Source organism: Streptomyces sp. CWNU-52B (assembly GCF_047444975.1).
Classification (GTDB): domain Bacteria; phylum Actinomycetota; class Actinomycetes; order Streptomycetales; family Streptomycetaceae; genus Streptomyces.
Genome location: NZ_JBLFJV010000050.1, coordinates 114,779 through 227,880, shown reverse-complemented (window position 1 = coordinate 227,880; position 113,102 = coordinate 114,779). Strand labels below are relative to the sequence as shown.

The 113,102-nt window shown below is 71.0% G+C and carries 102 protein-coding genes and 7 tRNA genes (2 of these 109 running past the window's edge); 80 read left to right on the top strand and 29 right to left on the bottom strand.

Annotated features, from left to right (window positions below):
- The 4 genes from ACLVWQ_RS33865 to ACLVWQ_RS33850 all read right to left on the bottom strand — a co-directional run.
- A protein-coding gene (locus ACLVWQ_RS33865; protein WP_414113333.1) for a ferric reductase-like transmembrane domain-containing protein crosses the window boundary here: on the bottom strand, positions 1–1,035 show its 5' portion. The gene continues 294 nt to the left of window position 1, outside the view; only the first 1,035 of its 1,329 coding nucleotides appear in the window; its start codon is at positions 1,033–1,035; the stop codon falls past the left edge of the window.
- Between the two features lie 258 nt (positions 1,036–1,293).
- Positions 1,294–1,995 carry a L,D-transpeptidase family protein gene (locus ACLVWQ_RS33860; protein ID WP_414113061.1) on the bottom strand — a complete coding sequence of 234 codons (702 nt, stop codon included), beginning with the start codon at positions 1,993–1,995 and terminating at the stop codon, positions 1,294–1,296.
- Between the two features lie 2 nt (positions 1,996–1,997).
- Positions 1,998–2,585, bottom strand: a complete 588-nt coding sequence (locus tag ACLVWQ_RS33855; protein ID WP_414113060.1) for a pyridoxamine 5'-phosphate oxidase family protein — start codon at positions 2,583–2,585, stop codon at positions 1,998–2,000.
- A gap of 208 nt (positions 2,586–2,793) precedes the next feature.
- The gene (locus ACLVWQ_RS33850; RefSeq protein WP_414113059.1) at positions 2,794–3,669 is read right to left on the bottom strand and encodes a hypothetical protein; all 876 of its coding nucleotides are present in this window, start codon (positions 3,667–3,669) and stop codon (positions 2,794–2,796) included.
- 167 nt (positions 3,670–3,836) lie between these two features.
- Here ACLVWQ_RS33850 and argH point away from each other — a divergent pair, with 167 nt between their 5' ends.
- On the top strand, positions 3,837–5,270 hold the full coding sequence (argH, locus tag ACLVWQ_RS33845) for an argininosuccinate lyase (protein ID WP_414113058.1): 1,434 nt from the start codon (positions 3,837–3,839) through the stop codon (positions 5,268–5,270).
- Positions 5,271–5,435: 165 nt separating this feature from the next.
- Here the strand turns inward: argH and ACLVWQ_RS33840 are convergent, their stop codons facing one another.
- Positions 5,436–6,014, bottom strand: coding sequence for a TetR/AcrR family transcriptional regulator (locus ACLVWQ_RS33840; protein WP_414113057.1), 579 nt, complete (start codon positions 6,012–6,014; stop codon positions 5,436–5,438).
- A gap of 86 nt (positions 6,015–6,100) precedes the next feature.
- Here ACLVWQ_RS33840 and ACLVWQ_RS33835 point away from each other — a divergent pair, with 86 nt between their 5' ends.
- Together ACLVWQ_RS33835 and ACLVWQ_RS33830 are read left to right on the top strand one after the other, a co-directional pair.
- Positions 6,101–6,982, top strand: coding sequence for an SDR family oxidoreductase (locus tag ACLVWQ_RS33835; RefSeq protein WP_414113056.1), 882 nt, complete (start codon positions 6,101–6,103; stop codon positions 6,980–6,982).
- A gap of 126 nt (positions 6,983–7,108) precedes the next feature.
- Positions 7,109–8,080 carry an aldo/keto reductase gene (locus ACLVWQ_RS33830; RefSeq protein ID WP_414113055.1) on the top strand — a complete coding sequence of 324 codons (972 nt, stop codon included), beginning with the start codon at positions 7,109–7,111 and terminating at the stop codon, positions 8,078–8,080.
- A gap of 31 nt (positions 8,081–8,111) precedes the next feature.
- On the opposite strand, the gene ACLVWQ_RS33825 is transcribed toward ACLVWQ_RS33830, so the two are convergent.
- Positions 8,112–8,801: a lysophospholipid acyltransferase family protein gene (locus tag ACLVWQ_RS33825; RefSeq protein WP_414113054.1), complete on the bottom strand. Its 690-nt coding sequence runs from the start codon at positions 8,799–8,801 to the stop codon at positions 8,112–8,114.
- A 437-nt stretch (positions 8,802–9,238) separates the two neighbouring features.
- Between ACLVWQ_RS33825 and ACLVWQ_RS33820 the strand changes: the two genes are divergently transcribed.
- The 3 genes from ACLVWQ_RS33820 (at position 9,239) to ACLVWQ_RS33810 (ending at position 11,640) form a co-directional block, all read left to right on the top strand.
- Complete coding sequence (locus ACLVWQ_RS33820; protein WP_414113053.1) at positions 9,239–10,453, top strand: glycerophosphodiester phosphodiesterase; 1,215 nt, start codon at positions 9,239–9,241, stop codon at positions 10,451–10,453.
- A 130-nt stretch (positions 10,454–10,583) separates the two neighbouring features.
- Positions 10,584–11,090, top strand: a complete 507-nt coding sequence (locus ACLVWQ_RS33815; RefSeq protein ID WP_414113052.1) for a sigma-70 family RNA polymerase sigma factor — start codon at positions 10,584–10,586, stop codon at positions 11,088–11,090.
- Between the two features lie 46 nt (positions 11,091–11,136).
- Positions 11,137–11,640: a GNAT family N-acetyltransferase gene (locus ACLVWQ_RS33810; RefSeq protein ID WP_414113051.1), complete on the top strand. Its 504-nt coding sequence runs from the start codon at positions 11,137–11,139 to the stop codon at positions 11,638–11,640.
- 57 nt (positions 11,641–11,697) lie between these two features.
- Here ACLVWQ_RS33810 and ACLVWQ_RS33805 read toward each other — a convergent pair whose 3' ends face one another.
- Both ACLVWQ_RS33805 and ACLVWQ_RS33800 read right to left on the bottom strand, forming a co-directional pair.
- Complete coding sequence (locus ACLVWQ_RS33805) at positions 11,698–12,153, bottom strand: hypothetical protein (RefSeq protein WP_414113050.1); 456 nt, start codon at positions 12,151–12,153, stop codon at positions 11,698–11,700.
- Between the two features lies 1 nt (position 12,154).
- Positions 12,155–12,514, bottom strand: a complete 360-nt coding sequence (locus ACLVWQ_RS33800) for a hypothetical protein (RefSeq protein WP_414113049.1) — start codon at positions 12,512–12,514, stop codon at positions 12,155–12,157.
- Between the two features lie 69 nt (positions 12,515–12,583).
- Here ACLVWQ_RS33800 and ACLVWQ_RS33795 point away from each other — a divergent pair, with 69 nt between their 5' ends.
- The 10 genes from ACLVWQ_RS33795 to ACLVWQ_RS33750 all read left to right on the top strand — a co-directional run bounded on the left by ACLVWQ_RS33795 (position 12,584) and on the right by ACLVWQ_RS33750 (position 25,905).
- Positions 12,584–13,231 (top strand): HAD family hydrolase, encoded by a 648-nt coding sequence (locus ACLVWQ_RS33795; RefSeq protein WP_414113048.1) that lies wholly within the window; start codon positions 12,584–12,586, stop codon positions 13,229–13,231.
- A gap of 320 nt (positions 13,232–13,551) precedes the next feature.
- Positions 13,552–14,661: a methionine ABC transporter ATP-binding protein gene (locus ACLVWQ_RS33790; RefSeq protein ID WP_414113047.1), complete on the top strand. Its 1,110-nt coding sequence runs from the start codon at positions 13,552–13,554 to the stop codon at positions 14,659–14,661.
- Positions 14,658–15,518 (top strand): methionine ABC transporter permease, encoded by an 861-nt coding sequence (locus ACLVWQ_RS33785; RefSeq protein WP_414113046.1) that lies wholly within the window; start codon positions 14,658–14,660, stop codon positions 15,516–15,518. The genes ACLVWQ_RS33790 and ACLVWQ_RS33785 overlap by 4 nt, the downstream gene beginning before the upstream one ends.
- A 113-nt stretch (positions 15,519–15,631) precedes the next feature.
- Positions 15,632–16,459 (top strand): MetQ/NlpA family ABC transporter substrate-binding protein, encoded by an 828-nt coding sequence (locus ACLVWQ_RS33780; RefSeq protein WP_414113045.1) that lies wholly within the window; start codon positions 15,632–15,634, stop codon positions 16,457–16,459.
- Positions 16,460–16,521: 62 nt separating this feature from the next.
- On the top strand, positions 16,522–17,355 hold the full coding sequence (locus ACLVWQ_RS33775; protein WP_414113044.1) for a MetQ/NlpA family ABC transporter substrate-binding protein: 834 nt from the start codon (positions 16,522–16,524) through the stop codon (positions 17,353–17,355).
- A gap of 131 nt (positions 17,356–17,486) precedes the next feature.
- Entirely contained in the window at positions 17,487–18,125 is a 639-nt protein-coding gene (locus ACLVWQ_RS33770; RefSeq protein ID WP_414113043.1) for a GNAT family N-acetyltransferase, read from the top strand.
- 154 nt (positions 18,126–18,279) lie between these two features.
- Complete coding sequence (cbiE, locus tag ACLVWQ_RS33765; RefSeq protein ID WP_414113042.1) at positions 18,280–19,497, top strand: precorrin-6y C5,15-methyltransferase (decarboxylating) subunit CbiE; 1,218 nt, start codon at positions 18,280–18,282, stop codon at positions 19,495–19,497.
- Between the two features lie 397 nt (positions 19,498–19,894).
- Complete coding sequence (cobT, locus tag ACLVWQ_RS33760) at positions 19,895–23,527, top strand: nicotinate-nucleotide--dimethylbenzimidazole phosphoribosyltransferase (RefSeq protein ID WP_414113041.1); 3,633 nt, start codon at positions 19,895–19,897, stop codon at positions 23,525–23,527.
- 251 nt (positions 23,528–23,778) lie between these two features.
- A complete protein-coding gene (gene cobA, locus ACLVWQ_RS33755; protein ID WP_414113040.1) occupies positions 23,779–25,023 on the top strand; it encodes a uroporphyrinogen-III C-methyltransferase in 1,245 nt (414 codons plus the stop codon).
- A gap of 63 nt (positions 25,024–25,086) precedes the next feature.
- Positions 25,087–25,905: a TrmH family RNA methyltransferase gene (locus ACLVWQ_RS33750; RefSeq protein ID WP_414113039.1), complete on the top strand. Its 819-nt coding sequence runs from the start codon at positions 25,087–25,089 to the stop codon at positions 25,903–25,905.
- Positions 25,906–25,991: 86 nt separating this feature from the next.
- Here the strand turns inward: ACLVWQ_RS33750 and ACLVWQ_RS33745 are convergent, their stop codons facing one another.
- Entirely contained in the window at positions 25,992–27,299 is a 1,308-nt protein-coding gene (locus ACLVWQ_RS33745) for a serine/threonine-protein kinase (RefSeq protein ID WP_414113332.1), read from the bottom strand.
- A 197-nt stretch (positions 27,300–27,496) separates the two neighbouring features.
- On the opposite strand from ACLVWQ_RS33745, the gene ACLVWQ_RS33740 reads away from it, so the two are divergent.
- The 4 genes from ACLVWQ_RS33740 to ACLVWQ_RS33725 all read left to right on the top strand — a co-directional run bounded on the left by ACLVWQ_RS33740 (position 27,497) and on the right by ACLVWQ_RS33725 (position 29,776).
- On the top strand, positions 27,497–27,763 hold the full coding sequence (locus ACLVWQ_RS33740; RefSeq protein ID WP_151485138.1) for a hypothetical protein: 267 nt from the start codon (positions 27,497–27,499) through the stop codon (positions 27,761–27,763).
- A gap of 259 nt (positions 27,764–28,022) precedes the next feature.
- Complete coding sequence (locus tag ACLVWQ_RS33735) at positions 28,023–28,232, top strand: hypothetical protein (protein WP_414113038.1); 210 nt, start codon at positions 28,023–28,025, stop codon at positions 28,230–28,232.
- Positions 28,233–28,460: 228 nt separating this feature from the next.
- Positions 28,461–29,411 carry a phosphotransferase gene (locus ACLVWQ_RS33730; RefSeq protein ID WP_414113037.1) on the top strand — a complete coding sequence of 317 codons (951 nt, stop codon included), beginning with the start codon at positions 28,461–28,463 and terminating at the stop codon, positions 29,409–29,411.
- Between the two features lie 74 nt (positions 29,412–29,485).
- The gene (locus tag ACLVWQ_RS33725) at positions 29,486–29,776 is read left to right on the top strand and encodes a zf-TFIIB domain-containing protein (protein WP_414113036.1); all 291 of its coding nucleotides are present in this window, start codon (positions 29,486–29,488) and stop codon (positions 29,774–29,776) included.
- A gap of 102 nt (positions 29,777–29,878) precedes the next feature.
- On the opposite strand, the gene ACLVWQ_RS33720 is transcribed toward ACLVWQ_RS33725, so the two are convergent.
- The 5 genes from ACLVWQ_RS33720 to ACLVWQ_RS33700 all read right to left on the bottom strand — a co-directional run bounded on the left by ACLVWQ_RS33720 (position 29,879) and on the right by ACLVWQ_RS33700 (position 30,351).
- Positions 29,879–29,953: transfer RNA gene (locus ACLVWQ_RS33720), tRNA-Val, on the bottom strand.
- Between the two features lie 30 nt (positions 29,954–29,983).
- Positions 29,984–30,055 (bottom strand) — tRNA-Val (locus ACLVWQ_RS33715).
- 37 nt (positions 30,056–30,092) lie between these two features.
- Positions 30,093–30,164, bottom strand: a tRNA-Val gene (locus ACLVWQ_RS33710).
- Between the two features lies 1 nt (position 30,165).
- Positions 30,166–30,239 (bottom strand) — tRNA-Cys (locus tag ACLVWQ_RS33705).
- A gap of 39 nt (positions 30,240–30,278) precedes the next feature.
- Positions 30,279–30,351 (bottom strand) — tRNA-Gly (locus ACLVWQ_RS33700).
- A 157-nt stretch (positions 30,352–30,508) separates the two neighbouring features.
- Between ACLVWQ_RS33700 and ACLVWQ_RS33695 the strand changes: the two genes are divergently transcribed.
- From ACLVWQ_RS33695 to ACLVWQ_RS33685, 3 genes are all read left to right on the top strand, one after another.
- Positions 30,509–31,678, top strand: a complete 1,170-nt coding sequence (locus ACLVWQ_RS33695; RefSeq protein ID WP_414113035.1) for a chorismate-binding protein — start codon at positions 30,509–30,511, stop codon at positions 31,676–31,678.
- Between the two features lie 11 nt (positions 31,679–31,689).
- Positions 31,690–32,511, top strand: coding sequence for an aminotransferase class IV (locus tag ACLVWQ_RS33690; protein WP_414113034.1), 822 nt, complete (start codon positions 31,690–31,692; stop codon positions 32,509–32,511).
- A 209-nt stretch (positions 32,512–32,720) separates the two neighbouring features.
- Positions 32,721–33,545 (top strand): GNAT family N-acetyltransferase, encoded by an 825-nt coding sequence (locus ACLVWQ_RS33685; RefSeq protein ID WP_414113033.1) that lies wholly within the window; start codon positions 32,721–32,723, stop codon positions 33,543–33,545.
- Positions 33,546–33,621: 76 nt separating this feature from the next.
- Here the strand turns inward: ACLVWQ_RS33685 and ACLVWQ_RS33680 are convergent, their stop codons facing one another.
- Positions 33,622–34,146: a DsbA family protein gene (locus ACLVWQ_RS33680; protein ID WP_414113032.1), complete on the bottom strand. Its 525-nt coding sequence runs from the start codon at positions 34,144–34,146 to the stop codon at positions 33,622–33,624.
- A 280-nt stretch (positions 34,147–34,426) separates the two neighbouring features.
- Between ACLVWQ_RS33680 and ACLVWQ_RS33675 the strand changes: the two genes are divergently transcribed.
- Together ACLVWQ_RS33675 and ACLVWQ_RS33670 are read left to right on the top strand one after the other, a co-directional pair.
- Entirely contained in the window at positions 34,427–34,873 is a 447-nt protein-coding gene (locus tag ACLVWQ_RS33675; protein ID WP_414113031.1) for a hypothetical protein, read from the top strand.
- Positions 34,874–35,117: 244 nt separating this feature from the next.
- Entirely contained in the window at positions 35,118–35,270 is a 153-nt protein-coding gene (locus ACLVWQ_RS33670; RefSeq protein WP_010988207.1) for a hypothetical protein, read from the top strand.
- 41 nt (positions 35,271–35,311) lie between these two features.
- On the opposite strand, the gene ACLVWQ_RS33665 is transcribed toward ACLVWQ_RS33670, so the two are convergent.
- Positions 35,312–35,869 carry a CGNR zinc finger domain-containing protein gene (locus ACLVWQ_RS33665; protein ID WP_414113030.1) on the bottom strand — a complete coding sequence of 186 codons (558 nt, stop codon included), beginning with the start codon at positions 35,867–35,869 and terminating at the stop codon, positions 35,312–35,314.
- 493 nt (positions 35,870–36,362) lie between these two features.
- Entirely contained in the window at positions 36,363–36,776 is a 414-nt protein-coding gene (locus tag ACLVWQ_RS33660) for an SsgA family sporulation/cell division regulator (RefSeq protein WP_003959770.1), read from the bottom strand.
- Between the two features lie 191 nt (positions 36,777–36,967).
- On the opposite strand from ACLVWQ_RS33660, the gene ACLVWQ_RS33655 reads away from it, so the two are divergent.
- The 7 genes from ACLVWQ_RS33655 to ACLVWQ_RS33625 all read left to right on the top strand — a co-directional run bounded on the left by ACLVWQ_RS33655 (position 36,968) and on the right by ACLVWQ_RS33625 (position 44,827).
- Positions 36,968–37,402, top strand: coding sequence for a TIGR02611 family protein (locus ACLVWQ_RS33655; RefSeq protein ID WP_414113029.1), 435 nt, complete (start codon positions 36,968–36,970; stop codon positions 37,400–37,402).
- An 82-nt stretch (positions 37,403–37,484) separates the two neighbouring features.
- Positions 37,485–37,556, top strand: a tRNA-Val gene (locus ACLVWQ_RS33650).
- Positions 37,557–38,132: 576 nt separating this feature from the next.
- On the top strand, positions 38,133–39,422 hold the full coding sequence (locus ACLVWQ_RS33645) for an ABC transporter substrate-binding protein (protein ID WP_414113028.1): 1,290 nt from the start codon (positions 38,133–38,135) through the stop codon (positions 39,420–39,422).
- On the top strand, positions 39,422–40,393 hold the full coding sequence (locus tag ACLVWQ_RS33640; RefSeq protein ID WP_414113027.1) for a carbohydrate ABC transporter permease: 972 nt from the start codon (positions 39,422–39,424) through the stop codon (positions 40,391–40,393). The genes ACLVWQ_RS33645 and ACLVWQ_RS33640 overlap by 1 nt, the downstream gene beginning before the upstream one ends.
- A complete protein-coding gene (locus tag ACLVWQ_RS33635; RefSeq protein WP_414113026.1) occupies positions 40,390–41,298 on the top strand; it encodes a carbohydrate ABC transporter permease in 909 nt (302 codons plus the stop codon). The genes ACLVWQ_RS33640 and ACLVWQ_RS33635 overlap by 4 nt, the downstream gene beginning before the upstream one ends.
- A 7-nt stretch (positions 41,299–41,305) precedes the next feature.
- Entirely contained in the window at positions 41,306–41,920 is a 615-nt protein-coding gene (locus tag ACLVWQ_RS33630) for a hypothetical protein (RefSeq protein ID WP_414113025.1), read from the top strand.
- 159 nt (positions 41,921–42,079) lie between these two features.
- Positions 42,080–44,827 (top strand): Tat pathway signal sequence domain protein, encoded by a 2,748-nt coding sequence (locus ACLVWQ_RS33625; RefSeq protein ID WP_414113024.1) that lies wholly within the window; start codon positions 42,080–42,082, stop codon positions 44,825–44,827.
- 256 nt (positions 44,828–45,083) lie between these two features.
- Here the strand turns inward: ACLVWQ_RS33625 and ACLVWQ_RS33620 are convergent, their stop codons facing one another.
- The gene (locus tag ACLVWQ_RS33620) at positions 45,084–47,567 is read right to left on the bottom strand and encodes an SCO7613 C-terminal domain-containing membrane protein (protein ID WP_414113023.1); all 2,484 of its coding nucleotides are present in this window, start codon (positions 47,565–47,567) and stop codon (positions 45,084–45,086) included.
- Positions 47,568–47,708: 141 nt separating this feature from the next.
- Here ACLVWQ_RS33620 and ACLVWQ_RS33615 point away from each other — a divergent pair, with 141 nt between their 5' ends.
- Both ACLVWQ_RS33615 and ACLVWQ_RS33610 read left to right on the top strand, forming a co-directional pair.
- Positions 47,709–48,167 (top strand): SRPBCC family protein, encoded by a 459-nt coding sequence (locus ACLVWQ_RS33615; RefSeq protein ID WP_414113331.1) that lies wholly within the window; start codon positions 47,709–47,711, stop codon positions 48,165–48,167.
- A gap of 39 nt (positions 48,168–48,206) precedes the next feature.
- Positions 48,207–48,278 (top strand) — tRNA-Val (locus ACLVWQ_RS33610).
- Between the two features lie 111 nt (positions 48,279–48,389).
- Here the strand turns inward: ACLVWQ_RS33610 and ACLVWQ_RS33605 are convergent.
- On the bottom strand, positions 48,390–49,124 hold the full coding sequence (locus ACLVWQ_RS33605; protein ID WP_414113022.1) for a 3'-5' exonuclease: 735 nt from the start codon (positions 49,122–49,124) through the stop codon (positions 48,390–48,392).
- A 168-nt stretch (positions 49,125–49,292) separates the two neighbouring features.
- Here ACLVWQ_RS33605 and ACLVWQ_RS33600 point away from each other — a divergent pair, with 168 nt between their 5' ends.
- The 4 genes from ACLVWQ_RS33600 (at position 49,293) to ACLVWQ_RS33585 (ending at position 54,083) form a co-directional block, all read left to right on the top strand.
- Positions 49,293–49,859 carry a DUF4365 domain-containing protein gene (locus tag ACLVWQ_RS33600; protein ID WP_414113021.1) on the top strand — a complete coding sequence of 189 codons (567 nt, stop codon included), beginning with the start codon at positions 49,293–49,295 and terminating at the stop codon, positions 49,857–49,859.
- Positions 49,856–51,097 carry a hypothetical protein gene (locus ACLVWQ_RS33595; protein ID WP_414113020.1) on the top strand — a complete coding sequence of 414 codons (1,242 nt, stop codon included), beginning with the start codon at positions 49,856–49,858 and terminating at the stop codon, positions 51,095–51,097. The genes ACLVWQ_RS33600 and ACLVWQ_RS33595 overlap by 4 nt, the downstream gene beginning before the upstream one ends.
- Before the next feature lie 169 nt (positions 51,098–51,266).
- Positions 51,267–53,243, top strand: coding sequence for a threonine--tRNA ligase (thrS, locus tag ACLVWQ_RS33590; RefSeq protein WP_414113019.1), 1,977 nt, complete (start codon positions 51,267–51,269; stop codon positions 53,241–53,243).
- 279 nt (positions 53,244–53,522) lie between these two features.
- Positions 53,523–54,083 carry an HIT family protein gene (locus tag ACLVWQ_RS33585; RefSeq protein ID WP_414113018.1) on the top strand — a complete coding sequence of 187 codons (561 nt, stop codon included), beginning with the start codon at positions 53,523–53,525 and terminating at the stop codon, positions 54,081–54,083.
- A gap of 70 nt (positions 54,084–54,153) precedes the next feature.
- On the opposite strand, the gene ACLVWQ_RS33580 is transcribed toward ACLVWQ_RS33585, so the two are convergent.
- Both ACLVWQ_RS33580 and ACLVWQ_RS33575 read right to left on the bottom strand, forming a co-directional pair.
- Entirely contained in the window at positions 54,154–55,815 is a 1,662-nt protein-coding gene (locus ACLVWQ_RS33580; protein ID WP_414113017.1) for a hypothetical protein, read from the bottom strand.
- Between the two features lie 181 nt (positions 55,816–55,996).
- Positions 55,997–58,195, bottom strand: coding sequence for an elongation factor G-like protein EF-G2 (locus tag ACLVWQ_RS33575; RefSeq protein ID WP_414113016.1), 2,199 nt, complete (start codon positions 58,193–58,195; stop codon positions 55,997–55,999).
- 224 nt (positions 58,196–58,419) lie between these two features.
- Between ACLVWQ_RS33575 and pgsA the strand changes: the two genes are divergently transcribed.
- The 15 genes from pgsA (at position 58,420) to ACLVWQ_RS33500 (ending at position 74,776) form a co-directional block, all read left to right on the top strand.
- A complete protein-coding gene (pgsA, locus tag ACLVWQ_RS33570; RefSeq protein ID WP_414113330.1) occupies positions 58,420–59,172 on the top strand; it encodes a phosphatidylinositol phosphate synthase in 753 nt (250 codons plus the stop codon).
- Positions 59,169–60,302, top strand: a complete 1,134-nt coding sequence (locus tag ACLVWQ_RS33565) for a phosphatidylinositol mannoside acyltransferase (protein WP_414113014.1) — start codon at positions 59,169–59,171, stop codon at positions 60,300–60,302. The genes pgsA and ACLVWQ_RS33565 overlap by 4 nt, the downstream gene beginning before the upstream one ends.
- On the top strand, positions 60,299–61,471 hold the full coding sequence (locus ACLVWQ_RS33560; RefSeq protein ID WP_414113013.1) for a glycosyltransferase family 4 protein: 1,173 nt from the start codon (positions 60,299–60,301) through the stop codon (positions 61,469–61,471). Before ACLVWQ_RS33565 ends, ACLVWQ_RS33560 begins: the two co-directional genes overlap by 4 nt.
- A gap of 385 nt (positions 61,472–61,856) precedes the next feature.
- Complete coding sequence (locus ACLVWQ_RS33555) at positions 61,857–62,402, top strand: hypothetical protein (protein ID WP_414113012.1); 546 nt, start codon at positions 61,857–61,859, stop codon at positions 62,400–62,402.
- A 262-nt stretch (positions 62,403–62,664) separates the two neighbouring features.
- Complete coding sequence (gene pdxS, locus ACLVWQ_RS33550) at positions 62,665–63,513, top strand: pyridoxal 5'-phosphate synthase lyase subunit PdxS (RefSeq protein ID WP_414113329.1); 849 nt, start codon at positions 62,665–62,667, stop codon at positions 63,511–63,513.
- Between the two features lie 64 nt (positions 63,514–63,577).
- Entirely contained in the window at positions 63,578–64,183 is a 606-nt protein-coding gene (gene pdxT / locus ACLVWQ_RS33545; protein ID WP_414113011.1) for a pyridoxal 5'-phosphate synthase glutaminase subunit PdxT, read from the top strand.
- 78 nt (positions 64,184–64,261) lie between these two features.
- Complete coding sequence (locus tag ACLVWQ_RS33540) at positions 64,262–65,014, top strand: YebC/PmpR family DNA-binding transcriptional regulator (protein WP_414113010.1); 753 nt, start codon at positions 64,262–64,264, stop codon at positions 65,012–65,014.
- Between the two features lie 275 nt (positions 65,015–65,289).
- Complete coding sequence (gene ruvC / locus ACLVWQ_RS33535; protein WP_414113009.1) at positions 65,290–65,853, top strand: crossover junction endodeoxyribonuclease RuvC; 564 nt, start codon at positions 65,290–65,292, stop codon at positions 65,851–65,853.
- Positions 65,850–66,461, top strand: a complete 612-nt coding sequence (ruvA, locus tag ACLVWQ_RS33530) for a Holliday junction branch migration protein RuvA (RefSeq protein ID WP_414113008.1) — start codon at positions 65,850–65,852, stop codon at positions 66,459–66,461. Before ruvC ends, ruvA begins: the two co-directional genes overlap by 4 nt.
- Positions 66,462–66,599: 138 nt before the next feature.
- Positions 66,600–67,670 carry a Holliday junction branch migration DNA helicase RuvB gene (ruvB, locus tag ACLVWQ_RS33525; RefSeq protein WP_414113007.1) on the top strand — a complete coding sequence of 357 codons (1,071 nt, stop codon included), beginning with the start codon at positions 66,600–66,602 and terminating at the stop codon, positions 67,668–67,670.
- Between the two features lie 164 nt (positions 67,671–67,834).
- Positions 67,835–68,383: a preprotein translocase subunit YajC gene (yajC, locus tag ACLVWQ_RS33520; RefSeq protein WP_414113006.1), complete on the top strand. Its 549-nt coding sequence runs from the start codon at positions 67,835–67,837 to the stop codon at positions 68,381–68,383.
- 141 nt (positions 68,384–68,524) lie between these two features.
- Positions 68,525–70,276: a protein translocase subunit SecD gene (secD, locus tag ACLVWQ_RS33515; RefSeq protein WP_414113005.1), complete on the top strand. Its 1,752-nt coding sequence runs from the start codon at positions 68,525–68,527 to the stop codon at positions 70,274–70,276.
- Between the two features lies 1 nt (position 70,277).
- Positions 70,278–71,408 (top strand): protein translocase subunit SecF, encoded by a 1,131-nt coding sequence (secF, locus tag ACLVWQ_RS33510; RefSeq protein ID WP_414113004.1) that lies wholly within the window; start codon positions 70,278–70,280, stop codon positions 71,406–71,408.
- Complete coding sequence (locus ACLVWQ_RS33505) at positions 71,405–71,953, top strand: adenine phosphoribosyltransferase (protein WP_414113003.1); 549 nt, start codon at positions 71,405–71,407, stop codon at positions 71,951–71,953. The genes secF and ACLVWQ_RS33505 overlap by 4 nt, the downstream gene beginning before the upstream one ends.
- A gap of 228 nt (positions 71,954–72,181) precedes the next feature.
- On the top strand, positions 72,182–74,776 hold the full coding sequence (locus ACLVWQ_RS33500; protein ID WP_414113002.1) for a RelA/SpoT family protein: 2,595 nt from the start codon (positions 72,182–72,184) through the stop codon (positions 74,774–74,776).
- A 136-nt stretch (positions 74,777–74,912) separates the two neighbouring features.
- Here the strand turns inward: ACLVWQ_RS33500 and ACLVWQ_RS33495 are convergent, their stop codons facing one another.
- Together ACLVWQ_RS33495 and ACLVWQ_RS33490 are read right to left on the bottom strand one after the other, a co-directional pair.
- Positions 74,913–76,142 carry a DUF349 domain-containing protein gene (locus tag ACLVWQ_RS33495; RefSeq protein ID WP_414113001.1) on the bottom strand — a complete coding sequence of 410 codons (1,230 nt, stop codon included), beginning with the start codon at positions 76,140–76,142 and terminating at the stop codon, positions 74,913–74,915.
- A gap of 135 nt (positions 76,143–76,277) precedes the next feature.
- Complete coding sequence (locus ACLVWQ_RS33490) at positions 76,278–77,123, bottom strand: peptidylprolyl isomerase (RefSeq protein ID WP_414113000.1); 846 nt, start codon at positions 77,121–77,123, stop codon at positions 76,278–76,280.
- Between the two features lie 214 nt (positions 77,124–77,337).
- On the opposite strand from ACLVWQ_RS33490, the gene ACLVWQ_RS33485 reads away from it, so the two are divergent.
- Positions 77,338–78,054, top strand: coding sequence for an MBL fold metallo-hydrolase (locus tag ACLVWQ_RS33485; protein ID WP_414112999.1), 717 nt, complete (start codon positions 77,338–77,340; stop codon positions 78,052–78,054).
- A 13-nt stretch (positions 78,055–78,067) separates the two neighbouring features.
- Positions 78,068–79,330, top strand: coding sequence for a histidine--tRNA ligase (hisS, locus tag ACLVWQ_RS33480; RefSeq protein ID WP_414112998.1), 1,263 nt, complete (start codon positions 78,068–78,070; stop codon positions 79,328–79,330).
- Positions 79,331–79,484: 154 nt separating this feature from the next.
- Here the strand turns inward: hisS and ACLVWQ_RS33475 are convergent, their stop codons facing one another.
- Genes ACLVWQ_RS33475 through ACLVWQ_RS33460 form a run of 4 tightly spaced genes read right to left on the bottom strand, consistent with a single transcriptional unit; the run spans position 79,485 to position 83,030 of the window.
- Positions 79,485–80,108: a response regulator gene (locus ACLVWQ_RS33475; RefSeq protein WP_414112997.1), complete on the bottom strand. Its 624-nt coding sequence runs from the start codon at positions 80,106–80,108 to the stop codon at positions 79,485–79,487.
- The gene (locus ACLVWQ_RS33470) at positions 80,105–81,322 is read right to left on the bottom strand and encodes a sensor histidine kinase (protein ID WP_414113328.1); all 1,218 of its coding nucleotides are present in this window, start codon (positions 81,320–81,322) and stop codon (positions 80,105–80,107) included. The genes ACLVWQ_RS33475 and ACLVWQ_RS33470 overlap by 4 nt, the downstream gene beginning before the upstream one ends.
- Complete coding sequence (locus ACLVWQ_RS33465; protein WP_414112996.1) at positions 81,319–82,167, bottom strand: ABC transporter permease; 849 nt, start codon at positions 82,165–82,167, stop codon at positions 81,319–81,321. Before ACLVWQ_RS33465 ends, ACLVWQ_RS33470 begins: the two co-directional genes overlap by 4 nt.
- Positions 82,164–83,030, bottom strand: a complete 867-nt coding sequence (locus tag ACLVWQ_RS33460) for an ABC transporter ATP-binding protein (RefSeq protein ID WP_414112995.1) — start codon at positions 83,028–83,030, stop codon at positions 82,164–82,166. The genes ACLVWQ_RS33465 and ACLVWQ_RS33460 overlap by 4 nt, the downstream gene beginning before the upstream one ends.
- A gap of 139 nt (positions 83,031–83,169) precedes the next feature.
- On the opposite strand from ACLVWQ_RS33460, the gene ACLVWQ_RS33455 reads away from it, so the two are divergent.
- The 3 genes from ACLVWQ_RS33455 to rpsD all read left to right on the top strand — a co-directional run bounded on the left by ACLVWQ_RS33455 (position 83,170) and on the right by rpsD (position 86,234).
- Positions 83,170–83,808 carry a vitamin K epoxide reductase family protein gene (locus tag ACLVWQ_RS33455; RefSeq protein WP_414112994.1) on the top strand — a complete coding sequence of 213 codons (639 nt, stop codon included), beginning with the start codon at positions 83,170–83,172 and terminating at the stop codon, positions 83,806–83,808.
- Between the two features lie 89 nt (positions 83,809–83,897).
- Entirely contained in the window at positions 83,898–85,253 is a 1,356-nt protein-coding gene (locus ACLVWQ_RS33450; RefSeq protein ID WP_414112993.1) for a replication-associated recombination protein A, read from the top strand.
- Positions 85,254–85,619: 366 nt separating this feature from the next.
- Positions 85,620–86,234 carry a 30S ribosomal protein S4 gene (rpsD, locus tag ACLVWQ_RS33445; RefSeq protein WP_414112992.1) on the top strand — a complete coding sequence of 205 codons (615 nt, stop codon included), beginning with the start codon at positions 85,620–85,622 and terminating at the stop codon, positions 86,232–86,234.
- 36 nt (positions 86,235–86,270) lie between these two features.
- Here the strand turns inward: rpsD and ACLVWQ_RS33440 are convergent, their stop codons facing one another.
- Entirely contained in the window at positions 86,271–88,514 is a 2,244-nt protein-coding gene (locus ACLVWQ_RS33440; RefSeq protein WP_414112991.1) for an ATP-binding protein, read from the bottom strand.
- Between the two features lie 160 nt (positions 88,515–88,674).
- Between ACLVWQ_RS33440 and ACLVWQ_RS33435 the strand changes: the two genes are divergently transcribed.
- From ACLVWQ_RS33435 to nusB, 14 genes are all read left to right on the top strand, one after another.
- Positions 88,675–89,109, top strand: coding sequence for a DUF948 domain-containing protein (locus ACLVWQ_RS33435; RefSeq protein WP_414112990.1), 435 nt, complete (start codon positions 88,675–88,677; stop codon positions 89,107–89,109).
- A 7-nt stretch (positions 89,110–89,116) separates the two neighbouring features.
- Complete coding sequence (locus ACLVWQ_RS33430) at positions 89,117–89,485, top strand: DUF6167 family protein (protein ID WP_414112988.1); 369 nt, start codon at positions 89,117–89,119, stop codon at positions 89,483–89,485.
- Positions 89,485–92,157: an alanine--tRNA ligase gene (gene alaS / locus ACLVWQ_RS33425; protein WP_414112987.1), complete on the top strand. Its 2,673-nt coding sequence runs from the start codon at positions 89,485–89,487 to the stop codon at positions 92,155–92,157. The genes ACLVWQ_RS33430 and alaS overlap by 1 nt, the downstream gene beginning before the upstream one ends.
- 17 nt (positions 92,158–92,174) lie before the next feature.
- Positions 92,175–92,639, top strand: coding sequence for a Holliday junction resolvase RuvX (ruvX, locus tag ACLVWQ_RS33420; RefSeq protein ID WP_414113327.1), 465 nt, complete (start codon positions 92,175–92,177; stop codon positions 92,637–92,639).
- Between the two features lie 117 nt (positions 92,640–92,756).
- Entirely contained in the window at positions 92,757–94,607 is a 1,851-nt protein-coding gene (gene mltG / locus ACLVWQ_RS33415) for an endolytic transglycosylase MltG (protein WP_414112986.1), read from the top strand.
- On the top strand, positions 94,585–95,436 hold the full coding sequence (locus tag ACLVWQ_RS33410; RefSeq protein WP_414112985.1) for a shikimate dehydrogenase: 852 nt from the start codon (positions 94,585–94,587) through the stop codon (positions 95,434–95,436). Before mltG ends, ACLVWQ_RS33410 begins: the two co-directional genes overlap by 23 nt.
- Before the next feature lie 82 nt (positions 95,437–95,518).
- Positions 95,519–95,674: a hypothetical protein gene (locus tag ACLVWQ_RS33405; RefSeq protein WP_414112984.1), complete on the top strand. Its 156-nt coding sequence runs from the start codon at positions 95,519–95,521 to the stop codon at positions 95,672–95,674.
- A gap of 152 nt (positions 95,675–95,826) precedes the next feature.
- Positions 95,827–97,011, top strand: a complete 1,185-nt coding sequence (gene aroC / locus ACLVWQ_RS33400) for a chorismate synthase (RefSeq protein WP_414112983.1) — start codon at positions 95,827–95,829, stop codon at positions 97,009–97,011.
- A 29-nt stretch (positions 97,012–97,040) separates the two neighbouring features.
- Entirely contained in the window at positions 97,041–97,577 is a 537-nt protein-coding gene (locus ACLVWQ_RS33395) for a shikimate kinase (RefSeq protein WP_414113326.1), read from the top strand.
- Complete coding sequence (gene aroB, locus ACLVWQ_RS33390) at positions 97,562–98,653, top strand: 3-dehydroquinate synthase (protein WP_414112982.1); 1,092 nt, start codon at positions 97,562–97,564, stop codon at positions 98,651–98,653. The genes ACLVWQ_RS33395 and aroB overlap by 16 nt, the downstream gene beginning before the upstream one ends.
- Before the next feature lie 166 nt (positions 98,654–98,819).
- Complete coding sequence (locus ACLVWQ_RS33385) at positions 98,820–99,725, top strand: Pro-rich N-terminal domain-containing protein (RefSeq protein WP_414112981.1); 906 nt, start codon at positions 98,820–98,822, stop codon at positions 99,723–99,725.
- A gap of 329 nt (positions 99,726–100,054) precedes the next feature.
- A complete protein-coding gene (locus tag ACLVWQ_RS33380) occupies positions 100,055–101,161 on the top strand; it encodes an aminopeptidase P family protein (RefSeq protein WP_414112980.1) in 1,107 nt (368 codons plus the stop codon).
- A gap of 114 nt (positions 101,162–101,275) precedes the next feature.
- A complete protein-coding gene (gene efp, locus ACLVWQ_RS33375) occupies positions 101,276–101,842 on the top strand; it encodes an elongation factor P (protein ID WP_414112979.1) in 567 nt (188 codons plus the stop codon).
- 2 nt (positions 101,843–101,844) lie between these two features.
- Entirely contained in the window at positions 101,845–102,279 is a 435-nt protein-coding gene (nusB, locus tag ACLVWQ_RS33370; RefSeq protein ID WP_414112978.1) for a transcription antitermination factor NusB, read from the top strand.
- Positions 102,280–102,570: 291 nt separating this feature from the next.
- On the opposite strand, the gene bldD is transcribed toward nusB, so the two are convergent.
- Positions 102,571–103,071, bottom strand: coding sequence for a transcriptional regulator BldD (gene bldD / locus ACLVWQ_RS33365; RefSeq protein WP_006379429.1), 501 nt, complete (start codon positions 103,069–103,071; stop codon positions 102,571–102,573).
- Positions 103,072–103,315: 244 nt separating this feature from the next.
- Between bldD and pyrR the strand changes: the two genes are divergently transcribed.
- The 8 genes from pyrR to pyrF form a co-directional block, all read left to right on the top strand.
- Positions 103,316–103,906 (top strand): bifunctional pyr operon transcriptional regulator/uracil phosphoribosyltransferase PyrR, encoded by a 591-nt coding sequence (pyrR, locus tag ACLVWQ_RS33360; protein ID WP_414112977.1) that lies wholly within the window; start codon positions 103,316–103,318, stop codon positions 103,904–103,906.
- A gap of 158 nt (positions 103,907–104,064) precedes the next feature.
- On the top strand, positions 104,065–105,042 hold the full coding sequence (locus tag ACLVWQ_RS33355) for an aspartate carbamoyltransferase catalytic subunit (protein ID WP_414112976.1): 978 nt from the start codon (positions 104,065–104,067) through the stop codon (positions 105,040–105,042).
- A 4-nt stretch (positions 105,043–105,046) separates the two neighbouring features.
- Entirely contained in the window at positions 105,047–106,333 is a 1,287-nt protein-coding gene (locus tag ACLVWQ_RS33350) for a dihydroorotase (protein ID WP_414112975.1), read from the top strand.
- The gene (locus tag ACLVWQ_RS33345; RefSeq protein WP_414112974.1) at positions 106,330–106,947 is read left to right on the top strand and encodes a hypothetical protein; all 618 of its coding nucleotides are present in this window, start codon (positions 106,330–106,332) and stop codon (positions 106,945–106,947) included. Before ACLVWQ_RS33350 ends, ACLVWQ_RS33345 begins: the two co-directional genes overlap by 4 nt.
- Positions 106,944–108,143: a glutamine-hydrolyzing carbamoyl-phosphate synthase small subunit gene (carA, locus tag ACLVWQ_RS33340; RefSeq protein WP_414112973.1), complete on the top strand. Its 1,200-nt coding sequence runs from the start codon at positions 106,944–106,946 to the stop codon at positions 108,141–108,143. Before ACLVWQ_RS33345 ends, carA begins: the two co-directional genes overlap by 4 nt.
- Positions 108,136–111,444 carry a carbamoyl-phosphate synthase large subunit gene (gene carB / locus ACLVWQ_RS33335; protein ID WP_414112972.1) on the top strand — a complete coding sequence of 1,103 codons (3,309 nt, stop codon included), beginning with the start codon at positions 108,136–108,138 and terminating at the stop codon, positions 111,442–111,444. Before carA ends, carB begins: the two co-directional genes overlap by 8 nt.
- A gap of 97 nt (positions 111,445–111,541) precedes the next feature.
- A complete protein-coding gene (locus ACLVWQ_RS33330; protein ID WP_414112971.1) occupies positions 111,542–112,648 on the top strand; it encodes a quinone-dependent dihydroorotate dehydrogenase in 1,107 nt (368 codons plus the stop codon).
- Positions 112,645–113,102, top strand: the 5' portion of a protein-coding gene (gene pyrF / locus ACLVWQ_RS33325; RefSeq protein WP_414112970.1) for an orotidine-5'-phosphate decarboxylase. Its footprint extends 454 nt past the window's final position; the window shows 458 of its 912 coding nt (coding positions 1–458); the start codon lies at positions 112,645–112,647; its stop codon lies beyond the right edge, outside the window. The genes ACLVWQ_RS33330 and pyrF overlap by 4 nt, the downstream gene beginning before the upstream one ends.

Genomic DNA, 113,102 nt, shown 5'->3' with positions numbered 1-113,102 from the left:
CGCCGCCGGGAGGGTCTCGAACAGCGCGCGCATCGGGGTGATGCCCACGCCGCCGGCCATCAGCAGCACCTTTCCGCGGCTGCGCCGGGAGGCGGTGAGCGCCCCGTAGGGACCCTCGGCCCACACCCGGGTGCCCCGCTTCAGGCCCTTGAGCGCGGTGCTGTGGTCGCCGAGCGCCTTGACGGTGATCCTCAGCAGACCGGGGCGCGGCGCGGCCGACAGCGAGTACGGGTGCGAGCTGAGCCGCATGCCGGGCGCCAGGAACCGCCAGCGGAAGAACTGCCCCGGCTCGGCACCGATCCGGTGCAGCCGCTTCCCGCTGATCAGCACGGAGACGATGCCGGGCGCCTCCTCGACGACCTCCTCGACCTGCATCCGGTGGCGCATGTTCAGCCGGATCGGCGCGATCACCCGGTACCAGAGCACCAGCGCGGTGACCGTCCCGTAGAGCGCGTACCAGGCCGTGGTCGCGGTCGGCTCGACGGCGAAGTCGTTGCCGGTGGACAGCTGGTGCCAGAACGACAGGTACACGGCCGCGTAGGTGAGCAGGTGGATGTGGTACCAGGTGTCGTACGGGATCAGCTTGCGCAGTCCGCCGACGGAGATCAGGCCGATGAACAGCAGCAGCCCCGTGCCGATCGCCGCCTTGCCCATGTCGGGCAGGGTCTTGACCGAGTCGATGGTCTGGTCGACGACCCCGGTGTTCGCCTGGAGGGCGTAGCCGTACATCGTCAGTCCGATGTGGGCGAGGACGAGACAGAGCATGTAACGGCCGCTCATGGCGTGCCAGCGGGCCACCCGGTCCGAGCCGACTCGGCGTTCCAGGGCGGGTACCCGGGCCATCTGCAGGACGACGAGAGCCATCAGGTATCCGGCGAGCAGACCGGTGATCCGGCCCGCGTTCAGGATCCGGCTCTTGTCGTCCGCGATGGACGGCGTGTTGCTCCACCACAGCCAGACGACTCCGGCCGCGCCCGCCCATACCGCGATCAGCAACGGGATGGCGGGGGAGCGGCGAGGGCGGATACGGCGCATCGTCTGGCGCCGCGCGGCGCGACCGCCGGCGATCGTGCTCACGGTTCCTCCGTGGGGGACGCTGGGAAGGGGAGTGACCCCTCGGCCCAGTGGTACGTCCCGGGGCGGCGGTGTGTTCAACGGCCGGGGGTGCGAGCGGTGAACTGCCGGGACCCGCGGTGACGGAGGACGGCGCGGACCTCTCCGGCGGGGCCGCGCGCAGGTCAGCAGCGGGCGGACAGCCGGTGGACAGCCGGCCGACAGGCGGGTGACAGCGGGTCAGTAGCCGGTGAGCGAGGTGGGTCCGTCGTCCGTCCCGATGGCGATGTGCGGCCGCCGGCCGGGGTCGGCCCAGTCGAGGAGGCGCCGCATCGCGTCCCGGGGCACGGACACGCAGCCGGCCGTCGCACCACGCCCGTCGACGTGCAGGAAGATGCCCGCGCCGCGCCCGCGCACCGGCCGCGCGTAGTTGAAGCCGACGACGAGTGCGTACGCGTACTGCGTCCCGTAGGAGATCAGGTGCTCGGACTCGGCGGCACGGCAGTCGGCCGGGCGGGGGTCGGTCCACCGGTTGTAGGAGCGGGAGGCGTTGTCCTGGCACCACCAGGAGGTCCGCGTCACCCGGCGGTACGGCATGGCCGTCTCCTCGGGCGCGGGTTCGACACCGAAGGCGTACGGCAGGTCGTACAGGCCGGTGGGAGTGGTGTTCGTGCCCTGCTCGCGGGAGGAGCCCTCGACGAGCCCGTTGGCACCGAAGCGCGCGGGCGCGGAACCGGCCTGGACCCAGCGCCCGTCACGACGGCTCCACCAGGTGAGCGTGCCGGTCGTCGAGGAGGTCCGGGCGGCCCGCGCGGTGATGAGCTGGCTGCCGCCGCCCGTGTCGGCCATCCGCTCGGGCAGCGGGGGCACGGGCTCGGGAGCCGGCCCCGCGGCCAGGACGAGAAGGGACACGGACGCGAGGGCGGCGGCTCCGGGACGCATGCTCAGACGGTACGGGGAGGCAGGGGCAGCGGCAGCCCGGGTAGGCCGTCCAGGCTGGTCTCCACGTGTTCCTTCTTCTCGAAGTACGCGTTCAGCGAGACGTCGTCCTCCCGCGCGAAGCGCCTGGCGTGCAGGTCGCGGTCCTCGTCGTACGCCATGAAGGGCACCGCGTATCCGCAGGAGTCACGGACGAGTTCGGCGGTCACCACGATGATCGCCCGCAGGCCGTGCGGGGTGGGATCGATGTCGGGGAAGCGGGCGAGGAGTTCCCCGAAGCGCGGGTCGTCACGGAAGACCGGCTCGCCCCGTCCGTGGACACGGACGATGTTCGGCGGGCCCTGGAAGGCGCACCACATCAGGGTGATCCGGCCGTTCTCCCGCAGGTGCGCGACGGTCTCGGCGGTGCTGCCCGCGAAGTCCAGGTAGGCGACGGTGAGGTCGTCGAGAACCGCGAACGAACCGGTCAGTCCTTTGGGGGACAGATTGACGGTGCCGTCGCCCGACAGGGGCGCGGTCGCGGTGAAGAAGAGGGGCTGCGCCTCGATGAACTCGCGCAGGCGGCCGTCTATGCGTGCGTAGGTCTTTCCCATGTCGAACGATTATCGACGTAAGTCATTCGCCTGTCTAACGACTTGCCGTGTCGCGTCCTGCCACGAACGACCGGACACCCGGGAGCCGGGGCCTGACGGCTCCCGGCTCCCGGGCTCGCCCCGGCCGCCGGATGTGCGGGGCGCCCGTGGGGGGATCGGTTGTCGGTCGGTCGGTGGGTCGACCGGTCGAGTGGGCGGGCCTACTGGCTCACTGGTTCAGGGTGCAGGGGGCGAGTGCTTCGAGGCCTTCGGGTTTGTCGGCGGTGCGGCCGATGGCGGTTTCGATGCGGTTGAGGACGGCGGTGCGTTTGTCTTCGAGGGGGCCGAGGATGGCGTTCTGGACGAAGTTGGCTCCGCCTTGGCCGACGGTGTCGATGAGTCGCTGGTCGGCTTCGGCGATCTGGGTGTCGAGGAGGGCGAGGTTGCGGGTGACCTCGTCCTGGGCGGAGGCGGGGATCGCGGGGAGGCTCGACTCGACCTCGGGGCAGTCGACGGTGCCGACGGCGCCCGCCTCGCCCCCGTCCTCGGCGCCGTTCCCGGTGTCGCCCGCGTCTTCGCCGGCTTCCTCGGTGGCGCCCTCGGTCGGCTCGGCCCCGGCCCCGTCGCCCGCCTCGTCGCCCGCCCCGGCCGCACCGTCGGCGTTCAGGGTGCAGGGGGCGAGTGCTTCGAGGCCTTCGGGTTTGTCGGCGGTGCGGCCGATGGCGGTTTCGATGCGGTTGAGGACGGCGGTGCGTTTGTCTTCGAGGGGGCCGAGGATGGCGTTCTGGACGAAGTTGGCTCCGCCTTGGCCGACGGTGTCGATGAGTCGCTGGTCGGCCTCGGCGATCTGGGTGTCGAGCAGGGCGAGGTTGCGGGTGACCTCGTCCTGGGCGGAGGCGGGGATCGCCGGGAGGCTGCCCTCCACCGCCGGGCAGCTGATCGTGCCGGGGGACGCGAGGGGTGTGGCTGCCTGGCCGTTGCCGCTCTTGGACGTCTCCCCGGCGAGGGCGGAACCTGCGATCACCGCTCCGGACAACGCCACCGCGGCAGCGCCGCCGATGATCGCCACGCGGCGCTTGTTGTACTTCGGAAGAGCCCTGGACATGGGGATGCCTCACTTGGGTCAGAGTGGGTGTACAGACGCGGCGCCGGCGTTCGCGGTGAAATACGCGAAAGCGGTTTCTCGCGTTCAACGGGCTTCACGAATTGACGAAACATGCAGACCTCTGCATACTCATGCATGAAGCGAACGCACTGTGAGGAGCCCAACAAGTGAGCAGCAACAGCGGTGACGTACGGCTCTGGGGCGGTCGGTTCGCCGACGGTCCCGCCGAGGCCCTGGCGAAGCTGTCGGCCTCCGTCCACTTCGACTGGCGGCTGGCGCCCTACGACATCGCCGGATCACGTGCCCACGCGCGCGTGCTGCACAAGGCGCACCTCCTCGACGACGACGAGCTGAACCGCATGCTCGCGGGGCTCGACCAGTTGGCGGCCGACGTCGAGGACGGCACTCTCGTCGGCACCATCGCCGACGAGGACGTCCACACCGCCCTGGAGCGCGGCCTCCTGGAGCGGCTCGGCCCGGACCTCGGCGGCAAGCTGCGCGCCGGCCGCTCGCGCAACGACCAGGTGGCGACGCTCTTCCGGATGTACCTGCGCGACCACGCCCGGATCCTCGGCGGCCTGATCGCCGAGCTCCAGGACGCGCTGATCGGCCTGGCCGAGGCGCACCCGGACGTGGCGATGCCCGGCCGCACCCACCTCCAGCACGCCCAGCCCGTGCTGTTCGCCCACCATGTACTGGCCCACGCGCAGGCCCTCTCCCGGGACGCCGAGCGGCTGCGGCAGTGGGACGAGCGGACCGCCGTGTCGCCGTACGGCTCGGGCGCGCTCGCGGGCAGCAGCCTCGGCCTCGACCCGGAGTCGGTCGCCGAGGACCTCGGCTTCGAGCACGGCAGCGTCGGCAACTCCATCGACGGCACGGCCTCCCGTGACTTCGCCGCCGAGTTCGCCTTCATCACCGCGATGATCGGTGTCAACCTCTCCCGGATCGCCGAGGAGGTCATCATCTGGAACACGAAGGAGTTCTCCTTCGTCACCCTCCACGACGCCTTCTCCACCGGCTCGTCGATCATGCCGCAGAAGAAGAACCCGGACATCGCCGAGCTGGCCCGCGGCAAGAGCGGCCGGCTGATCGGCAACCTCACCGGTCTGATGGCGACGCTCAAGGCGCTGCCGCTCGCGTACAACCGCGACCTCCAGGAGGACAAGGAGCCGGTCTTCGACTCCTGCGACCAGCTGGAGGTCCTGCTGCCGGCCTTCACCGGGATGATGGCCACGCTGACGGTCAACCGCGCGCGCATGGAGGAGCTGGCCCCGGCCGGGTTCTCGCTCGCCACCGACATCGCCGAGTGGCTGGTCAAGCAGGGGGTGCCGTTCCGGGTGGCGCACGAGGTCGCGGGCGAGTGCGTGAAGGCCGCCGAGGCCGACGGCGTCGAGCTCGACGGGCTCACCGACGAGCAGTTCGCGAAGATCTCGGCCCACCTCACGCCCGAGGTCCGTTCCGTCCTCAACGTGCCGGGTGCGCTCGCCTCCCGCAGCGCCCGCGGTGGCACGGCCCCGAGCGCGGTCGCCGTACAGCTCACCGAGGTCAAGTCGGACGTGGCGGTCCAGCACGCGTGGGCGACGGCGAAGGACAAGCGGTAAGGGCGAGCGGTAAGGACGAGCGGTAAGGACGAGCGGTAGGACGGCGCCCCCTCAGGGAACTGAGGGGAGGCCGGCGGGGTTCGCGCAGGTTCCGAGAGGTGATGGCCGCCGCGGCGGCCATCACCTCTTACGGGTACGGGTCAACGACGGGCGAGGTTTGCCCGGTCAGCCCAGCGACGCGCTCGCCGCGCGCAGCTCGTCCAGGGCCGCCAGGGCGTACCCGGCGAACTCGTCCTTGGCTTCGCGGTCGCCCTCGGACCATTCGGCGTAGCCCCGTTTGAAGGCGAGGATGCCCAGCTCGCCCGCGAGAGCCGCGGTCGGTTCAGGTGTGCCGCGGGCGACCAGCGCGGCTGTCACCGCGGCCGCGAGGCTGACGCTCTTGAGGGCGTCACGCTCTTGCAGTTCCGTGCTGGCGGCGATGGCCGCCTTCAGCCGAGGGGCGAGCTCGCGGTTCATGGGGCCCATCGCGCTCGACGCGCGCTCAAGACCGGCAGCGACCGCGTCGAGCGGGCTCGCGTCGCCGGGCGCCTCGGCGATGCCCTCGGTCAGCAGCCGGCTCAGCGCCTCCTGTCCGGCCACCAGCAGCTCGCGCTTGTCGGGGAAGTGCCGGAAGAAGGTGCTTTTGGTGACTCCGGCGCGCTCGGCGATCTGCGCGACCGTCGTGGCGTCGTACCCCTGCTCGGTGAACAGGTCGACAGCAGCCATGACAAGGCGTTCGCGTGCGCCCGGTTCCCATCGACCCATAAGAACATCATATGCGATGGGACTCTTGTCCCATCACTTTGTTAGAGTGATGAGACAACGGTCCCATCACTCTGCGGGAGAGCCTCATGCGTGTTTTTGTCACCGGTGGTACGGGTCTGATCGGTTCCGCCGTCGTCGCCGAACTGCTCGGAAACGGTCATACCGTCCTCGCGCTGGCCCGCTCCGACGCTTCCGCGCTGGCCGCCGAGGAGGCCGGCGCGGAGTCCCTCCGGGGAGGTCTCGCCGATCTGGACGTCCTGCGCGCCGGCGCCGCTCGGTCCGAGGGCGTGATCCACCTGGCGTTCGGCAACGACTTCAGCAGTGCCGAAGCCCTCGCGAAGTCGGTCGCCGAGGAAACCGCCGCCATCGAGACCCTCGGCGAGGAACTCGCCGGCAGCGACCGCCCCTTCGTCACCGTCTCGGGCACGCCCCTCGCGTCGGGGCGGGCCTCCACCGAGGCCGACCCGGCGGCGACCGACGGGCCGGTCGGCGGCCGTGGCCTCGCGGTCACGGCGGCCTTGGAACTGAGCTCGCGCGGGGTCCGGAGCTCGGCCGTACGCCTGCCGCGCACCGTCCACAACCAGGGCGAGGGCGGGTTCGCCGGAATGCTGACCGGCATCGCCCGCCAGTCCGGCGTATCCGGCTACCCGGGCGACGGCGCACAGCGTTGGCCGGCCGTGCACGCGCTCGACGCCGCAGTCCTCTTCCGGCTCGCCCTGGAGCAGGCGCCGGCCGGCACGGCCTGGCACGCCGTGGCCGATGAGGGAGACACGGTGCGTGACATCGCCGCGGTCATCGGCCGGCGGCTGGGCCTGCCGGTCGAGGCGGTGCCGGCGGAGACCTACGGCCCGCTCGGCCCGATCTTCGCGACCGACCAGCCCTCGTCCAGCACCCACACCCGGCAGGCGCTCGGCTGGGAACCGAAGCACCCCGGCCTGCTGGAGGACCTGGAGAACATCCAGCCCTGACCGGCCGCGCGGCGAACTGCGCCGTCTTCCGGCCTTCACGGGCGCGGGGAACCGCGTGACCTCGGAGAGGCCTCGCGGGTTACGTTGGTCGGACAGCCGTACCGGAGCCGACCAACGGAGCCCGTGATGCCCTTCGCCCGACTGGCCTCAGCCACGACCCCCACCTGCCACATCGGGCTGGGCCTCGCCGCGATCGGTCGTCCCGGCTACATCAACCTCGGCCGGGACCACGACCTCGGAGAGGACCGCAGCGTCGAGGCGCTGCGCACCCGCACCCACGAACTCCTCGACGCGGCCTACGCCCAGGGCGTGCGCTACTTCGACGCCGCCCGCTCGTACGGACGCTCGGAGGAGTTCCTCGCCGACTGGCTGACGGCGCGGCCCGGCATCGACGACATCGTCGTCGGCAGCAAGTGGGGCTACACCTACACGGCCGGCTGGCGCACCGACGCCGAGGCGCACGAGATCAAGGACCACGGCCTCGCCACGTACGAGAGGCAGCGCGCCGAGACCGCCGAGCTGCTCGGCGACCGGCTCGACCTCTACCAGATCCACTCGGTGACGCCCGACAGCCCGGCCCTCACCGACAAGGAACTGCACGCCGCGCTGGCCGAAGCTGCGGCGCAGGGCATGACCGTCGGGTTCTCCACCAGCGGTCCCGCCCAGGCCGTCGCGATCCGCGCCGCGCTCGCCGTGTCCGTCGGCTCCGAACCGCTCTTCCGGACCGTCCAGGCCACGTACAACGTGCTGGACACCTCCGCCGGGCCCGCGCTCGCCGAGGCGCGTGACGCCGGGCTCACCGTGATCGTCAAGGAGGGCATGGCCAACGGCCGGCTCGCCGATCCGCACGCACCGGACGACGTGCGCTCCGTCGCCGAGGGGGTGGGGGCCGGCTCCGACGCCGTCGCCCTCGCCTTCGTGCTGCGCAGGCCCTGGGCGGGGGTCGTCCTGTCCGGCGCGGCCACCACCAACCAGCTGGCGTCCAACCTGCGCGCCGCGGTGGTCGACCTCGACGACGAACAGGCCGAGCGGCTGGAGAGCCTGGCGGAGGAGCCGGGGGCGTACTGGGAGCGGCGCGGCCGACTGCCCTGGCACTGACGCCGGCTCTGCTCCTGACCGACCGCGGGGGTTACGCCGCTTTGGCCTTCGTGGCGTACATGTCCACGTACTCCTGCCCCGACAGGCGCATGACCTCGGACATGACGGAGTCCGTCACGGCCCGCAGTACGTACCGGTCGCGGTCCATTCCCTCGTACCGGGAGAACTCCATCGCCTCGCCGAAGCGGACGGTGACCCGGCCGGGGCGGGGGAACCCGGAACCGCCGGGCTGGATCTTGTCCGTGCCGATGATGGCGAACGGGACCACGGGGGCGCCGGTCATCATCGCCAGCCGGGCGATGCCCGTACGGCCGCGGTAGAGGCGGCCGTCGGGGGAGCGGGTGCCCTCCGGGTAGATGCTGAAGACCTTGCCCTCCTCCAGCACGCGACGGCCGGTCATCAGCGCCGCCACGCCGCCGCGGCCGCCGTCCCGGTCGACCGGGATCATGCCGCAGCCGGTGAAGAACCAGGCCATCAGGCGGCCCTTGACGCCCTTGCCCGTGACGTACTCGTCCTTGCCGATGAAGAAGACCTGCCGGCTGCAGAACAGCGGCATGATCATCGAGTCGATGAACGTGAGATGGTTGCCGGCGAGGATGACCGGGCCTTCGCCCGGGATGCGCTCCGCACCCTCCACCCGTGGGCGGAACATCAGGCGCATGATCGGTCCGAGCACTGCCTTGATGAGCGCGAAGCGGGACAACGGGCCCTCCGGTGTCAAGGGGTGGGTGATAAGTCTGTGCAGGTGAGGACGATACTCGCGGGCGCGGGGGTCTTGCACATCGGGTTCACCGACTGGATACACAGTGTTGACTCCTGTTTACCTGGGGTGGTGCCCTGTCGCGTGGCTGTCATTCACCGGAGCCGGTGTGACGAACCCCGCATGTGGCTGCGCCGCCTGCGCCCCTTGTAGGCGGGGCTTCGCCCTCGCCTCCCCGGGGCTGTGCGTCGGGTGCGGGTGGTGTGTGGCTGGTTGCGCAGTTCCCCGCGCCCCTTGAAGGCGGGGCTTCGCCCGCGCCTCCCCAGGTCGGTCACCCACCCCCGCAGGGCCCCCAGCGTCACCCGTGTGTTCCGTCCAAGGTCTCCCGTCCGTCACCCGACCGCACCTACGATCAGTCCCGCTTTGACAGGTGCAGGGCAGTATGCGGAGGAGCGCTCATGAGTACGCAGAGGACCCACGGGTCGCACGGGTCGCACGGACCGAACGACGGCCGGAGCGAAGAGCCGAACGCGGCCGGCGGCCCAGGACGGCGCGCCCTGCTCGGCGCCGCCGTACTGGGCGCCGGCGGAGCGGTCCTCGGCCTCCCGGCCACGGCGAGAGCCGGCGAGAAGCACGGCAGCGGCGGCTACAAGAGCCTGCCGAAGCCGACGATCATCGGGCACCGCGGAGCCAGCGGCTACCGCCCGGAGCACACCCTCGGCTCCTACCAGCTCGCCCTCGACCTGGGCGCGCACATCATCGAGGCTGGCGACCTCGTACCCACCAAGGACGGCCACCTCGTGTGCCGCCACGAACCCGAGATCGGCGGCACGACGGACGTCGCCACGCACGCCGAGTTCGCGGGCCGCAAGACCACCAAGCTCCTCGACGGCGTCTCCACGACCGGCTGGTTCACCGAGGACTTCACGCTCGCCGAGCTGAAGACCCTCCGCGCCAAGGAGCGCATCCCGGCCAACCGCCCGCACAACACGCTCTACGAGGGCCGCTGGGAGATCCCCACCTTCGAGGAGGTGCTGCGCTGGCGCGAGGAGCAGAGCAGGAAGCGCGGCAAGGAGGTCTGGATCTACCCGGAACTCAAGCACCCCACGTACTTCCGCAAGCTGGGCCTCGGCCTGGAGGAGCGGGTGGCCAAGGTGCTGCGCAGGCACGGCCTGGACAAGAAGAACTCGCCGGTCATCCTCCAGTCCTTCGAGCCCACCAGCATCCAGCGCCTGAACAAGCTGGTGGACAACCCGCTCGCGGTGCTCCTGTCGTCCGCGAACAGCCGCCCCTGGGACTTCGAGGAGACCGGAGACCCGCGTACGGTCGCCGACCTGGTCGCGCCGGCCGGTCTGAAGTGGATCGCCTCCTTCGCGCAGGGCATCGGACCGACCCTCGACCTGATCATCCTCAAGGACGCGGCCGGCAACCTCACCACGCCGACCACCCTGGTCCGGGACGCGCACGCGGAGGGCCTGGTTCTCCACCCGTACACGATGCGCAACGAGAACCCCTTCCTGCCCGCGAACTTCCGCAAGGGCACCGACGCGGACGCCTACGGTGACGCCTTCGGAGCCTTCGCGACGTACTTCGCGACGGGCATCGACGGGGTCTTCACCGACAACCCGGACACCGGCCTCCTGGCCCGCGAGGACTTCCTCAAGAAGAACTGAGAAGGCCGAGAGGCCGAGAGGACCGACAAGGGCGAGACGAACGTCAACAACTGACCCGCCCGTGAGCCCGGTCGGGTGACGGTGGGCCGCCCCGGCAACCTCGTTCCGGGGCGGCCGCGTCGTGCCGCATATGACCCCCGACATCGTTGCCGCGCTGCGTCCCCTGCTCGTCGCCGAGGCCTCGGCGGAGGCATATGTCTCCGGAACCGAGCCGAGCGACCTGGAACAGGACGTCTGGGTGCGGCTGTTGGAGCGACTCGGCACCGAAGGGCCGCCCGCCGATCCGGCCTCCTGGCTGCGCGGCGCCGTCCGCTCCGAGGCGCGGCGCGCCGGACGCACCGCGAGCGTCGAGCGGCCGTACGCGACGGAGCCCGCCGACGACGGCCGGCCGGGCCCCGAGCAACTCGCGCTGGGTGCCGCCCGCCGTCGCGCCCTGTACTCCGCCGTGCGACGGCTGCCGGGCCGCTGCCCGCGCCTCATGGCGGCGCTGCTGTCCCCGGAGGACCTCACGTACCGGGAGATCGCGGGTGAGTTGGGTATCTCACAGGGCAGTCTCGGTCCGGAACGCTCCAGATGTCTGGGATGTCTGCGCCGAATGCTCACGGTGGAGGTTGCGACGCGTGAACCGCGGGGATAGGAGTGAGGGACAACCGGCGGAACAGGTGAGCGGGAGGCATGCACACATGGGCATGAGCGTGACCATCTCGGCGGCGACCGAACAGGACGCCGAACAGATCCTCAAACTGCAGTTCCTCTGTTACCAGAGCGAGGCCGAGCTGTACGGCGACTACAGCATCGAGCCCCTCACCCAGCCCCTGGAGTCCCTCAAGGCGGAGCTGGCGGGCGGCACGGTCCTGGTGGCCCGGCTCGGCGACGAGGTGGTGGCCTCGGTGCGCGCGGCCGTGGACACGGACGGCACGGCCCGGATCGACAAGCTGATCGTCCATCCGCGGATGCAGCGGCACGGGCTGGGCGGCCGGTTGCTCGACGCGATCGAGTCGCGCCTCGCGGCGGACGCCGGGGCCAAGAGCTTCCAGCTGTTCACCGGGCACCGCAGCGACCGCAATCTGCGGTTGTACCGGAAGCACGGCTACGAGCCGGTGTCGACGGAGCGGGTGGACGAGCGGCTCAGCCTGGTGCGGCTGGCGAAGGGCGCGGCCGCGGGCGCGTTTGTGGCCAGCGCTTAGGCCGGTCGCCTGTCCGCGGCGCCTCGGTGGCCCGCTGCGCGGTTCCCCGCTCTCCCCTCACGGGGCCGTCCTGCTCCTGCGCAGCCAGAACAGCGCCGTGACCGGGAGCAGGACCGGGATGAACAAGTAGCCCATCCCGTAGTCCGACCAGACCGTGGCGTCGGGGAAGGCGGACGGGTCGGCCAGCGTCCAGGTGCCCACGATCAGGACGCCCGCGAGCTCGGCGGCGCAGCACACCAGCGCCGCCCTGCGGGCCCGTTCGCCGCCCCGCACGAGCGAGTACGTGATGAAGCCGTACACGAGCCCGGCGACCGCGGACAGCGAGTAGGCGAGCGGCGCCTTGTCGAACTCGGTCGCGATCTGCACGGCCGAGCGCGACACGGCGCCGACGACCATCACCCCGTACAGCCACACCAGCAGGATGCCCGGACCGCCGATGAGCCGCGTCCGCCCGGACTTCCCGGCTTCCTCGGCCGCCGCGCCCTTCCCCGGCCCCTCGGCGGGTACCGCCATCTCAGCCTCCCCAGATGTCGTAGAGCCGCACTTGAAGCACGGCGAGCACCACGCCGCCCGCCGCGACCGTGACGGAACCCCAGCGGGTGCGCTCCGCCAGCGACATGAAGCCCGCCGCCGGGACGCACGCGAAGGCGCCGACCAGATACGCCACGAAGATCGTCGTGCCCTGCTCCGGCTTCTCGCCGCGGGCCAGCTGGACGACGCCGACCACGAGCTGGACCAGCGCGAGCACGCTCACCACGGCCATGCCGATGAAGTGCCAGTCCTTGGTCGGCTGGTCCCGGTAGGCGGCCCAGCCGCACCAGGCGGCGAGCGCGAGCGCGGCGACGGCCGTGGCGACCGTCAGGGCATCAAGCATGCCGTGACCCTATTACGGGCCAAAAGGCCCGATGAGCTCGCCCCCGGGGTGCCCCGTAGGGTCGAGGGCATGAAGATCCGAGCCGATGCCCTGCTGTTCGACAACGACGGAACGCTCGTCTCGTCCCTGGAGTCGGTGTACCGATGCTGGAGCAGGTGGGCCGCGGAGTACGGGATCACCGCCGAGGAGTTCGCCCGGGTCGAACTGCACGGCCGTCCGGCCGCCGAGATAGCAGCCGACCTGCTGCCGGTCGCCAGGGTCGCCGAGGCCGTCGTGCGCATCGAGCAGCTGGAGGTGGAGGACGTCGTGGGCGGCGTGCACCTGCTGCCGGGCACGAAGGCGCTCCTCGACTCGCTGCCCGCCGACCGCTGGGCCGTCGTCACCTCCGCCACCCGGCGGCTGGCCGAGGCCCGGCTCGGTGAGGTCGGGGTCCACCCGAAGCACCTGGTCGCCGCCGACGACATCACGCGCGGCAAGCCCGACCCCCAGCCGTTCCTGCTGGCCGCCCGGCGGCTCGGCGTGGACCCGGCCCGCTGTGTCGTCTTCGAGGACGCGCCCGCGGGCCTGCGGGCGGGGCGCGCGGCCGGCATGACCACCGTGGCCTTGACCACAACCCACCGGGCCGCCGAGCTGACGGCGGACGTCGTCGTCGAGGACCTCTCGGCCGTGTCCGCACTGGTGACGGACGGGGGAGTGGAACTCTCCGTCCGGGACTGAGGGTGTCCACCGCTGTCCGTGATGTGGGACAGCGGTGCCCTGTCCGACGCAAAGATCTGCTTTACTTTTCTCATGACCACGACGAGCAGCCGCATCCTTGCGACCGAGGCGACAGTAACGCCCGGTGCTCGCTGTATGTGTCGAATGTGCGCCTTCTAGAGGGCCCCCGCACCACCCGCAGCCTCGCGCCCCGAAGCGAGAGCGCTCACGTCCGCCCGTACGTCCCCTTCGTACGCGACTGAGCCCGCCCCGCGCACGCAGTTCTGCCGAAGCCCGGTCCCCGACGCCACCGCGTGGACGACCGTGCCGCGTTCGACCGAATGCACCCGTGCCCGGCGCACACCCACGCCCTGCACTCGACAGTGACGGAAACCCCAGTGATCACGACAACAGGCCTGACGAAGGTTTATCGGGCGCACCGTTCGAGCGGCCGGGAGATCACCGCCCTGGACGGCGTCGATCTGCACGTCCGCGAAGGCGAGGTGTACGGCGTCATCGGACAGTCGGGCGCCGGCAAGTCCTCCCTCATCCGCTGCGTCAACCTGCTGGAGCGCCCCACCGCCGGCACGGTGACCGTCGACGGACAGGACCTCACGGCACTCGCCGGGCGCGGTCCGCGCGCCGGCCGGGAGCTGCGCAAGGCGCGCAGCCACATCGGCATGGTCTTCCAGCACTTCAACCTGCTGTCCTCGCGGACGGTCCAGGACAACGTCGAGCTGCCGCTGGAGATCCTCGGGAAGTCGGGCAAGGAGCGGTCCCGCAAGGCGCTGGAGCTGCTCGACCTCGTCGGGCTCACCGACAAGGCCAAGGCCTACCCGGCCCAGCTCTCCGGCGGCCAGAAGCAGCGCGTCGGTATCGCCCGCGCCCTGGCGGGCGACCCGAAGGTGCTCCTCTCGGACGAGGCGACCAGCGCCCTGGACCCCGAGACGACCCGCTCGATCCTCCACCTGCTGCGCGACCTGAACCGCCAGCTCGGTCTGACCGTGCTGCTCATCACGCACGAGATGGACGTCGTCAAGACCGTCTGCGACTCGGCCGCGCTGATGGAGAACGGCCGGATCGTCGAGTCCGGCACCGTCACCGAGCTGCTCGCCACCCCCGGCTCCGAGCTGGCCGCCGCGCTCTTCCCGGTGAGCGGCGACGCCTCGGGCGAGGACCGCACGGTGGTCGACGTCACCTTCCAGGGCGACGCCGCGACCCAGCCGGTCATCTCGCAGCTCTCCCGCACGTACAACATCGACATCTCGATCCTCGGCGCCGCGATGGACACCGTCGCCGGCAAGCAGGTCGGCCGCATGCGCATCGAACTGCCCGGACGGTACGAGGAGAACGTCGTGCCGATCGGCTTCCTGCGCGAGCGGGGCCTGCAGCTCGACGTCGTCGAACAGCCCGCCCGGACGTCCGTGCCGGTGAAGGATGGTGCCAAGTGACCTGGTCCGAGATGCAGCCGCTGCTGGAGCAGGCGTGTTGGGACACCCTCTACATGGTCGGCTGGTCGACGCTCATCGCCGTCGTCGGCGGTCTGCCGCTCGGCATCCTGCTGGTCCTCACGGACCGGGGCGGCCTGCTGCAGAACACCGTCCTGAACAAGGTGATCGGGCAGGTCGTGAACATCGCCCGCTCGATGCCGTTCATCATCCTGATGGTGGCGCTGATGGGCTTCACCCGCTCCATCACGGGCACCACCATCGGCCGTGAGGCCGCCATCGTGCCGCTCGCGATCGGGGCGATCCCGTTCTTCGCGCGGCTGGTCGAGACGGCCGTCCGGGAAGTGGACGGCGGGCTCGTCGAGGCCGTGCAGTCGATGGGCGGCAACACCTGGACCGTGGTCCGCCGGGTCCTCGTACCCGAGTCGCTCCCGTCGCTGATCTCCAGCACCACGACGACGATCGTCGCCCTCATCGGCTACTCCGCGATGGCCGGCACCGTCGGCGCGGGCGGCCTGGGCGACATCGCCATCCGGTACGGCTACCAGCGTTTCGAGACCGAACTGATGTGGATCACCGTCGGCATCCTGGCCGTGGTCATCTCCCTCATCCAGTTCGTCGGCGACTACGCCGCGCGCAGGCTGCACCGGCGCGGCGGCCAGTCGGGGGCCGGTCCGCGGCTCAGGCTGCTGAGGAACAGGCCCCGGACGGGGTCCGCCACTCAGGAGCCCGCCGCCACCGACTCCACGGACACGGCTGCCGCGACCGACACCGACACCGGCTCCGGTTCCGGCACCGGTTCCGGTTCCGGGGGCAGCTCCGCCGAGGTGTCCACGGCCGACGCCGGCAAGGTCGCCTGAGACCCGACCGGTCCCGGCGGCTTCCGGTACGTACGTCCTCACCCCACCCCACCCGCAGATGTCCCCGCACACCCTTCGCGGGGTCACCCAGCCCCAATGGAAAGGCACTTTTCGTGCGTAACACCGCAAAGATCGCCACTGCCGTCCTCGCCGCCGGAGCCCTCACCCTGGGCCTCACGGCCTGCGGCTCGGACAAGGACGACGCCTCCGACACCAGCGGTCCGCTGATCGTCGCCGCCAGCCCCGTGCCCCACGCGGAGATCCTCACCTATGTGAAGGACAACCTCGCGAAGGACGCCGGACTCGACCTCCAGGTCAAGGAGTTCACGGACTACGTCCTGCCGAACACCGCGACCGAGGACGGCTCGGTGGGCGCCAACTACTTCCAGAACCAGCCGTACCTCGACGACTTCAACAAGAAGAACGGCACGCACATCGTGCCCGTCGTCACGGTGCACCTGGAGCCGCTCGGCCTCTACTCCAGCAAGATAAAGAAGGCCGACGACCTCAAGAGCGGCGCGACGGTCGCCGTCCCGAACGACACGGTCAACGAGGCGCGGGCGCTCAAGCTCCTCGACGCCAACGGGATCATCACGCTCAAGGACGGCGCGGGCAACGACGCGACCCCCAAGGACATCGCGAAGAACCCGAAGAACCTCAAGTTCAAGGAGCTGGAGGCGGCCCAGACCCCGCGCTCCCTCGACGACGTCGACGCCGCGGTGATCAACGGCAACTACGCCATCGAGTCCGACCTGAAGCCCGCCGACGACGCCCTCGTGCTGGAGTCCGCCGACAACAACCCCTACGGCAACTTCCTCGCCGTCAAGGAGGGCCAGGAGGACGACCCGCGCGTCAAGAAGCTCGCCAAGCTCCTGACCTCCCCCGAGGTCAAGAAGTTCATCGAGGGCAAGTACGCCGGCTCCGTCATCGCGTCGTTCTGACCCGCTCGGCATCGCCCTGAGGAAACCTGAAGAAGCCTGAAGAAACCCGAGGAAAGCCGACGATGCGCAAGCCCGTCATCTCCGCGGCCGTCGCCGCACTGTCCCTCGCCCTCGCGCTGACCGCCTGTGGCGCGCAGGACAAGGGCTCCGGCGGCGGAGGTGACGACGGCGCGCTCGTCGTCGGCGCCACCGCCGTCCCGGCCGGCGAGGTCCTCGCGTACATCAAGAAGGACCTCGCCGCGAAGAACGGACTCGACCTGGAGATCAAGGAGTTCACGGACTACGTCCTGCCGAACACCGCGCTCCAGGAGGGCTCGCTCGACGCGAACCTCTACCAGAACGAGCCCTTCCTGGACGACTTCAACAAGTCCAAGGGCACCGACCTGGTCCCGGTCGTGGACGCGTACCTGCCGCCCATGGGCGTGTACTCCAAGAAGGTCCAGGACGTCGGCGAGCTCCCCGACGGAGCCACCGTCGCGGTGCCCAACGACACCACCAACGAGGGCCGCGCGCTGAAGCTCCTCGCGTCCGAGGGTGTCATCACGCTCAAGGAGGGCGCCGGCCCGACCGCGTCCCCCGCGGACATCGCGAAGAACCCGAAGAACCTCAGGTTCAAGGAGCTCGAACCGGCTCAGCTGCCGCGCTCCCTGGACGACGTGGCCGCCGCGGTGATCAACAACAACTACGCCCAGGACGCGGGCCTCAGCCCGGCCGACGACGCCGTGCTGCTGGAGTCCGTGAAGGACAACCCGTACGCGAACCTGCTCGCCGTGAAGAAGGGCGACGAGGACGACCCGCGCGTCGAGAAGCTGGCCAGGCTCCTGACCTCCGCCGAGGTGCGGAAGTTCATCGAGGACAAGTACAAGGGGTCGGTGCTGCCCGTCACCGCCGGCTGACGTCGTTTCAGCTGTGCCACGGTGTCGACTCGTCGACAAGGAGCCGACCCCGTGGTGCAGTTCGGCGCTCACATGCTGCATGCTGGGCAGTTCAGCAGGTCCGACGGTCCCTGATGGTTACGGAGCGGCGCATGACGAACACCTTCCCCGACATCTCCCTGAACACGGAGCGGTTGGTGCTGCGCCCTCTCGAGGACGAGGACATTCCTGCCTTCACGGAAATGATGAACGACGAGCAGGTCGCCGCCTGGACGTCCGTGCCGCAGCCCTTCACCGAGGCCGTCGCCCGCGACTGGCTCGACGAGCGCTCGCCCTCGACGCGCACCTCGGGCCGCGGACTCGACCTCGTCGTCACGGAGTTCCTCACGCAGCGGCTGGTCGGCATGATTCAGCTGGTCAATACGGATTGGCATGTCCGCTCCACAGAGCTCTCGTACATCATCGCCCCCTGGGCGCGCGGCGAGGGCTACGCGTCCGAGGCGTCGCTCGCCACCGCCCAGTGGCTCTTCGGCGACCAGAAGTTCGAGCGCCTGGAGCTGCGCACCGCGGCCGACAACACCGCCTCCCAGCAGGTCGCGCAGAAGATCGGCTGCATCAGCGAGGGCGTCCTGCGCGGTGCCTGTATAGCCCGCACCCGCACCGAGGACGGCCGCTGGGAGGACCTGCGCACCGACTTCATCGTGTGGGGCCTGCTTCCCGAGGACATCGAGGGCATAGCCGAGCAGCTCGCCGACACCGGTGGTTTCACCTCGTACTCCGACTGGAACTGAACCGGAGGGGCCCGCACCCCCACCCGCTCTCCGGGACGTCACGAGGTACGCTCGCGACGCTCCGCACGCCCGGCCCGACGGCCCGCGTCCCTCCACTTCCGAACCTCCGACCTGCGACCTGCGACGACTCGAAGACTTCAGGAGACTGACAACGATGGCCGACCGGGTCACGGTGATCGGCTGTGACGGCTCGCCGCTGACCGACGCGGCGCGCTCGGCGCTCGGCGCCGCCACGCTGGTGGCGGGCGCGGCACATCACCTGATCCTCCCCGAGGTCCCCGCCGCGGCCGAGCGCGTCCGGCTCGGCAGCGTCGCCCTCGCGGCCCGCCGCATCGCCGCCCATCGCGGCTCGGCCGTGGTGCTCGCCGACGGGGACCCCGGCTTCTTCGGAGTCGTACGCACCCTGCGCGCCCCCGAGTTCGGTCTGGAGGTCGAAGTCGTCCCCGCGGTCTCGGCCGTGGCCGACGCCTTCGCCCGCGCGGGCATGCCCTGGGACGACGCACAGGTGGTCGTCGCACACCGGCGCACCCTGCGCCGCGCGGTGAACGTGTGCCGCGCCCACACCAAGGTCGCCGTCCTCACCTCACCGGGCGCCGGACCCGCCGAACTCGGGCTGCTCCTCGAAGGGGTCCACCGCACCTTCGTGATCTGCGAGGAACTCGGCACCGAGCGCGAGCGGGTCACGGTCCTCACCTCCGACAAGGTCGCCGACCACACCTGGCGCGACCCGAACGTCGTCATCGTCCTGGGTGGCCCGGTCACGGCCTCCGAGGGCGGCGGCTGGATCGCCGGCCGCGACCCGGGCACCGGGCCGCGCGGCTGGGCGCTGCCCGACGACGTGTACGGCGACGCGCTCGGCGAGGGCGAGACCGAGGTGCTCCGCGCCGCCCAACTCGCCCGCCTGGGCCCGCGGATCGGCGACCTCGTGTGGGACATCGGAGCCGGCAGCGGCGCCTTCGCGACGGAGGCCGCGCGCCGCGGCGCCGCCGTCCTCGCCGTCGACCGCGACCCGGACGCCTGCGCCCGCACCATGGCCACCGCCCGCCGGTTCGGCGTCCAGCTCCAGATCACCCACGGCACCGCCCCGTACATCCTGGAGAACCTCCCCGAACCGGATGTCGTACGGGTCGGGGGCGGCGGCGCCGGGGTGGTCTCCGCGGTCGCCGACCGGCGCCCCGAGCGCATCGTCACGCACGCCGCGACCCGCGACGCCGCCGAACTCATCGGCAGGAACCTGACGGAGCACGGCTACCGGGTCGAATGCGCCCTCCTGCAGTCCGTGGAGCTGGACACCCGCGCCTGGACGGAGAAGGAGCGCAGCGTCGTCTTCCTGCTCTCGGGCGAGCTGGGACGGCGCGACGGGCCCCGCTGAGGTGCGGTGACCGCCGTGGGCGGGCAGCCCCGGGCCGGGTGGCCTGATCGCGCCCTGTGATCCTGTCAGCCTACCGCGCGCGGTAGGCTGAGCGATTGTTGTACTGCATTCGGGTTGTCCGATATTTCGCCGGTCAATGCCCGCAAAACACACCCATTTTGGGGTGTGTGTGGTACGGCAGAACCGGAGGACGCGCAACGTGGCGCAGTCCACAGCGGGCCGTGACGGATCACCCTGTCGCGGTGGCGGGCCGACCGCGACAATGCCAGTTAATGGCTTTGTCGACCGGCCGTTCGTGCCGCCCGGCCCGTGTGCTCGTTACTCATGACGGGTGGTCGGTGCGCCGCCCCGGACGAGCAGGTCGTAGGAGCACTAAACCGATGGGCGAGGGGTACGCATGACCGACACCGGCCAGGTCCCGGGCGAGGGACTGCCGGAGAGCGCAGGCATGGTGGAGCAGCCGGGCGCCCCCGCCCCCGACGCGTATGCCTACCTCTCCGAGTCGACCGCCGAGGACGAAGACCTGTTGCTGCTGCCGGGCGCCCAGAGCGCGTGGGGCAACGAAGTCGCCCCGCCGGCCCCGGCACCCGTCGTCGAGGCCGTCCACGAGCCCGGTCCGCACGAGACGTCGGGCCGCGACAGCGGTTCGGTCGACCTCAGCGCCGTCCGGATGTCGTCCTCCGCGCCGCAGCCGCCCGTCGCCCGCCGTCCGCTGCACCTCGGCCCGCCGACCCCGGACGGCGCGGGCAGCCCGGTGCGCTCGCTGGCCGACCGGGGTCCGGCGGGAGCGCCCGCCACCCCGTTCGCCGTACGGCAGGTCGCTCCGCTCACCTCCGGTCCCGAGTACCTCGACGTGCCGCGCGACGAGGTCGCGCTGCAGGGCGCGGCGCCCTGGGGAGCGCAGACGCAGGTCCAGGTGCAGGAGGTCGCGCCTCCGGTGGCGCAGGCCGCCCCCGAGGGCATGGCTGAGGCCATGGCCGCGGAACCGGTCTTCCCGGAAGGCGCCGGGGCGCACGCGAGCGACCCGGTGGCCGCCGGGGCCGAGTCCGTGCCGGTGCCGGTCGCACAGGTGTCGGACACGGTGTCCCAGACAGGGGACGGGTCGCTCGCCGGAAACCAGGGCCCCCTGGTCCCGCAGGAACCGGCCGAGGCGGCTGAGCAGGCCGAACCGGCTGAGCCGACCGAGGCGCCGGTCGCGGAACAGCCGGCCGGAGCCCCGCAGCCGCAGGACGCTTCGCCTGCCGAGCAGATCCCCGAGGTCCCGAGCCCTCAGGCAGTCGTGGAGCCGGTCGAGGCCATACACGTTCCTGAGGCCGCACTCGTTCCTGAGGCCGTACAGGTTTTCGACGAGGCGTACGCCCCGCCGCAGCAGCCGGAGGCGATGCGGCCTCCCGAGCAGCCTGCCGACCTCGGCCGGCCCGTCCCGGAGCCCGCCCAGGTCCCGGAACCGGTGGAACCGGTAGTGGTGCAGGACTACGCGCAGGCCCCCCAGCTCGCCGACGGTTCGCTGTTCCCGCAGGCACCGGAGGGCGGCCAGGGCCCCGAGTTCGTCCAGTCCGTCCCGGAGTTCGCGCCCGGTCAGCAGGCACCCGAGGCACAGGGCTTCGTGCAGGCCGCCCACCTGGCGGCGGACCCGCAGTCGGTGCACCCGACGGAGCCGCCGGAGCAGCCGCCGCAGCCGATGGCGGAAGCCGAGCCGGTCGTCGTCGCGGACGCCGCGCTGGCTGCCCCGCAGTTCCAGGACGCCCCCGAGGCCGCTCAGCCCCAGGACGTTCTCCCGCAGGTCGAGCAGGTCGAGCAGGTCGAGCTGATCGGGCAGGCCGAGCAGCCCGTCGGCCGGTTCGTACCCGTCGAGGGCACGGTTCCGACCACCCCGCACCTGGCTCCCACCCCGCCGCACGGCGTGACGCCGACGCCCCTCCCCGAGGTACCGGCCGAGGAGACGGCGGCCCCGGCCGCGGTGCCCGTCGAACAGCCCGCCGCCGAGCCCGAAGCGTTCGAAGCGGTTCCCGACGTCGGCATCGCGCCCGAAGAGGAACCCCTCCTCGTGCTGCCGGCCCCCAGGGAGCCCGAGCCGGTCCCCGAGGCCGCCGAACCCGCGGCGATCCCCGTACCGGAGACGCCTGCCGAAGCCGTCGAACCCGTCGAACCGGTCGAGCCCGCTGAGGGTGCCGAGGCCGTCGACATCGAGGCCCCGGAGCTCGCGGTCGTACAGCAGGCGGCGGACCTGGACACCCTGGCCGCGGCGGACCAGGAAGAGGGCACGGCCGCCGTGGACCGGCCGCGCGAGTCCACCGGTCCTGCCGCGCCCGCCTACGACGACGCCGAGCGCGAAGCGGTCCTGCGGGTGATGCGTGAGCGCCGTGACATCCGCAACGGCTTCCGCAGCGACCCCATCCCGCACGATGTGCTGCTCCGCGTCCTGGAGGCGGCCCACACGGCGCCGTCCGTCGGCCACTCCCAGCCCTGGGACTTCGTCGTCATCCGCTCGGCCGAGACCCGGCGCTCGATGCACGAACTGGCCGAGCGCCAGCGTGAGGCGTACGCGAAGTCGCTCCCCAAGGGCCGCGCCAAGCAGTTCAAGGAACTGAAGATCGAGGCCATCCTCGACACCCCGGTGAACATCGTCGTCACCGCCGACCCGACCCGGGGCGGCCGGCACACCCTGGGCCGCCACACCCAGCCGCAGATGGCGCCGTACTCCTCCGCCCTCGCGGTGGAGAACCTGTGGCTCGCGGCCCGTGCCGAGGGCCTGGGCGTGGGCTGGGTCAGCTTCTTCGACGAGCGGGAGATGGTCCGCGGCCTCGGCCTGCCCGAGCATCTGGAGGTCGTCGCCTACCTCTGCGTCGGATACGTCGACGAGTTCCCGGCCGAGCCCGAGCTGATGCAGTCGGGCTGGTCCAAGCGCCGCCCGCTGTCCTGGGTCGTCCACGAGGAGACGTACGGGCGGCGTGCCCTGCCCGGCGAGGCCCCGCACGACCTGCTCGCCGAGACGATCACCAACATCCGCCCGCTGGACGCCAAGGCGCTCGGCGAGGCGTGGGAGCGCCAGAAGCGCATGACCAAGCCGGCCGGGGCGCTCGGCATGCTGGAGATCATCTCCGCGCAGCTCTCCGGCCTCTCCCGGATGTGCCCGCCCCCGATCCCGGAACCGGCCGCCGTCGCGATCTTCGCGGGCGACCACGGCGTACACGCCCAGGGCGTCACCCCGTGGCCGCAGGAGGTCACGGGCCAGATGGTGGCCAACATCCTCGGCGGTGGCGCGGTCTGCAACGCGTTCGCCGCCCAGGTCGGCGCCGAGGTCTGCGTCATCGACGTGGGCGTGGCCTCCGACCTGCCCGCGACCCCCGGCCTGCTGCCGCGCAAGGTCCGGGCGGGCACGGCCGACATGACGACCGGTCCCGCGCTGACCCGCGAGGAGGTCAGGGCGGCCATCGAGGTGGGCATCGAGACCGCGCGCGACCTGGTGGCGGCCGGGAACAAGGCCCTGATCACGGGGGAGATGGGCATCGCCAACACCACCGCGTCGGCGGCCCTGATCTCCGTCTTCACCGGCAGCGACCCGGCCGAGGTCACGGGCCGGGGCACCGGCATCAACGACGAGACGCTGGCCCGCAAGACCGAGGTGGTGCGCCGCGCGCTGGAGCTCCACCAGCCGGACCCGACCGACCCGATCGGCGTCCTGGCGGCCGTCGGCGGTCTGGAGCACGCCGCGATGGTGGGCCTCCTCCTCGGCGGCGCCTCGCTGCGTACGCCGGTGATCCTGGACGGTGTCAGCGCCGGAGCCGCGGCGCTGGTCGCCCGCGCGATCGCCCCCGAGGTCCTCGCGGCCTGCATCGCGGGCCACCGCAGTGCCGAGCCCGGCCATGTGGCCGCCCTCAACAAGCTGGGCCTGCGCCCCCTGGTCGACCTCGACCTCCGCCTGGGCGAGGGCACCGGCGCGCTCCTGGCCCTGCCCGTGGTTCAGAGCGCGGCAAGGGCGATGCACGAGGTGGCGACGTTCGACTCGGCGGGGGTAACCGAGAAGTAGGCCGAGTTGGCGGTCCGTGGGCAGGCGTTCCGCACGGCGGAACGGGTGTGCACGGACCGCCAACGGACCGGCACGCCGCGGGGTCCGGGGCGCAGCCCCAGTTTCGGGAAGGGCCGGGCCGGGGGAAAGAACCCCCACCCACTCCGGCAGCCCCCCGCCCCGCACTCTAAAATCCGCACGTCAGGGCCGCTCCACCGCAGCAGCGCGCCCCCGCGCACCGCCCGCACGCCTGCATGAGGAGCCGCACCGCCATGGCCGAAAACCCCGCCTACCCCGTAGGCCTCCGCCTCTCCGGCCGCCGCGTCGTGGTGCTCGGCGGCGGCCAGGTGGCCCAGCGCCGTCTCCCCGCCCTCATCGCGGCGGGCGCGGACATCCACCTCGTCTCCCCGTCCGCGACCCCGTCGGTCGAGGCCATGGTGGACGCGGGCGAACTGACCTGGACCAGGCGCCGGTACGAACCGGGCGACCTCGCGGAGTCCTGGTACGTCCTGATCGCCACCCCCGACTCCACGGCGAACACCGCGGCCTCCGCCGAGGCGGAGGCACGCCGCGTGTGGTGCGTCCGCGCGGACGACGCGGACGAGGCCACGGCCTGGACCCCGGCGACGGGCCACAGCGAGGGGGTCACGGTGGCCGTCCTGACCACCGACGTCAAGGGCCGCGACCCCCGCCACACCGCCGCCATCCGCGACGCGGTGGTCGAAGGGCTCCGCGACGGCACCCTCGTCGCACGCCACCACCGCACCCGCACACCCGGCGTCGCCCTGGTCGGCGGCGGCCCCGGCGACCCGGACCTGATCACGGTCCGCGGCCGCAGGCTGCTCGCCGAGGCCGACGTGGTGATCGCCGACCGCCTGGGCCCCCGCGACCTGCTCGCCGAACTCCCGCCCCACGTCGAGGTGATCGACGCGGCGAAGATCCCGTACGGCCGCTTCATGGCCCAGGAGGCCATCAACAACGCGCTCATCGAACACGCCCAGCAGGGCAAGTCGGTGGTCCGGCTGAAGGGCGGCGACCCCTTCGTCTTCGGCCGCGGCATGGAGGAGGCCCAGGCACTGGCCGAGGCCGGCATCTCCTGCACGGTCGTACCCGGCATCTCCAGCTCGATCTCCGTCCCGGGCGCCGCGGGCATCCCGGTCACGCACCGCGGGGTCGCCCACGAGTTCACGGTCGTCAGCGGCCATGTCGCCCCCGACGACGAACGTTCCCTGGTCGACTGGGCCGCGCTCGCCAAGCTCCGCGGCACCCTGGTCGTCCTGATGGGCGTGGACAAGATCGGCGCCATCGCCCGGACGCTCATGGACAACGGCAAGGCGGCCGGTACCCCCGTGGCGCTGGTCCAGGAAGGCACGACCGCGGCGCAGCGCCGTGTCGACGCGACCCTCGCGACGGTCGCCGAGACGGTCCGTGCCCAGGAGGTGCGGCCCCCGGCGGTCATCGTCATCGGAGAGGTCGTGACCGTGGGTACGGACGGCTCGTTCGAGACAACTGAGTAACCCCGGGTAACCCACCCGTTCCCAGCCGTTGGCACCGCACTCAGGACAAGGCAGTATCACCCTGTGGCCGATCTCATCACCGTCGAGGACCCAGCCGACCCGCGCCTGCGTGACTACACGGGCCTGACCGACGTGGAGCTGCGCCGCAAACGCGAACCCGCCGAGGGACTGTTCATCGCCGAGGGCGAGAAGGTCATCAGACGGGCCAAGGACGCCGGTTACGAGATGCGCTCGATGCTGCTGTCCGCCAAGTGGGTCGACGTCATGCGGGACGTCATCGACGAACTCCCGGCTCCGGTGTACGCGGTCAGCCCGGACCTCGCCGAACAGGTCACCGGCTACCACGTGCACCGCGGCGCGCTCGCCTCCATGCAGCGCAAACCGCTGCCGACCCCCGACGACCTGCTCCGCACGGCCCGCCGGATCGTGGTCATGGAGTCGGTCAACGACCACACCAACATCGGCGCGATCTTCCGCTCGGCAGCAGCGCTCGGCATGGACGCGGTGCTGCTCTCACCGGACTGCGCGGACCCCCTGTACCGGCGTTCGGTGAAGGTCTCCATGGGCGCGGTCTTCGCGGTCCCGTACGCACGCCTCGACACCTGGCCCAAGGGCCTGGAGTCGGTCAGGGAGGCGGGTTTCGGTCTCCTCGCGCTCACCCCGGACGAGAAGGCCAAGTCCCTCGACGAGGTGGCCCCGCACCGGATGGACCGGGTCGCCCTGATGCTCGGCGCGGAGGGCGACGGCCTCTCCACCCAGGCCCTCGTGGCGGCCGACGAATGGGTCCGTATCCCCATGGCCCACGGAGTCGACTCCCTGAACGTCGGAGCGGCGGCAGCGGTCGCCTTCTACGCGGTGGCAACAGGCAGACCCCAGAACTAACCGACGAGCCGATACCGAACCGCCCCGTAAGGGGCGCGGGGAACTGCGCGCTCAGCCACGATCCACCCGCGGACGGCGGACGACGCTCACCCGCTCCGACGGATCCCGTTCGGTTGCCCGGACGCCTGTTCCTGCCGAACATCCACACCCGCGCCCCCACCCGCGCCCCCACGGTCAAGCCCCCGGGCAGGCCCCTGGCACCCCTGCGCCGCCGCGATGGCCAACGCCACCAGCAACGTCACCACCACGAACACGAACAGCCGCTGCCGCAACAGCCGAGGGTTGGCGGGCCGCCGCCCGGTCCCCGTGGTCCGTGGCCCCGGACGCCCCGTACCCCCACGCACCGGCCCGGACCGGCTGCCCGGCCCTCCAGGCCGCGTCGAGTTGCCCCGCGAGGGGGCCGGGCGCGCACCGGACCGCGGCGAGGCGCCGTTGCCACGCGGCGCGGCCGAACCCTGCGTACGCCGCTGGGTGCGCTGCTGCTCCGGATAGTCGTCGGCGAGGCGCCCGGTCGGCCGGTCGGCCTCCGCCGCCCGGGGCGCCGGCGGCCGGGCCTCACCCATGCCGTGCGCCTCCCGCGTCGCGATCTCCTTGAGCCGCAACGACAACTGCAGCGTGCTGGGCCGTTCCTCGGGGTCCTTCGCCAGGCACGCGCGCACGAGAGGGGCCAGCGAGTCCGGCACCCCGTGCAGCTGCGGCTCCTCGTGCACCACCCGGTAGAGCATGACCTCGGAACTGCCGTGCCCGAAGGGCGAGTCCTGCGTCGCCGCGTACGCCAGCGTGGCGCCGAGCGCGAACACGTCCGTGGCCGGGGTGACCGCGGCGCCCCGCACCTGCTCGGGCGCGAGGAAGCCGGGCGACCCCACGGCCGTACCGACGTGCGTGAGGGTGCTCGCGCCCGTCGCCCAGGCGATGCCGAAGTCGATGATGCGCGGTCCCTTGGGGGACAGCAGGATGTTGGACGGCTTCAGGTCCCGGTGGACGACCCCGGCCTCGTGCACGGCGACGAGCCCCTCGGAGAGCGCGGCGCCCACGGCCGCGACCTCGGACGCGAAGAGCGGACCGTCCTCGGCGACCTTGTCGTGGAGGGAGGGCCCCGGCACGTACTGCGTCGCGAACCAGGGCCGCTCGGCGTCCAGGTCCGCGGCGACGAGCCGCGCGGTGCACCCGCCCCGGATCCGCCGCGCCGCCGACACCTCGCGGGCGAAGCGCGACCGGAACTCCTGGTCCTCCGCGAGGTCGGGCCGGATCACCTTCAGCGCGACCCGCTGGCCACGCCGGTCGGAGCCCAGGTAGACAACGCCCATCCCGCCCGCGCCGAGCCGTCGGTGAAGCCTGAACGAGCCGACGACACGCGGGTCCTCGCGCCTCAGGCGCATCATCGCCATGTCCATCCCCGCTGCCCGGTCCGTTTGACGAGCCACAGCTTACGTTTCCGCGGCGGGGCGCGCGCAGAGGCCGCGCCCTCGCGACCCGACCGATTGTCAGTGCCGGGTGGGAAACTTGAGGGGTGGTCAGGGGACTGGGGGAGTCCGGCGGCGTCGAGCCGCGCGATTTCCCAACCGTTCGGCACAGAAGGGGGATTGGACCCGTGAAGGGTGATCGCGTGGAGATAGTGGTCGACGCGGGAGACACGACCCGTACGTACGAGGTGGTGGCCAGTCGTGCGGGTCGCCGGGTGGAGACGGCGGTCCGCAGGGGAGTGGTCGAAGTGAGCGAAGTCACCCGTAGTGGTTCAGTGGTCCGTACGGCCCGTTTCATGGCCACCCGGGTGCTCGCACTGGTCGAACAACCGGTCCCGAGGGAGGACACCTCGGAACAGACCGGACGTCCCCTCCGGGAAACCCCCGAGACCTAGGACCTCTTCTCCACCCAGGGGAGTACTCCGCAGGTCATCGCTCATCCTCCGGGAGGCCCGGCAATAGGTACGAGGGCATGACGACCCGTCGGGGCCTCCCGCCTAGATTTGTTGTCAAGCGGCGGGTGCAGCACTCGTCCCCCGAGGTCAGACACCCGCCGCTGCCAGAGCAGTACGGGCACCGGCGCGAGCAGCGGTCGCAATCGGCGGTCGCGAGCAGCGGTACAGACTTTTCAACAGAACGGTCAGGAGAGGGACCATGGCGGACACGGCACCGCGGACCATGATCCGCACGCAGGGACGCAAGGCGTACACCGCCGCGTTCGGTTCCAGCCGGTCCGGCCGACGTCACCCCTTGGTGGCGACGGCCATGGTCCTCCCCCTGGCCACCCTGCTCGTAGTCGTCTTCGGCGGCTGGGAAGCAGTGGTCACACAGGCGTCGTCCGTGGGCGTGATGCTGGGGCGCTGAGCGGCGCCCCAGGCCCGGAAGAGCGGTCCGGGCGGGGACATCCGGCCATGAAACCCCGTGGGGACGGGGGTGCGGCGGACGGCAAAAAGATGCGGGCGCAGCTGGGGAGCTGCGCCCGCATTGCTTTTGTACGTGAGGTTTTTGTGCGCGTGCTCTGTGTGTGCGTACGCTCCGGGGACCGCCGGTGCCGGACGACCCGGCGGGATCTGTGCCCCGAGGAGGCCCCGAGTGACCGCAGAGGGGCTGCTGCCAGCGCTCAGCGCGAAGGTGCGGGCCGCCGCCCATCCGGCGGCGGAAGTCTGCGTCTGCGGTACGGACACCTCCGTGCTGGCCGACCGCCCCGACGGCACCGTCGTCCGCCACGGCGGCACGGTGGCGAAGGCGCACGCCGCCGACACCGCCCCCGTCGGCCTCGCGGAGCGGCTGGCCGTGGCCGCGCACCCCGCGCTCGACGGCGTCCTCCTGGCGCCGCTGGGGCCGAGCGGGGTCGAACTGGACGGCCGGCCCGTCACTTTCTGGCCGTACGGAACCCCCGTGGACCGTGCCGACCCGGACGCCGCTCCGTGGGAGGAGGCCGCCACTCTCCTCGCGCGGCTCCACCGGACACCGGACGGGGTGCTCCCCTCCGGTCTGCCGCCCATGCGCGGCCCGGCGAAGGCGGCCCGCGCCGTCGCCCGCCTGCGCGCGGCCGGCCCGCACCCGGCGGCCGCCCCGGTCCTGGCGGCCTGGTCCGTCCTGCCGGCCTGGGCGCGGGACGAGGCCCCGATGCCAAACACCCGCACGCTGTGCCACGGAGACCTCCACCTGGGCCAGTTGGTGCGGGCGGGGAGCGGCGACTGGCTGCTCATAGACATCGACGACCTCGGCCGGGGAGATCCCGCCTGGGACCTGGCCCGCCCCGCGGCCTGGTTCGCCTGCGGTCTCCTGCCGCCCGACGAGTGGGACCGCTTTCTCACCGCCTACCGGAAGGCGGGCGGCCCGGCCGTCCCGGCGGACAGCGATCCCTGGCCGGCTCTCGATGTGGCGGCCCGCGCGCTGACCGTGCAGACCGCGGCCCTGGCGATCGCCAAGGCGGTCGCGGCAGGGCGCCCGTTGGACGAGGTCGAGACGTCCGTGATCGACGCGTGTGGCCGAATGGCCGCGCACCCGCCCGAGTTGGCGGAAGGTTTCGCGACGTAGGGTGCAACCGACGGAAGCCGGACGGAGTCTGTCCTGGCGGAAGCAGTACCGACCGGCGAGGAGTTGAGCCGAGCATGCAGTGTCCGAAGTGCCATGCGCCGATGCACACGTACAACCGCAATGGTGTCCAGATCGAGCAGTGCAGCGGCTGCCGCGGGATATTTCTCGACTACGGCGAGCTGGAGTCCCTGACACGTCTGGAAGGCCAGTGGTCGCAGCCCGGCCCGCCGCCCCCGGGCGCCCCGCAGGCCTACCCGTCCGCCCCCGCGCCGGCCTGGGGCGCCCCGCAGGGCGGTCACGGCGGTCACTACGGCCACGGTCACAAGCGTCAGAAGAGCTTCGGCCACATGCTCTTCTCCTCCTGAGCCCGCTGATCCTCCTGGGACCCTGAGGGGTCCCGGAGAGGTCCCGGAGGACGACGAAGCCCCCGACCGTACGAGACGGTCGGGGGCTTCGGGGTTGATACGTGGTGCGCGATACTGGGATTGAACCAGTGACCTCTTCCGTGTCAGGGAAGCGCTCTCCCGCTGAGCTAATCGCGCGGGACGGACCTGCGAGTGGTGCGAACTGCGTGCGCGATACTGGGATTGAACCAGTGACCTCTTCCGTGTCAGGGAAGCGCTCTCCCGCTGAGCTAATCGCGCGGGATCAGGATCTCGTCGTACGTACCGGCGGATCCAGTGGACGATACTGGGATTGAACCAGTGACCTCTTCCGTGTCAGGGAAGCGCTCTCCCGCTGAGCTAATCGTCCTTGGAGGTGGAGACGGGATTTGAACCCGTGTAGACGGCTTTGCAGGCCGTTGCCTCGCCTCTCGGCCACTCCACCAGGAGCGCGGGGGGTCGGGAAGATCCCCCACTTCCTGCGAGCGGACGACCAGGTTCGAACTGGCGACCTCAACCTTGGCAAGGTTGCGCTCTACCAACTGAGCTACGTCCGCTTGTCGTTTCCGGTCCGCTCTCGCGACCCGGCGACGTGTTGAACTCTAGCGGATACCGGGGCCAGCACAAAAACGCGTTTGCGCAGCGTGCTGCGGTACGTCCGCTCCAGGACATGGCCGAGGCACCCGCAGGTCACCCCACCATAGACTCACAACCGTGCAGGACTTCCCAGCTCTCGCCCGCTTCGGCGGCCTCGTCGCGACCGGCCTCCTCGACGTCACCGGCGACCCCGCGGCGCTCGACTCCAGTGGCTTCTGGGCCGTCAGCGCCGACTTCGAGGGGCGTGTCGTCTGTGCTCGTTTCGCGGACGTGCGGCGCGATTCCGTACCCGCGCCGGTGCCGGGCCGGTGGCGGGGACCCGCCACCGGTGACTGGACGTCGTCACTCGACCGCGGCGCGTACATGGCGGGCGTACGCCGTATCCGTGAGTACATCGCGGCCGGCGAGGTGTACCAGGCGAACCTCTGCCGGATCCTGTCGGCGCCCGTCTCGCCGGACGCCGACGTCGACGCGCTGACCGCTCTGCTGGCACGCGGCAACCCGGCACCGTACGCAGGAACGATTCGGCTCCCGGGACACGGGGTCGAGACGGCCACCGCGTCCCCGGAGCTCTTCCTGCGCAGGACCGGCCGTGTCGTCGAGTCAGGGCCGATCAAGGGCACCGGACGCACCGAGGCGGACCTGCTGGAGAAGGACCACGCGGAGAACGTGATGATCGTGGACCTGGTACGCAACGACCTGGGCCGGGTCTGTGCCACGGGCACCGTGACCGTGCCCGACCTGTGCGTCGTGGAGAAGCACCCGGGGCTCGTCCACCTCGTCTCCTCCGTCCGCGGCGAACTGCGCGCGGACGAAGAGGGTGGGGAAGGCGGAGGAGGCAGCGGAGGCGGGGTGGGCTGGCCGGAGCTGCTGGGCGCGGCCTTCCCGCCCGGATCCGTCACCGGCGCCCCCAAGTCCAGTGCCCTGCGGATCATCGAGGAACTGGAGACGGCGCCCCGGGGGCCGTACTGCGGCGGCATCGGCTGGGTCGACGCCGACCGCCGTACCGGGGAGCTGGCCGTCGGCATCCGCACCTTCTGGATCGACCGGGCCGCGGGCGAGCTGCGCTTCGGCACCGGCGCGGGCATCACCTGGGGTTCGGACCCCCGGCGCGAATGGGAGGAGACCGAGCTGAAGGCCGCCCGGCTGCTCGCTGTAGCGTCGGGGGCGTACCCAGGGGCGTACGACGTGGGGGGTGACACGGGGACCGCGGTCACCCCCGTGGACGCCCCCGGGGGCCCCGGCCGGAAAAGCACGTCGGGTCGGGAACCCGGCACGTTCTCGTGAGGTGAGATTCAGTGAAGATCTGGCTCGACGGCGGGCTGCAGGACAGCGAGTCGGCCCGTGTCTCCGTCTTCGACCACGGGCTGACCGTGGGCGACGGCATTTTCGAGACCGTGAAGGCGGTCGAGGGGCGGCCGTTCGCGCTCACCCGTCACCTCGACCGGCTGGCGCGCTCGGCGAGCGGTCTCGGACTGCCCGAGCCCGACCGCGAGGAGGTGCGCGCTGCCTGCGCGGCCGTCCTGGACGCCAACCCGATGCCGCTCGGCCGGCTGCGGATCACGTACACCGGAGGGCATGGGCCGCTCGGCTCGGACCGTGGTGAGCACGGGCCGACCCTGGTGGTGGCCCTGGCGGAGTCCGGCCGCCGCCCCGACTCCACCGCGGTGATCACCGTCCCCTGGACCCGCAACGAACGCGGCGCGCTGACGGGCCTGAAGACCACGTCGTACGCGGAGAACGTCGTCGCCCTCGCCCGTGCGCGCGAACAGGGCGGGTCCGAGGCGCTGTTCGCGAACACGGTCGGGCAGCTGTGCGAGGGCACGGGCTCCAATGTCTTCGTCGTCCTCGACGGCGAGATCCACACCCCGCCCGTCGCCTCCGGGTGCCTCGCCGGCATCACCCGCGCCCTCGCCGTCGAATGGACGGGCGCCAAGGAGACCGACCTGCCGCTGGACGTCCTGGAGCGGGCCGACGAGGTCTTCCTGACCTCGACGCTGCGTGACGTGCAGGCCGTGCACCGGGTCGACAGCCGTGAACTGCCCGGCGCGCCGGGCCCGGTGACCGCGAAGGCGATGCGGATCTTCGACGAGCGTGCGGGGGACGACCTCGATCCCTGAGACGGCCGGGGGTCGCGCCTGCCGGGTCCGTCCGGAGGGGTGCTTGTCGGGTCCTACGGTCGTCGGGATCGGCGGTCATCGGGTTCGGCGGTCGTCGGGTTCCCGTCGGGCGTCGGCCCCTTGGGTTCGGCGGGCGTCGGCTTCGTCCGGCGTCGGCCGTCGGTCGAAATCGGGAGCGTGAGTCCGTCCGGGCGGGTACAACATCCCTGATGACCACCACCCTGCGGCCGACCGAGCCGCTTCAGCGCGACGCCGACGGCGCGCTGTCACGCCGCTACGCGGTGTGCGTGAACAGCCGTCCCGTGGGCGCGATACACCTCGCCACGGATCCCGCCTTCGGGCCGTCCGTGGGCCAGATCCGTGAACTGAGCGTCGAGGAGCCGGACCGCGGCCGCGGCCGGGGCACCGTGGCCGCGCTCGCCGCCGAGGAGGTGGCGCGCGGCTGGGGCTGCCGACGGATCGAGGTGTCGGTCCCGGCCGGCGCGGCGACGGCCCTGCGCCTGGTGACCGCTCTCGGTTACGTGGCACGCAACCGCGCCATGGAGAAGCCGCTCCACGGCACCGCGCCCGAACTGCCCGCAGGGAGCGTCGGGCGTGCCATGACGGAGGCCGAGTTCGGGTCCTGGATCGCGCGGGCCAAGGAGAGCTACGCGCAGGAGTGGATCACCCGGGGAGTGCCCGAGGCCGAGGCCCGCGCGAAGGCCGACAAGGACCATGCCGCTTCGCTGCCGGCCGGACTCGGCAGCGCGGGCATGGACTTCGGTGTCCTGGAGCACGAGGGGATCCCGGTGGGCTCCCTGTGGCTGGGATCCCGCGAGGACTGGACGTTCGTGTACATGGTCGAGGCCGACGAGAGGTACCGGGGCCGGGGGCACGGCCGTTCGCTGATGCTCCTGGCGGAGATACGGGCGATCGCCGCCGGACGCACCGGTGTCCGCCTGAACGTCTTCGCCGGCAACACCCCGGCCGAGCGGCTCTACGAGGCACTCGGCTACGAGACGACCGCGCACCACTTCTACAAGGACCTGCGGTAGTAGAAGGGGATCCGACCTTGTGCGGTCGCTGCGGTCGCTGCGGTCGCTGCGGTCGCCGCGGTCGGTGCGGCCGCCGTCAGGCCTCCTGGCCGGCCAGCAACCGGTCCACGATCTTCTCGACGCGCTCGCGCAGGCCCTCCTGGCTCTTGCCGCCGTCGAGACGCTCACCGTCGATGACGTACGTCGGGGTCCCGGTGACCCCGATGGCCCTGCCCTCGGCCTCGTCGGCGTCCACGATCAGGATGTGCCGGCCGTCGATGAGAGCCGTGTCGAACTCCTCGGCGTCCAGGCCGAGGTCGCGGGCCACGTCCAGGAGGAGCGCCTCCCCCTCGCGGTCCAGCTCCTGTACGCGCTCCAGCACCGCCTCGACGTACGGCCAGGCCTTGCCCTGTTCCGCGGCCTCCTCGGCGGCCTGTGCCGCGGCGAACGCGTGCTTGTGCTTCTCCAGCGGGAAGTGCCTCAGCCGCAGCTCCAGGCGGTCGCCGTAGCGGGCACGCAGCGCGCGCAGGTCGTCGAGGGCGCTTCGGCAGTCCGGGCACTGGAGCTCGCACCAGATGTCCAGGACGGGGGCCGCGGGGCGGGCGGGGGAGGAGTCGCTCATGGGGCCAGTCTCCCAGCCGGGGGACGGGCCGCCCAACCGGGACCTCCGGCTGACCCGGTCCGGTCGGGTCCTCGGGGTGACCTGGCTCGACCTGGCTTCGGCCTGGCTTCGGCCTGGTCCGGGCCGGTCCGGGCCGGTCGGGACCGGCACCTCAGGAGGACGCGACCCGGAGATGTCCCTGAGGTCTCCCCGGACCATGGCATACCGGGCATGCGACGGTGCAGGATGGAAGGGACGAAGTACCCCTGCCCGAACTCGCTCGCCATGCCTGGAGGACCGGATGATTGCCGAGACCGTCTGTTCCGCTGTCGCCGCGGCAGGCCTGGGCATCGCCGCGGTCACCGCGTACCGCAAGCGTTTCCTCACGGCGGCTCGCCTCGCCGCGTACTCACTGGTCCCGCTTGGTCTGGTGATGACGGGTGCCGTCGAGTGGGCGGTCGACACCGCCTTCAGCCCGACGGCCTGGGCCGGCTTCGGTGTGCTGGGGGCGGCCTGGCTGCTGTTCATGACCACGCGCACCGTGGAGCGGCGTACCGGCGGGACCCGCAAGGAGCGAAGGGCGGCCAGGACCGCACAGCGCGAGGCGGTGGCCCCGGCGGCATCGGCACCCTCGCTGGGCCCGGCGGTCGGACGCCCCGCGGCCCGCCCCGCGGCCAAGCCCCGCAAGGCCGAGTCGGCGGACGACTTCAGCGACATCGAGGCCATCCTGAAGAAGCACGGGATATGAGGCCCGCGTGCTGCCGGCACGCGGGGATCATGACAAAACGCGGCTTGTGGTGAGCGCGGCTTGTGGCGACTGTCCGAAGCGGGATTTCGAATCCATCGGCGAGCCGGTTGGACATGCCATCGGCCCCGGCGAGGGTCTCTATCCCAGATCGTGGAACGCTGTGTCACGGATTCCGGCGAACTCCCCCATAATTCGGGCGTGTTGATCGCGTCCGGAGTCTCGGCTGAGTCATCATCGCCGCGAGATGCTGGACACAACCCAGAGCGACACCGCAGCTCCTCCCGAGGAGCGGCGAGGTTGTCTCTTCGCGCTTTCCCAGCCGCCGCTGATGATCTTCCTTGCGGTGATCGGCTGTCTGCTGCTCATGGCGTCGCTGCACGATCTGCTGCTGCTCTGAGCCGTACGCGGAGTCCCTGGCGCCACCCGCCGAGGACTCCGTCAGCCGGCAGCTTCCTTGCGCCGTGCCCGATAGGCGGCCACATGGAGGCGGTTTCCGCAGGTGCGACTGTCGCAGTAGCGGCGGGAGCGGTTGCGGGAGAGGTCGACGAAGGCGCGTCGGCAGTCCGGTGCCTCACAGCGGCGCAGCCGCTCCTGTTCACCCGCCACCACGAAGAAGGCCAGTGCCATCCCGCAGTCCGCGGCGAGGTGGTCGGCGACGGACGCGCCGGGCGCGAAGTAGTGCACGTGCCAGTCGTAGCTGTCGTGGTCCGTGAGGCGAGGCGTGGTGCCCGCGGCGGCGACCAGCTCGTTGATGAGCGTGGCTGCGGCGCGGGCGTCGGGAGCGGCGAAGACGGCGGCGAAGCGCCCCCGGATGCGGCGCACCGCCGAGAGATCGAGCTCGGACAGCGTCCCGACGTCGCTCATGTTGTGGTTTCGTACGAAATCGAGCAGCGTCGCCAGATCGGCGAGTCCGTCCGCGGTGTCGTCCTCCGGTGCGGTGTTCACCAGATCGACCACGGTGTCGAGTGCGCACCGGGTGTCGTGGGTGATCAGCACGTTTCGCTCCCTGCCTGCCGGGTCGGGCGAACGCCCGCCGATGCTGGCCGATGCTAGCGGCTCCCCGGCGGCGGGGGCTGACGTCGCCTACGCGGAGTGAAGGCGGAGGGAGGAGCGGGGGTGGTGGGGCCGGCGGGGGCGGCGCGGGCTGACGAGCTCGTGAGCCCGGCTCGTGAGCTGTGCGGGAGCCCCACGGGCTCGTGAGTCGCGCGGTAGTCGCTGCGTGAGTCGAGCAAGCGATCGCCGGTGTTCCCGTGTGTGTGTCACTGATGTGCTGTTCCGGGGTGTGCCCGGCCTCTGCCGCGCGCCCCCGGTGGCTGGGGGAGGGGGAGGGGGAGGGGGCGGCGCCGCGCCGTCCCCTCGTGCGCACGCACAGGCGCCGCCTCCGCGGGGTTCCGCGGGGACGGCGCCTGTGTGATCCATATGCGGTTGTCTGAGCCCGAGCCGTCACCCCGAGTGGACGGCGCCGGGCGGCTTGGTGCGGAGTCTCGTCCTAGCTTTCGGCCAGGATGTGTGAGAGCTCCGTATCGAGGTCGAAGTGCCGGTGTTCCGTGCCAGGGGGCACGGCGGCGTCGGTTCGCTTCAGGAACGACTCCAGGGCCCGCGCCGGGGCCTCGAGCAGTGCCTCGCCCTCCGGAGAGCTCAGGGCGATGCAGACGACGCCCTGACCGTGGCTGCGGGACGGCCAGACTCGGACGTCGCCGGTACCGGTGGGCCGGTGCAGGCCCTCGGCGAGAAGGTCGCGGGCGAACACCCACTCGACAGTCTCCTCGGCTCCGGTGTGGAAGGTGGCGTGCACGGCGTAGGGATCGGCCGTGTCGTACCGCAGGCCTGCGGGGACAGGCAGAGAGGACTCGCTCGACACAACGAGGCGCAGGTGCAGCTCGCAGCTGACCGTGGTGTTCATAAGCGCCAGGGCCTTTCGCTCAGTGTGCGCTCGGGGATTCGCACGTCGGCGAAATCGACATGCCACCTACGGTGCCGTTGTAAACCCCTCTGAGTGTTTTGCGTGTCTTTAGGTACCTCATCCGGCCGAGTGTCCGTTCGCGTAGTACGCCCATTCCGGTGACCGGTTTCCGTCCGGTAGGGTTTGGCCGTATGAATACGGGGAGTGACGGAACGGGGGAGGTCGCGATGGCGGCCGACGAAACGAAGAGCGAGCCGGAGCTCGGGTCCCGTGCGCCGCAATTCATCAAGGCGCGCCGCGTGCTGCATCTGAGCTGGCAGGTGGGCGTCTTCGTGGTGGGTCTCGCGGTCGTCGTGGCCGGTGTGATCATGCTGCCCCTGCCCGGTCCGGGCTGGCTGGTGATCTTCGGCGGCATGGCGATCTGGGCGACCGAGTTCGTCTGGGCGCAGCTGGTGCTGCGCTGGACGAAACGCAAAGTCACCGAGGCGACACAGAAGGCTCTGGACCCGAAGGTCCGCCGCCGCAACATCATCCTGACGACGATCGGGCTGGTGATCATCGCGGTGCTGGTCGGGGTGTACCTGTGGAAGTTCGGCATGGAGATGCCGTGGAACATCAAGGAGTAGCGACGGTGCCCCGCGCCCGCCCGGCCGCTCCCGGGGCGGTCGGAACCACCCTCTGACATGGGGTAATCTTCCTCATGCGCCCGGGCGATTAGCTCAGCGGGAGAGCGCTTCGTTCACACCGAAGAGGTCACTGGTTCGATCCCAGTATCGCCCACGTTGCCGACAGGCGGTTCGGGTCCACGAGTTCTGTGGACCTGGGCCGCCTGTCGTCGTTCTGTACGGCGGGACCGGCACCGCGACCGCGATCGTAGGCGGTCTGCGGTCTGCGGTCTGCGCGAGCGGGCTCCCGGCGTCCTGCTGGGCCCGTCGCCATCGGCCCCTCGCCCGGACTTCCGGCCCGCGCCTCTGTCCCCGCGCCTCTTCCCCCCCCGGCACCTCTGCGCCTCCGCGTCTCCGCCCCGCACCGCCGTTCGCGCTCCGCGGGCCGTGATTCAGGGTCCGTCCTGATGCCCCGCCTCTCGCCGCCACCCCCTGCTTTCGGCCCTCCTCTGTTCAACTACCGCCGTTCATATTTCCGTTCGACCGGCCGACCCACCCCGCACTACCTGCGCAGTCGTCCAACTCCCCGGTCAATTCGCCCCGGTTCACTCTGTCGCGTGGGCGACGTGCTTCACATCAATTCCTGTCCGAATCATTGACGCCCGCTTAGGGCCTCCGTACCTTGTGCCAGCAAGCGCTTACTTGAAACGATTCACGGCAGCGGACGGCGACGTCGCGGGGAGGCCCGACTGTGGGTAAAAACGGGAGTGTTGAGAGGCGGACGGTCCTCAAGGCGGCCGGTGCGTCACTGGCGACGGTGGGGCTGGCCGCGACGACCGGATGCGGGGGCGACAGCGGTGGGTCGGGCGACGGGACGGTCGAAATCCGCTTTGCCTGGTGGGGTGCGGAGGAGCGGGCCAAGCGCATCAATCAGTCCATCAAGCTCTTCGAGAAGAAGTACCCGAAGATCAAGGTGAAGACGGACTTCCAGGATTACGTGGCCTTTTGGGAGAAGTTCCAGACCCAGGCGGCGGGCGGGAATCCACCGGACGTATTCCAGAACGCGGTCGCGTTTCTCCGGAAGTACGACAAGAGAAGCGTTCTGCTCGACCTCAAGTCGCAAGTGGACGCGGGAAATCTGAGCCTCAAGAACTTCCGCTCCGGGGTGGAGAAGGTCGGCGAGGTCGACGGAAAGCTGCTCGGAATACCCGTCGGCTCCAACACCATGTCGCTCGTCATCGACGAGAAGGTCTTCGAAAAGGCCGGCGTCAAGCCCGAGCAGGGCTGGACCTGGGACGAGTACTTCGCGGCGCTCAAGAAGATCCACGACACCCAGAAGGTGGCGGGGGACACCGGCTACTTCTCGATCATGTACCTCTACGACCTCTATCTTCGGCAGAACGGCAAGGCGTTCTTCACCGAGGACGGACTCGGCTTCGACGAAGCCGATCTGACGGAGTGGTGGCAGGACGGCTACAACCGCGTGAAGGCCGGGATCGTCACCGACCCGAAGAAGGTCGAGCAGCTCAAGCCCAAGTCCGCGCTGGCCTCCGGTGACGGCGCGTCCGAGTTCACCTGGGACAACTTCACCGTGCGCTACACCACGGAGGGCGACAGCACCTACGGGCTGGCGCCGATCCCGACGACCGACGGCAAGGAGACGGGCCAGTACCTCGGCTCGCTCATGCTGAGCGGCTTCGCGCGGACCAAGCACCCCAAGGAAGTCGCCCAGTTCATCGACTTCATGGTGCACGACCCCGAGGTCGGCAAGATCATGGGCTACGACCGGGGGATCCTCTCCACCACGGAGCAGTTCGCCGCGTACAAGCCGGCCGACGCTCCCAACCAGGAGATCGCGCAGTACGAGGAGGACGTCGCCGCGGCCGGACTGCTCGGGACGATCACGCCGCACCCGGCAGGCGCCGACACCGTGGAAGCCGCGTTCCTGCGCATCGGTGCCGACATGTCGACGGGCAAGACCAAGGTCTCCGACGCGGTCAAGCAGTTCTTCTCCGAGGCGAAGACCGCCCTCGCCGCCTGATGGGAACAGCAGTGACGACGCTCATCAAGGACTCTCCGCCGGATGCCCCGGAGAAGCGTCCCGGTCCCCCCGCCGCCCTCAAGCGGCGGGGCCGCCGGGAGAACCTCGCCGGCTACCTCTTCATGTCCCCGTGGATCGCGGGCTTCCTGCTGCTGACCGCGGGCCCGATGGCTGCGTCCCTCTACTTCGCGTTCACCGACTACAACCTCTTCGACTCCCCGAAGTGGATCGGCTTCGACAACTTCACCAGGATGCTCGACGATCCCCGGTGGCAGAAGTCGGTGGAGGTGACGGCGAAGTACGTCATCATCGGCACGCCGCTGAAGCTGCTGCTCGCGCTGGGCGTCGCCCTGCTGCTCGCGCAGAGCAGGCGCGGGCAGGCCTTCTACCGGGCCGCGTTCTACGCCCCGTCGCTGATCGGCGCGAGCGTGTCCATCGGGTTCGTGTGGCGCGCGCTGTTCTCCGACGACGCCGCCGTGGACCGTACGCAGTCGTTCTTCGGCCTCGACGTCGGTGGCTGGGTCGGTAACCCGGACTGGGTGCTCTACAGCCTGGTGGCACTCACCGTCTGGCAGTTCGGGGCTCCCATGGTCATCTTCCTCGCCGGGCTGAAGCAGGTGCCGAGGGAGCTGTACGAGGCGGCCGAGGTGGACGGCGCGGGTCCGTTCAAGAGGTTCTGGAGCATCACCCTGCCGATGATTTCCCCGGTGCTGTTCTTCAACGTGCTGCTGGAGACCATCCACTCGTTCCAGATCTTCGGTTCGGCGTATGTCGTCTCCAACGCCACGTGCGGGCCGGCCGACGCCACGCTCGTCTACACCTGTTACCTGTACCAGAAGGGCTTCAAGGAGGCCCAGATGGGCTTCGCCTCCGCGATGGCCTGGATGCTGCTGCTCGCCGTGGCGCTGGTGACGGCGGTCCTCTTCTGGTCCCAGAAGCGATGGGTGCACTACGAGGAGGCCTCCCGATGAGCACCACCGGCACCACCGTCGGCACCACCGGCACGACCACCGCTCCTCCGCGCAGGTCTCTGGTGCTCGGACGCGGGCGCGGCGGATCACTCGGCTGGCACATCGGCGCCCTGCTCGTGCTCGCCGTCGTCCTCTATCCCGTCATCTGGGTCATCGGCGCCTCGTTCAAGCCCAGCCGGGAGATCATCGGCAGTCTGGAGCTCTTCCCGACCAGCCCGATCCTGCAGAACTTCAAGGGGCTCGCCGACGGCATCGCGGACATCTCGATCGCCACGTTCTTCCAGAACTCCCTCTTCTACGCGCTCGGCTCGGTCGTCGGCATCCTCGTCTCCTGCTCGCTGACGGCGTACGCCTTCGCCCGCATCCGGTTCGCCGGGCGCAACCTGATGTTCTCGCTGATGATCGGCACGCTGCTGCTGCCGTATCACGTCCTGCTCATCCCGCAGTACGTGATGTTCCAGAAGATGGAACTGATCAATACGTATGTGCCGCTCCTGATCGGCAAATACCTGGCCACCGAGGCGTTCTTCGTCTTCCTCATGGTGCAGTTCATGCGGAACCTGCCCAGGGAACTGGACGAGGCGGCGCGGCTCGACGGCTGCGGGCATCTGCGGATCTACTGGTCGATCGTGCTGCCGCTGTGCCGACCGGCTCTCATCACCAGCGCGATCTTCACGTTCATCAACGCCTGGAACGACTTCATGGGCCCGCTGATCTATCTCAACGAGCCCGGAAAGTACACCGTCTCCCTCGGCATGATGATGTTCCGTGACCAGGAGGGCGTGGCCAACTACGGCGGCATGATCGCCATGTCGCTGGTGGCGCTGCTGCCCGTGCTGGCCTTCTTCCTCGCCTTCCAGCGCTACCTGATCGACGGTATGGCGACCTCCGGTCTGAAGGGCTGAGCCGGTCATGACCCAGACGCGCACGAAGCCCCGCAAGGCCGCTGCCGCCGGGCGGGAGTCCGCCCTCGCGGAGCGGTTCGGGCTCTTCGCCGAGTGTCTGCTCACCGGGGTGTGGATCGCGGTGGCCTCGCTGCCCGTGGTCACCTACCCCGCCGCGTTCGCCGCCGGGTCCCGGCACCTTCGACGGCGTACGGGCCATGAGGCGGGCGGGTGGCGGGAGTTCGTCGCGGACTTCCGTTCGGCCGTGCGCGGCGGGTGGATCGCCGGACTCGCCGGCTGGGCCGCGGCCCTCGCCGTGTGGGTGGACGTCCAGGCGGTACGCGCCGGGATCCCCGGGGGCCCGTTCGTCGGGGCGGTGGGCATCTTCGCGCTGATCGGGCTGGCCGTCGCCGGGCTGCGGGCGGCGGCGGTCTGGGCGCCCGGCGCCTCCTGGCGCGTGCTGCTCGGCGCCGCCGGACGCCGTACCGTCCTCGACCCCGCCGGATCCTTCCTGCTGGTCGGCGGGCTGGCCGTCGTGGCCGTGTCCGCCTGGTTCGTGCCGCCGCTCGCGATCCCCGTCCTGGGGGCCGTCGCGGCGGCGGCGCTCGCCGTGGAGGAGCGCGGCAGGCACCGCCACCGCTGACCGGCCGCCGCGTGCGAACGAGGTGGGCGCCCCGGCGCGGTACCTCGCTCCGCCATGCGCCCGCACCGCACCGCACGCGTACCCATGCCCGTACATCTGCCTCTGCATCTGCACCTGTCATGCCCCTGACTTCCCGCCCCCGTAAGGAAAGGAAAGGCCATGTCCCCCATCCCTCGCAGGTCCCTCCTCAAGGCGGCCGCCGTCGCCGGAGCCGCCGCACAGTTCAGCTGGGCCCTGGGCGCGAAGGACGCGCAGGCCGCCCCGAGAGCCGAGGCCGCCGACGCGGACCCGGTGACTCTGGACTGGCTGGAGGACGGCGGCCTCGGCGAGGCGCCCGGTTCGACCGTGGGCGTGCCCTGGCCGAAGGGCGCGTACGCGAAGGACCAGACGTTCGCGCTGGCCGACGCCGACGGAAAGGAGGTGCCCGTCCAGTCGTGGCCGATCGGCTACTGGCCGGACGGCTCCCTGAAGTGGACCGCGCACGCGGTCGGCCCCGGCGCGGGAAGCGGGAAGCTTACCCTGGACGCCGGATCGCCCGCCGCGCCGGCGAAGAAGGTGACCGTCGCCAGGAGCGGCGGCGCCATCACCGTATCGACCGGCGTCGTCGCCGTGCGGGTCGGCAGGAGCGGCTCCAGCCTCGTCAAGTCCGTCACCCGTGGCTCGACCGAGATCGCCAAGGACGGCCGTCTCGTACTGCTGCGCCAGCCCGAGATCGAGGACGGCGACCAGGGCACCGAGAAGTACGAGCGGTTCGAGAGCGTGATCGCCGAGGCCGAGGTCGAGCAGGACGGACCGGTCCGCGCCGTCGTCCGCGTCGACGGCAAGCACCGCAAGGACAACCGGAGTTGGCTGCCCTTCTCGGTCCGGCTCTACTTCTACGCCGGTGCCGAGTCCTTCCGCATGGTGCACACCATCACGTTCGACGGCACGCAGGAGCCCGGCAAGGCCGGCGGCGACTTCATCCGCGGTATCGGCGTCCGGTTCACGGTGCCGATGCGTGACGCCGCGTACGACCGGCACATCCGGATCGGCGGGGAGGGGACCGGGCTGCTGCGCGAGGCGGTGAAGGGCGTCACCGGACTGCGGCGGGACCCGGGGGCGGCCGTGCGGACGGCTCAGTTCGCGGGCGAGAGGCTGCCCGACCCGTCGACCTGGGACCAGCGGGTGACCACCCGGCTCCAGTACATCCCCGAGTGGGGCGACTACACCCTCTCGCAGCTCTCCGCCGACGGCTTCACGGTCCGCAAGCGGACGAAGAAGGGGCACGGCTGGATCGGCGCGGGCGGCGGCCGGCGGGCGAGCGGCTTCGGGTACGTGGGCGGCGCGAGCGGTGGACTCGCCTTCGGGCTGCGGGACTTCTGGGAGAAGTTCCCCGCCCAGCTCGACATCCGCGACGCCCAGACCGACGAGGCCGAGGTCACCCTGTGGCTCTGGTCGCCCGAGTCGCAACCCATGGACCTGCGCTTCTACCACGACGGCATGGGCCAGGACACCTACCCCGAACAGCTCGAAGGCCTCAACATCACCTACGAGGACTACGAGCCCGGGTTCGGCACGCCGTACGGCATCGCCCGCACCAGCGAACTCCTCTTCTGGGCCCACGAGTCGACACCGAGCGCCGAGGCGATGGCGAAGCAGGTGGCCGCCGTACGCACTCCGGCGCAGCTCGCCGCCCCGCCCCGGCAGCTCATCGAGGCGGGCGTGTTCGGCGGGCTGTTCGCCGAACCGGACCGCTCCACCACCGCCAAGGCGAAGATCGAGGACCACCTCGACTTCCTCTTCACGTACTACAAGGACCAGGTGGAGATGCGTCGTTGGTACGGCTTCTGGGACTACGGCGACATCATGCACACGTACGACCCGAGCCGGCACCAGTGGTGCTACGACGTGGGCGGCTACGCCTGGGACAACTCCGAGCTCTCGCCCGACCTGTGGCTCTGGTTCGCCTACATGCGTTCGGGCCGCGCCGACATCTTCCGCTTCGCGGAGGCCATGACCCGGCACACCGGCGAGGTCGACGTCTACCACCTGGGCGAGTGGGCGGGCCTCGGCACCCGGCACGGCGTGCAGCACTACGCCGACAGCGCCAAGCAGCAGCGCATCGCGAACACCACCTACCGCCGCTACTACTACTTCCTCACGGGGGACGAACGCGTCGGCGACCTCATGCACGCCAACGTCGACTCCGACGAGACGTTCCTCGTGCTCGACCCGATCCGCAAGATCCGCACCGAGCCGTACGAGCCGGACCGTAACGCGCTCTCGATCGGCTTCGGCACCGACTGGAGCGGGCTCGTGTCCGCGTGGCTCACCGAGTGGGAGCGGCGCGGGCCCAAGTGGGAGAAGGCGAAGGCGCGGATCCTGTCGACGATGGAGACCATCGCCGCCCAGCCCAACGGGTTCGTCCAGGGCAGCGCCCTGTACGACCTGGACACCGGGAAGTTCGCTGTCGCGGACACGGCCGTGGTGGGGGTGTCGCACCTCTCGGCGATGTTCGGCCTGGTCGAGCTGAACGCCGAGCTGATCGGCCAGATCGACATGCCGGAGTTCAAGGAGGCGTGGCTCGACTACTGCCGTTACTTCAACGCGACGAAGGCCGAGCAGGCGGCGCGTTACGGGTCCGACTTCGGGACGCTGCTGCTGTTCCAGGGGCACTCGCGGCAGGACGCGTACGCCGCGGTGGAGTCGGGCGACGACGCGCTGGCCGCGCGGGCGTGGCGGCAGTTCTACGACAGTGCCGACACGTGGGACTACAAGGAGTCGACGGACTGGTCGACGAAGAAGGTGGAGGGGCCGGTCGGGCTGGTCGCCGGGAGCGAGGCCTCGTGGGTGTCCACCAACACGACGGCGTTGTACGGGTTGGCGGCCATCCAGAATCTGGCCCTGATCGGCGACCGCATGCCGTGACGCTCCGCTGGGTGCGGGGTGTTGCCGCGGGGCCGTCGAGCGGGCCCCGCCGTTTCCCGGGCTCCTTGGGGGCGTTGTGAAGCGGCGGGTCCGTCCTGGCCGGGCGCGCAGTTCCCCGCGCCCCTTGGAGGTGCCCTGCGAGGCGGCCTCGATCGGGGACGGTGGTGAAGCCGCGGGTTCGCTGTGGCCGGGCGCGCAGTTCCCCGCGCTCCTTGCGGGGCCGTCGTCACGGGGCCCCGCAAGGAGCGGGCGGGGGTCAGCGGAGTTTGGACAGGGCGTCCTTCACTCGGCGGGCGTCCCGTAGGCGTTGTTCGTAGGTGGCGCCCAGGGCCAGGAGGAGCAGGCCCGCCAGGGCCGGGGCCACCCAGCGGGGGAGTGCGCCCACCGCCTGGGCGATGTAGGGGGCCAGTTCGTGGAGTGCGACCACGATCAGGGTGCCGCCGCCCAGGACGAGCGGGGCCCGCAGGCGGTGGCGTACGCCCAGGAGGGTGATGGTGAGTGCCGCGGCGCCCAGCAGCAGGGGGCGCAGCCAGTGCGGGTCGCCCCACACCGCCAGCAGGCTCGGCACGAGGGTCACCGAGAGGCCGGGGCCGTACGCGGTCCAGGACGAGGCCTCGGCATCACGGCTCCTGCGGAGGTGTCCGACGATCAGCGCGGGCACGGTCACCGGCAGCGTGTACGCCTCCGGGGCGCCGGTCTCCCACGCCGCCAGCCGGACCCAGGCGGCCAGTACGAACAGCGCGGTCGCCGCGTAGCCGACCTGCCTGCGGTCCGGGCGAACCGCGACGCCCGCGGCGATGACGCCGCACAGGGCCAGTACGAGGGCGAGCGTGGGCGGTTCGGTGGCGGCGAGGCCGATCGCGAGCAGCCCCGCGACGGCTCCGGCGATCTCGACGGACGCCCGCAGCGTGGCGTCACCGAGCCGGGGCGCCAGCAGCGCGGCCGTGGCCGGCACCACCAGGACGAGCAGCGCGATGTGGTGCGGCTGCCAGCCGAGGGAGGCGCCCGTGGCGCAGGCGAGCGCCATGGCGTACGCGAGGGAGACGGCCGCCGCGACCGGCCGGACGCTCTCCAGCCTCTGCCAGAGGGCCGCCGCCGCGAACAGTGCCGTGAGACCGCCGAGGACGGTGAGCGTCGCGGTTTCCGCGGCCAGGGAGAGGGCCACGAGGTGGAGCGAGCCGATGAGCGCGAGGCAGAGCGCGGTCACGGTCACGGGGGAGAGCCGGCCGGCCGGCGCCGGGACGTCGGCCTTCGCGTCGGCATCCGCACGCGCGTCCGGTGCGTACGCCGCTGCCGCCAGTACCGCCACCGTCGTCGCGCCCAGCGCCGACAGGGCGGCCGGGTAGGGGAGTTCCACCGTCGGCGGCAGGATCTGGGCTGTCGCCCAGGCCAGGGCCAGCGTCCCGCTCAGCGCGAGGGGCCGGTGCGGGCTCCGCCGGAACGCCAGGGCCAGGACCACCGCGACCGCCGCCAGTACCAGCGGAGCGGTCTGCGTGCCGGACGGCCAGGTCGCGGAGACCGTCACCGCGTCACGGGCGTCCGCGGGCGCACCGGACCAGGCGCGTGCCGCCCAGTCGGCCGGACCCAGCAGGGACAGCGCGACGACGGGCAGGGCCCAGGTCAGCGCGAGGGCCTGCACCGTCACGGACGACCACCACAGGCCGCGGCCCACGGTCGCGGGCAGCCAGGTGCCGGGCACGGCCGACAGCGCGATGCCGCAGGCCAGGCAGGCCACGACCGTCCATGCCTCGGACAGGACCGGGGACAGCACGCCGCCCGCCGTGGCGACGGCGATCAGACCGCCGGCCGACGCCAGGCCCAGGGCGGCCCGCGCCTCGGGGGCGCGCCACGCGGCCCCCAGCGGGATCGCCGCGGCGAGGGCGAGGAGCGCCGCCGCACGGGCGACGGCGCTCGGACCGTGGGCATCCCACAGGAGCAGACCGGCCACCAGGGTGCTCCAGGCGCCGGTCCCGTACGCGCAGACGGCGGCGACGGTACGTACGGAGGAGGCGGACACCGTCAGCGCCAAGGCCGCGTCGAGCGCGGCCGTCACCAGCGTCGCCAGCGTGATCGTGTCATCGCTCGCGCCGGCCGCCACCGTCCAGAGCAGCAAGGGGAGTTGAGCCGACGCCACGGCCGACGGGAGCGGCAGCCGCAGTTCACCGAGGACACGGCCGTACGCCGTCCACAGCGCGGCCAGGAGTGCCGAGGCGGCGGCCGCGTAGCCGGTGCCGTCCACCCCGGGCAGCGCGGCCTCGTGCAGCGCGTAGGCGTCGAGCACGGTCAGCGCGAGGCCGAGGCTCGCCACCGCCTCCGCCGTCGAGCGCAGCCCGCGCTTCAGCAGTGTCACGGGCGCGGCGAGCGCGGCCGCGGTGACCGCGCCGAGGACGGCCGCCCGCCCGGCGATGCCCATGTCGCCCCAGCTCACCAGCGTGAACGCGATCGCCGCGACGGTCAGCAGGATGCCGCCGAGCACGAGCAGCACGTTCTGCACGCCGGGGGCCGTGGCCTCCGGCTGTCGGGGGCGGGGGAGGGGCGCGGGCGGTGGCGCCCAGCCGGCCGGGACCCCGGCCGGGGACGCGGACTGGGCCCGGGACCGGGCTGCTTGGGCGCCGGCCGACTGCAGCACATTGAGCAGCCACGCCCGGCGGGCCAGCAACTGGTTCCTTCGGAGGTCCAGTTGCCCCAGCTCGTGGTCGAGGATGCGCAACTCCTCGGCCGGGGGCGGAATGTTAGTCATACCGTGGAGTGTGGGCCAGGTCACGCCGGTGGGCATGAGCGCACGTACTCAGGTCGTACTCAGATCGTCGCGTCCCCCGCCACGGCCTTGCCGCTGACGGGTAGGGCTCGGATCATGGAACACATGAAGCGCACGAAGCCCATGGACTGGACGCACTACCGCTTCCGCAGTCTGTGGAGCCTCGCCGCCCCGCTCGACGACGTCTACGACGCGCTGGCCGACGTCGAGCGCTATCCGCGGTGGTGGCCGCAGGTGCGCGAGGTGGTGCCCGCCGACGAGGTCAGCGGTGTCGTCCGGATCCGCTCGGTGCTGCCGTACGACCTGGTGTTCACCGCCCGGGAGGTGCGCCGCGACCGGGCGGCCGGTGTCCTGGAGATCGTGATGACCGGTGACGTGGACGGCTGGGCCCGCTGGACCCTCGCCGCGGACGGACCGGGTACCCGCGCCCGTTACGACCAGGAGGTCCATGTCACCAAGCCGCTGCTGCGCCGGCTGGCCGTGCCGGGACGGGCCGCGTTCCGCGCCAACCACGCGCTGATGATGCGGGCGGGGCGGCGGGGGCTCGTCGCCCACCTTCGCCGGAACCGCGAAGCGGTTTGAAGGAAACGCACGAAGACCTGTATTGTTCGGTGCGTTCCCGGGCGATTAGCTCAGTGGGAGAGCGCTTCGTTCACACCGAAGAGGTCACTGGTTCGAACCCAGTATCGCCCACCGGGAAAGGCCGGTCCGTCACAGGCGGACCGACCTTTTTGTATGCCCGGATACCTCCGGACACCTGTCACCTGGTAGCTGGTAGCTGGTACCTGGTTCCTTGTCCGGTTCTCAGGCCGCGGCCGCCGGCAGTTCGGGCCGTAGCGGCCAGGCCGGATCCACCTCCACCTCCTCCTCCGAACCGCTGCGGGCGAACCACGCCTGGAGCCCGCGGGCCTGCGCGGCGTGCCAGACGGCCTGCAGCGTGTGCAGCTCGGCCGGCGAGAGCCGCTCCAGGCGGAGCGCGAAACGGCGCCCGACCGCCCGTACGACCTCCAGGGAGGCCAGTGCGTCCGCCGCCGCGTCATGGGCTCCCCGCAGCTCCACCTCGTAGTGCGCGCACAGGTCCGTGAGCGTGCGACGGCCCTTGCGGTAGCGGTCCAGGTGCTTGTCCAGGACCCGCGGATCGAGGACGCGCATCGGCACGGTCTCGAACCAGCGGTCCAGGGACGACGCCCGGTGCCTGCGCAACTCCCGGTCCAGGAGCGTCAGATCGAACGGCGCGTTCATCACCACGACAGGACGCCCCGCCGCGCTCTGCGCGGCCAGCTCCCGCACTATCTCGTCCATCACCGGCGACGGCCAGCGACCGCTGCGCCGCAGGATCTCGTCCGTCAGCCCGTGCACCGCCGTGGCGCCCTCGGGCACCGGCACGCCGGGATTCACCAGCCAGCGGCGCACCCGCGGGCGGCTGCCGGGATACTCCTGGACGACGACGGCGGCCGACACGATCCGGTCGTTCTCCACGTCGACACCCGTCGTCTCGGTGTCGAACGCGCTCAGAGGGCCCTCATACCAGCACGTCATACGCACACAACTCCTCGTTCACCTTCGGCAGTTGACGCGCCGTCCCCTGCCCCATTTGTGATACCCGCACTGTTTGCGCCGTACGCCGGAGGGAGACAACAGAGGTACGGGTCTTTGCAGTTCAGCGACCCGTCGTGGGAACACACAGGATTCGGAAGGCTGTTGGACATGGCGCTCGCGCAGCCCGAGCAGGGCGGGCTGCTGCCCGGACGGACGGCATCGCATCGCGGCTCACTGGCCACCACGGCATGCATGGAGACACTTCAGGTCGGCTATCTGCACGCGGTGGCGGCCGCCTCGGGATGCTCCCTGTCCCAGCCCTTTCCGGACAACGGCATCGACTGGCACGTCAGCCACAGCGCCCCCGGGCACACGGTCGACGACGAAGTCACCATCAAGGTGCAGCTCAAGTGCACCTACCAGATCCCGCCGAACCCCCCGGGCGCCGCCTTCTCCTTCACGCTCGACAACGCCCACCTGGAGAAGCTGGCCCGGACCCCGGTCTCGGTGCACAAAATACTGGTCGTGATGCTGGTGCCCAGGTCACAGGACGACTGGCTGCGTGCCGGTCACGACAGCCTCGACCTGCGGCACTGCTGCTACTGGATCAACCTGGCCGGACACCGGATCACGGGGCGGCGCAGGACCACCGTGCGGATACCGACCACGCGCGTCTTCGACGACAGGGCGCTCTGCGAGATCATGACGCGGGTCGGTACGGGAGGCAGACCGTGACCCACCGCCCCATCGACGAGCCCCTGCGCTCCGTCAGGCCCCACCCCGCCGAGACACCGGGTCCCTGGGACCGGCGGGACCGGCCGCCGCGGCCCGACCAGGTCGACCCGGCCGTCCTCGGCGCGTTGCTGCACCGGCACGGCTGGCAGCGCCGCGGCGGAGCACCCGGCCGCTACGGCCGCTGGACCCCACCCGGTTCGGGCGGATCCGGCGGGTCGGGCACGAGCCTGCTCGTGCCGGAGAGCCGGGCGTTCCCGGACAGCGAGGACCTGCTCGGGGAAGCCCTCGTCGCGCTGTCCCGCAGCGGCTCGCCCTCCGCCCGTGACGTCCTGGTCGCGCTCGCCGTGCCCAGCGACGAGATCAGCTGGTGGCGCGATGTGCCGACGGGCCCGGCCGGCGTCGCGCAGTGGACCGTCGAGGAGCGGTTGCGCACGGCGGCCCGGCAGATGCTCCTCGCGGGCGCCCTCGCCGCGCGTGCCCGGGCCGGCTACTACGGAGCCCGCCACCGCAGGCCCGCCGCCGCCTCCCTGGAGAACGTGCTCGTCGGAGCGGTCCCCGGCGGCCGGCGGCTCACCGCCTTCGTGCCGGTCGCCACCGGCCGCCCGCTCGCCGTCCGGCTCCACCAGGCGTTGTACGCGGCCCGCGAGGCGATCGACTACCGGCGGGCCACCGGTGGCATGGACGCCTTCGACGGGGCCGTCGAGGCAGGCGTGAGCCATGAGCTCACGGAAGCCCTGGTGGCGCTGGTGCGGGGCACGGAAGGAGCGAGGATCGCCGTCGAGTGGGCGCCCGCCGCCGGGGTCCCCGAAGGGTGCGCGGCGCCCGCGGAAGCCGTCGAGTTCTCGCCCGGCGACCTGCCCGCGCTGCGTGAGGCGGGGGCCCGCTATCTGCGCGAGGAGCCGTCCGTGCCCGTGCGCCTCACCGGAACCGTGGTGCGCATGCGCAGGTCGGGGCCGCGTGGCGACGGGACCGTACGGCTGCGGGTGATCGCCGGCGCCGAGGTGCCGCACGTGCGGATGACGCTCGACGAGGAGGCGTATCGGATCGCGGGGCACGCCCATCTGGTCGGGCTGCCGGTGCGGGTGCACGGGCGGCTGGAGAGCCGCGGGGGATTCCGGCGGCTGACCGGGGCCGCCGGGGTGGCGCCGGTGCAGGTGGACGACGCGGAGCGGGACCGGCTGATGAAGTCGCTGCAGGAGAATCTCGACTTCTTCGAGGAGGCGTGCAGCGAGGACTGAGGCGGTTCGCCCCGGGCGTACGGCGCGGTGCGTGGCGGCGAGGGCGGGAAGGGCGCGGGAAGGGGGCGGTGGATAACCGTTTCGCGGTCGGTGCCCCCGGCTCGGTACGATCCTTTCCATGACGCACGCAAGACAGCCTGCGCGCGTTCCCTTCAGTCAGGAGAGTCCGGTGTCAGACGTCCGTGTGGTCATCCAACGCGATTCCGAGCGGGAAGAGCGCGTGGTGACGACGGGCACTACGGCGGCCGAGCTCTTCGCCGGTGAGCGCACCGTCGTCGCGGCGCGGGTGGCAGGTGAGCTGAAGGACCTCGCGTACGAGGTGCGGGACGGCGAGAGCGTGGAGAGCGTCGAGATCTCCTCCGAGGACGGTCTCAACATCCTGCGGCACTCCGCCGCGCACGTGATGGCGCAGGCCGTGCAGGAGCTGTTCCCCGAGGCCAAGCTGGGTATCGGCCCGCCGGTCAAGGACGGCTTCTACTACGACTTCGACGTGGCCAGGCCCTTCACGCCCGAGGACCTCAAGGCCGTCGAGAAGAAGATGCAGGAGATCCAGAAGCGCGGCCAGCGCTTCTCGCGCCGCGTCGTCACGGACGAGGCCGCCCGCGAGGAGCTCGCCGACGAGCCGTACAAGCTGGAGCTGATCGGTCTCAAGGGCGCCGCCTCGACCGATGACGGCGCGGACGTCGAGGTGGGCGCCGGCGAGCTCACCATCTACGACAACCTCGACCCCAAGACCGGCGACCTGTGCTGGAAGGACCTCTGCCGCGGTCCACACCTGCCGACCACCCGGAACATCCCGGCGTTCAAGCTGATGCGCAACGCCGCCGCGTACTGGCGCGGCAGCGAGAAGAACCCGATGCTCCAGCGCATCTACGGCACCGCCTGGCCCTCCAAGGAGGAGCTGAAGGCGCACCTGGAGTTCCTCGCCGAGGCCGAGAAGCGCGACCACCGCAAGCTCGGCAGCGAGCTGGACCTGTTCTCCGTCCCGGAGCAGATCGGCTCCGGCCTCGCGGTCTTCCACCCCAAGGGCGGCATCGTCCGCCGGACCATGGAGGACTACTCGCGGCGCCGCCACGAGGAGGAGGGCTACGAGTTCGTCTACACCCCGCACGCCACCAAGGGGAAGCTCTTCGAGACCTCGGGCCACCTGGACTGGTACGCGGACGGCATGTACCCGCCCATGCAGCTCGACGAGGGCGTGGACTACTACCTCAAGCCCATGAACTGCCCGATGCACAACCTGATCTTCGACGCGCGCGGCCGCTCCTACCGCGAACTGCCGCTGCGCCTCTTCGAGTTCGGGACCGTGTACCGGTACGAGAAGTCGGGTGTCGTGCACGGTCTGACCCGTGCCCGGGGCTTCACGCAGGACGACGCGCACATCTACTGCACCCGTGAGCAGATGGCCGAGGAGCTCGACCGGACGCTGACCTTCGTGCTCGGGCTGCTGCGCGACTACGGCCTGGCCGACTTCTACCTGGAGCTGTCCACCAAGGACCCGGAGAAGTTCGTCGGCTCGGACGAGGCGTGGGAGGAGGCCACCGAGACGCTGCGGCAGGTGGCCGAGAAGCAGGGTCTCCCGCTCGTCCCGGACCCGGGTGGCGCGGCCTTCTACGGGCCGAAGATCTCGGTGCAGGCGCGCGACGCGATCGGCCGGACCTGGCAGATGTCGACGGTGCAGCTCGACTTCAACCTGCCGGAGCGGTTCGACCTGGAGTACACCGGTCCGGACGGCTCGAAGCAGCGGCCCGTGATGATCCACCGTGCGCTCTTCGGGTCGATCGAGCGGTTCTTCGCGGTCCTGCTCGAGCACTACGCGGGGGCGTTCCCGGCGTGGCTGGCGCCTGTGCAGGCGGTGGGCATCCCGATCGGTGACGGGCACATCGACTATCTGCAGAAGTTCGCCGCCGAGGCGAAGAGGAAGGGGCTGCGGGTCGAGGTCGACTCGTCGTCCGACCGGATGCAGAAGAAGATCCGCAACGCGCAGAAGCAGAAGGTGCCGTTCATGGTCATCGCGGGGGACGAGGACATGGCGAACGGGGCGGTTTCCTTCCGGTACCGCGATGGTTCGCAGGAGAACGGGATTCCGTTGGGCGAGGCCGTTGCGAAGATCGCGAAGGTGGTCGAGGAGCGGACGCAGATCTGATCCGCGTGCGTCCGGAGGCCGGTCGCGCAGTTCCCCGCGCCCCTGAGAGGCGGGGCTGCGCCCCGGCCTCCGCTTGTCGGTGCGTGCGGCGCCGTTGTGGTTGGGCGCGCAGTTCCTCGCGCCCCTGGGGGCGGGCTGCGCCCTGGTCCCCGATCTCCCTCGCGCCTCTGGGGGGCGGGGCTGCGCCCCGGTCCCCAGGTGTCCTCGCGCCCCAGGCTGTCGGTGGGGGCGGGGATTTCGTGAGGTACCCGGCGGCACTTCGTGTATGGGCGAAGCCATATGCTGCACCTCATGAAGAGTGAGCCGGAGCAGCAGATCGGAGTCGGCACACAGGACGCGTTCCAGCGCCTGTGGACGCCCCACCGGATGGCGTACATCCAGGGGGAGAACAAGCCCACCGGTCCCGGGGCCGACGACGGCTGTCCCTTCTGCTCGATCCCGGCGAAGTCCGACGAGGACGGCCTGGTCATCAAGCGCGGCGAGCAGGTCTACGCGGTGCTCAACCTGTACCCGTACAACGGCGGGCACCTGATGGTCGTGCCCTACCGGCACGTCGCGGACTACACCGACCTGACCGTCCCGGAGACCGCCGAGCTCGGTGAGCTGACCAAGCAGGCGATGGCCGCGCTGCGGACCGCCTCCGGTGCGCACGGCTTCAACATCGGGATGAACCAGGGCTCGGTCGCGGGCGCCGGCATCGCCGCGCACCTCCACCAGCACGTCGTGCCCCGCTGGGGCGGCGACACGAACTTCATGCCGGTGGTCGGGCACACCCGCGTACTGCCCCAGCTCCTCGCGGACACCAGGAAGATGCTCGCGGACGCCTGGCCCTCGGCCTGACGCCTGGCTCCTCGGACGTCTACGGGGCGCTGAGAGCGGCGCCCCGCAGGGTCTACCCCCGCCTGGACGCCTACGCGTCGTACACGTCCGCCTTGCGCGGTGAGGCGTCCTGGACGGCTCCGCTGAGCGCGGACGAACGGTTGCCGAACTTCGTGGTGTCCACGCCGTTGTCGTTCAGTACGCGGATCGCCGCCGCGTGCACCACCCGCAACACCGGCGTCGCGGCGCGCAGGGCGTCGTCGGCCATGAAGCGGTGCCGCCAGGGCTTGGCCGCCCAGGCGTGGCGCAGACCGAACGGCTCCGGCAGGGACAGCTTGCCGCCGAGCCAGTCGAGGATCGGCGGGTACCAGGTGAAGGGCGCGCGCACCGCGAGCCGTACGACCTCGTCGGCGTCGATCAGCGGCAGCTTCTGCGTCTTGGTCTCCCAGAACCTGATGGTCTTGGGGACCGTCTTCGTCTTGGCGGCGGGACCGCTGGTGAAGAGCGAGTGCACGGGCCCCAGGGCATGACCGGTGACCTCGATGCGCAGCGTCTCGTGCAGTACGGTCACGGTGATCAGCATCGTGATGATCAACTGGCCGTCCCAGAGCGTCCACTGGACCCCGAGGTAGTGGCGGTCACCGCTGCCGAACTGCTGCTTGTTGCAGATGTCCTGGATGGCGTGCGGCTTGATCTGGTACGCGTCCACGTCGGTGCCGCTGGGACGGGAGACCGAGCCCGCGTTCTCGTTGATCGGGGTGACCACCCAGTGCCGTATCGAAGGCGCCGGGAAACCACCGGTGTTGAGCGGGCCGCGCTCCAGCATGCGGAGCTGGTCGTGGATCGACCGGATGACGTCCCAGCTGCGGAACGGGTGGATCTCCTTGGTGGGGTCGGCCGCTACCAGGTCCTCGGCGAGCTGCCAGGTGCCCCAGCGCGTGCCCATGCCCAGTATTCCCTTGGGGCCCGCGTAGAAGACCGAGTTGGACTGCTGCTCGGCGCCGAGCCGGGCCAGGCCCTGGCGCAGCCGCTCGGCCGCCGTCTCGCCGGGGCTGCCCGGCACCGACTCGGGGATCTTGGCGCCGATGCCGCCGCCCGCCAGCAGACCGCTCCAGCGATCCCGCAGGTCATGGGCGGTGCGCTCGCAGATCTGCTTGGCCCAGAGCCAGCCGACCACGGGCGCGACGATCGCGGCGCGGGCGTACCAGGCCCAGAAGCCGGTGAAGGGCATCTTGATCAGGAAGAGCACCGCGAGAGCGCCCACGCCGATCAGGAGCGTGGTGGCGAGGGCGCCGGCCCGCTTGTCCGAGACCTTGGAGACCGACCGGCGGATCTGGAAGACCAGCAGCCAGATGAGCAGGCCCGGCAGGAAGATCAGGCCGGTCAGCACCATCACGGCGGTGAGCCAGCTGTCCCGCTCCTTGCGGATGTGGTTGGCCGCCAGGCAGTGCTCGACCACGACCTGCGGCTCCGTGCCGAAGGACTGGATGAGCGCGCCCCGGCCGCCGCCCAGCATCCGCAGCTGCACCGCTCTGGCGAAGGCCTCGCCCAGGTTCGGCTTGAAGATCGTGGCCCACTTGCGGCCCGGCGAGACACTCGACTTGTGCCACTCGCTGTTGGCGTCGAGGATCGCGTCGACGGGACTGTCCCGGTACGCCGCCGAGGCGAGGGCGTACGTCGCCGCCGTCTGTCCCGCGCCACCCGAGAGCGGGACCTGTGCTCCAGGCCTGAAATCGAATGCGTCGTCCGCCATCCCGCCCCCATCGCCGCCGTGCTCCGCTGCTGCGGCTCTTCCCGACTGGCTCTTCCCGACTTCCGTGCTCCGCACACCTGTTGATCAGGTCATCGTCTTGATCAGGTTCTCAGAGTATCGCCAAGGGCCGACAATCGTCGGCGGACGGCCGTGGCCGTCCGCCGAGGAGGGGGGAGGTCAACTAGACATTTCCCTGTGCCTGTTCGCGGATCTTGTCCGTCAACTGCGGTGGCATCGGCTCGTGCCGGGCGTAGACGCGGTCGAACCGTGCGGTGCCGTGCGACAGGGAGCGCAGATCGACCGCGTATCGGCCGATCTCGATCTCGGGCACCTCGGCCCGTACCAGGGTCCGGCCGCCGGCCGACTGCTCGGTGCCGACGACCCGCCCGCGCCGCCCCGACAGATCGCTCAGCACGGCACCCACGTACTCGTCGCCCACCAGGACGGTCACCTCGGCGACCGGCTCCAGGAGATGGATTCGCGCGTCGGCCGCGGCCTCCCGCAGCGCGAGCGCGCCGGCGGTCTGGAACGCCGCGTCCGACGAGTCCACGGAGTGCGCCTTGCCGTCGAGCAGCGTGACCCGCACGTCGATGAGCGGATACCCCGCGGCCACCCCTCTGGCGGCCTGGGCGCGCACCCCCTTCTCCACGGACGGGATGAACTGCCGGGGCACGGCCCCGCCGACCACCTTGTCGACGAACTCGACGCCCGAGCCGCCGGGCAGCGGCTCCACCTCGATCTCGCAGATCGCGTACTGCCCGTGCCCGCCGGACTGCTTCACATGACGGCCGCGCCCCGCCGACCTGGCCGCGAACGTCTCCCGCAGGGACACCTTGTGCGGTACGACGTCGACCTGGACGCCGTACCGGCTGCGCAGCCGTTCCAGGGCGACGTCCGCGTGGGCCTCGCCCAGGCACCACAGCACGACCTGGTGGGTGCTCTGGTTCTGTTCCAGGCGCATCGTCGGGTCCTCGGCGACCAGCCGGGCCAGGCCCTGCGAGAGCTTGTCCTCGTCGGCCTTGCTGTGCGCCTGGATGGCGAGCGGCAGCAGCGGGTCGGGCATCTGCCACGGCTCCATGAGGAGCGGGTCGTCCTTGGCGGAGAGCGTGTCACCGGTCTCCGCGCGGTTCAGCTTGGCCACGCACGCCAGATCTCCCGCGATCGCGTGCGTCAGGACCCGCTGCTGCTTGCCGAAGGGCGCGGACAGGGCGCCGATGCGCTCGTCGACGTCGTGGTCCTCGTGGCCGCGGTCGGCGAGCCCGTGCCCGGAGACGTGCACCGTCTCGTCGGGGCGCAGCGTCCCGGAGAACACCCGCACCATCGAGACCCGCCCCACGTACGGGTCGGACGCGGTCTTCACGACCTCGGCGACCAGCGGCCCGGCCGGGTCGCAGGCCTTGACCGGGCGGGCCCGCCCGTCCGGGGTGGTGACCGTCGGGGCCTCGCGCTCCATCGGGGTCGGGAAGCCGCCGGTGATCAGTTCGAGGAGCTCCACGGTGCCCAGCCCCTGCCGGGCGCCCTCGGCGGCGGGCGCGGCGGCCAGCACCGGGTGGAAGGCCCCGCGTGCGACGGCCCGCTCCAGGTCCTGCACGAGGGTGCCGAGTTCGATCTCCTCGCCGCCGAGATAGCGGTCCATGAGGGTCTCGTCCTCGCTCTCCGAGATGATCCCCTCGATCAGCCGGTTGCGGGCCGCCTCGATGCGCGGCAACTGCTCGGGACCGGGCTCGGACTCCTTGCGCTCCCCGGAGGAGTAGTCGAACAGCCGCCGCGAGAGCAGTCCGACCAGGCCGGTCACCGGCGCGTGCCCGTCGGGCCCCTGGGGGCCGTGCAGCGGCAGGTACAGGGGCAGTACGGCGTCGGGGTCGTCCGCGCCGAAGGCCTCCGCGCAGATCCGCGTCATGCCGTCGAAGTCGGCGCGGGCCGACTCCAGGTGCGTCACCACGATGGCCCGCGGCATACCGACCGCCGCGCACTCCTCCCACAGCATGCGCGTCGAGCCGTCCACGCCGTCCGAGGCCGAGACGACGAAGAGGGCCGCGTCCGCCGCTCGCAGACCGGCCCTCAACTCGCCGACGAAATCGGCGTATCCGGGAGTGTCCAGCACATTTATCTTGTATCCGTCCCAGTCGACCGGGACCAGGGACAGCTGCACCGAGCGCTGCTGCCGGTGCTCGATCTCGTCGTAGTCGGAGACGGTGCCGCCGTCCTCCACACGGCCCGCCCTGTTCACCGCTCCCGCCGTCAGCGCGAGAGCCTCCACCAGAGTGGTCTTGCCCGATCCGCTGTGGCCGACCAGCACCACATTCCGTACGGACGCGGGGTGGTCGGCCGCCGTAGCCCTGCCGGCGGCTCCGGGGTGTGCGTTCGCCTTGTCGCCCATGGAATTGCCTCCCGTGCACGGTGAGGTCACTGGGGCGCGGGCCTGCGGATCCGCGTACGGCGGCTCCGGTGACGCCCGCGGTGCCATCGAGCTTTGCACTCGGGTCACGGTGCGTCCATACGGCGGACGCGATCGTGCCGTCTCCCGGACGTCGCCCGGATGTCACCAGGACGTGACCCGGGGCGCGGGTGCCCGACCGTCGCACACGCACGCGCGTGACTACGATGGGCCAGCCGGTGGCCAGCAGGGGCCACCCGGCCACACCGACCGTCGGGAAGGCCATGCTGAACAAGTACGCGCGTGCATTCTTTACGCGTGTCCTCACACCGTTCGCCGCGTTTCTCATCCGGCGGGGGGTGAGCCCCGACACGGTCACCCTCCTGGGCACGGCCGGAGTGACGGCGGGAGCGCTGGTCTTCTTCCCCCGCGGACAGCTCTTCTGGGGCACGATCGTCATCACGCTCTTCGTGTTCTCGGACATGGTCGACGGCAACATGGCGCGCCAGCTGGGCCGTTCCAGCCGCTGGGGCGCTTTCCTCGACTCGACGCTCGACCGGGTCGCCGACAGCGCGATCTTCGGCGGCTTCGCGCTCTGGTACGCGGGCAACGGCGACAACAACGTCCTGTGCGCCGTCTCGATCTTCTGCCTGGCCAGTGGCCAGGTCGTGTCGTACACCAAGGCCAGGGGCGAGTCGATCGGGCTGCCCGTCGCCGTCAACGGCCTCGTCGAGCGGGCCGAACGCCTGGTGATCTCGCTGGTCGCGGCCGGCCTCGCGGGCTTCCACGAGACGTTCGGTGTGCCCGGCATCCAGGTGCTGCTGCCCATCGCGCTGTGGATCGTCGCCGTGGGCAGTGTCGTCACGCTGGTCCAGCGTGTGGTCACGGTGCGCCGGGAGTCCGCGGAGGCCGACGCGGCCGCCGCGTCGGCCGACGCCCCGCCGGAGAACACCCCGCGGAGCAGCGGGGCCCCCTCGTGAGCGGTCTGCGGGACCAGCTGACCTACGGTGCGTACGCCGCCGGCTGGGGGGCCGTCAAGAAGCTCCCCGAGCCCGTGGCCGTGCGCCTGGGCCGGACCATCGCCGACATCACCTGGAAGCGCCGCGGCAAGGGCGTACGGCGGCTCGAATCGAACTACGCGCGCGTGCTGCCCGACGCGTCCCCCGAGCGGCTCGCGGAGCTCTCCCGCGCGGGCATGCGTTCGTACCTGCGGTACTGGATGGAGTCGTTCCGGCTGCCCGCCTGGAGCAAGGACCGCATCAGGAACGGTTTCGAGGCGACGGACCTCCACCATCTGACCGACGGGCTCGCGGCGGGCAAGGGCGTCATCCTCGCGCTGCCGCACCTGGGCAACTGGGACCTCGCGGGGGCCTGGGTCACCACCCGGCTGGAGACGCCGTTCACGACGGTCGCCGAGCGGCTCAAGCCGGAGAAGCTGTACGACCGGTTCGTTTCGTACCGCGAGGGCCTCGGCATGGAGGTGCTGCCGCACAGCGGCGGCACGGCGTTCGGCACGCTGGCCCGGCGGCTGCGGGACGGCGGCCTGGTCTGCCTGGTCGCCGAGCGCGACCTGTCCGCCAACGGGGTCGAGGTCACCTTCTTCGGCGACACGACCCGGATGCCCGCGGGCCCCGCGCTGCTCGCCCAGCAGACCGGCGCGCTGCTGCTGCCCGTGACGCTCTGGTACGACGACTCGCCCGTGATGCGCGGCCGGGTCCATCCCCCCGTCGAGGTCCCCGAGTCAGGTACCCGGGCCGAGAAGACGTCTGTCATGACACAGGCGCTGGCCGACGCCTTCGCCACGGGGATCGCCGACCACCCGGAGGACTGGCACATGCTGCAACGCTTGTGGCTCGCCGACCTTGAACCCCGCCCGGTCCCGACCGAGGGGGAGCCCCGTCCGGGGGAGCCTGAGGGGGGAGGACCCACCGGAGAGGCCCCGGCCGGGGAACCCGCCACGGGGCCGGCCGGCGGAGAGTCTCTTGGGGAGGGGCCTGACGGCGGGTCGACCGCGGAAGGGTCCGGTGGTGAGTCCGCACGGGAAGGCGCCGGTGGAAGCACCTCCGCGCAGGTGTCCGGTGGGCCGGGCCGGAGCGGGGAGCGGTTGTGAGGATCGGGATCGTCTGCCCGTACTCCTGGGACGTGCCCGGGGGAGTCCAGTTCCACATCCGCGACCTCGCAGACCACCTCATCGCGCTCGGGCACCACGTGTCCGTGCTCGCCCCCGCCGACGACGAGACACCGCTCCCGCCGTACGTCGTCTCGGCGGGCCGCGCCGTGCCGGTGCCGTACAACGGCTCGGTCGCGCGCCTCAACTTCGGGTTCCTGTCGGCCGCGCGGGTACGCCGCTGGCTGCACGACGGCACGTTCGACGTGATCCACATCCACGAGCCCGCGTCCCCCTCCCTCGGACTGCTCGCCTGCTGGGCGGCGCAGGGGCCGATCGTCGCCACCTTCCACACGTCGAACCCGCGCTCCCGGGCGATGATCGCCGCGTATCCGATCCTGCAGCCCGCCCTGGAGAAGATCAGCGCGCGGATCGCGGTGAGCGAGTACGCGCGGCGCACCCTCGTCGAGCACCTGGGCGGTGACGCCGTGGTCATCCCGAACGGCGTCGACGTGGACTTCTTCGCCGAGGCCGAGCCCGAACCGGCGTGGCAGGGCGGCACGATCGGCTTCGTCGGCCGTATCGACGAGCCCCGCAAGGGACTGCCGGTCCTGATGAAGGCGCTGCCGAAGATCCTCGCCGAGCTGCCGGAGACGCGGCTCCTGGTCGCCGGACGCGGTGACGAGAAGGAGGCCGTGGAGAAACTGCCGGCCGAGCTGCGCCCGCGCGTCGAGTTCCTCGGCATGGTCAGCGACGAGGACAAGGCCCGGTTCCTGCGCAGCGTCGACGTGTACGTCGCGCCCAACACCGGCGGCGAGAGCTTCGGGATCATCCTGGTCGAGGCCATGTCGGCGGGCGCGCCCGTGCTCGCCTCCGACCTCGACGCGTTCGCACAGGTCCTCGACCAGGGCGCCGCGGGCGAGCTGTTCGCCAACGAGGACGCGGACGCGCTGGCCCGCGCGGCGGTACGCCTCCTCGGGGATCCCGCGCGGCGCGCGGAACTCCGTGCGCGGGGGAGTGCGCACGTGCGGCGCTTCGACTGGTCGACGGTCGGGGCGGACATCCTGTCCGTGTACGAGACGGTCACCGACGGCGCGGCGGCGGTCGCGGCGGCCGACGAGCCGACCGAACCGGGCGGCCTGCTGTCCCGCTTCGGCCTCGCCCGAGACTGAGAGGCGCCCGAACCCCCACCTCGTCCTCAAACGCCGGACAGGCTGAAACCGAAAGCAGGGCGCAGCCCGCTTCCCAGGGGCGCGGGGAACGGCGCGCTCAGCCACACGCAACCCGCACCCGGCGACTGGGCTCGGGGGGCGTGGGCGGAGCCCCGCCTTCAGGGGGCGCGGGGAACGGCGCGCTCAGCCACACGCAACCTGCACCCGGCGACTGGGCGCGGGGGGCGTGGGCGGAGCCCCGCCTTCAGGGGGCGCGGGGAACGGCGCGACCAGCCACCCCCGACCCGCACCCGAACACGGACCCCGCCGGCCCCGCGGACCCCGCGGGCCGTATCGGGGGCGACGCCCCGTCAGGCGGCGTCACCCCCACCGATAGATTGCGCCCGTGACCTCCACACTGATCTGGATCGTGGTCGCCCTCGTGGCGATCGGCCTCTACCTGAGCTGGACCGCCGGCCGCCTCGACCGCCTGCACTCACGCATCGACGCCGCCCGCGCCGCACTCGACGCACAGCTCCTGCGGCGCGCCTCCGTCGCGCAGGAACTGGCCACCGCCGGAGTGCTCGACCCCGCCGCGTCGATGGTGCTCTACGAGGCGGCACACGCGGCCCGGCAGGCCGAGGAGGACCACAGGGAGGTCGCCGAGAGCGACCTCAGCCAGGCGCTGCGGGCCGTCTTCGGAGCGACCGAGCAGGTCGAGGCCGTCCGGGCGGCCCCGGGCGGCGAGGACGCGGCCCGCGAACTCGCCCAGGCGGTCCGCCGCGTACCGATGGCCAGACGCTTCCACAACGACGCCGTACGGGCGGCCCGCGCGCTGCGCCGCCACCGCACGGCGCGCTGGTTCCGGCTGGCCGGACACGCGCCGTTCCCCCTCGCCTTCGAGATGGACGACGAGCCCCCCACGGCACTGGCGGACCGCCCGGGAACCTAGAACCCGGCGTGGAGGGCGCACACGCGCGTGCGGGGGGACACGGCCCTGACCACCGCAAACGCACACCAGCGCCAGGAAAATGAGCCACCGCCTGTCCATTGGCCCTTGCTGTGGCCTGGTCCCCGGGCGTTTCCTCGGTGAGCGCAGCAGCCCTCTTCCACCGACTTTCACCGAGTGAGGTCAACCCGTGTCCAGCACGCTCTCCCACCCCGTCCAGCCCACCGACACCCCGGCCACCGGCACCGCGCGCGTGAAGCGCGGCATGGCCGAGCAGCTCAAGGGCGGTGTGATCATGGACGTCGTCACCCCCGAGCAGGCGAAGATCGCCGAGGACGCGGGCGCGGTGGCCGTCATGGCCCTGGAGCGGGTCCCGGCCGACATCCGCAAGGACGGCGGCGTGGCGCGCATGTCCGACCCGGACATGATCGAGGGCATCATCGCGGCCGTCTCGATCCCGGTGATGGCCAAGTCGCGCATCGGCCACTTCGTGGAGGCCCAGGTCCTGCAGTCCCTCGGCGTCGACTACGTCGACGAGTCCGAGGTCCTCACCCCCGCCGACGAGGTCAACCACTCCGACAAGTGGGCCTTCACGACCCCCTTCGTCTGTGGCGCCACCAACCTGGGCGAGGCCCTGCGCCGGATCGCCGAGGGCGCCGCCATGATCCGCTCCAAGGGCGAGGCCGGCACCGGCAACGTCGTCGAGGCCGTCCGCCACCTGCGCCAGATCAAGAACGAGATCGCCCGGCTGCGCGGCTACGACAACAACGAGCTGTACGCCGCCGCCAAGGAGCTGCGCGCCCCGTACGAGCTGGTCAAGGAGGTCTCCGAACTCGGCAGGCTCCCCGTCGTCCTCTTCTCCGCCGGTGGCGTCGCCACCCCGGCCGACGCGGCCCTGATGCGTCAGCTCGGCGCCGAGGGCGTCTTCGTCGGCTCCGGCATCTTCAAGTCCGGCGACCCCGCCAAGCGCGCCGCCGCCATCGTGAAGGCCACCACCTTCTACGACGACCCGAAGATCATCGCGGACGCCTCCCGCGACCTCGGCGAGGCCATGGTCGGCATCAACTGCGACACCCTCCCCGAGTCCGAGCGGTACGCCAACCGCGGCTGGTGACCACCCTCGCCCACCGCCCCGGGGCGCCCCTTCCACCCGTTCTCACAAGGCAGGCACTGCGTAGATGAGCGACACCCCCGTCATAGGCGTCCTGGCCCTCCAGGGCGACGTCCGGGAGCACCTCGTCGCCCTGGCCGCGGCGGACACCGTGGCCAGGCCGGTGCGGCGCCCCGAGGAACTCGCGGAGGTGGACGGCCTGGTCGTCCCCGGCGGTGAGTCCACCACCATCTCCAAACTGGCCGTCCTCTTCGGCCTGATGGAGCCCCTCCGCGCGCGCGTGCGCGCCGGTCTGCCCGTCTACGGCACCTGCGCGGGCATGATCATGCTCGCCGACAAGATCCTCGACCCCCGCTCGGGCCAGGAGACCATCGGCGGCATCGACATGATCGTGCGCCGCAACGCCTTCGGACGGCAGAACGAGTCCTTCGAGGCGCAGGTCGAGGTGCGGGGCGTCGAGGGCGGTGCCGTGGAGGGCCTCTTCATCCGCGCGCCCTGGGTGGAGTCGGTGGGGGCCCAGGCCGAGGTGCTGGCCGAGCACGGCGGTCACATCGTCGCGGTACGCCAGGGCAACGCGCTCGCCACGTCGTTCCACCCGGAACTCACCGGCGACCACCGCGTGCACGGTCTCTTCGCCGACATGGTGCGCGCGAACCGGGCAGCGCCGTCCTAGTAGGATCTGGGGGTCCCCCGAGGCTCTCGACGTCGCGGGGAGTTCGTACTGGTTGGGTTACGCGAAGGAGACAGGCAGATGTCCGGCCACTCTAAATGGGCCACGACGAAGCACAAGAAGGCCGTGATCGACGCCAAGCGCGGCAAGCTCTTCGCGAAGCTGATCAAGAACATCGAGGTCGCGGCTCGCATGGGCGGCGTCGACCTGGACGGCAATCCGACGCTGTATGACGCCGTGCAGAAGGCCAAGAAGTCCTCGGTTCCGAACAAGAACATCGACTCCGCGATCAAGCGCGGCGGTGGTCTTGAGGCCGGCGGCGCCGAATACGAGACGATCATGTACGAGGGGTACGGTCCCAACGGTGTCGCGGTGCTCATCGAGTGCCTCACCGACAACCGCAACCGCGCCGCCTCGGACGTCCGCGTGGCCATGACCCGCAACGGCGGCAACATGGCCGACCCGGGTTCCGTCTCGTACCTCTTCAACCGCAAGGGCGTCGTCATCGTCGCCAAGGGCGAGCTGGCCGAGGACGACGTCCTGGGCGCCGTGCTCGACGCGGGCGCCGAGGAGGTCAACGACCTCGGTGAGTCCTTCGAGGTCATCTCCGAGGCCACCGACCTCGTCGCGGTGCGCACCGCGCTCCAGGACGCCGGCATCGACTACGACTCGGCCGACGCCAACTTCGTCCCGACCATGCAGGTCGAGCTGGACGAGGACGGCGCCAGGAAGATCTTCAAGCTCATCGACGCCCTCGAGGACAGCGACGACGTGCAGAACGTCTTCGCCAACTTCGACGTGAGCGACGAGGTCATGGAGAAGGTCGACGCGTAGCGGGACGTCCGACGCGTACACCGCCGCGAGCGGTACGGGCTCAACGGGCCGACGGGGCATGCCCCGTCGGCCCGTCGTCGTGATCGGCCCGCCGTCCGGGGCCTGCCGCTCGGGCCCGTCGCCCGGCCGGGGCGTCGCCGACCTGCGTTGTCGGTGGCACCCGATAGCCTGCACGAACCGGGGCGGCCGCTCCCAGTGGTGCCCGGTGGACCGAGGCAGCCGGATCCGAGGACATCGGATCCGCAGGAATCGAACGAACCGAAGGAGGGGGCCGGGTGCGGGTGCTGGGCGTTGACCCCGGATTGACCCGGTGCGGTGTCGGTGTCGTCGAGGGCACGGCGGGCCGCCCGCTCACCATGATCGCCGTCGGTGTCGTACGCACCTCGGCGGACGCGGAGTTGGGACAGCGCCTCGTCGCCGTGGAGCGGGGCATCGAACAGTGGCTCGACGAGCACCGGCCCGAATTCGTCGCCGTGGAGCGGGTGTTCAGCCAGCACAACGTCCGTACGGTGATGGGCACGGCCCAGGCCAGCGCCGTCGCGATGCTCTGCGCGGCCCGCCGTGGCATCCCCGTCGCGCTGCACACCCCCAGTGAGGTCAAGGCGGCCGTCACCGGCAGCGGCCGCGCCGACAAGGCCCAGGTCGGCGCCATGGTCACCCGCCTGCTCCGGCTCGACGCGCCCCCGAAGCCGGCCGACGCCGCCGACGCCCTCGCCCTCGCCATCTGCCACATCTGGCGCGCCCCCGCCCTGAACCGCCTCCAGCAGGCCCAGGCGGCGCACCGCCAGGCTCAGGGATCCACCGTCCCCACCGTCTCCACCCGGAAGGTCACCCGATGATCGCCTTCGTCAGCGGCACGGTCGCCGCCCTCGCCCCCGACTCCGCGGTGGTCGAGGTCGGCGGTATCGGCATTGCCGTCCAGTGCGCCCCCCACACGCTCTCCGGACTGCGGATGGGCAAGGAGGCCAGGCTCGCCACCTCCCTGGTCGTACGGGAGGACTCGCTGACGCTGTACGGCTTCGTGGACGACGACGAGCGCCAGACCTTCGAGCTGCTGCAGACCGCCAGCGGGGTGGGCCCGCGCCTGGCCCAGGCCATGCTCGCCGTGCACAGCCCCGACACCCTGCGCCTGGCGGTGTCCACCGGTGACGAGAAGACCCTCACCGCCGTGCCCGGCATCGGCAAGAAGGGCGCCCAGAAGCTCCTCCTGGAACTGAAGGACCGCCTCGGCGAGCCCCTGGGCACCGGCGGGGCGGCCATCGGCAGGCCCGTCGCCACCGGCTGGCGCGAGCAGCTGCACGCGGCGCTCATCGGACTCGGGTACGCGACGCGGGAGGCCGACGAGGCCGTCTCCGCGGTGGCGCCGCAGGCGGAGGCCGCCGGCGGGGTGCCGCAGGTCGGGCCGTTGCTGAAGGCCGCGCTGCAGACGCTCAACCGCACGCGTTGACCCTTCGGGGGGAGGCCGTCGTGAAACCGGCGGGCCCGTTGTGCCGGGTCGCGCAGTTCCCCGCGCCCCCGAGCGGCGCGGCGACGGCTGGGCCCACCTCTGTACGAACCCGATCCACTACACCGTGAGGCACACCGAATGAACTGGGACGACACGACCGACGACGCCACCGCCGAGCGGCTCGTCGGCGCGTCCACCGACCGCGAGGAGCAGGCCGTCGAGGCCGCGCTGCGCCCCAAGGACCTCGGCGAGTTCATCGGTCAGGAGAAGGTCCGCGAACAGCTCGACCTCGTCCTGCGCGCCGCACGCGCGCGGGGCGCCACCGCCGACCACGTCCTGCTCTCCGGCGCCCCGGGCCTGGGCAAGACCACCCTCTCGATGATCATCGCCGCCGAGATGGAAGCCCCGATCCGCATCACCAGCGGCCCCGCCATCCAGCACGCGGGCGACCTCGCGGCGATCCTCTCCTCCCTCCAGGAGGGCGAGGTGCTCTTCCTCGACGAGATCCACCGCATGTCGCGGCCCGCCGAGGAGATGCTCTACATGGCGATGGAGGACTTCCGCGTCGACGTCATCGTCGGCAAGGGGCCCGGCGCCACCGCCATCCCCCTCGAACTGCCGCCCTTCACCCTCGTCGGCGCCACCACGCGCGCGGGCCTGCTGCCGCCCCCGCTGCGCGACCGCTTCGGCTTCACCGCGCACATGGAGTTCTACGAACCCGCCGAGCTGGAGCGGGTCATCCACCGCTCCGCGAACCTCCTCGACCTGGAGATCGGCGCGGCGGGCGCCGCCGAGATCGCGGGACGCTCGCGCGGCACGCCCCGGATCGCCAACCGCCTGCTGCGCCGCGTCCGCGACTACGCCCAGGTCAAGGCCGACGGCATCATCACCCAGGACATCGCCAACGCCGCCCTCGCCGTGTACGAGGTGGACAGCCGCGGCCTCGACCGCCTCGACCGAGGGGTCCTCGAAGCCCTCATCAAGCTCTTCGGCGGCGGCCCCGTCGGCCTCTCCACGCTCGCCGTGGCCGTGGGGGAGGAGCGCGAGACCGTCGAAGAGGTCGCCGAGCCCTTCCTCGTACGCGAGGGACTGCTGGCCCGTACGCCCCGCGGGCGGGTGGCGACACCCGCGGCGTGGGCCCACCTCGGCCTCGCGCCACCCCCCGCGTCAACCGGTGGAAACGGACAACAGGACCTGTTCGGGACGTGAGGACGAGGAGCTAGGCGAGGTCAGGAACCCCGGTGTCATGCTGAGCGTTGTTCCTTGACGGCGGACTCGCCTAGACTCCGCCGATGCCGCCTTTGTCGGCGGTGCACACACCCCCATCCATCAGGCCGCTCAGCATCGCGGTCGAATGAAGGAAGTTCCGTCCCGTGAGTCTCGTGACCCTCCTCCCGTTCATCGTGCTCATCGGGGCCATGTTCCTGATGACCCGGTCGGCCAAGAAGAAGCAGAATGCGGCCGCGCAGATGCGCAACGACATGCAGCCGGGCTCCGGCGTCCGCACCATCGGCGGCATGTACGCGACGGTGAAGGAGGTCAACGAGGAGACGGTCCTCCTTGACGCGGCCCCGGGCGTCGACCTGCTCTTCGCGAAGAACGCCATCGGCGCCGTCCTCGGCGACGACGAGTACAACCGCATCGTCCACGGCATCGAGCACGACCTGAAGTCCGACGAGTCGGTCGTACCGGACGACGCCTCCTCCCTCACCGAGACGGACGAGCACGCCGACGCCTCCGACGACCAGGCCGTCGACCTCGGCAAGAAGGCGGACGACGAGCCCGCCGACCAGCTCGCCGACGAGCCGGCGGACAAGCCCGCCGACAAGTCCGACGAGCCGGCCGAGTCCGTCGTCGTGGAGCCGAAGAAGACCGATGGGGCAGACCTGAAGAAGTCCGACGGCGAGTCCGAGGCGAAGTAGTCACGACCGGGGACCGCGGAGCGCGCCGCTCGCGCCCCGCGCTCCCCGTAACGTACGGCTTCGCGCGGAACCTCGACACCATTTGACGCCCGTCCGCGACGGTACCCAGATACCGGGCGGACGAAGAGGGAGAACGAGAAGGTGGCAGCACCTAAGAAGGGCCGACAGGGCACCCAGGGCAGGCCGGGGCGCACCTTGGCCCTGATCCTGATCGCCATCGTGGCGCTCACCGGGGGCATGTTCGCCTCCGGGCACACGACACCGCGACTGGGCATCGACCTCGCCGGCGGTACGAGCATCACGCTCCAGGCGAAGAACGAGCCCGGTCAGAAGAACGCGATCAACAAGACCAACATGGACACCGCGGTCGACATCATGAACCGCCGTGTCAACGGTCTGGGCGTCAGCGAAGCGGAGGTGCAGACCCAGGGTTCGAGCAACATCATCGTCAACATCCCCAAGGGTACGAACTCCAAGCAGGCCCGGGAGCAGGTCGGTACCACCGCCAAGCTCTACTTCCGTCCCGTTCTGACGACCGAGGTCTCAGGCGCCGATCCCGCGGCGACCCCCTCGTCGAGCGCCTCCGGCAGCCCGTCCGGCAGCCCCTCCGCCGGATCGGACAAGGAGAGCGAGAAGGCCACCTCGTCCTCGTCGCCCTCCGCCTCCGCCACCTCGCAGGGCCGGGCGGTCACCGACGCGCTGAAGGCCGACCCCACTCCCTCGGCGAGCGCCGAGAACTCCTCCGACCCCGCCGCCTCGCCGTCCGCGAGCGCCGACCCGGCGACCGCCAAGCTGCAGTCGGAGTACACGGCGCTGGACTGCTCCAAGAAGACCGCCCGCGCGAAGGCCGGCGACGGCACCAAGGCCTCGGACCCGACGGTGGCCTGCGGCCAGAACTCCGACGGGGCCTGGCAGAAGTACATCCTCGGCCCGGCCGAGGTCGAGGGCACCGACGTCGACAAGGCCTCCGCCGTGTTCGACACCCAGGGTGCCGCGGGCTGGAAGGTCACCATGGACTTCACGTCCAAGGGTGGCAAGAAGTTCGCGAGCATCACGGGCAAGCTGGCGAAGAACCAGTCCCCGCAGAACCAGTTCGCCATCGTCCTCGACGGTGAGGTCGTCTCCGACCCGTACGTCAGCCAGGCGCTGACCGGCGGCACCGCGGAGATCTCGGGCAGCTTCGACCAGCAGGAGGCGCAGGACCTCTCCAACATGCTGTCGTACGGCGCCCTGCCGCTCACCTTCACCGAGGCGAGCGTCACCACCGTCACCGCCGCGCTCGGCGGCGAGCAGCTGGAGGCCGGCCTCATCGCCGGCGCCATCGGCCTGGCCCTGGTCATCGTCTACCTGGTGCTCTACTACCGCGGTCTGTCGCTGATCGCCATCGCCTCACTGATGGTCTCCGCGGTCATGACGTACGTGATCATGGCGCTGCTCGGCCCGACCATCGGCTTCGCGCTGAACCTGCCGGCGGTCTGCGGCGCCATCGTGGCCATCGGGATCACCGCGGACTCGTTCATCGTGTTCTTCGAACGCATCCGTGACGAGATCCGCGAAGGCCGCTCCATGCGCCCCGCGGTCGAGCGTGCCTGGCCGCGCGCCCGGCGCACCATCCTGGTCTCCGACTTCGTGTCGTTCCTCGCCGCCGCCGTGCTCTTCGTCGTCACCGTCGGCAAGGTCCAGGGCTTCGCCTTCACCCTGGGTCTGACCACCCTGCTCGACGTGGTCGTCGTCTTCACCTTCACCAAGCCGCTGATGACGCTCCTGGCCCGCAGGAAGTTCTTCGGGGAGGGCCACAGCTGGTCCGGCCTCGACCCGAAGCGCCTCGGCGTCCAGCCGCCGCTGCGCCGCACTCGTCGTGTGTCCGCCCCCGTCGACACGAAGGAGGCGTGAGATGTCGAAACTCGGCACCCTCGGCGCCCGGCTCCACCGCGGCGAGATCGGCTACGACTTCGTCGGCAAGCGCAAGATCTGGTACGGCGTCTCGATCCTGATCACCATCACGGCCATCCTCGGCCTGGCGGTGCGCGGCCTGAACATGGGCATCGAGTTCCAGGGCGGCGCCGTCTTCACCACCGAGCGCACCAGCGTCTCGGTGAGCCAGGCCGAGACGTACGCGGAAGAGGCCTCGGGGCACGACGCGATCGTCCAGAAGCTCGGCAACGGCGGACTGCGCATCCAGGTGGCCGGTGTCGACACCGGCAAGTCCGACCAGATCAAGGAAACGCTCGCCAAGGACCTGAAGGTCGACGCGGAGAAGATCAACGCCGACCTGGTCGGGCCCAGTTGGGGTGAACAGGTCGCCAACAAGGCCTGGCAGGGCCTGGCGATCTTCATGGTCCTCGTCGTGATCTATCTGGCGATCGCCTTCGAGCTGCGGATGGCGGTGGCCGCGCTCGTGGCCCTCATCCACGACATCACCATCACGGTCGGTGTCTACGCCCTGGTCGGCTTCGAGGTCACACCGGGCACCGTGATCGGTCTGCTCACGATCCTCGGTTACTCGCTGTACGACACGGTGGTCGTCTTCGACAGCCTCAAGGAACAGACGAAGGACATCACCAAACAGACCCGCTGGACCTACAGCGAGATCGCCGACCGGTCCATCAACGGCACCCTGGTGCGGTCCATCAACACCACGGTGGTCGCGCTCCTCCCGGTGGCCGGTCTGCTCTTCATCGGCGGCGGTGTCCTCGGCGCCGGCATGCTGAACGACATCTCGCTGTCGCTGTTCGTCGGCCTCGCGGCCGGCGCGTACTCCTCGATCTTCATCGCCACGCCGCTCGTCGCCGACCTCAAGGAGCGCGAGCCGCAGATGAAGGCGCTGACGAAGCGCGTCCGGGCCAAGCGGGCCGCCGCCGCGGCGAAGGGCGAGTCCCTGGACGCCCCCGCCGTCGACCGGACGTACGACGAGGACGAGGAGCCGCAGGACGCGACCCCCGCCGTCGTCGGACCCCGTCCTCAGCGCGCTCAGCCGTCCTCCCGGGGCAGGGGCCGCGGCCGTCCCTCGGGGAAGCGCCGATGACCGGCGTCACGGACACCACGGCGCTGCTGCTCAGCCGCATCCGCGACGTGCCGGACCACCCGGAGCCCGGCGTGATGTTCAAGGACATCACGCCGCTCCTGGCGGACCCGCTGGCGTTCACGGTGCTCACCGACGCGCTGGCCGAGATCAGCGTCCGGCACGGCGCGACGAAGATCGTCGGCCTGGAGGCCCGGGGCTTCATCCTGGGCGCACCCGTCGCGGTCCGCGCCGGGCTGGGCTTCATCCCCGTACGCAAGGCGGGCAAGCTCCCCGGAGCGACCCTCAGCCAGGCGTACGACCTGGAGTACGGCTCCGCCGAGATCGAGGTGCACGCCGAGGACCTGGCGCCCGGCGACCACGTCATGATCGTCGACGACGTCCTGGCCACCGGTGGCACCGCCGAGGCCTCGCTCCGGCTGATCCGCCGGGCGGGCGCGAGCGTGGCGGGTGTCGCCGTCCTCATGGAGCTCGGTTTCCTGGGCGGCCGCGCCCGTCTGGAGCCGGTCCTGGAGGGTGCTCCGCTGGAGGCACTGCTGAAGGTCTGAGCACCCGGACGACACCCGTCCGAATCCCCGGACGGACACCCGTCCGACACCGCTCAGCACCCCGTACGACACCGCGTGGGCGGGTCCCGGAGGAATCCGGGACCCGCCTCTCGTGTCTCTCCCGTGGAAGGCCGTCCCACCGGCCCGAGGCGAGACCCGAGCCCAGGATCGCTACCATGGGGTTTCCGGAGCCTGACCGGGGACCCGGATCGCGCACGAGGAGCCCTCTTGCCAGACGAGGCCCAGCCACTCGCCCCCAGGGCCGACCGCCCGGGAGCAACCCCAGCCGCCGAGCCCACTGCGTCCGCGGCGTCCGCAGCCACGCCCGCGCCCGCCGAGAAGGCCTCCGCGAAGGACGCGTCGGCGAAGAACGGGTCGGCCGACCGGGCGGCGGGGACCGGGGCGGCCGGTCAGGCACGCCCCGAGCCGGCTGCGGCTCCCGAGCGCCAGGCACCCGCGCCCGCCGCCCGTCCGGCGTCGGCGGCTCGTCCCGGGGCCGGTCAGCCCACGCGCTCCGGCGGCTCCTCCAACCGCGTGCGCGCCCGGCTCGCGCGGCTGGGCGTCCAGCGGTCCAACCCGTACAACCCGGTCCTGGAGCCCCTGCTGCGGATAGTGCGCAGCAACGACCCGAAGATCGAGGCGGCCACGCTCCGCCAGGTCGAGCGCGCCTACCAGGTCGCCGAGCGCTGGCACCGCGGCCAGAAGCGCAAGAGCGGCGACCCGTACATCACGCACCCGCTCGCGGTGACGACGATCCTCGCCGAGCTGGGCATGGACCCGGCCACGCTGATGGCGGGACTCCTGCACGACACGGTCGAGGACACCGAGTACGGCCTCGACACCCTCCGCAAGGACTTCGGCGACCAGGTCGCCCTCCTCGTCGACGGCGTCACCAAGCTCGACAAGGTCAAGTTCGGCGAGGCCGCGCAGGCCGAGACCGTCCGCAAGATGGTCGTCGCCATGGCCAAGGACCCGCGCGTCCTGGTCATCAAGCTCGCCGACCGGCTGCACAACATGCGCACCATGCGCTACCTCAAGCGCGAGAAGCAGGAGAAGAAGGCGCGCGAGACCCTGGAGATCTACGCGCCGCTCGCCCACCGCCTGGGCATGAACACCATCAAGTGGGAGCTGGAGGACCTCGCCTTCGCGATCCTCTACCCCAAGATGTACGACGAGATTGTCCGCCTGGTCGCCGAGCGCGCCCCCAAGCGCGACGAGTACCTCGCCATAGTGACCGACGAGGTCCAGTCCGACCTGCGCGCGGCCCGCATCAAGGCGACCGTCACCGGCCGCCCGAAGCACTACTACAGCGTCTACCAGAAGATGATCGTCCGCGGCCGCGACTTCGCGGAGATCTACGACCTGGTGGGCATCCGCGTCCTGGTCGACACCGTCCGGGACTGCTACGCGGCCCTGGGCACCGTGCACGCGCGATGGAACCCGGTCCCCGGCCGGTTCAAGGACTACATCGCGATGCCCAAGTTCAACATGTACCAGTCGCTGCACACGACGGTCATCGGGCCCAACGGCAAGCCGGTCGAACTCCAGATCCGTACGTTCGACATGCACCGCCGCGCCGAGTACGGCATCGCCGCCCACTGGAAGTACAAGCAGGAGGCCGTCGCCGGCGCCTCCAAGGTGCGCTCCGACCAGCCGAGGACCACCGGCAAGGACGACCACCTCAACGACATGGCGTGGCTGCGTCAGCTCCTCGACTGGCAGAAGGAGACCGAGGACCCCGGCGAGTTCCTGGAGTCCCTGCGCTTCGACCTGTCCCGCAACGAGGTCTTCGTCTTCACGCCGAAGGGCGACGTGATAGCGCTGCCGGCCGGGGCCACACCCGTCGACTTCTCCTACGCGGTGCACACGGAGGTGGGCCACCGCACCATAGGAGCACGGGTCAACGGACGCCTCGTACCGCTCGAATCGACCCTCGACAACGGCGACCTGGTGGAGGTCTTCACCTCCAAGGCGGCCGGGGCCGGACCGTCCCGGGACTGGCTGGGCTTCGTCAAGTCGCCCCGCGCCCGCAACAAGATCCGCGCCTGGTTCTCCAAGGAACGCCGCGACGAGGCCATCGAGCAGGGCAAGGACGCCATCGCGCGCGCCATGCGCAAGCAGAACCTGCCGATCCAGCGCATCCTCACCGGTGACTCGCTGGTCACGCTCGCGCACGAGATGCGCTACCCCGACATCTCGTCCCTGTACGCGGCCATCGGCGAGGGGCATGTGGCGGCGCAGGGCGTCGTGCAGAAGCTCGTCCAGGCGCTGGGCGGCGAGGAGGCCGCCTCCGAGGAGATCGACGAGAGCGTCCCGCCCGCCCGCGGCCGGGGCCGCAAGCGGCGCGCCAACGCCGACCCCGGGGTCGTCGTCAAGGGCGTCGACGACGTATGGGTCAAGCTGGCCCGCTGCTGTACGCCCGTACCCGGCGACCCCATCATGGGCTTCGTCACCCGCGGGAGCGGAGTGTCGGTCCACCGCACCGACTGCGTCAACGTCGACTCGCTGTCCCGTGAGCCCGAGCGCATCCTCGAGGTCGAGTGGGCGCCCACCCAGTCCTCGGTCTTCCTCGTCGCCATCCAGGTCGAGGCACTGGACCGCTCACGGCTCCTGTCGGACGTCACGAGGATCCTGTCCGACCAGCACGTCAACATCCTGTCGGCAGCCGTCCAGACGTCCCGCGACCGGGTGGCCACGTCCCGCTTCACCTTCGAGATGGGCGACCCCAAACACCTGGGCCACGTCCTGAAGGCGGTCAGGGGAGTGGAAGGCGTGTACGACGTCTACCGCGTGACCTCGGCCCGCAGACCCTCCGACACCTGAGGACAGCCCCTTAAACGCGGTGCGGCCCGCACCCCGTCAGGGGGCGCGGGCCCGTCAGGGGCGCGGGGAACCGCGCGCCCGGCCACGACGCACCCGCGGACGACGACCGACCGTCCAGCGGGGCGTCAAGGCGGAGCTAGCCGCCGAACTCGTGCAAGCCCTTCAGCGCCTGGTCCAGCAGCGCCTGCCGGCCGTCGAGCTCCCGCTGGAGCTTGTCGGCCTTCGCGTTGTTCCCCGCGGAGCGAGCCGTCTCGATCTGCCCCTGGAGCTTGTCCACGGCCGCCTGCAACTGACCTGTCAGACCCTCGGCACGCGCGCGTGCCTCCGGGTTCGTCCGGCGCCACTCGGTCTCCTCGGAGTCCTGGAGCGCCCGCTCCACCGCGTGCATCCGGCCCTCGACCTTCGGGCGGGCGTCGCGCGGCACATGGCCGATGGCCTCCCAGCGCTCGTTGATCGAGCGGAAAGCGGCCCTGGCCGCCTTGAGATCCTGCACCGGGACGAGCTTCTCGGCCTCCTCGGCCAGCTCCTCCTTGAGCTTCAGGTTCTCCGACTGCTCCGCGTCCCGCTCGGCGAAGACCGAGCCGCGCGCCGCGAAGAACACGTCCTGGGCGCCGCGGAAGCGGTTCCACAGGTCGTCCTCGTGCTCGCGCTGGGCACGGCCGGCGGCCTTCCAGTCCGCCATCAGCTCGCGGTAACGGGCCGCCGTCGGACCCCAGTCGGCCGATGCGGAGAGCGACTCGGCCTCCGCGACCAGCTTCTCCTTGGTCTTGCGGGCCTCCTCGCGCTGCGCGTCCAGCGCCGCGAAGTGCGCCTTGCGCCGCTTGGAGAACGCCGAGCGCGCGTGCGAGAAGCGGTGCCACAGCTCGTCGTCGGACTTCCGGTCGAGCCGGGGAAGGCCCTTCCAGGTGTCCACGAGGGCGCGCAGCCGCTCACCGGCGGCCCGCCACTGGTCGGACTGGGCCAGCTCCTCCGCCTCGACGACCAGCGCCTCCTTGGCGTGCCGTGCCTCGTCGGACTGCTTCGCCCGCTGTGCCTTGCGCTCCTCACGGCGGGCGTCGACCGTCTCGACGAGCTTGTCCAACCGCACCTTCAGCGCGTCCAGATCCCCGACCGCGTGGTGGGCGTCCACCTGTTCGCGGATGTGATCGATGGCGATCTGGGCGTCCTTCGAGGACAGGTCGGTGGTCCTGACCCGCTTCTCCAGGAGGCCGATCTCCACAACGAGGCCCTCGTACTTGCGCTCGAAGTAGGCCAGTGCCTCGTCGGGAGTACCGGCCTGCCAGGAACCGACGACCTGCTCGCCGTCGGCCGTACGCACGTACACGGTCCCCGTCTCGTCGACGCGGCCCCACGGGTCGCTGCTCACAGCGCCTCCTCCACATGATGCCTGCGTGGGGCGGCTGCGCCCCCGGGCATCGTCCACAGTTTCGTCACGGCCAACATAGGCGACCGGCGGGGCGGCTGTCCGCATCCCGCGCGACCGAAATTTCGCTGCTGGAGGTCAGGATTTCGTCACGGTCGCCTTGTCGATCACGACCGTCGCGTTGGGTGCGCCGTCGCCCTGACCGGTGCTCTCGCCCGCACCGGCGATCTTCTTCAGCACCTTCATGCCCGACTCGGAAATCGTGCCGAACGGTGTGTAGTTGGCAGGCAACTGACTGTCCTGGTAGACGAGGAAGAACTGGCTGCCGCCGGTGTCGCGGCCTTCCTTCGTCTGCGCGTTGTACTGGTTGGCCATCGCCACCGTGCCCGCCGGATACACGTCGCCCTTGAGGCGCTTGTCCTTGAGGTTCTCGTCGGGGATCGTGTAGCCGGGATCGCCCATGCCGGTGCCCTTCGGGTCGCCGCACTGGAGCACGTAGATGCCGTTCGTCGTCAGACGGTGGCACTTGGTGTGGTCCAGGTAGCCCTTGCCCGTGAGGAAGTTGAACGAGTTCACGGTGTGCGGGGCCTTCGACGCCGGCATGTCGATGTCTATCGCGCCGCAGGTCGTCTGCAGCTTCATCGTGTAGTCCGCCGACTTGTCGATGGTCATCGCCGGCTCCTTCTTGTAGCTCAGCGACTTCACCTTGCCCTTGGCGGCCTTGTCGCAGGGGTCCGGGGCCTTGCTGGGGGAGGCGGAGGCACTGGGCGTGGCCTCCGCGGCCGCGTTGGACTTGTCGTCGTCGTCCTGCTTGAACACCCCGGTCGCGTACGACACGACGCTGCCCACGACGACCACGCCGAGGACGGACGCGATCACCGCGTTGCGAGCGTGGGCCTTGCGCCGAGCGGACGTACGCCGCTGCTGTTGCCGCAAGAACTTCTCCCGGGCGAGCTGACGCCGCCGCTGTTCCTGGGTGACCACCGGGTTATCTCCTCATGCGTCTCGTACGTCAGGTGGGACGCGTGCGTCTTGTGAGCCGACCGCCTGCGTGTGACCCGTACCGTATATGGGTTCGCTGTGGTTCCGGCAGCGCCGGTAGGCTCTGATCCGCAGCGAAGCCATTCCCCCGTACGACCTGACCGCCGACATACCGCCCGTACGAGATCCCCCCGTACGGCATACCCGAAGGACGAACGTGCTCATTGCCGGGTTCCCCGCCGGGGCCTGGGGCACCAACTGTTATGTGGTCGCCCCCGCCGCAGGTGAGGAGTGCGTGATCATCGACCCGGGCCATCAGGCGGCCCAGGGAGTCGAGGAAGCGCTCGCCAAGCATCGGCTCAAGCCCGTCGCCGTCGTCCTCACGCACGGCCACATCGACCATGTCGCCTCGGTGGTCCCGGTGTGCGGCGCGCACGGCGTACCCGCGTGGATCCACCCCGAGGACCGGTACATGATGAGCGACCCGGAGCGGGCGCTCGGCCGCTCGATCGGGATGCCGCTGATGGGCGAGCTCACGATCGGTGAACCGGACGACGTGAAGGAGCTCACGGACGGCGCCGCGCTGAAGCTGGCCGGCCTCGACTTCTCGGTCGCGCACGCGCCGGGCCATACGAAGGGGTCGGTGACCTTCCGGATGCCCGAGACCACGGAGATCCCCTCCGTGTTCTTCTCCGGGGATCTGCTGTTCGCCGGCTCCATCGGACGCACCGACCTGCCCGGCGGTGACATGGACGAGATGCTCGGCTCGCTGGCCCGCGTGTGCCTGCCGCTCGACGACTCGACCGTGGTGCTGTCCGGCCACGGCTCCCAGACGACCATCGGCCAGGAGCGCGCCACCAACCCGTATCTGCGGCAGGTGGCGGCGCCCGGCCAGGGAGCGGATCCCACCTCCGCTCCTCGACGAGGAATGTGACAAGAGAATTCCTGTGAGCACCTTCAAGGCCCCCAAGGGCACGTACGACCTGATCCCGCCGGACAGCGCGAAGTACCTCGCGGTGCGTGAGGCGATCTCCGCTCCGCTGCGCGACTCCGGTTACGGATACATCGAGACGCCCGGATTCGAGAGCGTCGAGCTGTTCGCGCGCGGCGTCGGTGAGTCCACCGACATCGTGACCAAGGAGATGTACGCCTTCGAGACCAAGGGCGGCGACCAGCTGGCGCTGCGCCCCGAGGGCACCGCGTCCGTGCTGCGCGCCGCGCTGGAGGCCAACCTCCACAAGCTCGGCAACCTGCCGGTGAAGCTCTGGTACTCGGGCTCCTACTACCGCTACGAGCGCCCCCAGAAGGGCCGTTACCGCCACTTCTCCCAGGTCGGCGCCGAGGCGATCGGTGCCGAGGACCCGGCCCTCGACGCCGAGTTGATCATCCTGGCCGACCAGGCGTACCGCTCGCTGGGACTGCGTGAGTTCCGGATCCTGCTCAACTCGCTGGGCGACAAGGAGTGCCGTCCCGTGTACCGGGCCGCGCTCCAGGACTTCCTGCGGGGCCTCGACCTGGACGAGGAGACCCTGCGCCGCGCCGACATCAACCCGCTGCGCGTCCTCGACGACAAGCGGGACGACGTGCAGAAGCAGCTGGTGGGCGCTCCGCTGCTGCGGGACTACCTCTGCGACGCGTGCAAGGCGTACCACGAGGAGGTGCGCGAGCTGATCACGGCGGCGGGTGTCTCCTTCGAGGACGACGCGAAGCTGGTCCGGGGGCTCGACTACTACACCCGGACCACGTTCGAGTTCGTGCACGACGGTCTGGGGTCGCAGTCCGCGGTCGGCGGCGGGGGGCGTTACGACGGCCTGTCCGAGATGATCGGCGGGCCCGCGCTGCCGTCCGTCGGCTGGGCCCTGGGTGTCGACCGTACGGTCCTCGCCCTTGAGGCGGAGGGTGTGTCCCTCCAGCTCCCCTCGGCCACCAGCGTGTTCGCGGTGCCGCTCGGGGACGAGGCGCGCCGGGTGCTGTTCGGCGTGGTGACCGAGCTGCGGCGGAACGGGGTGGCGGCGGACTTCTCGTACGGCGGGAAGGGTCTCAAGGGCGCGATGAAGAACGCGAACCGCAGTGGGGCGCGGTACACCGTCGTCGCCGGTGAGCGCGACCTCTCCGAGGGGGTCGTGCAGCTGAAGGACATGGAGTCCGGTGAGCAGGTGGCGGTCGCGGTGAACGAGATCGTGGCGGAACTGGAATCCCGGCTGAGCTGAGTCACAGGGCTTTTCTCGCCCCCGCCGCCCCTACCCGTTCCCGTCCCAGTCTCAGGGGCTCCGCCCCCGAACCCCCGTTGCGCAGTTCCCCGCGCCCCCAGGCACCTGGGGGCGCAGCCCCCAGGGACGGGAAGGGGCGGCGGGGGCGAGGAACCTACTCCAGCAAACCGAACCGCATCGCGCTCGTCACCGCCGCCGTCCGGTCGTCCACCCCCAGTTTTCCGAAGGCCCTCAGCAGGTGGGTCTTCACCGTGGACTCGCCGATGAACAGCCGGCGCCCGATCTCCGCGTTGGTGCACCCCTCCGCCACCAGCCGCAACACCGCCACCTCCCGCGAGGACAACCGCGGCCGCTCCGGCCTCGTACGCAGCTGGTCCACCAGCCGCGCGGCCACCGACGGAGCCAGCACCGTCTCCCCGCGAGCGGCGGCCCGTACCGCGTCCGCGAGCTCCCCGCGGGGCAGGTCCTTGAGCAGATACCCCGCCGCCCCGGCCTCGACGGCCCGCAGGATGTCGCGGTCGGTCTCATACGTGGTGAGCACCACGATCCGGCACGGCAGCCCCGCCTCGGTCATCCGCACGATCGAGTCGACACCCCCGCCACCGGGCATCCGCAGATCCATCAGCACGATGTCGGGCAGCAGTTCCGCCGCGAGGGCTTCCGCCTGGGGGCCGCTGGAGGCGTCGGCCACCACGTCGAGGTCGGGCTCCGCGCTGAGCATCGCGCGCAGCCCCTCACGCACGACGGGATGATCGTCGGCGAGGACGATCCGGATCACGGGGTACTCCCCTCAAGTGGTACGGGCGGTACGGGTAGGCGGACGGTGACGGTCGTGCCGTCGCCGGGCGCGCTGCGGACGACGGCCGTGCCGCCCACCTCGGCGGCCCGCGCCCGCAGCCCCGCGAGCCCGTAGCCCCCGGACGGCACCGAGGGATCGAAACCGCAGCCGTCGTCGCGTACGCACACCGTGAGCGACTCGCCCGCGTAGGTGAGCGCCACCCCGACGGCGGCCGAACTCCCCGCGTGCTTGCCGGCGTTGGACAGCGCCTCCTGACAGGCACGCAGGACCACCACCTCCGACCCGGCGGGCAGCGCCCGCGCGGGACCGGACACGGTCACCGCGGCGTCGTGCCGTGCCGCGAGCCGGCGCAGCGCGTCGGGCAGTGAAGCCCCGTCGAGGTCGGCGGGCGTACCGCCGGCGACCAGGGCCCGCGCCTCGGCGAGGTTCTGCCGTGCGGTGCCGTCCATCAGGGCCAGATGGCGGCGGGCCTCGGCCACATCGGCGCGGTCCAGCTCCGCCTCGACGACCTGGGTGAGCATCAGCAGACTCGTGAAGCCCTGCGCGAGCGTGTCATGGATCTCCCGGGAGAGGCGTTCGCGCTCGGCGAGCGCGCCGTGCGCGGCCGAGAGCCGCGAGAGTTCATGGCGGCTGGCGTCCAGCTCGGCGATCAGCACGGCCCGTTCCTGGCTCTGCTCGACGACCCGGATGATCCAGCTGCCGACGGCCGCCGAGAAGACGAGGGTGACCACGGCGAACACCGAGTTGAAGAAGACGGCGTGGTCGTCGGGCCACCACAGCAGGGCCCAGCCCACCACCGGCGCCAGGTTGATCACGGTGACCGCGACCAGGGCCCGGCGCAGGCGCAGCGCGATGAAGCACGGCGGGACGAGCGCGAAGGTCATCAGCCGGGTCTCGCCGACCAGGATCGCCGACGGCAGGAACAGTGCCAAGGCCCCGGCCAGGAAGCAGAGGGCCCGCCGCTCGTCGGGCGGTTCGCTCCGCAGGACCGGGCGCCCCACCAGCACGTACCAGGGCACCAGCGGGACGAGCAGGGCCGCGGCGACCAGCCGGGTGTGCCACCCCGGGAAGTCCGTGCCGAGCACGAACACCAGGGTGGCCGCCCACACGACGGCGAAGTACGAGTCCCAGAGCCGGAAGGAGCGGTCCCAGGCGTACGCGCCGGCGCCGTGTTCCTCGGACACGCCGGTCATCCGTCGCGGCGGTTCTTCCAGCGGAATGTCAGCAGGCACAGCAGCAATCCTCCGACGCACCAGGCTCCGAGCACCAGAGCGATCCGACCGAACTCCCAGCTGCCGGCCTGCTCCAGGACCTGCGCCGACTCCGGCAGGAACACTCCGCGCAGTCCCTGGCACATCCACTTCAGCGGGAACACCGCGCTGATGTCGAGCATCCAGTGCGGGATGGTGTCGATGGAGATGTAGACCCCGGAGACGAACTGCAGGACCAGGAAGGGCAGCACGACCACCGAGCTGGCGCTCTTGCTGCTCTTGGGCACCGAGCTGATCGCGATGCCGAGCATGGCGCACGCCGTCAGACCCAGCAGGAAGATCCAGCCGAAGTGCAGCCACGTCGTGGCGTCCGAGGGCAGCTCCACGTCGTAGAACGTGACGCCCACCCCGAGCAGGATCAGCGTCTCCAGGAAGCCGGTGACGAGGACCAGGCAGATCTTCCCGATGAAGTACGCGGCCGGTGGCATCGGGGTGCCGCGCAGCCGGCGCAGCACCTTCTCGTCCCGCTCGATCGCGATCGAGATGCCGAGCGACTGGAAACTGGTGCTCATGATGCCGGCGGCCATCATCGCCGGCACGTACAGCTGCGAGGCGGTGACGCCCGCGCCCCGCACGTCGTCACTGAAGATCGACGCGAACAGGAAGAGGAACACGATCGGGAAGGCGAAGGTGAAGACCACCTGGTCGCGCATCCGGAAGAACTGTTTGATCTCCAGGGCGCCCCGCTGGAGCCCGAGCCGCCAGGCCGACGGGAGGTGCGGTGCCCCGGTCCTGTCCGTACGTATCCGTGCCGTGGTGGTGGTCATCGCGCGTCCTCCTGTCCCGTGAGCCGCAGGTAGACGTCCTCCAGGGTCGGGCGGCTCACCCGTAGCCCCGGGATCTCCCCGTCGAACCGGTGCGTGAGCTCGGCGACCGTACGCGTGGGTGTCCCGGTGCGCTCCGTGCGGGGCGAGCCGTCGGACTCGGTCCAGTCGACGGTGGCCTCGGTGCCGAACCGCCCGCGCAGCGACGCGGGTTCGCCCTCGGCCACGACCCGCCCCCGTGCGATCACCGCGAGCCGGTCGGTGAGCGCCTCCGCCTCCTCCAGGTAGTGCGTGGTCAGCAGGATCGTCGTGCCCTCGTCCGCCAGCTTGCGGATCAGGTCCCAGAACTGGCGTCGGGCCGCCGGGTCGAACCCGGTCGTCGGTTCGTCCAGGAGCAGCAGGTCAGGACCGCCGATCACCCCGAGCGCCACATCGAGCCGGCGCCGCTGCCCGCCCGAGAGCGCCTTGATCCGGCTGCCCGCCTTCTCCTCGAGACCGACCAGGCCGATGACCTCCGCCGGGTCGCGCGGCCGGGGGTAGTAGCGCGCGAAATGCCGCACCGTCTCGCCCACCGTCAACTCGGCGGGTGCGGATTCGTCCTGCCAGACGATTCCGACACGTGATCGCCACGCGCGCGTGGCGTCGGCCGGATCCGTACCGAGCACCGAGACCTCTCCGGCGTCGCGCGACCTGTTGCCCTGAAGGATCTCCACCGTGGTGCTCTTGCCCGCGCCATTGGGTCCCAGCAGGCCGAACACCTCGCCCCGCCGGATACCGAGATCGATTCCGTCGACAGCGGTGACGTCTCCGTACTGTTTGCGCAGCCCCCGTACATCCACCGCGAGTTCGTTCACGTGTGCTGTCATACCGGCGATCATCCCGCCGGAACGAGCGTTCAGGGACGACCGCACGTACTTCCTTATGTCCATCGAACGGTGGACACACGCGCGTGTGCGGCACAATGACCGTGCCCCGAAGGCCCTCTCAAGCTACGGAAACGGCGTGATGAGCAAGACGACAGTCAGGGAAGGCGTCTCCACCGACCGGGAAGTCGCCGCAGCTCCACCGGCCGTGGGCGGTGGCCGTGTCCTCGCCCTTCTGCTGGTGATCACCGGCGCGGCCGGGCTGCTGGCCTCCTGGGTCATCACCATCGACAAGTTCAAGCTGCTGGAGGATCCGAACTTCACGCCGGGCTGCAGCCTGAACCCGGTCGTCTCCTGCGGCAACATCATGAAGAGCGACCAGGCGTCCGTCTTCGGGTTCCCCAACCCGATGATGGGCCTCGTCGCCTACGGCATCGTGATCGCCGTCGGAGCGAGCCTGCTCGGCCGGGCCACCTTCCCGCGCTGGTACTGGCTGACCTTCAACGCGGGCACGTTGTTCGGCGTCGGGTTCGTGACGTGGCTCCAGTACCAGTCGCTGTACAACATCAACTCGCTGTGCCTGTGGTGCTGTCTGGCCTGGGTCGCGACGATCATCATGTTCTGGTCCGTGACCGCGCACAACGTCCGCAACGGCCTGCTGCCGGCGCCCGGCTGGCTGAAGGGCTTCCTCGGCGAGTTCGCCTGGGTGCTGCCGGTCATGCACATCGGGATCATCGGCATGCTGATCCTGACCCGCTGGTGGGACTTCTGGACCAGCTGACCCGGCCGACGGGCCCGCGCGACGGCCGACGGCCCCCGCGCGACCAGGGCCCGGCCGCGCTGTCAGTGGCGTGACATAGGGTTTCGTACGTGGAGCCCGACCTGTTTACCGCCGCAGCCGAAGAACGCCAGGAGAAGGACCCGTCCGGCAGTCCCCTGGCCGTCCGGATGCGCCCGCGCACCCTCGACGAGGTCGAGGGCCAGCAGCATCTGCTGAAGCCGGGCTCGCCCCTGCGCAGACTCGTCGGCGAGGGCGGCGGAGGTCCGGCCGGACCCTCCTCGGTGATCCTCTGGGGCCCGCCGGGCACCGGCAAGACCACCCTGGCGTACGTCGTCTCCAAGGCGACCAACAAGCGCTTCGTGGAGCTCTCCGCGATCACCGCCGGTGTCAAGGAGGTGCGCGCGGTCATCGAGGGCGCCCGCCGGGCCACCGGGGGCTACGGCAAGGAGACCGTCCTCTTCCTCGACGAGATCCACCGTTTCAGCAAGGCCCAGCAGGACTCCCTGCTCCCGGCCGTGGAGAACCGCTGGGTGACCTTGATCGCGGCGACCACGGAGAACCCGTACTTCTCGGTGATCTCGCCCCTGCTGTCCCGCTCGCTCCTGCTGACCCTCGAACCGCTCACGGACGACGACCTGCGCGGACTGCTCGGCCGGGCCGTCGCGGACGAGCGCGGCCTCAAGGGCGCCGTCACCCTCCCCGCGGACACCGAGGAGCACCTCCTGCGGATCGCCGGGGGCGACGCCCGGCGCGCGCTGACGGCCCTGGAGGCGGCGGCCGGATCCGCGCTCGACAAGGGCGATCCGGAGATCACCCTCCAGACCCTGGAGGAGACCGTCGACCGGGCCGCGGTGACGTACGACCGCGACGGCGACCAGCACTACGACGTGGCCAGCGCCCTGATCAAGTCGATCCGGGGCTCGGACGTCGACGCCGCGCTGCACTATCTGGCCCGGATGATCGAAGCCGGTGAGGACCCCCGGTTCATCGCCCGCCGGCTGATGATCTCCGCCAGCGAGGACATCGGCCTCGCGGACCCGACCGCCCTGCCGACCGCCGTCGCCGCCGCCCAGGCCGTCGCCATGATCGGCTTCCCCGAGGCCGCGCTCACCCTCAGCCACGCCACCATCGCCCTGGCCCTGGCGCCCAAGTCGAACGCGGCGACGACGGCGATCGGCGCCGCCATGGAGGACGTACGCAAGGGCCACGCGGGCCCCGTACCGATGCATCTGCGCGACGGGCACTACAAGGGCGCGGCCAAGCTCGGCCACGCCCAGGGGTACGTGTACCCGCACGACCTGCCCGAAGGCATCGCCGCCCAGCAGTACGCGCCCGAGGAGCTCAAGGACCGCCGGTACTACACCCCCACCCGGCACGGCTCCGAGGCGCGCTACGCGGACGCGGTGGAGTGGACGAGGAAGCACCTCGGCCGAGGGCGGTCCTGACCGGCGGTCCAGACCGGCGGTCCTGATCACCCCGCGGACCCCTGTAGACTCCCTCAAGCGCTGCGTCCCGTGTCCGGCTCCGGTCGGCACCACCAGAACGGGACAAGCAGCCGGAGCCCCCGCCCTCGGGTGAGGATTCCAGGAGCGTCGCGCACCGTCGAAGGTGTCGCGGGCAGCCCATCACCCTCCCGGGAGGTCTCCGGGAACGGTCGGTGGGCCACTCGCGTGCTGCACATGTGCCCAGACCCGGGAGCGGCTGCCCCGCAGGTCCGTCAAGGACCCGCAGGGTTTCCCGAGCTGCGGATGCGACCTCCCCTAACCCTGGTGAAGCCGTATTCACATCAGAAAACACGAGGTGTTTGGTTCATGACGAACCAGTCCCGCCCCAAGGTCAAGAAGTCGCGTGCCCTCGGCATCGCGCTGACCCCGAAGGCCGTCAAGTACTTCGAGGCCCGCCCGTACCCGCCCGGCGAGCACGGCCGTGGCCGCAAGCAGAACTCGGACTACAAGGTCCGTCTGCTGGAGAAGCAGCGTCTGCGCGCGCAGTACGACGTGTCCGAGCGCCAGCTCGTCCGCGCCTACGAGCGTGCCGCCAAGACGCAGGGCAAGACCGGTGAGGCCCTGGTCATCGAGCTGGAGCGCCGTCTCGACGCGCTGGTTCTGCGTTCGGGCATCGCCCGCACGATCTACCAGGCCCGCCAGATGGTCGTGCACGGCCACATCGAGGTCAACGGCCAGAAGGTCGACAAGCCGTCCTTCCGCGTCAAGCCCGACGACGTCGTGATGGTCCGCGAGCGCAGCCGCAGCAAGACGCTGTTCGAGGTCTCCCGCGCCGGTGGCTTCGCCCCCGACGGCGAGACCCCGCGCTACCTCCAGGTGAACCTCGGCGCCCTGGCGTTCCGCCTGGACCGCGAGCCGAACCGCAAGGAGATCCCGGTGATCTGCGACGAGCAGCTCGTCGTCGAGTACTACGCCCGCTGATCAGGCGTACCTCGCACCACCGGCCTCGCGCCTGCCTCAGCCCGCCGCCTCGTCGTCCTCCTCGGACGGCGGGGCGGCGGGTTCTTGCATGTCCGAGGACGCTTCCGAGGACGCCTGGGGCGCCGACGACGCAGGCCCCTCGGGCGACGAGGGCGACGTGGGAGGCGTGGGAGGCGCGGGTGGCGTGCCGAGCACCTGCTGTCTGGCCCGCCCCAGCGCCCGGTCCACGGCCGCCTGCCGGCCCAGCCGCGCACCCTCCCGTACGCCCCCCTCGTACCGTTCGTCGCCCAGCCGCTCCCGGGCCATCGCCTCGCACTGCTCGTGCGACGCGTTGTAGTGGGCCGAGCCGAACAGCGGCAGGCCCACCGAGGGCCACATTCGGGACGCGGCGCCCTGGAGCACCGCGGCCTCGGCGGCGTCGCCCTCCGCCACGGTGACCAGCGCGAGCAGTTCCACCGCCAGGACCGTGCCGAGCAGATCGTGGAAGGCGTGGCCGATGCCCAGGCACTCCACCAGCAGCCGCCGGGCCCCGGGCAGATCACCCTCGGTCCAGGACGCGTACGCCAGCACGTACAGCGCGTACGCGAGGGACCAGCGCTCCCCGTGGTCCACGCAGATCCGGCGCACCTCCTCGCACAGCCGCACCGCGCCCGGCAGATCGCCCTGGAAGGCCAGCGTCATCGCCAGCTCGACCTGCCCCATCAGGACGTTGCTGTTCAGCTCGCCGATGTCGTGATAGCGGTCGAGCGCCGAACGCAGCAGCGTCTCGGCCCGCGGCAGGTCGTCGGTGACCAGGGCGAGACAGCCGGTGCGATGCTCGGCGTAGGCCAGCGCGGTGGCGTTCTGCGAGCGCTCCGCCCGTCGGCGGCACTCGTCGAGCGCGGCGAACGCGGACACCGTGTCGCCCTGGAGCACCGCCACGTAGCCGAGCACCCACAGCGCCTTCAGCCGTGAGCGCTCGTGCTCGCCGTCCAGCTCCACCGTCCGCTCCAGCCAGTGCCGCCCCTCCGACAGCCGGCCGCAGCCCACCCAGTAGAACCAGAGGGTCCCCGCGAGGTACTGGCCCAGATGCCCGCCGTCCGGCTCGCTCAGACAGTGTTCGAGGGCGCTCCGCAGATTCGGCAGGTCCGCCTCCACCCGCGCGGCCACCTCGTGCTGCCGGGGCGAGAACCAGTCCAGCTCGCCCCAGGTCGCCAGCCCCATGTACCAGTCGCGGTGCCGGCGCCGCAGCCGCGGCCCGTCGGCCGTGGCCTCCAGCCAGTCCGCGCCGTACGCCCGGAGGGTGTCCAGCATCCGGTAGCGCACCCCCGCCGGGGTCTCCTCACGGACGACCACCGACTGGGCCAGCAGCTCGCCCAGCACGTCGAGGATGTTGCCGGGGTGCAGCCCGTCGCCCCCGCACACGTACTCCACGGCCTCCAGGTCGAACTGCCCGGCGAACACCGAGAGGCGCGCCCACAGCAGCCGTTCCTGCGGTGTGCACAGCTCATGGCTCCAGCCGATCGCCGTACGCAGCGTCTGGTGCCGCGGCAGCGTGTCACGCCCCCCGCCGGTGAGGAGCTGGAAGCGGTCGTCGAGCCGGGCCAGCAACTGGGCGGGGGACAGTGCCCGCAGCCGCCCCGCGGCCAGTTCGACGGCGAGCGGGATCCCGTCGAGCCGCCGGCAGATCTCGTGCACGTGGGCGCGGTTGCCGTCGTCCAGCGTGAAACCCGGAGCACCGGACCCGGCACGGTCCGCGAACAGGTCGGCGGCCTCCCACTCGGTCAGCGGCGCCAGCGGGAACACCCGTTCGCCGTCCACCGAGAGCGGCCTGCGCCCCGCGGCGAGCACCCGCAGGCCTTCCGCCCGCCGCAGCAACTCCGCGGTCATCGACGCGCACGCGTCCACCAGATGCTCGAACCCGTCCAGCACGAGCAGCAGCCGGCGCTCCGCGAGATGGTCGAGCAGGATCTGGCGCGGCGAGCGCGACGTGTGGTCCGTCAGCCCCAGCGACTCCAGCACCGTGTACTCGACGAGTTCCGGTTCGCGCACCGCGGACAGCTCCACGAGCCACACCCCGTCACGCGCCCTGACCCGGGCCGCGGCATGCGCCGCCAGGCGTGACTTGCCGACCCCGCCCAGACCCGTCACCGTGACCAGGCGCGCCGTGTCAAGGGCCGTGCCCAGCTGCGTCAGTTCGGCCGAGCGGCCCACGAAGGCGTTGAGTTCCAGGGGCAGGTTGCCGGCCCGGTGACCGCCTGCCCCGGTCCCGGAACGCCGATGACCCTGAGAACGCCGCATGGGGCACGCAGCGTACTCAGTCATAAGCACTCCGTACAATCGCTGTGTGCGACGCGGGTTCGGGCGGACGGTAATCCGGTACGGACCCGCGGCCCCGGCGCGATAGGGTCACAGGACGACTTTTCGATGGTGAGACACGAATCCAGGGAGCGGGTGCGCGGTGTCCGGTGGTGAGGTGGCCGGGATCCTGGTGGCCGTCTTCTGGGCGATCCTGGTCTCCTTCCTCGCGGTGGCACTCGCGAGGCTGGCCCAGACGCTCAGGGCGACCACCAAGCTCGTGGCGGACGTGACCGAACAGACGGTCCCGCTTCTCGCCGACGCCTCCGCGGCCGTGCGCTCCGCACAGACCCAGATCGAGCGGGTCGACGCCATCGCGTCGGACGTCCAGGAGGTCACGTCGAACGCGTCGGCCCTCTCCACGACCGTCGCCTCGACCTTCGGCGGCCCCCTGGTGAAGGTGGCGGCGTTCGGCTACGGCGTCCGCCGGGCCATGGGCGTCCGCCGCGAGGACGAGCCCGCCAAGCCCACGCGGCGCACCGTGGTCGTGGGCCGCACCCTCCCGTCGGCGCGACGGGGAAAGCGGAAGAAGGACTGACGCAGCGATGTTCCGCCGTACGTTCTGGTTCACCGCGGGCGCAGCCGCCGGTGTGTGGGCCACCACCAAGGTCAACCGCAAGCTCAGGCAGCTGACGCCCGAGAGCCTCGCGGCCCAGGCAGCCGACAAGGCGGTCGCAGCGGGCCATCGCGTCAGGGACTTCGCACTCGACGTCCGTGACGGAATGGCCAAGCGCGAGGCGGAACTCGGCGAGGTCCTCGGACTGAACGCCGATCCCGAACTGCCCCCCGCGCGCCGCGTCGTCGCCATCGAGAGCGGCGACACGCCACAGCACGGCAAGAACCCGCAGCACGGCAAGAACCCGACGTATGTCGAGAGGTCGACGTACTCGTACAACCGGAATGAGGACCACTGATGGAGTCGGCCGAGATTCGTCGCCGCTGGTTGAGCTTCTTCGAGGAGCGCGGGCACACCGTCGTCCCTTCGGCGTCGCTCATCGCGGACGACCCGACTCTCCTCCTGGTCCCGGCCGGCATGGTCCCCTTCAAGCCGTACTTCCTCGGTGAGGTCAAGCCGCCGTTCGACCGCGCCACCAGCGTCCAGAAGTGCGTCAGGACGCCGGACATCGAAGAGGTCGGCAAGACCACCCGGCACGGCACGTTCTTCCAGATGTGCGGCAACTTCTCCTTCGGCGACTACTTCAAGGAAGACGCCATCAAGTACGCCTGGGAGCTGCTGACCAGCCCCCAGGACAAGGGCGGTTACGGCCTGGACCCGGAGAAGCTCTGGATCACCGTGTACCTGGAGGACGACGAGGCCGAGCGCATCTGGCACGAGGTCGTCGGCGTCCCCAAGGAGCGCATCCAGCGCCTCGGCAAGCAGGACAACTACTGGTCCATGGGCGTCCCGGGCCCCTGCGGCCCGTGTTCCGAGATCAACTACGACCGCGGCCCCGAGTTCGGCGTCGAGGGTGGCCCCGCCGTCAACGACGAGCGGTACGTGGAGATCTGGAACCTCGTCTTCATGCAGTACGAGCGCGGCGAGGGCACCTCGAAGGAGGACTTCGAGATCCTCGGCGACCTGCCGAGCCAGAACATCGACACCGGCCTCGGCCTGGAACGCCTCGCCATGATTCTGCAGGGCGTGCAGAACATGTACGAGATCGACACCTCCATGGCCGTCATCAGGAAGGCCACCGAGCTGACCGGTGTCGAGTACGGCGCCGCCCACTCCTCCGACGTCTCCCTGCGCGTGGTCACCGACCACATGCGGACGGCCGCCATGCTCATCGGCGACGGCGTCACCCCGGGCAACGAGGGCCGTGGCTACGTGCTGCGCCGCATCATGCGCCGCGCCATCCGCAACATGCGCCTCCTCGGCGCCACCGGGCCGGTCGTCCAGGACCTCATCGACGTCGTCATCGAGATGATGGGGCAGCAGTACCCGGAGCTCGTCTCCGACCGCAAGCGCATCGAGACCGTCGCCCTCGCCGAGGAGGCCGCCTTCCTCAAGGCGCTGAAGGGCGGCACCAACATCCTCGACACCGCCGTCACGGAGACCAAGGCCTCCGGTGGCACGGTCCTCTCCGGCGACAAGGCCTTCCTGCTCCACGACACCTGGGGCTTCCCGATCGACCTCACCCTGGAGATGGCCTCCGAGCAGGGCCTCTCGGTGGACGAGGACGGCTTCCGGCGCCTGATGAAGGAGCAGCGGGAGCGCGCCAAGGCCGACGCCAGGTCCAAGAAGACCGGGCACGCCGACCTGGGCGCCTACCGCGAGATCGCCGACGCCGCCGGTGAGACCGACTTCATCGGCTACACGAGCACCGAGGGCGAGTCCACGGTCGTCGGCATCCTCGTCGACGGCGCCTCCTCGCCGGCCGCCACCGAGGGCGACGAGGTCGAGATCGTCCTCGACCGCACCCCGTTCTACGCGGAGGGCGGCGGCCAGATCGGCGACACCGGCCGCATCAGGATCGACACCGGCGCCGTGATCGAGGTCCGGGACTGCCAGAAGCCGGTCCCCGGGGTCTACGTCCACAAGGGCGTCGTCCAGGTCGGCGAGGTGACCGTCGGCGCCAAGGCCCAGGCCGTCATCGACGTGCGCCGCCGCACGGCCATCGCCCGCGCCCACTCGGCCACCCACCTCACCCACCAGGCGCTGCGCGACGCCCTCGGCCCGACGGCCGCCCAGGCCGGTTCGGAGAACCAGCCAGGACGCTTCCGCTTCGACTTCGGCTCGCCGGCCGCCGTGCCCACGGCCGTCATGACGGACGTCGAGCAGAAGATCAACGAGGTGCTCGCCCGCGACCTGGACGTCCACGCCGAGATCCTGAGCATCGACGAGGCCAAGAAGCAGGGCGCCATCGCCGAGTTCGGCGAGAAGTACGGCGAGCGGGTCCGTGTCGTCACCATCGGCGACTTCTCCAAGGAGCTGTGCGGCGGCACGCACGTGCACAACACCGCCCAGCTCGGGCTGGTGAAGCTGCTCGGCGAGTCGTCGATCGGTTCGGGGGTACGCCGTATCGAGGCCCTGGTGGGCGTCGACGCGTACAACTTCCTCGCCCGTGAGCACACGGTCGTCGCCCAGCTCCAGGAGCTGATCAAGGGCCGCCCCGAGGAGCTTCCGGAGAAGGTCTCCGCCATGCTCGGCAAGCTGAAGGACGCCGAGAAGGAGATCGAGAAGTTCCGCGCGGAGAAGGTCCTCCAGGCCGCCGCCGGGCTCGCCGGATCCGCCAAGGACGTCCACGGCGTCGCCCTGGTCACCGGCCAGGTCCCGGACGGCACGAGCGCCGACGACCTGCGCAAGCTGGTCCTCGACGTACGCGGCCGGATCCAGGGCGGACGGGCCGCCGTGGTCGCCCTGTTCACCACTGTCAACGGCAAACCGCTGACGGTCATCGCCACCAACGAGGCCGCACGTGAGCGCGGTCTCAAGGCCGGTGACCTGGTGCGCGCCGCCGCCAAGACCCTCGGGGGCGGCGGTGGCGGCAAGCCCGACGTCGCCCAGGGCGGCGGCCAGGACCCGGCCGCCATCGGCGCGGCCACCGACGCCGTCGAGCGCCTCGTGGCCGAGACCGCCAAGTGAGTGACGGCGAGCGGGTCATGCGCCGTGGCCGCCGTCTCGCCATCGACGTCGGGGACGCCCGGATCGGGGTCGCCTCGTGCGACCCCGACGGGATCCTCGCCACTCCGGTGGAGACCGTGCCGGGGCGTGACGTCCCGGCCGCCCACCGGCGGCTGGGACAGCTGGTCGAGGAGTACGAACCGATCGAGGTTGTGGTCGGCCTCCCTCGCTCGCTCAAGGGCGGCGAGGGCCCGGCCGCGGTCAAGGTCCGGGCCTTCGCGCAGGACCTCGCACGGGGCATCGCACCCGTGCCGGTCCGGCTCGTGGACGAGCGGATGACCACGGTGACAGCCAGTCAGGGACTGCGCGCCTCGGGCGTGAAGTCCAAGAAGGGCAGATCGGTCATCGACCAGGTTGCGGCCGTGATCATTCTCCAGCAGGCACTGGAGTCCGAACGGGCGTCAGGTACCTCCCCCGGCGAGGGCGTCGAAGTGGTCATCTGATCGCGGTACGGTAACGTTCCGCGCGATGCGGTGGTGTTCGAATAGCTTCCGCACAGGAGAGAGGCGGACGGAAGCCCCGTCACCGCGCGACCACCGCCTCGCGGCTCTAGGGGATCGATGACCGAGTATGGCCGGGGCCCAGGCTCCGAACCGTGGCATCCCGAGGACCCGTTGTACGGGGACGGCGGATGGGGAGGACAGGAGGCCCAGGCGGCCCAGTCCCCCTACGGCGGCCAGCCGCAGCACCACCCGGAGCAGCCGCAGCAGCCGCAGTACGGCGACTGGGGCACGGGCCAGCAGGCCGGTTACGACCAGGGGCAGCAGCACTACGCCCAGGGCCAGCAGCAGTACGGCCAGGGCCAGCAGCAGTACGGCGGACCGTCCCCCCAGCAGTACAACGGCCAGGGCGGGCAGGAGTACCCCCACCAGGGCGGGCAGCAGTACGACCAGAACGGCCGGCCGTACGAGCACAACGGCCAGCAGTACGACCAGAACGGTCAGCCGTACAACGGCGGTGGCTGGGACCCGAACCAGCAGAATCAGCAGCACCAGCAGTACCACCCGCAGCAGCAGGTCCCTTACTCCGGCGACCCGAACGACCCCTACGGCGGCCAGGGCGTGCCGTACGGCGGCCAGCAGCCCGACTACTACGGGACCCCGGACGCGTACCCGCCGCCGGAGCCGCCGAGCCGCCGCCGCGCGGAACCGGAACCGGAGCGGACCGACTGGGATCCGGGCCCGGACCAGGGTGAGCACGCGTTCTTCTCGGGCGAGGACGCCGACGACGACACCGACGACGACCCTCAGAGCCGACGGCGCGGCAAAGGCGGCAAAGGCGCCAAAGGCGGTAACGGCAAGGGGAGCAAAGGCCAGGACAAAGGCGAGAAGAAGCGCCGGGGCGGCTGTTCCTGCCTGGCCGTCTCGCTCGTCATCGTCGCGGTGGCCGGTGGAGTCACCTATATGGGCTACCAGTTCTACCAGAGCCGTTTCGGCTCGGCTCCGGACTTCGCGGGCGACGGTACCGGCGAACAGGTGACCGTCGTGATTCCCAAGGGCGCCTTCGGATCGGTGATCGGTCAGAAACTGAAGGCGGCCGGCGTCGTCAAGAGCGTGGACGCCTTCGTGGCGGCCCAGTCGCAGAACTCGGACGGCGACAAGATCCAGGCGGGCTCCTATGTGCTGAACAAGCAGATGTCCGGAGAGAGCGCCGTCGCGCTGATGCTCGATCCCAAGAGCCAGAACAATCTGGTGGTCAGGGAGGGGCAGCGCAATGCCACGGTGTACGAGGCGATCGACAAGCAGCTGGAACTCTCCAAGGGCACCACGGCGAAGGTCGCCGAGAAGAAGTTCAAGAGCCTCGGACTGCCGGACTGGGCCAACGACGACACCGACATCAAGGACCCGCTGGAAGGATTCCTCTACCCGGCGACCTATCCCGCCGACAAGGACATGAAGCCCGAGGACGTCCTCAAGGAAATGGTGTCGCAGGCCAACAAGGAGTACGCCGAGTTCGACCTGGAGGCGAAGGCCAAGGGGCTCGGCCTGGAGAACCCGCTGGAGGTCGTCACGGTGGCGAGCCTCGTCCAGGCGGAGGGCATCACGCACGACGACTTCAGGAAGATGGCGTCCGTCGTCTACAACCGCCTCAAGCCGACGAACGACGTCACCAACCAGAAGCTCGAATTCGACTCGACGTACAACTACCTCAAGGGCCAGAGCAAGATCGATATCTCCGTCGCCGAGATCCGCAACTACGACGACCCGTACAACACGTACTTCTACAAGGGTCTGCCGCCCGGACCGATCGGAAATCCGGGCGAGGAAGCGCTGAAGGCGGCACTGGACCCGGACGGCGGTGCGTGGATCTTCTTCATCTCCATCGACGGCAAGAAGACGGACTTCACCAAGACCCTGGCCGAGCACGAGAAGTTGGTGCAGGAATTCAATGAGCGGCGCAACAAGGGCTGACGGGGAGCGGCGGCGCCGAGCCGCCGTTCTCGGTTCCCCGATCGAGCATTCCCTCTCCCCGGTGCTGCACCGCGCCGCCTACGAGGAACTGGGCCTGGCCGGCTGGTCGTACGACCGCTTCGAGATCGACGAGGCGGCGCTTGCCGGATTCGTCGGGAAACTCGGCCCCGAATGGGCCGGGCTCTCGCTGACGATGCCGCTGAAAAGGGCGGTCATTCCGCTGCTCGACGAGATCAGTGACACCGCGGCCTCCGTGGAGGCCGTGAACACGGTGGTGTTCACCCCGGACGGGCGCCGCCTCGGTGACAACACCGACATCCCCGGGATCGTCGCCGCCCTGCGCGAGCGCGGGATCGAACAAGTGGAATCCGCGGCGATCCTCGGCGCGGGCGCCACCGCCTCCTCCGCGCTGGCCGCCCTCGCCCGCGTCTGCACGGGCGAGGTCGTCGCGTACGTCCGCAGCGCGGCGCGCGCCGCCGAGATGCGGCAGTGGGGCGAGCGGCTCGACATCGAGGTGCGTACGGCCGACTGGGCGGACGCCGCACAGGCCTTGCGGGCCCCGCTGGTGATCGCGACCACCCCGGCGGGCGCCACCGACGCACTCGCCTCGGCCGTCCCCGAGCGGCCCGCCACCTTGTTCGACGTCCTGTACGACCCGTGGCCGACCGACCTCGCGGCCCGCTGGTCCGCCTACGGGGGCGCCGTCGTCAGCGGACTGGACCTGCTCGTACACCAGGCGGTCCTCCAGGTCGAGCAGATGACGGGCCGCACCCCGGGCCCGCTCGGCGTCATGCGAACGGCTGGTGAGAAGTCCCTCGCGGCGCGCTGACCCGGGCCGCCAGGATCCGGCTCCCGGCTCCGCCGGCGCGGAGCCGGGGAGTCGGGGAGCGCGGGAATCGGGGGACTGATCCATGTACCTGACACAGTCGGCGTCCTGGAGCCAGGGACGGCCGTTCCGCGCGGCGGCACCGTACGGAGAGGGCCGCGGTGCCGGCCACCTGGGCGGTTACGCCCCACAGCCCCGGCGGGACGACACCACGATGTCCCCCGGCACACCGTCCGCCTGATGGACCTGCGGCCGGGCGGCGCGCGCGGACGTGGGAGGATCGAAGGCGGCGGGCCAGGGCCGCGCACCCGGTCGCGCCGTCGCCGTACGCGAGGACGCGCGTACGCACAGAGGCCGTTACGCAGTACCAGGGCGCGAGCATGAGGAGCACCGTTGAGCAGGTTGCGCTGGCTGACCGCCGGGGAGTCCCACGGTCCCGCACTCGTGGCGACGCTGGAGGGCCTTCCCGCCGGCGTGCCGATCACCACGGAGATGGTGGCCGACCACCTGGCCCGGCGACGGCTGGGCTACGGCCGCGGTGCCCGGATGAAGTTCGAGCAGGACGAGGTCACCTTCCTGGGCGGTGTCCGCCACGGCCTCACCCTCGGCTCGCCGGTCGCGGTGATGGTCGGCAACACCGAGTGGCCCAAGTGGGAACAGGTGATGGCGGCCGACCCGGTCGACCCGCAGATCCTCGGCGAGCTGGCGCGCAACGCCCCGCTGACCCGGCCCAGGCCCGGCCACGCCGACCTCGCCGGCATGCAGAAGTACGGGTTCGACGAGGCACGGCCGATCCTGGAGCGGGCCTCCGCGCGGGAGACCGCGGCGCGGGTGGCGCTGGGCGCGGTGGCGCGTTCGTACCTCAAGGAGACCGCCGGTATCGAGGTGGTCTCGCACGTGGTGGAGCTGGCGGCGGCGAAGGCCCCCTACGGTGTCTACCCGACCCCCTCCGACGTCGAGAAGCTGGACGCGGACCCGGTGCGCTGCCTGGACGCGGACACCTCGAAGGCGATGGTCGCGGAGATCGACCAGGCCCACAAGGACGGCGACACGCTGGGCGGTGTGGTCGAGGTCCTGGCGTACGGGGTGCCGGTGGGCCTCGGTTCGCACGTCCACTGGGACCGGCGCCTCGACGCCCGGCTGGCGGCGGCGCTGATGGGCATCCAGGCGATCAAGGGCGTGGAGGTCGGTGACGGCTTCGACCTCGCCCGGGTGCCGGGCTCGAAGGCCCACGACGAGATCGTCAACACGGACGAGGGCATCCGGCGCTCCTCCGGCCGCTCCGGCGGTACCGAGGGCGGCCTGACGACGGGTGAGCTGCTGCGCGTACGGGCGGCGATGAAGCCCATCGCCACCGTGCCGCGGGCACTGGCGACCATCGACGTGGTGACCGGCGAGGCGACCAAGGCGCACCACCAGCGCTCGGACGTGTGCGCGGTGCCGGCGGCGGGGATCGTCGCCGAGGCGATGGTCGCCCTGGTCCTGGCGGACGCGGTCGCGGAGAAGTTCGGCGGCGACAGCGTGCCGGAGACCCGGCGCAACGTGGCGTCCTACCTCAAGCACCTGGTCGTACGGTGACCGGCCTCAGGGTCGTCCTGGTCGGCCCCATGGGGGTCGGCAAGTCCACGGTCGGCGCGCTGCTCGCCGAGCGGCTCGGCTGCCGCTACCGGGACACCGACGAGGACATCGTGACCGAGCGGCAGCGCACCATCGCGGACATCTTCGTGGACGAGGGCGAAGGGGCCTTCCGCGCCCTGGAGAAGGAGGCCGTGCGCCGCGCGCTCGCGGAGCACGACGGGGTCCTGGCGCTGGGCGGCGGCTCGATCCTCGACGCGGACACCCGGGAGCTGCTCGCCGGACAGCCCGTCGTGTACCTCTCGATGGACGTCGAGGAAGCGGTGCAGCGCACCGGCCTGAACGCGGCCCGGCCACTGCTCGCGGTCAACCCGCGCCGGCAGTGGCGCGAGCTGATGGAGGCCCGCCGTCACCTGTACACGGAGGTCGCGAGGGCCGTGGTGGCCACCGACGGCCGTACCCCCGAAGAGGTCGCAGGAGCGGTCCTCGACGCACTGGAACTGAAGGCAGCATCGTCCGGGGAACAGTCCCAGGACCCCCGGCAGGAGGACACATGGCGGACCAGGTGACACGGATCCACGTCGGCGGCACTGCGGGCAGCGAGCCGTACGAGGTCCTGGTCGGCCGCCAACTGCTCGGCGAGCTGGGTGCCTTGGTGGGGGAGCGGGCCAAGCGGGTCGCGGTGATCCATCCCGAGGCGCTCGCCGAGACCGGTGACGCGCTCCGCGCCGACCTGGCCGGGCAGGGCTTCGAGGCCGTCGCCATCCAGGTGCCCAACGCGGAGGAGGCCAAGACCGCCGAGGTCGCCGCCTACTGCTGGAAGGCGCTCGGGCAGTCCGGCTTCACCCGCACCGATGTGATCGTCGGTGTCGGCGGCGGGTCCACCACCGACCTGGCCGGGTTCGTCGCGGCGACCTGGCTGCGCGGCGTGCGCTGGATCGCGGTCCCCACCACCGTGCTGGGCATGGTGGACGCGGCCGTCGGCGGCAAGACCGGCATCAACACCGCCGAGGGCAAGAACCTCGTCGGCGCCTTCCACCCGCCCGCCGGTGTGCTGTGCGACCTCGCCGCGCTCGACTCGCTGCCGGTCCACGACTTCGTGTCGGGGCTCGCGGAGATCATCAAGGCCGGTTTCATCGCCGACCCGGAGATCCTCGACCTCATCGAGGCCGACCCGCAGGGCGCCCGTACGCCCGGGGGGCCGCACACCGCCGAGCTCATCGAGCGCTCCATCAAGGTCAAGGCCGAGGTCGTCTCGTCCGACCTGAAGGAGGCCGGGCTGCGCGAGATCCTCAACTACGGGCACACGCTGGCCCACGCCATCGAGAAGAACGAACGCTACGAGTGGCGGCACGGCGCGGCGGTCGCGGTCGGGATGCACTTCGCGGCCGAACTGGGGCGGCTGGCGGGGCGCCTGGACGACGTGACGGCGGACCGGCACCGCACGATCCTGGAGTCCGTCGGGCTGCCGCTGAGCTACCGCTACGACCAGTGGCCCAAGCTCCTGGAGAACATGAAGGTCGACAAGAAGTCCCGCGGCAACCTGCTCCGCTTCATCGTCCTCGACGGACTGGCCAAGCCGACCGTCCTGGAGGGCCCCGACCCGGCGGTGCTGCTCGCCGCCTACGGCGAAGTGGGCGAATAGCTCCCGCAGGCGGCACTTGGGCCGGTTCGCCTTGTGCGCACGGGCACTTCGGACCGTCCCCGGCCGTTCACCAAACGGCGGCCGGGGACGGTACCGTTCGGTAGGAGAGCGGGGTAGGTGCCTCGCTGCCAGCGCCCATTGCCTGTACGAGACGGAGTGGCACCGGATGCAGCACCCAGTGGGGCCTCCGCTGCCGCCGCCCCATCAGCCGGGACACGGACCGGCCGCCGGCTGGTCGGGAGCCGCCGCACCGCATCCGGGACCGCACCGTCCCGGGCCGCACGCCGGCGTCCACCCGGGTACGGCGCCGGTCAATCCGCCCCCGGGGCCGCCGCCGGGCCCGCAGCCGGCTTTCGCCGGAGCGCAGACCGGACCCGCCGCCCCGCACCACTCGGTCCCGCAGCACGCTCCCGTGCCGCCGGCGCCGGACACCACGGGCCACGTACAGCTGCCGCCGGGCGGTCCGGTCCCGATGCCGAGCGTGCCGCCCGCGACCGGCACGGCCGACCCGACGTCCACGACGCTCGCCGTCCTGCTCATCGGCCCCGCGGGCGCCGGCAAGACCAGCGTCGCCAAGTACTGGGCCGACCACCGCAGGGTGCCCACCGCGCACATCAGCCTGGACGACGTCCGCGAATGGGTGCGCTCGGGCTTCGCCGACCCGCAGGCAGGGTGGAACGACCACTCGGAGGCGCAGTACCGTCTCGCCCGTCGCACCTGCGGCTTCGCGGCCCGCAACTTCCTGGCCAACAACATCTCCTGCATCCTCGACGACGCCGTCTTCCCGGACCGCCCCGTCGTCGGCCTCGGCGGCTGGAAGCGCCACGTGGGCCCCGGCCTGCTCCCGGTCGTCCTCCTGCCGGGCCTGGAGATAGTCCTGGAGCGCAACGCGGAGCGCTCCGGAAACCGCCGCCTGACCGACGAGGAAGTGGCCCGCATCCACGGCCGCATGGCCGGCTGGTACGGCTCGGGCCTGCCGATCATCGACAACTCCCAACTGGACGTCCCCCAAACGGCCAGAGTCCTGGACGACGTCCTGGCCCGCTCAATAGCAAGCCCACCCCAGTGGTGACTTAAGCCCCCACGAACCGGCACCCGACCCACGAGGGACGGCCCCCGGAAGGGGCGCGGGGAACGGCGCGCTCAACCCCCACCGACCCGCACCCGACCCACGAGGGACGCCCCCGGAAGGGGCGCGGGGAACGGCGCGCTCAACCCCCACGGACCGGCACCCGACCCACGAGGGACGCCCCCGGAAGGGGCGCGGGGAACGGCGCGCTCAACCCCCACCGACCCGCACCCGACCCACAACACCCACCCCCGCCCCCCTCACCCCCCGAGGCACGCCCACTCGGCCCCACCCACCCAGCGGCATCCCAGCGGAGCTCCTACGCTCGGATCATGTCCGAGGTGTACCAGACCCGCCGAGCCCGCCTACGCGAACGCTGCCACGCCGGCGGCAGCGCCTCCGCGCTGGTCTCCCGCCCGGCCAACGTCCGCTATCTCACCGGCGCGGCGCCGCACGGCGCGGTCCTCCTGCTGGGCAGCACCGAGGACCTGCTCGTCCACGGCGCTCCCCCCGAGACCACGTACGACGAGGGCCGCCCGCCCGAGGGACTGAGGGTCCACACCCTGCCGAGCCCCGGAGGGGACCCCGTCGTCGCCGCCGCGGACCTCGCCGTGGCCCAGGGCGCGGACTCCCTCGCCGTGGAGGAACACCACCTGACCGTGGGCCGCCACCGGGCGATCGGCTCGGTGGCCCCAGGACTGCGCCTCGCGGACATCGGCGGAGCCGTCGAACAGCTGCGGGTCATCAAGGACGAGGAGGAGATCTCCTGTCTGCGGATCGGCGCGGAGATCGCCGACCAGGCCCTGGGCGAGCTCCTGGAGTCGATCCTCGTCGGCCGCACCGAACGCCACCTCGCGCTGGAACTGGAACGCCGGCTCGTCGACCACGGCGCCGAGGGACCGGCCTTCAGAACCTCGGTCGGCACGGGCCCGCACTCCGGTCGCCGCGGGCACCGCCCCACCGACCGCCGGGTCGAGGAGGGAGATTTCCTCTCCGTCTGCCTCGGGGCGACCTACCGCGGATACCGCAGCGAGATCGGCCGCACCTTCGTCATCGGCACCTCGCCCGCCGACTGGCAGATCGAACTGTACGATCTCGTCTTCGCGTCCCAGCGGGCCGGCCGCGAGGCCCTGGCACCCGGCGCCGCCTGCCGTGACGTGGACCGCGCGGCCCGTCAGGTACTGGACTCCGCGGGGTACACGGAGGGCCTTCCCGCCTCCGTCGGACACGGTGTGGGGCTCGAAATCGACGAGGAGCCGCAGTTGGCCCCCGCGGCCATGGGTAAACTGGACGCTTGCGTGCCGGTCACCGTCGAACCGGGGGTCCACCTCCCGGGCCGGGGCGGTGTCCGGATCGATGACACGCTCGTCGTGCGCCCCGAGGCGGACGGCGGACCCGAGCTACTCACCATCACGACCAAGGAACTGCTCGCGCTCTAGTCTCGAACACTGGGAACACTTCGAACGCGCTTCGCTTCGAATACGTTTCGACTGCTCCGAGCTGTGGCGCGTGCCACCGTGGTCGTCCACGTCAGTCCAGGAGATTCCGCAACCGTGGCTTCCACGAACGACCTCAAGAACGGCCTGGTGCTCAAGCTCGACGGGGGCCAGCTCTGGTCCGTCGTCGAGTTCCAGCACGTCAAGCCCGGCAAGGGCCCCGCCTTCGTGCGCACCAAGCTGAAGAACGTGCTTTCCGGCAAGGTCGTCGACAAGACGTTCAACGCCGGCGTCAAGGTCGAGACGGCCACTGTCGACAAGCGCGACATGCAGTTCTCATACATGGACGGCGAGTACTTCGTCTTCATGGACATGCAGACCTACGACCAGCTCATGGTCGACCGCAAGGCCGTCGGCGACGCCGCCAACTTCCTGATCGAGGGCTTCACCGCCACCGTGGCGCAGCACGAGGGCGAGGTTCTCTTCGTCGAGATGCCGGCCGCCGTCGAGCTCGTCGTCCAGGAGACCGAGCCCGGCGTCCAGGGCGACCGCTCCACGGGCGGCACCAAGCCCGCCACCCTGGAGACCGGTCACCAGATCAACGTCCCGCTCTTCATCACCACCGGTGAGAAGATCAAGGTCGACACCCGCACGAGCGACTACCTCGGCCGGGTGAACAGCTAACCGTGGCTGCCCGCAATACGGCCCGCAAGCGCGCCTTCCAGATCCTCTTCGAGGGTGACCAGAGAGGCGTGGACGTCCAGACCGTCCTCGCCGACTGGATCCGGCACTCCAGGTCCGACACCCGGCAGCCGCCGGTGAGCGAGTACACGATGCAGCTGATCGAGGGCTACGCGGCCTACGCGAAGCGCGTCGACGAGCTGATCTCGCAGTACGCCGTCGGCTGGACGCTCGACAGGATGCCGGTCGTCGACCGCAACATCCTGCGCCTCGGCGCGTACGAACTGATCTGGGTGGACGAGACCCCGGACGCGGTCGTGCTCGACGAGGCGGTGCAGCTCGCCAAGGAGTTCTCCACCGACGAGTCGCCCGCCTTCGTGAACGGCCTGCTCGGCCGTTTCAAGGAGCTCAAGTCGTCACTGCGACGCGAGGACGTCTGAGCCCTGGCGCTCCACCCGGTCCGCTCGGCACGGTTGGGTCGTGTGCGGGTCGCCGGTGGCTGGTCGCGCCCATGTGGCGGGGCCGCGGATCGTCACAGCCCCGTGCCCCGAGGGGCGCGCGGTGCCGCGCAGGACACACGAACGCCGGAGGGCCCCAGCATCACGCTGGGGCCCTCCGGCGTTGCCTTGTACGGCTGAGGCCTCCGAGGCCCGCAGAAAGCCGTCGGGGTGGCCGGAACCATATGGTTCCGGCCACCCCGACGGCACGTTTCTGCTCAGGTCAGGTGCCGGTCAGCCCTCTTCGTGGGAGACCGCGCGGCGCGCGTCCGCGTCCAGGACGCCCCAGCTGATCAGCTGCTCGGTGAGGACCGAGGGCGACTGGTCGTAGATGACGGCGAGGGTGCGCAGGTCGTCCTGGCGGATCGACAGCACCTTGCCGTTGTAGTCGCCGCGCTGGGACTGGATCGTCGCCGCGTAGCGCTGCAGGGGTCCTGCCTTCTCGGCCGGCACGTGGGCCAGCCGCTCCAGGTCGAGGACCAGCTTCGGCGGCGGCTCGGCGGCTCCACCCGGCGTGGTGCCCGGCAGCAGCTCCTGCACGGGAACGCCGTAGAAGTCCGCCAGCTCCGCGAGACGCTGCACGGTCACTGCGCGGTCGCCGCGCTCGTACGAACCGACCACGACCGCCTTCCAGCGGCCCTGGGACTTCTCCTCGACGCCGTGGAGGGAAAGGCCCTGCTGGGTGCGGATGGCGCGGAGCTTGGCCCCGAGCTGTTTGGCGTATTCGCTGGACATATAGCTCCCCGGACACTGTGTCGACGTGCGGCTCGGCCGCGCGGCTGGTGACTCACTGTGAGGTTACGCAGCGTGACTCTGCCTCGTCAAGCCGAATGGTCCGGACCGGTCTCCCGGTGCGCGTGGGGCACGGTCGGGACCAGGGGGGTGATCAGGGGCATTGTCGTGCTGGTACCGTGGATGGCGCAATTCCGACGTCCTTTAATGATCCGTCCAGAGAGGCGGAGAAGGAGGTCCGTTTCGTATGGACACCGAACAGCAGAAACAGCAGTACGAGTCCGATGCGCGGCCCGTTCTGGAGGCCCCCGACATCGCGCGCGTCCTGACCCGCATCGCCCACGAGATCGTCGAACGCGCCAAGGGCGCCGACGACGTGGTGCTCCTCGGCATCCCGACCCGGGGCGTCCACCTGGCGCAGCGGCTCGCCGCCAAGCTCCAGGAGATCACCGACCGCAAGATCCCCGTCGGCTCGCTGGACATCACCATGTACCGCGACGACCTGCGCATGCACCCGCCGCGTGCGCTGGCCCGCACCGACATCCCCGGTGACGGCATCGACGGCCGGCTCGTCGTCCTCGTCGACGACGTGCTCTTCTCCGGCCGCACCATCCGGGCCGCACTCGACGCGCTGAACGACATCGGCCGCCCGCGCGCCGTACAGCTCGCGGTCCTCGTCGACCGCGGCCACCGCGAACTCCCGATCCGCGCCGACTACGTCGGCAAGAACCTCCCCACGTCCCTGCGCGAGACGGTCAAGGTCCAGCTCGCGGAGGAGGACGGCCGGGACACCGTGCTGCTCGGTGTGAAGCGGACGTCCCCCAGCGGCCAGCAGTAGCTCCCCGGCGTACGGCACGACCGCACGCCGCGCCCGCTCGCGCCGCCGCACGTCCGCGTGCGCTCCCCGAGCACCTCAGGAGTGCCTGCCTCCCGACCTGGACCCGCCGGCCCCCTGAACCTTCTGAACCGCCTGAACTGCCTTACGGAGCCTGAAAGATGCAGCGTCATCTCATCTCGGCCGCCGACCTCACCCGCGACGACGCCGTCCTGATCCTCGACACCGCCGAGGAGATGGCCCGGGTCGCCGACCGGCCGATCAAGAAGCTGCCGACCCTGCGCGGCCGCACCGTCGTCAACCTCTTCTTCGAGGACTCCACCCGGACCCGGATCTCCTTCGAGGCCGCCGAGAAGCGCCTGTCCGCGGACGTCATAAACTTCACCGCCAAGGGCTCCAGCGTCTCCAAGGGCGAGTCCCTGAAGGACACCGCCCAGACCCTGGAGGCGATGGGCGTCGACGCCGTCGTCATCCGGCACGGCGCCTCCGGAGCCCCCTACCGGCTCGCGACCTCCGACTGGATCGACGCCGCCGTCATCAACGCCGGTGACGGCACCCACCAGCACCCCACCCAGGCCCTCCTCGACGCCTTCACCATGCGGCGCCGGCTGGTCGGCCGGGACGCGGGCCTCGGCCAGGACCTGGCAGGCCGGCGCATCACGATCGTCGGCGACATCCTGCACAGCAGGGTCGCCCGCTCGAACGTCGATCTGCTGCACACCCTCGGCGCCCAGGTCACCCTCGTCGCCCCGCCGACCCTGGTGCCCGTCGGCGTCGAGGCCTGGCCCTGCGACATCTCGTACGACCTCGACAGCACGCTGGCCAAGTCCGACGCGGTGATGATGCTCCGCGTCCAGCGCGAGCGGATGAACGCGGCGTTCTTCCCCACCGAGCGCGAGTACTCGCGGCGCTACGGGCTCGACGGCGACCGCATGGCGCGGATGCCTGAGCACGCCATCGTGATGCACCCCGGCCCGATGGTCCGCGGGATGGAGATCACCGCCGAGGTCGCCGACTCCGACCGCTGCACCGTCATCGAGCAGGTCACCAACGGCGTCTCGATCCGGATGGCCGTCCTGTACCTGCTCCTGGGCGGCAACGAACCAGCAGTCACCCACACCCGTACCGAGGAGAAGTAAGACCATGAGCAAGACTCTTATCCGTGGTGCGAAGGTGCTCGGCGGCGAGCCGCAGGACGTGCTGATCGACGGCGACACGATCGCCGAGGTGGGCGCAGATCTCAGCGCCGAGGGCGCCGAGGTCGTGGAGGCCGGCGGCAAGGTGCTCCTGCCGGGGCTCGTCGACCTGCACACCCATCTGCGCGAGCCCGGCCGTGAGGACTCCGAGACGGTCCTGACCGGTACCCGGGCCGCCGCGAGCGGCGGCTACACCGCGGTGTTCGCCATGGCCAACACCTTCCCGGTGGCCGACACCGCCGGCGTCGTCGAGCAGGTCTACCGGCTCGGCCAGGAGCACGGCTACTGCGACGTGCAGCCCATCGGAGCCGTCACCGTCGGCCTGGAGGGCAAGCAGCTCGCCGAGCTGGGCGCGATGCACGAGTCCGCGGCCGGCGTCACCGTCTTCTCGGACGACGGCAAGTGCGTCGACGACGCCGTGATCATGCGCCGTGCCCTGGAGTACGTGAAGGCCTTCGGCGGCGTCGTCGCCCAGCACGCGCAGGAGCCCCGCCTCACCGAGGGCGCCCAGATGAACGAGGGCGTCGTCTCCGCCGAACTGGGACTCGGCGGCTGGCCCGCCGTCGCCGAGGAGTCGGTCATCGCCCGGGACGTCCTGCTCGCCGAGCACGTCGGCTCCCGCGTCCACATCTGCCACCTGTCGACCGCCGGCTCCGTCGAGATCGTCCGCTGGGCCAAGTCCCGCGGCATCGACGTCACCGCCGAGGTCACCCCGCACCACCTGCTCCTCACCGACGAGCTGGTGCGCTCGTACAACCCCGTCTACAAGGTCAACCCGCCGCTGCGCACCGAGCGCGACGTGCTGGCCCTGCGCGAGGCGCTCGCCGACGGCACGATCGACATCGTCGCCACCGATCACGCCCCGCACCCGCACGAGGACAAGGACTGCGAGTGGGCCGCCGCCGCCATGGGCATGGTGGGCCTGGAGACCGCGCTCTCGGTCGTCCAGGAGACGATGGTCGAGACCGGGCTCCTGGGCTGGGCCGCGGTCGCCGACCGCATGTCCTTCACGCCGGCCAGAATCGGCCGGGCCCAGGGCCACGGCCGCCCCGTCTCGGCAGGTGAGCCCGCCAACCTGACGCTGGTCGACACCGCATACCGTGGAGCGGTGGACCCCGCGGGCTTCGCATCCCGCAGCCGCAACACTCCGTACGAGGGTCGTGAGCTGCCGGGCCGTGTCACCCACACGTGGCTCCGGGGCAGGGCCACGCTCGTCGACGGGAAGCTCGCGTGACATCACTGCCGCACCAGACGTACATCGCCTCGTACCTCGCCGCCGAACAGAAGTCGGCGGAAGTGACCGACTGGGCCGCCCGGGTGGGCTGGCTGGTCGGCCTCGGGCTCTTCGTCGCGCTCATCTACTGGCTGATGCGCGAGGGCTGGAAGTGGCGCGGCACCCTCCAGGGCGACCTGCCCGAGCTGCCCACCGTGCCGGACGAGCCCGGCGCGGTGACACCGACCGTGCTGTCGATGAACGGGCGGTACCACGGCTCGACCACGGCCGGGCAGTGGCTCGACCGCATCGTGGCGCGCGGCCTGGGCACCCGCAGCAGGGTCGAGCTGACCCTGACGGACGCGGGACTGGAGGTCGTACGCCCCGGGGCGGCCGACTTCTTCGTGCCCCGTTCGCAGGTGCGTCAGGCCCGGCTCGACAAGGGCATCGCGGGCAAGGTCCTCTCCGAGGGCGGGCTGCTGGTCATCACCTGGGCGCACGGCGACCGGCTGATCGACTCCGGCTTCCGCTCCGACCGGGCGGCCGAGCACCACGCCTGGGTCGACACCCTGAACCACATGATCGAAAAGGTCGACGAGGTCGACAAGAGCACCGACACGGAAGGCGCACGATGACCACCTCCGACCAGGGGACCGCCTCAGCGAGGCAGCAGGCGGCTCCCGCCGTACTCGTCCTGGAGGACGGCCGGACCTTCCGCGGCCGTGCCTACGGGGCCGTGGGGGTGACCTTCGGCGAAGCGGTGTTCTCCACCGGCATGACCGGTTACCAGGAGACCCTCACCGACCCGTCGTACCACCGCCAGGTCGTCGTGATGACCGCCCCGCACGTCGGCAACACCGGCGTGAACGACGACGACCCCGAGTCGAAGCGCATCTGGGTCGCCGGTTACGTCGTACGCGACCCCGCGCGCGTGCCCTCCAACTGGCGCTCCAGGCGCTCGCTGGACGAGGAGCTGGAGCAGCAGGGCGTCGTGGGCATCAGCGGCGTCGACACCCGCGCGCTCACCCGCCATCTGCGCGAGCGCGGCGCCATGCGCGTCGGCATCTTCTCGGGCGCCGAGCTGCCCGACGAGGCCACCATGCTGACCGAGGTGCGCCGGGCCCCCGAGATGAAGGGCGCCAGCCTCTACGAGGAGGTGGCGACCAAGGAGACGTACGTCGTCCCGGCTCTGGGCCCCGACGGCGAGGCCGTCCCGATCGGCGCCGCGAAGTTCACCGTCGCCGCCGTGGACCTGGGCATCAAGGGCATGACCCCGCACCGCATGGCCGAGCGCGGCATCGAGGTGCACGTACTGCCCGCCACCGCGACGGTCGAGGAGATCTACGCGGTCGAGCCCGACGGCGTGTTCTTCTCGAACGGCCCCGGCGACCCGGAGCAGGCCGAGCAGCCGGTCGCCCTCATGCGGGCCGTGCTGGAGCGCGGGACGCCCCTGTTCGGCATCTGCTTCGGCAACCAGATCCTCGGCCGCGCCCTCGGCTTCGGCACGTACAAGCTCAAGTACGGGCACCGGGGCATCAACCAGCCCGTGCAGGACCGTACGACCGGCAAGGTCGAGGTGACCGCGCACAACCACGGGTTCGCCGTCGACGCGCCGCTCGACCGGGTCTCCGACACCCCCTACGGCCGGGCCGAGGTCAGCCACGTCTGTCTGAACGACCAGGTCGTCGAGGGGCTCCAGCTGCTCGACCGGCCCGCGTTCAGCGTCCAGTACCACCCCGAGGCGGCGGCCGGTCCGCACGACGCCGCCTACCTGTTCGACCGCTTCACGTCTTTGATGAACACAGCCCAGATGGAGGGCCAGCGTGCCTAAGCGCTCCGATATCCAGTCCGTCCTGGTCATCGGCTCCGGCCCGATCGTCATCGGCCAGGCCGCGGAGTTCGACTACTCCGGCACCCAGGCCTGCCGCGTCCTCAAGGCCGAGGGCCTGCGGGTGATCCTGGTCAACTCCAACCCGGCGACGATCATGACCGACCCGGAGATCGCCGACGCGACGTACGTCGAGCCGATCACCCCGGAGTTCGTCGAGAAGATCATCGCCAAGGAGCGGCCCGACACCCTGCTCCCGACCCTCGGCGGCCAGACCGCCCTCAACACCGCGATCTCCATGCACGAGCAGGGTGTGCTGGAGAAGTACGGCGTCGAACTGATCGGCGCCAACGTCGAGGCCATCAACAAGGGCGAGGACCGCGAGCTCTTCAAGGGCGTCGTCGAGGCCGTCCGCGAGAAGATCGGGCACGGCGAGTCCGCCCGCTCGGTCATCTGCCACTCCATGGACGACGTCATCCAGGGCGTGGACACGCTCGGCGGCTACCCCGTCGTCGTACGCCCCTCCTTCACCATGGGCGGCGCCGGCTCCGGCTTCGCGCACGACGAGGAGGAGCTGCGCCGCATCGCCGGACAGGGCCTCACGCTCTCCCCGACCACCGAGGTGCTCCTGGAGGAGTCCATCCTCGGCTGGAAGGAGTACGAGCTGGAGCTGATGCGCGACAAGCACGACAACGTCGTGGTCGTCTGCTCCATCGAGAACTTCGACCCGATGGGCGTGCACACCGGCGACTCGATCACCGTGGCGCCCTCGATGACGCTGACCGACCGCGAGTACCAGCGGCTGCGCGACATCGGCATCGCGATCATCCGCGAGGTCGGCGTCGACACCGGCGGCTGCAACATCCAGTTCGCGGTCAACCCCGACGACGGCCGCATCATCGTCATCGAGATGAACCCGCGCGTCTCGCGCTCCTCGGCCCTCGCGTCGAAGGCCACCGGCTTCCCGATCGCCAAGATCGCCGCCAAGCTGGCCGTCGGCTACACGCTCGACGAGATCCCGAACGACATCACCGAGAAGACCCCCGCGTCCTTCGAGCCGACCCTGGACTACGTGGTCGTCAAGGCACCGCGGTTCGCCTTCGAGAAGTTCCCGTCCGCCGACTCCACGCTGACCACGACCATGAAGTCGGTCGGCGAGGCCATGGCGATCGGCCGGAACTTCACCGAGGCGCTCCAGAAGGCGCTGCGGTCGCTGGAGAAGAAGGGCTCGCAGTTCACCTTCGTCGGCGAGCCCGGCGACAAGGCCGAGCTGCTGGCGGAGGCCGTCCGGCCCACCGACGGGCGCATCAACTCCGTCATGCAGGCCATCCGCGCGGGCGCCACGCCCGAGGAGGTCTTCGAGGCCACCAGGATCGACCCGTGGTTCGTGGACCAGCTGTTCCTGATCAAGGAGATCGCGGACGAGCTGGCCGCCGCCGACAAGCTGGACCCGTCGCTGCTCGCCGAGGCCAAGCGGCACGGCTTCTCCGACGTCCAGATCGGTGAGATCCGCGGGCTGCGCGAGGACGTCGTGCGCGAGGTGCGGCACGCGCTGGGCGTACGCCCCGTCTACAAGACGGTCGACACCTGCGCCGCCGAGTTCGCCGCGAAGACGCCGTACTTCTACTCCTCCTACGACGAGGAGACGGAGGTCGCCCCGCGCGAGAAGGCCGCGGTGATCATCCTCGGCTCCGGTCCGAACCGCATCGGCCAGGGCATCGAGTTCGACTACTCGTGCGTCCACGCCTCCTTCGCGCTGAGCGACGCCGGCTACGAGACCGTGATGGTCAACTGCAACCCCGAGACCGTCTCCACCGACTACGACACCTCCGACCGGCTGTACTTCGAGCCGCTCACCCTGGAGGACGTGCTGGAGATCGTGCACGCCGAGACGCTGGCCGGACCGGTCGCGGGCGTGATCGTCCAGCTCGGCGGCCAGACCCCGCTGGGCCTGTCGCAGGCCCTCAAGGACAACGGCGTCCCGGTCGTGGGCACCCCGCCCGAGGCCATCCACGCCGCCGAGGACCGCGGCGCCTTCGGCCGGGTGCTCGCCGAGGCCGGGCTGCCCGCGCCGAAGCACGGCACCGCCACGACCTTCGCCGGGGCCAAGGCCATCGCGGACGAGATCGGCTACCCCGTCCTGGTGCGGCCGTCGTACGTGCTCGGCGGGCGCGGCATGGAGATCGTGTACGACGAGACGCGGCTGTCCTCGTACATCGCCGAGTCGACCGAGATCAGCCCCTCCCGGCCGGTCCTCGTCGACCGCTTCCTGGACGACGCGATCGAGATCGACGTGGACGCCCTGTACGACGGCCACGAGCTGTACCTCGGCGGGGTCATGGAGCACATCGAGGAGGCCGGCATCCACTCCGGCGACTCGGCGTGCGCGCTGCCCCCGATCACGCTCGGCGGGTTCGACATCAAGCGGCTGCGCGCCTCCACGGAGGCCATCGCTCGCGGAGTGGGTGTGCGCGGACTGATCAACATCCAGTTCGCGCTCGCCGGGGACATCCTCTACGTCCTGGAGGCCAACCCGCGCGCGTCGCGCACGGTCCCCTTCACCTCGAAGGCGACCGCGGTGCCGCTCGCCAAGGCCGCCGCCCGGATCTCGCTGGGCGCCACGGTCGCCGAGCTGCGCGCCGAGGGGCTGCTGCCGGCCGTCGGCGACGGCGGTGAACTGCCGCTGGACGCGCCGATCTCCGTCAAGGAGGCCGTCATGCCGTGGTCGCGCTTCCGCGACATCCACGGCCGTGGCGTCGACACCATCCTCGGCCCGGAGATGCGCTCCACCGGTGAGGTCATGGGCATCGACTCGCTGTTCGGCACGGCCTACGCCAAGTCCCAGGCGGGCGCGTACGGTCCGCTGCCGACCAAGGGCCGCGCCTTCATCTCCGTCGCCAACCGCGACAAGCGCTCGATGATCTTCCCGGCGCGTGAACTGGTCGCCCACGGCTTCGAGTTGCTCGCCACGTCCGGCACGGCCGAGGTGCTCAGGCGCAACGGCATCAACGCCACCGTGGTGCGCAAGCAGTCCGAGGGCGAGGGCCCGAACGGCGAGAAGACGATCGTCCAGCTCATCCACGAGGGCGGGGTCGACCTCATCGTCAACACGCCGTACGGCACCGGGGGCCGCCTCGACGGCTACGACATCCGCACGGCCGCCGTGGCCCGGTCCGTGCCCTGCCTGACGACCGTCCAGGCGCTCGCCGCGGCCGTCCAGGGCATCGACGCGCTCAACCGCGGTGACGTGGGCGTGCGTTCGCTGCAGGAACACGCCGAACGTCTGACCGCGGCGCGGAACTAGCCGCCGACGAGGGGGACACCGGAAACGGTGTCCCCCTTTTCGCGAGGCCGCGAGGCCACGAAGCTCTTCCGTGAGGCTCTTCATGAGGACACCGAACATGTACAAGCTCTTCTTCCGGCTCGTGTTCCAGCGCATGGACCCCGAGCAGGCCCACCACCTCGCCTTCCGCTGGATCCGGCTGGCGGTCCGGATCCCCGTCCTGCGGACCTTCGTCGCCGCCGTCCTCGCGCCCCGTCACGAGGAGCTGCGGACGGAGGCGTTCGGGCTGCGGATGCACGGGCCGTTCGGGCTCGCGGCGGGCTTCGACAAGAACGCGGTCGCCGTCGACGGGATGTCGATGCTCGGCTTCGACCACGTCGAGATCGGCACGGTCACGGGGGAGCCGCAGCCGGGCAACCCCAAGAAGCGGCTGTTCCGCCTCGTGCCGGACCGCGCGCTCGTCAACCGCATGGGGTTCAACAACGAGGGCTCCGCGGCCGTGGCCGAGCGCCTGAGGACCCGTACGCCCGTCTTCAGGACCGTCGTGGGTGTCAACATCGGCAAGACCAAGGTCGTGCCGGAGGACGAGGCCGCCGCCGACTACGTGCGGTCCACCGAGCGGCTGGCCGCGTACGCCGACTACCTCGTGGTCAACGTCAGCTCGCCGAACACACCCGGACTGCGCAACCTCCAGGCGACCGAGTCGCTGCGGCCGCTGCTGACCGCCGTCCGCGAGGCCGCCGACCGGGCCGTGACCACGCGCCGCGTGCCGCTGCTCGTGAAGATCGCGCCGGACCTCGCCGACGAGGACGTCGACGCCGTCGCCGACCTCGCCGTCGAACTGGGCCTGGACGGGATCATCGCCACGAACACCACCGTCGCGCGCGAAGAGCTCGGTCTGCGGTCCGACCCCGCCCTGGCCGCGGAGACCGGCGGACTCTCCGGGGCGCCCCTGAAGGCACGCTCCCTGGAGGTCCTGCGCCGCCTCTACGCGCGCGTGGGGGACAGGATCACCCTGGTGGGCGTCGGCGGCGTGGAGAACGCCGAGGACGCCTGGCAGCGCATTCTGGCCGGCGCCACGCTGGTCCAGGGCTACAGCGCCTTCGTGTACGAGGGCCCCTTCTGGGGCCGCGCCATCCACAAGGGGCTCGCCGCGCGCCTTCGTACGAGCCCGTACGCCACTCTCGCCGACGCGGTCGGCGCCGACGTGAGGAGGACGGTATGAGCCCGCAGGACGGACTGGACCCGAACGGCGGCCCGGACCCGGAGGACGGTACGGGTCCGGAGCCCTTCGGGGCGCGGCTGCGCCGTGCCATGGACGAGCGCGGCCCGCTGTGCGTCGGCATCGACCCGCACGCCTCGCTGCTCGCCGACTGGGGCCTCGGCGACGACGTCGCGGGCCTGGAGCGGTTCAGCCGCACCGTCGTGGAGGCGCTGGCCGGCCGGGTCGCCGTGCTGAAGCCGCAGAGCGCGTTCTTCGAGCGGTTCGGGTCGCGCGGCATCGCCGTGCTGGAGAAGTCGGTCGCCGAGGCCCGTGAGGCCGGGGCCCTGGTCGTCATGGACGCCAAGCGCGGCGACATCGGCTCGACCATGGCCGCGTACGCCGCCGCCTTCCTGGAGAAGGGCTCGCCGCTGTTCTCGGACGCGCTGACCGTCTCGCCGTACCTCGGCTACGGATC

Bases quoted from the DNA above. Each gene is read 5' to 3' on its own strand.
- ACLVWQ_RS33380 (WP_414112980.1), top strand. From the start codon at position 100,055: ATGTCCGAGGTGTACCAGACCCGCCGAGCCCGCCTACGCGAACGCTGC.
- mltG (WP_414112986.1), top strand. From the start codon at position 92,757: ATGACCGAGTATGGCCGGGGCCCAGGCTCCGAACCGTGGCATCCCGAG.
- ACLVWQ_RS33615 (WP_414113331.1), top strand. From the start codon at position 47,709: ATGGACTGGACGCACTACCGCTTCCGCAGTCTGTGGAGCCTCGCCGCC.
- ACLVWQ_RS33625 (WP_414113024.1), top strand. From the start codon at position 42,080: ATGTCCCCCATCCCTCGCAGGTCCCTCCTCAAGGCGGCCGCCGTCGCC.
- ACLVWQ_RS33840 (WP_414113057.1), bottom strand. From the start codon at position 6,014: ATGGGTCGATGGGAACCGGGCGCACGCGAACGCCTTGTCATGGCTGCT.
- ACLVWQ_RS33860 (WP_414113061.1), bottom strand. From the start codon at position 1,995: ATGCGTCCCGGAGCCGCCGCCCTCGCGTCCGTGTCCCTTCTCGTCCTG.
- ACLVWQ_RS33680 (WP_414113032.1), bottom strand. From the start codon at position 34,146: ATGAGCGACTCCTCCCCCGCCCGCCCCGCGGCCCCCGTCCTGGACATC.
- ACLVWQ_RS33575 (WP_414113016.1), bottom strand. From the start codon at position 58,195: ATGGGCGACAAGGCGAACGCACACCCCGGAGCCGCCGGCAGGGCTACG.
- ACLVWQ_RS33505 (WP_414113003.1), top strand. From the start codon at position 71,405: ATGACCGGCGTCACGGACACCACGGCGCTGCTGCTCAGCCGCATCCGC.
- ACLVWQ_RS33580 (WP_414113017.1), bottom strand. From the start codon at position 55,815: ATGGCGGACGACGCATTCGATTTCAGGCCTGGAGCACAGGTCCCGCTC.
- ACLVWQ_RS33640 (WP_414113027.1), top strand. From the start codon at position 39,422: ATGGGAACAGCAGTGACGACGCTCATCAAGGACTCTCCGCCGGATGCC.
- ACLVWQ_RS33600 (WP_414113021.1), top strand. From the start codon at position 49,293: ATGGCGCTCGCGCAGCCCGAGCAGGGCGGGCTGCTGCCCGGACGGACG.
- ACLVWQ_RS33835 (WP_414113056.1), top strand. From the start codon at position 6,101: ATGCGTGTTTTTGTCACCGGTGGTACGGGTCTGATCGGTTCCGCCGTC.
- ACLVWQ_RS33815 (WP_414113052.1), top strand. From the start codon at position 10,584: ATGACCCCCGACATCGTTGCCGCGCTGCGTCCCCTGCTCGTCGCCGAG.
- ACLVWQ_RS33830 (WP_414113055.1), top strand. From the start codon at position 7,109: ATGCCCTTCGCCCGACTGGCCTCAGCCACGACCCCCACCTGCCACATC.
- ACLVWQ_RS33385 (WP_414112981.1), top strand. From the start codon at position 98,820: ATGCAGCACCCAGTGGGGCCTCCGCTGCCGCCGCCCCATCAGCCGGGA.
- ACLVWQ_RS33460 (WP_414112995.1), bottom strand. From the start codon at position 83,030: ATGACAGCACACGTGAACGAACTCGCGGTGGATGTACGGGGGCTGCGC.
- ruvB (WP_414113007.1), top strand. From the start codon at position 66,600: ATGAACTGGGACGACACGACCGACGACGCCACCGCCGAGCGGCTCGTC.
- ACLVWQ_RS33810 (WP_414113051.1), top strand. From the start codon at position 11,137: ATGGGCATGAGCGTGACCATCTCGGCGGCGACCGAACAGGACGCCGAA.
- ACLVWQ_RS33355 (WP_414112976.1), top strand. From the start codon at position 104,065: ATGCAGCGTCATCTCATCTCGGCCGCCGACCTCACCCGCGACGACGCC.
- cobA (WP_414113040.1), top strand. From the start codon at position 23,779: ATGGCCGAAAACCCCGCCTACCCCGTAGGCCTCCGCCTCTCCGGCCGC.
- ACLVWQ_RS33850 (WP_414113059.1), bottom strand. From the start codon at position 3,669: ATGTCCAGGGCTCTTCCGAAGTACAACAAGCGCCGCGTGGCGATCATC.
- ACLVWQ_RS33635 (WP_414113026.1), top strand. From the start codon at position 40,390: ATGAGCACCACCGGCACCACCGTCGGCACCACCGGCACGACCACCGCT.
- ACLVWQ_RS33350 (WP_414112975.1), top strand. From the start codon at position 105,047: ATGAGCAAGACTCTTATCCGTGGTGCGAAGGTGCTCGGCGGCGAGCCG.
- ACLVWQ_RS33745 (WP_414113332.1), bottom strand. From the start codon at position 27,299: ATGGACATGGCGATGATGCGCCTGAGGCGCGAGGACCCGCGTGTCGTC.
- ACLVWQ_RS33735 (WP_414113038.1), top strand. From the start codon at position 28,023: ATGGCGGACACGGCACCGCGGACCATGATCCGCACGCAGGGACGCAAG.
- ACLVWQ_RS33465 (WP_414112996.1), bottom strand. From the start codon at position 82,167: ATGACCACCACCACGGCACGGATACGTACGGACAGGACCGGGGCACCG.
- ACLVWQ_RS33770 (WP_414113043.1), top strand. From the start codon at position 17,487: ATGACGAACACCTTCCCCGACATCTCCCTGAACACGGAGCGGTTGGTG.
- alaS (WP_414112987.1), top strand. From the start codon at position 89,485: ATGGAGTCGGCCGAGATTCGTCGCCGCTGGTTGAGCTTCTTCGAGGAG.
- ACLVWQ_RS33800 (WP_414113049.1), bottom strand. From the start codon at position 12,514: ATGCTTGATGCCCTGACGGTCGCCACGGCCGTCGCCGCGCTCGCGCTC.
- ACLVWQ_RS33725 (WP_414113036.1), top strand. From the start codon at position 29,486: ATGCAGTGTCCGAAGTGCCATGCGCCGATGCACACGTACAACCGCAAT.
- ACLVWQ_RS33330 (WP_414112971.1), top strand. From the start codon at position 111,542: ATGTACAAGCTCTTCTTCCGGCTCGTGTTCCAGCGCATGGACCCCGAG.
- ACLVWQ_RS33670 (WP_010988207.1), top strand. From the start codon at position 35,118: ATGCTGGACACAACCCAGAGCGACACCGCAGCTCCTCCCGAGGAGCGG.
- ACLVWQ_RS33775 (WP_414113044.1), top strand. From the start codon at position 16,522: ATGCGCAAGCCCGTCATCTCCGCGGCCGTCGCCGCACTGTCCCTCGCC.
- carA (WP_414112973.1), top strand. From the start codon at position 106,944: ATGACCACCTCCGACCAGGGGACCGCCTCAGCGAGGCAGCAGGCGGCT.
- ACLVWQ_RS33660 (WP_003959770.1), bottom strand. From the start codon at position 36,776: ATGAACACCACGGTCAGCTGCGAGCTGCACCTGCGCCTCGTTGTGTCG.
- ACLVWQ_RS33630 (WP_414113025.1), top strand. From the start codon at position 41,306: ATGACCCAGACGCGCACGAAGCCCCGCAAGGCCGCTGCCGCCGGGCGG.
- ACLVWQ_RS33685 (WP_414113033.1), top strand. From the start codon at position 32,721: ATGACCACCACCCTGCGGCCGACCGAGCCGCTTCAGCGCGACGCCGAC.
- pyrR (WP_414112977.1), top strand. From the start codon at position 103,316: ATGGACACCGAACAGCAGAAACAGCAGTACGAGTCCGATGCGCGGCCC.
- ACLVWQ_RS33605 (WP_414113022.1), bottom strand. From the start codon at position 49,124: ATGACGTGCTGGTATGAGGGCCCTCTGAGCGCGTTCGACACCGAGACG.
- ACLVWQ_RS33795 (WP_414113048.1), top strand. From the start codon at position 12,584: ATGAAGATCCGAGCCGATGCCCTGCTGTTCGACAACGACGGAACGCTC.
- ACLVWQ_RS33430 (WP_414112988.1), top strand. From the start codon at position 89,117: ATGTTCCGCCGTACGTTCTGGTTCACCGCGGGCGCAGCCGCCGGTGTG.
- bldD (WP_006379429.1), bottom strand. From the start codon at position 103,071: ATGTCCAGCGAATACGCCAAACAGCTCGGGGCCAAGCTCCGCGCCATC.
- aroB (WP_414112982.1), top strand. From the start codon at position 97,562: ATGGCGGACCAGGTGACACGGATCCACGTCGGCGGCACTGCGGGCAGC.
- pgsA (WP_414113330.1), top strand. From the start codon at position 58,420: ATGGGCCAGCCGGTGGCCAGCAGGGGCCACCCGGCCACACCGACCGTC.
- secF (WP_414113004.1), top strand. From the start codon at position 70,278: ATGTCGAAACTCGGCACCCTCGGCGCCCGGCTCCACCGCGGCGAGATC.
- ACLVWQ_RS33790 (WP_414113047.1), top strand. From the start codon at position 13,552: ATGCACCCGTGCCCGGCGCACACCCACGCCCTGCACTCGACAGTGACG.
- ruvA (WP_414113008.1), top strand. From the start codon at position 65,850: ATGATCGCCTTCGTCAGCGGCACGGTCGCCGCCCTCGCCCCCGACTCC.
- ACLVWQ_RS33470 (WP_414113328.1), bottom strand. From the start codon at position 81,322: ATGACCGGCGTGTCCGAGGAACACGGCGCCGGCGCGTACGCCTGGGAC.
- pdxS (WP_414113329.1), top strand. From the start codon at position 62,665: ATGGCCGAGCAGCTCAAGGGCGGTGTGATCATGGACGTCGTCACCCCC.
- cbiE (WP_414113042.1), top strand. From the start codon at position 18,280: ATGGCCGACCGGGTCACGGTGATCGGCTGTGACGGCTCGCCGCTGACC.
- ACLVWQ_RS33855 (WP_414113060.1), bottom strand. From the start codon at position 2,585: ATGGGAAAGACCTACGCACGCATAGACGGCCGCCTGCGCGAGTTCATC.
- ruvX (WP_414113327.1), top strand. From the start codon at position 92,175: ATGCGCCGTGGCCGCCGTCTCGCCATCGACGTCGGGGACGCCCGGATC.
- ACLVWQ_RS33820 (WP_414113053.1), top strand. From the start codon at position 9,239: ATGAGTACGCAGAGGACCCACGGGTCGCACGGGTCGCACGGACCGAAC.
- ACLVWQ_RS33805 (WP_414113050.1), bottom strand. From the start codon at position 12,153: ATGGCGGTACCCGCCGAGGGGCCGGGGAAGGGCGCGGCGGCCGAGGAA.
- ACLVWQ_RS33410 (WP_414112985.1), top strand. From the start codon at position 94,585: ATGAGCGGCGCAACAAGGGCTGACGGGGAGCGGCGGCGCCGAGCCGCC.
- ACLVWQ_RS33585 (WP_414113018.1), top strand. From the start codon at position 53,523: ATGCTGCACCTCATGAAGAGTGAGCCGGAGCAGCAGATCGGAGTCGGC.
- ACLVWQ_RS33540 (WP_414113010.1), top strand. From the start codon at position 64,262: ATGTCCGGCCACTCTAAATGGGCCACGACGAAGCACAAGAAGGCCGTG.
- ACLVWQ_RS33620 (WP_414113023.1), bottom strand. From the start codon at position 47,567: ATGACTAACATTCCGCCCCCGGCCGAGGAGTTGCGCATCCTCGACCAC.
- ACLVWQ_RS33455 (WP_414112994.1), top strand. From the start codon at position 83,170: ATGAGCAAGACGACAGTCAGGGAAGGCGTCTCCACCGACCGGGAAGTC.
- ACLVWQ_RS33395 (WP_414113326.1), top strand. From the start codon at position 97,041: ATGGGGGTCGGCAAGTCCACGGTCGGCGCGCTGCTCGCCGAGCGGCTC.
- cobT (WP_414113041.1), top strand. From the start codon at position 19,895: ATGACCGACACCGGCCAGGTCCCGGGCGAGGGACTGCCGGAGAGCGCA.
- pdxT (WP_414113011.1), top strand. From the start codon at position 63,578: ATGAGCGACACCCCCGTCATAGGCGTCCTGGCCCTCCAGGGCGACGTC.
- ACLVWQ_RS33675 (WP_414113031.1), top strand. From the start codon at position 34,427: ATGATTGCCGAGACCGTCTGTTCCGCTGTCGCCGCGGCAGGCCTGGGC.
- rpsD (WP_414112992.1), top strand. From the start codon at position 85,620: ATGACGAACCAGTCCCGCCCCAAGGTCAAGAAGTCGCGTGCCCTCGGC.
- ACLVWQ_RS33405 (WP_414112984.1), top strand. From the start codon at position 95,519: ATGTACCTGACACAGTCGGCGTCCTGGAGCCAGGGACGGCCGTTCCGC.
- ACLVWQ_RS33655 (WP_414113029.1), top strand. From the start codon at position 36,968: ATGAATACGGGGAGTGACGGAACGGGGGAGGTCGCGATGGCGGCCGAC.
- ACLVWQ_RS33440 (WP_414112991.1), bottom strand. From the start codon at position 88,514: ATGCGGCGTTCTCAGGGTCATCGGCGTTCCGGGACCGGGGCAGGCGGT.